The following is a 114412-nucleotide window of genomic DNA, read 5'->3' on the forward strand; positions in this document are numbered from 1 at the left end:
ATTCGAAGCCGCACAGTACGATATCGCCCTTGTTCAACGTACCTTCACGCACCAGCACGGTTGCTACCGGACCACGACCTTTGTCGAGGAACGATTCGATCACCACACCGCTCGCCATACCCTGACGAATCGCAGTCAGCTCCAGTACTTCCGCCTGCAGCAGAATCGCGTTCAGCAGGTCGTCGATGCCGGTACCGGCTTTCGCCGAGACGTTAACGAACATGTTCTCGCCGCCCCACTCTTCCGGAATGATACCGTACTGGGTCAGCTCGTTCTTCACGCGATCCGGATCGGCTTCTGGCTTGTCGATCTTGTTCACGGCCACGACCACCGGCACACCGGCCGCTTTCGCGTGCTGGATAGCTTCGACGGTTTGTGGCATCACGCCATCGTCCGCCGCCACCACCAGGATAACGATATCCGTGGCCTGCGCACCACGTGCACGCATTGCGGTAAACGCGGCGTGGCCCGGGGTGTCGAGGAAGGTGATCATGCCGTTATCGGTTTCAACGTGATACGCACCGATGTGCTGGGTAATCCCGCCCGCTTCGCCGGAGGCGACTTTGGTGGAGCGGATGTAGTCCAGCAGCGAGGTTTTACCGTGGTCAACGTGACCCATGATGGTCACGACCGGCGCACGGCTTTCCTGCGCAGCATCGGTATCACGATCGTCCATTACCGCTTCTTCCAGCTCGTTCTCGCGGCGCAGGATCACTTTGTGACCCATCTCTTCGGCCACCAGCTGGGCGGTTTCCTGGTCGATAACCTGGTTGATGGTCGCCATGGCACCCATCTTCATCATCGCTTTAATAACCAGCGAGCCTTTCACCGCCATTTTGTTGGCCAGTTCGGCAACGGTGATGGTTTCGCCAATGATGACGTCACGGTTCACCGCCTGAGCAGGTTTGTTGAAGCCCTGCTGCAGCGTGCTTGGTTTACGATGTTTGCCACCTTTACCGCCGCGTACCTGAGCACGCGCTTCTTCACGGTCAGTTTTGGCTTCAGAGTGCTTGTTGCCTTTTTTGGCCGGACGCGCTGCCTTGGTGGTGCGGGTGCGACCACGACCGCCTTCGACTTCGCGATCGTTTTCGTCTTCTGCCTGACGGGCATGAGTTGAAGTGGTGACGTGATAGTCGCCCTTATCTTCTTCCTCTGGTTTTTCCCATTCAGCGGCTTTCTCTTCGGCCAGACGACGGGCTTCTTCCGCCGCGCGGCGCGCATTCTCTTCCAGCTTACGGCGCGCTTCTTCTTCCGCTTTACGCTTCAGTTCGGCGGCTTCAGCTTCACGACGGGCTTTGTCAGATTGCGCAGCCTTGGTCATTTCGTCGGTAGGTTGATTAGTCACTTTCTCATTTTCCGCTGCTTCACGCTTAGCCTTGTCAGCGGCTTCGCGCTTGGCTTTCTCTTCGGCTTCACGTTGCGCTTTTTGTTCAGCTTCGCGACGGGCTTGTTCTTCAGCCTCGCGACGCGCCTGCTCTTCCGCTTCACGCTGCGCCTCGGCTTCTGCTTCCGCCTGAGCTTGCTCAGCGTCGGCATCACCTTTCACGTATGTGCGCTTTTTGCGGACTTCGATTTGCACCGACTTACTTTTACCCCCGGTGCCTGGAATATTCAAGGTGCTGCGCGTTTTGCGCTGCAACGTCAGTTTGCCTGAACCGGTCTGACCGTGCTCACGATTCAGGTGGGACAGTAAGGTCTCTTTCTCTTGCTGGGATACGGCGTCGTTTTCAGACTTACGGATCCCTGCATCAGCAAATTGCTGTACCAGGCGATCGACCGGAGTCTGAATTTCGGCGGCCAGCGATTTTACGGTTACATCTGTCATGCTGTTCCTTCCTGTTATTACGCGTCATCGCCGAACCAGCAGATATTACGTGCAGCCATAATCAGCGCACCGGCTTTCTCATCATCCAGCCCTTCAATATCTGTCAGATCGTCAACACCTTGCTCAGCGAGATCTTCCAGCGTGCAAACGCCTTTTGACGCCAGGCGATACGCCAGCGCACGATCCAGGCCTTCAAGATTCAGCAGGTCCTCAGCAGGTTCCTGATTACCAAGGCTCTCTTCTTTCGCTAATGCCAGGGTGGTTAACGCATTTTTTGCTCGTTCACGCAGGGCTTCAATGGTCTCTTCGTCGAGGCCGTCGATTTCCAGCAGCTCGTTGATTGGCACGTAAGCCAATTCTTCCAGCGAAGAGAAGCCCTCTTCCACCAGAACGGTGGCGAACTCTTCGTCGATGTCGAGATATTTAGTGAACATATCGATCGCTGCATGGGCTTCGGCCTGATGCTTCGCCTGCAGATCATCGACGGTCATCACGTTCAGCTCCCAGCCGCTCAGCTGGGATGCCAGACGCACGTTTTGGCCATTACGGCCAATCGCCTGAGCCAGATTGCCGGCTTCAACAGCGATATCCATGGTGTGATTGTCTTCATCCACCACAATTGACGCCACATCGGCAGGTGCCATGGCGTTAATCACGAACTGTGCCGGGTTGTCGTCCCACAGCACGATATCAATACGCTCGCCGCCCAGCTCGCTGGACACCGCCTGCACGCGCGCACCGCGCATACCGACGCAGGCACCGACCGGATCGATACGTTTGTCGTTAGTTTTTACCGCAATTTTGGCGCGTGAACCCGGATCGCGCGCTGCCGCTTTGATCTCGATAACTTCTTCGCCAATCTCCGGCACTTCAATGCGGAACAGTTCGATCAGCATCTCTGGTTTGGAGCGGGTAACGAACAGTTGCGCACCACGCGCTTCCGGACGCACGGCATACAGCACGCCGCGAATACGGTCACCCGGGCGGAAGTTTTCACGCGGCAGCATGTCTTCACGCACAATCACCGCTTCGGCGTTGTTGCCGAGATCCAGTGAAATGTTGTCGCGATTCACTTTCTTCACCACGCCGGTGATGATTTCGCCTTCCTGCTCGCGGAACTGATCGACCACCATCGCGCGCTCGGCTTCACGCACTTTCTGGACGATAACCTGTTTCGCGGTCTGCGTGGTGATACGGTCGAAGGTGACAGATTCGATCTGATCTTCAACATAATCGCCCAGATTGAAGGCTTCATCTTCAAAGCGTGCTGCTTCCAGCGTGATCTCGCGCGTTGGCTGCGTGACTTCTTCTACAACCACCCAGCGACGGAAGGTGTCGAAATCGCCACTGCGACGGTCAATGCTGACGCGCACGTCGATTTCCTGCTCATACTTCTTCTTGGTCGCAGTGGCCAAAGCGCTCTCCAGCGCTTCGAAGATTTTCTCACGCGGCAGGGCTTTTTCGTTAGAAACGGCTTCTACTACAGCTAAGATCTCTTTGTTCATCCTGGTTAGCCTCAATCCGGACTTTTAAAAGTGGGGGACCAGGTTCGCTTTCTGAATGTTGCTCAGCGCGAACACTTCATCGTTACCCTCAACGGTTACCGTGATCATCTCGCCTTCGACAGACTTGATGATGCCCTGCCATTTACGGCGGTTCTGCACGGCCATACGCAGTACCAGGCTCACCTCTTCGCCAGCGAAACGCGCATAGTGCTCCGCGGTGAACAGAGGGCGATCGAGACCCGGTGAGGAAACTTCAAGGTTGTAAGCCACCGTAATAGGATCTTCCACATCCATTACAGCGCTGACCTGGTGGCTAACATCGGCGCAATCATCAACATTGATACCCTCTTCACTATCAATATAGATGCGCAAGGTTGATGTGCGACCACGAATGAACTCGATACCGACCAATTCGTAGCCAAGCGCTTCTACCGGAGCAGAGATCAACTCTGTCAACTTTTGCTCTAATGTGGACAAGCCCACCCCCAAGACATAAAAAAAGGGCCTAAAGCCCAGTGTTACGATTTCCTGATAACAAAAAACCCCGAAAATTCGGGGCTTTTTGTGACTGGACCCTGTATGCCGCGATGCGGCTTCGGCACACCATCCAGCAGAATTTTTTTCAAAACTGACTGCGGATGCGTCCGTCGATGCATACAGTATATTTGAAAAAGAACTCTAAGGGAAAGTGGTTGCGGGGGCCGGATTTGAACCGACGACCTTCGGGTTATGAGCCCGACGAGCTACCAGGCTGCTCCACCCCGCGTCCGAAAACGTGGCGAATATTACGCCGATCTTGCGAAAAATGCAAGTTATACTGAGATTTGGTACCGAGGACGGGACTTGAACCCGTAAGCCCAATCGGGCACTACCACCTCAAGGTAGCGTGTCTACCAATTCCACCACCTCGGCACTTCACTGACTGCGACGATACGATGTCGCTTTAGCGCTGACGATCTTACTGCGGGATATCATTGCCCGGCGTGGCCGGTTTAGCTGGCTGAGTCTGCTGTTGAGACTGAGCCGGCGCGCTGAGGTTTTCCCACTCGCTTCCTTTGGAAGTCTTGTTACTGTTCAGATTGCCCAGAATCAGACTGATAATGAAGAACAGCGTAGCCAGTACGGCGGTCATGCGAGTCATAAAGTTACCAGACCCGGTTGAACCGAACAGCGTACCAGAAGCGCCTGCACCGAATGAGGCTCCCATATCAGCGCCTTTGCCTTGCTGCAGCATGATCAGACCAACGAGGCCAATCGCTACAATAAGGAAAACAACCAACAGAGCTTCGTACATAATCAACCTGTTTCCTTGCGCGTTATCCGCACAGTTAAAGCTTCAACCAATATTGACGGGGAGTCTCGTCATCACCCATCAGAAGCGGGTGTGAATACTAACCAAAGGCGCATACCTCTGCAAGCGCAATTTACATGAAGTTTTGCGATTGCGGAAAAAAGCGCCATCCCGGTGATTTTACAGGCGGAAAGCAGCAAACTGACCGCCCGTAACGCGGTTAAACCGCTTTTACCGCATCGGCAATTTTGTGCGCCAGCTCGGTCACCTGCGCCTCATCCTCGCCTTCCACCATCACGCGAATCAGCGGCTCGGTGCCGGATTTACGCAACAGCACGCGCCCGCGCCCGGCCAGCGTTTTTTCCACCTCTGCGGCAGCCGCTTTGACGCTGTCGCTCTCCAGCGGATCGTGGCTGCCGCTGAAACGCACATTCACCAGCACTTGTGGCAGCATCTTCATGCCGCTGCACAGATCGTGCAGACTCATGTGGTTACGCACAATCGCAGTAAGTACTTGCAAACTTGCTACGATGCCGTCACCGGTGCTGATTTTATCCAGCAGGATCACGTGGCCGGAGTTCTCCGCGCCCATGCGCCAGCCCTTCTCCTGCATTTTTTCCAGCACATAACGGTCGCCCACTTTGGCGCGGGTAAACGGAATCCCCAGCTGTTTCAGCGCCAGCTCCAGTCCCATGTTGCTCATCAGCGTGCCGACCACGCCGCCACGCAGCTGGCCCTGACGCAGCGCTTCACGCGCAATGATGTAGAGAATCTGGTCGCCATCCACCTTCTGTCCAAGGTGATCCACCATCATGATGCGGTCGCCGTCGCCGTCATAGGCCAGGCCGAGATCGGCTTTTTCATCCAGCACGCGCTGCTGCAGCTGACGCAAATCGGTAGCGCCGCACTCTTTGTTGATGTTCATGCCGTCCGGCTGCACGCCAATCGCAATCACCTTCGCACCCAGTTCACGCAGCACATTCGGCGCGATGTGATAGGTCGCGCCGTTGGCACAGTCCACCACGATCTTCAGCCCGTTCAGGCTCAGCTCGCTGGGAAAAGTGCCTTTGCAGAACTCAATGTAACGCCCGGCGGCATCGACGATACGGCTGGCGCGGCCCAGCTCAGCGGACTCGACGCAGGTCAGCGGCTTCTCCAGCTCCAGCTCAATGGCGGCTTCGACGTCGTCCGGCAGTTTGGTGCCTTCGGCAGAGAAGAATTTGATGCCGTTGTCGTCAAACGGGTTGTGCGACGCGGAGATCACGATGCCCGCCTCGGCGCGGAAAGTGCGCGTCAGGTAGGCAATGGCCGGCGTGGGCATCGGGCCGGTGAACGCGGCAGACAGCCCGGCAGCCGCCAGACCGGCTTCCAGCGCCGATTCCAGCATGTAGCCGGAAATCCGTGTATCTTTACCAATCAATACTTTGCGCGAGCCGGAACGGGCCAGCACTTTGCCGGCAGCAAAACCCAGCTTCAACACAAAGTCCGGGGTAATGGGCGCTTCACCCACTTTGCCGCGAATCCCATCCGTACCGAAATATTTACGATCGCTCATGCCTTTATCCTTTTGCTCTCCGTGTCGCCTCGACGATGCGCATCGCTTCGACAGTTTCTTTAACGTCATGCACGCGAATAATCTGCGCGCCCTGCATGGCGGCGATCACCGCGCAGCTCAGGCTGCCGGTCAGGCGCTGTGCCGGGCCGACGTTTAACAGCTGGCCAATCATCGACTTACGCGACATGCCCACCAGCAGCGGCAGACCGTGATGGTGAAAATCACTGAGATGCGCCAGCAGCTCATAATTGTGGCTGAGATTCTTACCGAAACCGAAGCCCGGGTCGAGCAGCAGACGCTCTTTTTTAATGCCGGCCGCTTCACAGCGGGCGATCTGCGCGGCGAAGTAAGCGTCCACTTCGCTTACGATGTGCTGGTATTCCGGTGCCTGCTGCATGGTGCGCGGTTCGCCCTGCATGTGCATCAGGCATACCGGCAGACCGGTCTCTGCGGCGGCCTGTAACGCACCGGGCTCGGACAGCGAGCGGATATCGTTAATGATGTGAGCGCCCACTCGCGCGGCTTCGCGGATCACTTCTGCTTTTGAGGTATCAACTGAAATCCACACTTCAAAGCGCTGCGCAATGGCTTCCACCACCGGGATCACCCGCGCCAGTTCCTCTTCCACCGAGACCTCATCAGCACCGGGACGGGTTGATTCGCCGCCCACATCGATAATCGTGGCACCGGCATTCACCATCTCGTTGGTGTGCGTGAGCGCGTCGACCAGCGTGTTGTGCGTTCCGCCATCAGAAAAGGAGTCCGGCGTGACATTTAAAATTCCCATCACATGGGGAAACGACAGATCGAGATGGGTATCACGGGCGTACAACTTCATGGCGAAAATCTCCCTGAGGAATCACTGGATTGTGGAATGTAAAAAACCCCGGACCAGCCGGGGTTTTTGCTTAGGAACAGGCCTGTTACTTGTCGAACTGTTCTGACATGGTGTTGCCTGGGTTTGGCGTACGCGGTTCATCAACCGGACGTGGCGCCTTTGGCGTACCGTTGCTGTCAGAGTTGTTGCTGCCTGGATCTTCCCAGCCTGCTGGCGGACGCACTTCGCGGCGCGCCATCAGGTCGTCGATCTGCGGTGCGTCGATGGTTTCATACTTCATCAGCGCGTCTTTCATCGCGTGAAGGATGTCCATGTTCTCACCCAGAATACGGCGTGCACGCTGGTAGTTGCTGTCGATCAGGTGTTTAACTTCCTGGTCGATGATGCGTGCCGTTTCGTCCGACATGTGTTTGGCTTTCGCCACTGAACGACCGAGGAACACTTCACCGTCCTCTTCCGCATACAGCAGCGGACCGAGTTTTTCCGAGAAGCCCCACTGCGTCACCATGTTGCGCGCCAGGTTGGTCGCCACTTTGATGTCGTTTGAAGCACCGGTTGAAACGTGTTCCGCCCCGTAGATGATCTCTTCTGCCAGACGGCCGCCGTACAGCGTTGAAATCTGGCTCTCCAGCTTCTGACGGCTGGCGCTGATCGCGTCGCCTTCAGGCAGGAAGAAGGTCACACCCAGCGCACGGCCGCGCGGGATAATCGTCACTTTATGCACCGGATCGTGTTCCGGCACCAGGCGACCAATAATCGCATGGCCCGCTTCGTGATACGCGGTGGATTCTTTCTGCGCTTCCGTCATCACCATGGAGCGACGTTCCGCACCCATCATGATTTTGTCCTTCGCTTTCTCGAACTCGACCATCGACACCACGCGCTTGTTGCCACGCGCAGCGAACAGCGCCGCTTCGTTGACCAGGTTCGCCAGGTCCGCACCGGAGAAGCCCGGCGTACCACGTGCGATAATCGCAGCATCAATGTCGGTTGCCAGCGGCACGCGACGCATATGCACTTTCAGAATCTGTTCACGGCCGCGCACGTCTGGCAGACCTACCACCACCTGGCGGTCAAAACGGCCTGGACGCAGCAGCGCCGGGTCCAGTACGTCCGGACGGTTAGTCGCGGCGATAACGATGATGCCTTCATTGCCTTCGAAGCCATCCATCTCAACCAGCATCTGGTTCAGCGTCTGCTCACGTTCGTCGTGACCACCGCCTAAACCGGCACCACGCTGACGACCCACCGCATCGATCTCATCAATAAAGATGATGCACGGTGCCGCTTTCTTCGCCTGCTCGAACATGTCGCGCACACGTGATGCACCGACACCGACGAACATTTCTACGAAGTCAGAACCGGAAATCGTGAAGAACGGTACTTTCGCTTCGCCAGCAATCGCTTTCGCCAGCAGCGTTTTACCGGTACCCGGAGGGCCCACCATCAGCACGCCTTTCGGGATTTTACCGCCCAGCTTCTGGAAGCGGCTCGGCTCACGCAGGTATTCCACCAGCTCACCCACCTCTTCTTTTGCTTCGTCGCAACCCGCAACGTCAGCAAAGGTGGTTTTAATCTGGTCTTCGGTCAGCATACGGGCTTTGCTCTTGCCGAAGGACATCGCGCCCTTGCCGCCGCCGCCCTGCATCTGCCGCATAAAGAAGATCCACACGCCAATCAGTAGCAGCATCGGGAACCAGGAGATGAAGATAGAAGCCAGCAGGCTCGGCTCTTCCGGTGGTTCACCCACAACTTTGACGTTTTTGGTCAACAGGTTATCGAGTAACTTGGGATCGTTGACAGGAATGTAGGTCGTGTATTTATTACTGTCTTTTTTGGTTACGTTGATCTCACGCCCGTTAATACGTGCCTCGCGGACCTGATCCTGGTTCACTTCCGACAGGAAGGTTGAATAATCAACCCTACGGCCATTCGACTCGCTGGGCCCAAAGCTCTGGAATACTGACATCAGCACGACCGCGATGACTAACCAGAGAATCAGGTTTTTCGCCATGTCACTCAAGGGATTAACCTCATATTACAACGGTGTTAACAGACAGCGTAGGGTACTATATATCCTTCATACCTGGAATCGCGGCGCTGATGATTTTGCCTGTTTAGCCTGAAACTCAGAATTACGCATCAGAATAAACGCCGTTTCGCCTTGCTTTGATTCCGGTATGGAGGGCTACAGTTTGCGCCCTGTCGCCACAATGTACACTTCGCGCGAACGTGATCGCGAAGCGTCCGGCTTACGAATTTTCACTTTCGTAAACAGGGAGCGAATTTCCCGCAGGTATTCATCGAAGCCATCTCCCTGAAACACTTTCACTACAAAACTGCCGCCAGGTGCCAGTACATCCCGACACATTTCTAACGCCAGTTCAACTAAATACATGGAACGCGGGATATCGACCGCAGGCGTACCGCTCATGTTCGGCGCCATGTCCGACATCACCACCTGCACTTTCTGGTCGCCCACGCGCTCCAGTAACGCTTTCAACACCGCTTCGTCGCGAAAATCGCCCTGCAGGAAGTCAACGCCGACGATGGGATCCATCGGCAGCAGATCGCAGGCAATAATACGGCCACCCGAACCAATCTGTTGTACCACATATTGCGACCAGCCGCCGGGCGCAGCGCCCAGGTCAACCACGGTCATACCGGGTTTGAACAGCTTGTCACCCTGCTGAATTTCATCCAGTTTAAACCAGGCGCGCGAGCGCAACCCTTTTTTCTGTGCCTGTTGCACATATTTATCGCTAAAGTGTTCCTGAAGCCAGCGACTGGAACTGGCTGAACGCTTTTTACCCGTCATAATATTTCCAGTTAAATCGTCATCGTAGCGATAAATCAGCACGCAATGGGTCGCGTTGATTTGGCGATATACCCGAGATGGCGGTAGAATGAACCGTTTTCAATCCCTGAGTAAGCAAAAAATACGATGAATCTGAGTACCAAACAAAAACAGCACCTGAAAGGCCTTGCCCATCCACTGAAGCCAGTGGTCATGCTGGGCGGCAATGGCCTGACTGAAGGCGTGCTCGCCGAGATCGAACAGGCGCTCGAACATCACGAATTGATCAAGGTAAAAATTGCCTCGGAAGATCGTGAAACCAAGCAGCTGATCGTGGACGCTATCGTGCGTGAAACTAAGGCAAACAACGTTCAGGTCATCGGCAACGTGCTGGTGCTGTATCGCCCTGCCAAAGAGCGCAAAATTACTCTGCCACGTTAAGCGTACCGTTACGGCTCGTCCGACGGGCAGAGAAAGTGCCATGCTCCTGCATGGGATAAAAGGCCGCAGCGCGGCCTTTTTCCTTTCTTTACAATATGCAGCTGCGCATTTCAAAGCGTAGCAATATCTTAAATGTATTCCACTTTCAGCACTTCATATTCCACATCGCCGCCTGGGGTTTTGACAATAGCCACGTCATCGGCCTCTTTGCCCACCAGACCGCGCGCCATCGGCGAATTCACGGAAATCAGGTTCTGTTTAAAATCCGCTTCGTCGTCACCGACAATCCGGTAAGTAAACTCTTCATCGGTATCGACATTCAGCACGGTGACGGTGGCGCCAAAAATCACGCGGCCGGTTTTCGGCATGGCGGTCACGTCAATCACCTGTGCATTGGAGAGCTTGGCTTCGATCTCCTGAATACGCCCTTCGCAGAACCCCTGTTCTTCGCGCGCAGCGTGGTATTCGGCATTCTCTTTCAGATCGCCGTGCTCACGGGCTTCGGCGATAGAGGCGATGATGCGCGGACGCTTAACGGTTTTCAGTTCGTTCAGCTCTTCACGCAGCTTCTCAGCGCCTTTCAACGTCATCGGAATCTGATTCATTTTGGCTCCTCGTCATCTATCCTGGTTAACGGCGTCATCCTGACCGGTGACAGCAGAAGATCGGCTTCTGCGGCGCGTAACCTCTTTTCACAAGCAAAAGAATCCTGACCCGGAAAGCTTTCCGGGTCAGGTATCGGTTTTGCATTTTGATACGTATTTTACCCCAGAGTTCCCTGTGGGTCATTGTTTACTTTGCACCGTCCGGGGACATAGTATTGACGCCTTCACCCGTCAGTTACCGCGAGATTATGCGATTTTCACGACTTGTTACCGGATTAACCTGTGCGTTTATGCTGCAGGCACAAGCAGCACCCGTTGAAGAATACATGCAGTATTTGCCAGACGGCGCAAACCTGGCGCTGATGGTACAAAAAGTGGGCGCATCCACCCCGATAATCGACTATCACGGCAAACAGATGGCGTTGCCGGCCAGTACCATGAAAGTGATCACCGCGCTGGCGGCACTGCTGGAACTGGGCCCGGACTTCCGTTTTCAGACCACGCTGGAGACCAAAGGCGCGGTCAGCGATGGCACCTTAAATGGCGACCTTGTGGCGCGTTTTGCCGGCGATCCGACGCTTAGCCGCCAGGATCTGCGCAATATGGTGGCGGCGCTGAAAAAGCAGGGCATCAACCATATCAAGGGCAATCTGGTGATCGACACCTCGGTGTTCGCCAGTCACGATATGGCGCCAGGCTGGCCGTGGAACGATCTGACACAGTGCTTCAGCGCCCCGCCAGGTGCGGCGATTGTTGATAAAAACTGCTTCTCGGTTTCGCTCTACAGTGCCAATACGCCCGGCGAAAACGCCTTTGTGCGCATCGCCTCTTACTATCCGGCGCACATGTTCAGCCAGGTGCGCACGATCGGACGCAACAGCGGTGACGGGCAGTATTGCGAACTGGACGTGGTGCCCGGCGAGCTCAATCGCTACACGCTGACCGGCTGTATGCGCCAGCGTGCGGAACCGCTGCCCCTGGCGTTTGCCGTGCAGGATGGCGCCGCGTGGGCCGGCGAGATCCTTAAAGCGCAGCTGCGCGACGCCGATATTGATTACAGCGGCCATTTAGTGCGCCAGACGCAGGTGACGTCACCGGGTACGGTGCTGGCCTCGACGCAGTCCGCACCGCTGCACAACCTGCTGCACACCATGCTGAAAAAGTCAGACAACATGATCGCTGATACCGTGTTCCGCACCATCGGCCATCACTACTTTAACGTGCCGGGTACTTTCCGCGCCGGTTCGGATGCGGTCAGGCGTGTGCTGCGCGAAAAAGCCGGCGTCGACCTCGGCAACAGTATTCAGGTGGATGGCTCCGGCCTGTCGCGTCACGACCTGATCGCGCCGGATACCATGATGCAGGTGCTGCAGTTCATCGCCAAAAATGACGCCACGCTGAATTATATTTCGATGCTGCCGCTGGCGGGTTATGACGGCACGCTGCAGTATCGCGGCGGTCTGCACGAAGCGGGGCTGGATGGCAAAGTGTCGGCAAAAACCGGTTCGCTGCAGGGCGTCTATAATCTGGCTGGGTTCATCACCACGTCGAGCGGTGCGCGCGTGGCCTTTGTCCAGTTCCTCTCTGGCTATGCGGTACCGCCGGAAGACCAGAAAACGCGGCGGATTCCGCTGGTGCGCTTTGAGAGCCGGCTCTATACCGACATTAACAAGAACAACTAATGAAACTGTTGATCGTTGAAGATGATGCGTTGTTACAATCGGGCCTGGCGCAGGCGCTGAGCAGCGAGGGCTACGCCGTGGATTGCGCTGGCAGCGCGGCGGAAAGCAACGCCCTGCTGCGCAGTAGCCAGTACAGCCTGATCGTGCTGGATCTCGGTCTGCCGGATCGCGATGGCGCCACGCTGCTGCGCCAGTGGCGGCGAGACGGCATCGCGGTGCCGGTGCTGATCCTGACCGCGCGCGATGCGCTGGAGGATCGCGTCGACGGGCTGGACGCCGGTGCCGATGATTACCTGGTCAAGCCGTTTGCGCTGGCAGAACTGCAGGCGCGGGTGCGCGCGCTGATCCGCCGCTATCAGGGGCACAGCGACAACCTGCTGCAGCAGGGCGATCTGACGCTCAATCTCAGCTCGCAGCAGGTGCTGCTGGAGAATCTGCCGCTGGAGATCACCCCCAAAGAGTTCGCCCTGCTCACTCGCCTGCTGATGCGCGTGGGGCAAAATGTGCATCGCGAAACGCTGCAGCAGGATCTCTACAGCTGGAACGACGATCCCGGCTCCAACACTTTAGAAGTCCACATTCATAATCTGCGCCGCAAGCTGGGGAAAGATCGCATCAAAACCGTGCGCGGCGTTGGCTACCGGCTGGAACTGCGCGAATGAACAGCATGCGTCAGCGGTTACTGATCATGCTGGCGCTGATTCTCCTCACCTGCCAGGTGATGAGCGCCATCTGGCTGTGGCATGAAAGCCGCGAACAGATCAGTTTCCTCGTCAATGAAACCCTGTCGGCCCAGGCGCGTAACGATCGCGTGGAGAATGAGATCCGTGAGGCCATCGCTTCGCTGTTGCTGCCTTCGCTGGTGATGGTAAGCCTGACACTGCTGCTGTCGTTCTGGGCCATCAACTGGATTATCCGTCCGCTCAAATCACTACAGGACAGCCTTGCCCACCGCTCTGCCGACAACCTGACGCCGCTGCCGATTTACTCCGAGATGGATGAGATCGTTGCGGTCACCTCCTCCATCAACCAGCTGTTTTCCCGTCTCGACCACACGCTGCAGCAGGAGCGATTATTCACCGCCGACGCCGCGCACGAGCTGCGTACGCCGCTGGCCGGGCTGCGCCTGCATCTTGAGCTTCTGCATCAGCAGCAGGTGCCGCAAAGCGCCATGCTGATTGAGCGTATCGACCAGCTGATGCACACCGTCGAACAGCTGCTGATGCTGTCGCGCGCCGGTCAGGCGCTGGCGGGCGGCCACTATCAGCAGCTGCAGTGGCAGCGTGACATCATGCAGCCGCTGATGCCGGAGATGGCTGAACTGTATGCCCAGCGTCAGCAGACGCTGCACTGGCCAGACGGCGACGATGTGCCGCAGCAGGGTGAAGCGGTGCTGCTGCGCCTGATGCTGCGCAATTTGCTGGAGAACGCGTCGCGCTACAGTCCGGAAGGCAGCAGCGTGCAGGTGAAGCTGCGTCAGGTGCAACAGCAGGTCTGGGTTGAAGTGTGGGATCAGGGGCCGGGTATTGATGCCGATGCGGCAGAAGAGCTGACGCAGGCGTTCCGGCGGCGCGATCAACGCTATGGCGGCAGCGGCCTGGGCCTGAACATTGTGCTGCGTATTGTGCAGATGCATCGCGGCAGGCTGGAACTGGTGAACCGCGAAGACAGCAGCGGACTGGTCGCCCGCTGCTGTTTGCCAACGCAACTGATTGGCTGAACGCCATCAGAAGTGGGTGTTGAGGCTCATATAGTAAGTACGGCCTGATTCGTTATAGGTATTGGCACCGGCACCGTAGAGATAAGCGCCGGTGGTGGCGTTACCGGTGGTTTGCGCATTGCCCTCACGGAAGTGGCGCTTATCGAACAGGTTATCGATGCCCAGCGTCACGCTGGCGTACTTATTAATATCGTAAGTACCGCTCAGGCCGACAATCGAGTACGGGCTCACTTTGTCGGTGGCGCTGCCGGTCACCGGCTGTCCTTTGTAGTCGTACTTCTTCGGCGTCTGGGTGCCGTACCACGTCAGGGTGGTTTGCAGCGACAGATCCTGCGTTGCCTGCCAGCTCAGCGTCGAGTTCAGCGTATACTCCGGAATGATCGACAGACGATCGCCGGTCTCCTTGTTCTTGCTCTGCAGCATGTAGGTGAAGTTGTTATTCCACATCACGCTGTCAGAGAAAGGAACATTGACCGTACCTTCCAGCCCTTCCACCACCGCTTTCGGCACGTTCTCCCAGCGATAGATATCCGTGGTGCCGTTAGAGGCTTTACCTGAAGGCGCATAGCCGGCTTCAATCTTGTTACGGTAATCGTTACGGAACCAGGTCAGACCGGCCTGATAACCTTCATGCTTCCACTCCAGCCCAACTTCTTTATTGATGCTGTTTTCCGCTTTCAGATTCGGATTACCCTGCAAATAGCAGGCGCCGGTGCTGGCGGCGCAGCCCTGGCCGTTGCTGTACAGCAGGTAGTTCGGGTTCGTCTGGTACAGACTCGGCGCTTTGTAGGCTCGGCCAATCCCCATCTTCAGCGTGAAGTCATCACCCAGCCCCTGTGACAGGTTAAGCGACGGGCTCCAGTTGTTGCCAACGATGGAGTGATGATCGAAGCGCAGCGCCGGCGTCAGCATGGTGCTGTCGGTCAGCTCCATGTTGTCTTCGGCAAACAGGGAGAAAATCTCCGCCTGGGCATAAGGACTGCGGCCGGTGCTGGCGATGCCTGGCACAGCGCCGTTGCTGGCGGCCTGGGTGGTCGACGAAGGATCTTTCATGCGCTGCTGGTTCCACTCGGTGCCCAGCGTCGCGGTCTGATTGACGCCCAGCTCAAACGGCAGGCTGATTTCACTGTGCAGCAGCACGTCGTCCAGCTGAATGGTATTGAACCCGCTGTTGGAGAAGATCCCTTCCGTGCCGCCCGCCAGACCTTCATTGATGCGCGTATTGCGGGTTTTTTCGTAGCGCGCCCAGCTGCTGGTGCTGATGCCGTTATCCCACGCGCCGGTCCATTTCAGTGAAATATTCTGGCGATACAGACGGTTGGTTTCATCGCCGTACAGGCTTTTCACCAGCGCGTTAGTGTTGGTGTTCTGCGTATCGCCCGCGTACAGGTTGCCCTGACGACTGTAACCGGCCTGCAGCTCCAGCGTCTGCATAGGGGCAAACGCCCAGCTCAGCAACGCATTGATATCTTTGTTAACCGAGCCTTCGCGGCCTGCCGGGTAGCTGCCAGCATAGCTGCCGGTGCGCGCTGCCGCATGCCCTTCATTGATGTCGTACGCGTCGGCCTGGGTTTTGGCTAAGCCGCCATACAGCCGGAAGTTGAAGTCGTCGCCCAGCGGCCCTTCAAGGCTGAAGTTGGTGCGTTTGGTCGCCCCTTCCGATTTGTGTTCCGGCGCGTTGAAGTAGGTATTCCACGAACCGTGCCACTGCTGATCGCTGTACTTTTTGGTGATGATGTTCACCACACCGCCCGCCGCGCCGTTACCGTAGCGCACCGCGGCCGGCCCGCGAATCACGTCGATGTGATCAATCATCTCCGGCGGCACCCAGTTGGTATCGCCGCGCGTATCACGCTCACCGCGCCAGCCGAGACGCACTGAGTTACGGCTGGTGATCGGCATGCCGTCCACCATGATCAGTGTATTTTCCGGTCCCATGCCGCGAATATCGATCTGACGGTTGTTGCCGCGCTGGCCGCTGGTCGAGTTACCGGTCAGGTTAACCCCCGGCATGGTACGGATAATTTCTGAGACATCGCGCGCCGGCGGATGCTTTTTGATCTCATCGGCGGTGATGGTGGAAACCCCCGGTGCCTGCAGCGTCTGCTGCTGGGCCGTCACCATTAAGGTGCCACCGTCCATCGCGCTGGCGTCGGGAGAAGAGGCGTTGCTGGAAGTCGTCTTGCTGGAAGTCTCTGCTGCCCAGGCGCTGCCGGAGAGCAGTGAGGCGCTGAGCCCCAGTTCGATCAAAATAGCGAAGGTTAACCGCGAGTAATGCTTCATTTTTTTTCATTCCTGGAAGGCCAGTTCTGCGCCACAGCGGAGTGACTGGCGAGCCGGTGAGAAGATCCCTGTCTTTATCGCGCAGCCGTTCACACCTGGCAGGGCCATCCTTTGCTGAATCCCATGACTTACCGGGTGCCAGACGGAACGTGCGTGCTCATTTTGAGCGCAGTCACCCTATTGCAAATGCAAATAATTATCAATATTATTATTTATCAATCCTATGTAAACCTCCCCGTACAGACGGCGACTGGCAGCCCCTATGACCTGGCGAAATGATGGAATTGGTAGCGAAGCCTGGTGGCAGGAGCAACAGACTCAGGGCATTCCGCGCATTGAGCCGCAGCAGGATGGCACCTGTCTGGTGACCTTCTTCTGGCGCGATCCGCAAGGCAGTGAAACCACCTCCCACACCCAGCGCGTGTGGATCAACATCACCGGCGTGACCGATCACCACCAGCGGCGCCCGCCGCAATCGCTGATGCGCGTCGCCAGTAGCGATGTCTGGTACTGGCAAACCGTGCTGCCGTCACACTGGCGCGGCAGCTACTGCCTGATGCCGGATCGGCAGGCCAGCGATTTCAGCGGCGAGCCTGACATGCATGCGCTGCGCCACTGGTGGCGCGAAAAATTCCCTGCCGCGCAGGCCGATGCGCTCAATCCGCTGCGCAGCTGGTCCGGCGGACGCGGCATGGGCGTGTCACCGCTGCACCTGCCTGACGCGCCCGACCAGCAGGTGTGGCGTGCGGTGGATGAGGGCCGCGCCCCGACGCTGACGCTGCAGGAGCAGCAGTGGAACAGCGCGCTGCTCGGCAATCGTCGCCGGGTGTGGCTATACGCCACAGGCGAGGCGCAGCACGGCCCGCGTCCGCTGGCGATACTGCTCGATGGTCAGTTCTGGGCGCAGCAGATGCCGATCGCCGGCCCACTGCAGCAGCTGACCGCCGCGGGCAAGCTGCCGCCGGCGGTCTACCTGTTTATCGACATCATCGATCGCGAACACCGCAGCCGCGAGCTGCCATGCAATCCGCAATTCTGGCAGGCGGTGCAGCAGGAGCTGTTGCCGCAGGTGGCACGCTGGATGCCGTACGATGCGCAGCCGGCGCGCACGCTGGTTGCCGGGCAAAGCTTCGGCGGTCTGGCCGCGGTGTTTGCCGCGCTGCACTTTCCCCACACCTTTGGTAACGCGCTCAGCCTGTCCGGCTCCTTCTGGTGGCCGGAGCGCGGTAACCCGCATGGCTGGCTGTTGCAGGCGCTGGACCATGGCCTGGCACCTCGCCAGCCGCTGCGTTTCTGGCTGGAGGCAGGCCAGCGTGAAGGCCTGATTCTGCAAGCCAATCAACAATTACAACAACAACTTACCGCTGCCGGCTATCAGGTGCATTACCAGCCGGTAGAGGGCGGCCATGACGCGCTGTGCTGGCGCGGTGGCCTGCTCGACGGTCTGCAAGCTTTGTGGCGCAATCCAAATTCATTCATCACGCCAGACGTGAACCGGAGCGACAGTAAATTCTCTGATGAACGACACTATGATTGACCAACAAACTCTGCCGCTGGTGGCGGCGCAGCCTGGCATCTGGATCGCCGACCAGCTCAGCCGCCATCACAACGCTTACGCGGTCGCGCACTTTGTCGAACTGCGCGGCGACATCAACAGCGCGCTGCTGGCGCAGGCCATCGTCGACGGGATGCAGGAAGCCGATACCCTGAATATGGCGTTCGGCGAAATCGACGGCGAGCCGCTGCAGTGGCCGCAGCCGCAGACTTTCAGCCTGCCAGACATCGTTGATCTGCGCAGCGAAGCGGATGCCGCTGCCGCCGCGCGCGCCCTGATGCGTGCCGATATGCAGGGCGACCTGCGTGTGCTGAGTGGCGCACCGCTGTGGCACCATCGTCTGTTCCGCCTCGGCGAACAGCACTGGTTCTGGTATCAGCGCTATCACCATCTGGTGGTGGATGGCTTCAGCTTTACCGCGCTGACGCGCCGCATCGCCAATCTGTACAGCGCCGCCGTACAGCACCAGCCGCCTGAGCCGACACCGTTTATTCCGTTCAGCGCCGTGGTTGACGAGTATCAGCGCTATCAGCAATCGGCGTCTTACACCCGTGACGGCGAATTCTGGCGCGAAAAAGGCCGCGCCCTGCCCGCGCCCGCCTCGCTGTCGCCGCTGCCGCTGGCCGGTCAGAGCGCCAGCACCGATCTGCTGCGTCACAGCGTTACGCTGGATCGTCACCGCTTCCAGACGCTGACCAGCCAGCATCCACAGCACAGCGCCGCCGATCTGGCCTTTGCGCTGGTAGCGCTGTGGCTGGCTCGCCTCAGCGGACAAAATGATTTTGCTGCCGGCTTCATCTTCATGCGCCGCATCGGCTCAGCCGCGCTGTGCGCCACCGGTCCGGTGATTAACGTGCTGCCGATGGCGGTGCATTACCAGCCGGGACAAACGCTCGGCGATCTCGCCGCTCAGCTGGCCGCGGAAGTGAAAAAAATGCGCCGTCATCAGCGCTACGATGCTGAACAGGTGCAGCGCGATCTCGGCCGCCCCGGCGATAGCGATCCGCTGTATGGCCCGGTGATCAACCTGAAGATGTTTGACTACCAGCTCGATTTCGCCGGCATTGAAGGCATCACGCATCAGCTGGCCTCCGGCCCGGTGCGCGATCTGGAAATCGCAATTTACCTCAGCGAGCACGGCGATCTGACGCTGGAGCTGCTGGCGAACGCGCAGCGCTATGCTGCCGAGACGCTGCAGCGCCATGCCAGCCGCTTTGCCCTGCTGCTCAGCCAGCTGGCCGCGCAGCCGCAGCGCGCGCTGGGCGAGCTCGATCTGCTGACGCCAGCGGAGCAGCAGCAGATTGCGGCCATCAATCAGACCGCCCATCCGCTGCCAGCGGAAACCCTGGCGTCGCTGCTGGCGCAGCAGGCGCAGCGCACCCCGGACGCACCGGCGCTGGCCGATGCGCAGCACCAGCTGAACTATCGCCAGATGCAGCAGCAGGTATTCGCGCTGGCGGCCGATCTCAGTGCGGCCGGCGTGCAGCGAGGTGATATCGTCGCCGTGGCGCTGCCGCGTTCGGTGCAGCTGTCGCTGGCACTGCAGGCGATTGTGACGCTCGGGGCCGCTTATCTGCCGCTGGATACCGGCTATCCGGACGAGCGGCTCCAGCTGATGCTGGAAGACGCCGCGCCCAAAACGCTGATTACCGCTGCCGCGCTCAGTGCCCGCTTCCGCGCCATCGCGCCGGTCAGTCAGCTGCACTTTGACACCCTGTATAATGCCGAATATGCACCGGCACCGGCCAGCGCGCCGACGCCGCAGGATGGCGCGTACATCATCTATACCTCCGGCTCTACCGGCCGGCCGAAAGGCGTGCTGGTCGGCCATCAGGCGATCGTTAATCGCCTGCTGTGGATGCAGGATCGTTATCCGCTGCAGGCGGATGACGTGGTGCTGCAGAAAACGCCGAGCAGCTTTGATGTCTCGGTGTGGGAGTTCTTCTGGCCGCTGCTGGTCGGCGCGCAGCTGGTGATGGCGCCGCCGGATGCACACCGCGATCCGGAAGCCTTACAGCAACTGTTTGCCCGCTACAAAGTCACCACCACGCATTTCGTACCCTCGATGCTGGCGGCCTTTGTCGCGGCGCTCGATCACCCGGCCGCGATAGCGTGCTGCGCCAGCCTGCGCAACGTGTTCTGCAGCGGTGAAGCATTGCCCACCGATCTGTCGCGCAGCTGGGAAACATTGACCCGCGTGCCGCTGCACAATCTGTATGGGCCGACCGAAGCGGCCGTTGATGTCAGCTGGTATCCGGCGTATGGCGCGGCGCTCGCCGCCGTCGATGGCCCGAGCGTACCGATCGGATTCCCGGTGTGGAACACCGGCCTGCGCATTCTTGATGCGCAAATGCAGCCGGTGCCGCCGGGCGTGGCCGGCGATCTCTATCTTACCGGCATTCAGCTGGCGCACGGCTATCTCAACCGGCCGGAGCTGACCGCCAGCCGCTTTATCGCCGACCCGTACGCCGCTGGCGAGCGCATGTACCTGACCGGCGACGTAGCGCGCTGGCTGGACAACGGTGCGGTGGAGTATCTCGGACGCAGCGATGACCAGCTGAAGATCCGCGGTCAGCGCATTGAGCTGAACGAAATCGATCATGCGCTGTGCGCCCAGCCCGGCATTGAGCAGGCGGTGACGCATGCGGTGGTGCTGGGCAGTGCGGCGGCACAGGGCGATGCGCGTCAGCTGGTGGGCTACGTGGTGGCGCCTCAGCCGGTGGATGGCGATGCGCTGCGTCAGGCGCTGGCACAGCAGCTACCGGCACACATGGTGCCGGTGGCCATCGTCCAGCTGGAGGCGCTGCCGCTCAGCAGCAACGGCAAACTGGATCGCAAAGCGCTGCCGCTGCCGCAGAGCACCACGCAGCGCCAGGGGCGCGCGCCACTGCCCGGTTTAGAGAGCACGCTGGCCGCAGCGTTCTGCCGCCTGCTGGCCTGCGACACGATCGGTGCGCATGATGATTTCTTTGCGCTCGGTGGCCATTCGCTGCTGGCGATGCGCCTTGCTGCGCAGCTGCGCCGCGAGCTCCAGCTGCCGGTCTCGGTCGGGCAGATCATGATCGCCCCGACGGTGGAAAAACTGGCGGCGCTGCTGAGCGATGGACAATCCCATCAGCAGGCGGGCTTTGAAGCGGTGCTGCCGCTGCGTAAAGGCAGCGGACCGACGCTGTTCTGCTTCCACCCGGCGTCCGGCTTCGCCTGGCAGTTCAGCGTGCTGCAGCGTTACCTTGACCCACGCTGGTCACTGGTCGGCATTCAGTCGCCAGACACGCAGGGACCACTGAACCAGAGCGCGCACCTCGATGAGGTCTGTGAAGCGCATTTGCATACGCTGCGAGAGGTACAACCGCACGGGCCCTACTATTTCCTCGGCTACTCGCTGGGCGGTACGCTGGCGCAGGGCATTGCTGCCCGGCTGGAAGCGGCGGGTGAAGAGGTCGCCTTCCTTGGCCTGCTCGACACCTGGCCGCCGGAAACGCAGAACTGGGATGAGAAGCGCGGCGAGAATGTGCTGGATCCGGCGGTGCTGGAGGAGGTGAATCGCGAGCGCGAACAGTTTATCGCCGCGCAGCGCCATCAGGCCGGTGAAGAGATGCAGGCCATGTTCGATACCATCGAAGCCAACTACGCCAGCTCGGTGCGTCTGCTGGCCACGGCGCGCAGCGCACGCTTCGGCGGCCGCGCTAAGCTGTTCCTCGCCGAACAGACGCAGCAGCCAGGCCAGGATGCGCGCCGCGCCTGGGCGCCCTATGTCGGTGAGCTGACGGTGTGGCCGATGGATTGCGCCCACGTCGAGATTATCTCGCCTCGCATGTTTGAGCAGATCGGGCCGCTGTTGCAGCAGTTGCTGGCGTAGCGGTTTTGTCCTCACCCTCTCCCGGCGGGAGAGGGAAACGTATGGCAGAAAACGTTTACATCACAGCCCCTTCTCCGCCTTAGCGCCCGCGCCCCAGCGGCACAATCATTGGCGTATGCGCCACCGGATCCTCAACAATCACACAGCGTAATCCGTACACCTGCTCAATCAGCGCCGGCGTCACAATCTCGCCAGGCTTGCCCTCGGCAATGATCCTCCCGTGACGCATGGCGATCAGATGGGTGGCGTAGCGGCAGGCGTGATTAAGGTCGTGCAGCACCACCACCAGCGTGCGGCCATGCTGCTGATTGAGCTTCTGCATCAGCTCAAGCAGCTCAATCTGGTGGGTTATATCCAGCCAGGTGGTGGGCTCATCCAGCAGCAGCAGCGGCGTCTGCTGCGCCAGTACCATGGCGATCCACACGCGCTGACGCTGCCCGCCGGACAGGGTATCGACCGCCTGTTGCGCCAGGTCCGCCACGCCGGTGGCCAACATCGCCTGCTGCACCGCCGCTTCATCCTCCGCGCGCCAGCGGCCAAACAGTGACTGATGCGGATAACGTCCGCGCGCCACCAGCTCGCTCACGCTGATGCCCGCCGGTGCGTTTGAACTCTGCGGCAGCAGGCCAAGGCGGCGCGCCACCTCTTTGGTGGGATAACGTGCAATTGCCTCGCCGTCCAGCAGCACGTCGCCTTTCAGCGGTGCCTGCAGGCGGCTGAGAGTACGCAGCAGGGTGGATTTACCGCAGGCGTTAGGGCCGATAATCACGGTCAGCTCCCCTTGCGGAATCGCCACCGACAGATTTTCCGCCACCACTTTTTTGTCATAACCCAGCGTCAGGCCTTCGCCATACAGCCGTGAAGGAATATCGATCATTGGCGTCGCGCCTCCCGCACCAGTAACGCAATCAGATAGAGTCCGCCCAGGCTGACGGTGATCACGCCAACCGGCAGTTGATAAGGCAGGAACAGATGCTGCGCGGCATAATCGGCGGCGCACAACAGCAGCGCGCCGCACAGCGCCGCCAGCCATAATGCGCCTTTTTCCCCGCCGCTCAGCCGGCGCGCAATCTGCGGTGCCAGCAGCGCCACGAACGAGATCGGCCCCGCCAGCGCGGTGGACGCCGCGGTCAGCAGCACGCCCAGCAGCATCAGCCACAGGCGGCTGCGCTCCACCGGCACGCCGAGCGCGCAGGCGGTGTCATCGCCCATCTCCAGCAGACGCATGCGGCGCGTTAACAGCGCCACCAGCAGCAGCGACAGCAGCAGCATCGTCACCACCGGCGGCGTTTTCGCCCAGGTGATGCCGTTGAGCGAGCCGGCGCTCCACAGCCCGGCGCTGAGCGCCGACTCCAGCGAAGCGCTGATAATCAGCCAGGCATTGAGCGCCATCAGCAGCGCGCGCACGCTGATGCCCACGATGATTAACCGAAACGTTTCCACCCCGTTGCGCCAGGCAAACAGATACACCAGCGCAGCCGTCGCGATACCGCCGATCAGCGCGGCCCCGGTCATCGCGGTAATACTTTGATTGAACAGCACCAGCGCCACCAGCACACCGCTGTAAGCACCGGTATTGAAGCCGAGAATATCCGGGCTGCCGAGCGGGTTACGCAGCAGCGACTGAAAAATTGCCCCGCTGACACCCAGCGCCGCACCGATCAGCAGCGCCATCAGCACGCGCGGCAGCCGCCACTCCACCACAATCAGCTGCACGTTGGCCGCTCCCTGCCCGCGCAGCGCCTGCCACACCTGCTCCGCCGTAATCGGCAGCGCACCGCGCGTCAGCGCCAGCCACGTCAGCAGCGCACACGCTAATAGCAGCCAGCCGCCATGCAACCCGGCACGCCGCGTCATAATCCACCTCGCCCGCGCTGGCGCCGTACCAGCAAAATCAGCATCGGCGCGCCAAGGATGGCGGTCACAATTGAGACACGCAGTTCGCCTGCCACCATCATCCGCCCCAGAATATCCGCCGCCAGCAGCAGCGCCGGGGTGATCAGCGCCGTCGCCGGCAGCAGCCAGCGGTGATCGTTGCCCACCAGCCAGCGGGCAAAATGCGGCGTCATCAGGCCGATAAAAGCGATCGGTCCGACGGCGGCGGTCGCCGCGCCGCTCAGTAAGGCAATCGCCAGCAGGCCCAGCAGTTGAGTGCGCAACACGCGCGTGCCCAGCGCCGCCGCCATATCGCCGCCCATGCTCAGGCTGTTCAGCGACTGCGCCAGCCCCAGCGCCAGCGCCGCACCGGCCAGCACCGCCGGGCTCAGGGTGCGCAACACGCTGAAATCGCGGATATCCAGCGAGCCGCTTTGCCAGAAGCGCAGGTGATCGTAAATGTCCGGATTGAGCAGCGACAGGCCGGAGGTTAAACCCTCCAGTACCGCTGCCAGCGCCACGCCTGCCAGCGTCAGACGCACCGGATTGACGCGCCCGCCGCCCATCGCGCCAATCACCGTCATCAGCAGCGCCGCCAGCAGCGCGCCGCTGAAGGCCAGCGTCAGCCACTGCAGCGGGGAGTCCGCTCCCAGCAGCGCGATGCCGAGCACGATGGCAAAACCGGCACCGGCGTTCACGCCCAGAATGCCCGGCTCGGCCAACGGGTTACGCGTCAGACTCTGCATCAGCGCGCCCGCCAGCCCCAGCGCCACGCCCGCCAGCAGACCGGCCAGCGTGCGCGGCAGGCGCGCATCGCGCACGATGATGCACTCCGCGCTGGAGCAGGAGGCGGTGAGAGCGTGATACACATCGGAAAGCGGTATTGATTTGGCACCCAGCATCAGACTGAGCGCCATGAGGAGCAAAAGCAGAATCCCTGAGCCTGCTAATGCACGGATCTGGCGCATAGCGTTCTAAACCTTCACTGTTCGACGTCGTTGCAGTGCAACGTAATGTGATAATGATATTTGTTATCGTTATTACTCGCGTTTGCCTATGTTACCATGAGTCGCCTCGCGGATGATGAGGAAAATTGGTGCAAAAAGGCGAAACAATGAACAAACCCTCTCACTTTATCGATCTCTCACTGCTGAAAACCCACGCGGCGTTTCGCGCGGTGTTTATTGCGCGTTTTATCTCGATTGTGGCGCTCGGCATGCTGGCCGTTGCCGTGCCGGTGCAGATTCAGCAGATGACCCATTCACCGCTGCTGGTGGGCCTCGCCGTCACGCTGTCCGCTGCCGGCATGTTTACTGGCCTGCTGACCGGCGGCGTGCTGGCCGATCGCTATGAGCGTAAGACGTTGATCCTGCTTGCCCGCACCACCTGCGGACTGGGCTTTGTCGCGCTGGCGATAAATGCCGCGCTGCCCGCGCCTTCGCTGCTGGCGGTCTATCTGCTGGGCTTGTGGGACGGCTTTTTTGGTGCGATTGGCGTCACGGCGCTGCTGGCCGCTACGCCAGCGCTGGTGGGACGCGAAAACATCATGCAGGCCGGTGCCATTACCATGCTGACGGTGCGCTTCGGCTCGATTTTATCGCCGGCAATTGCTGGTGTGGTGATCGCGCACGGCGGCGTGCTGTGGAATTATGGACTGACCGCCTTCGGCACGCTGCTGACGGTGCTAACGCTGCTGAAGCTGCCTGCGCTGCCACCGCCTCCGCAGCCGCGCGAGCATCCGCTGCGGGCGCTGGCAACCGGCGTGCAGTTCCTGTTTGCCAGCCCGCTGGTCGGCATGGTGGCGCTGACCGGTGCGCTGGTGACGCTGGCCAGCGCCATCCGCGTGCTGTACCCGGCGCTGGCACCGCACTGGTCAGTCAGCGCCGACCAGCTCGGTATGCTGTACGCTGCCGTGCCGCTCGGTGCCGCCGTGGGTGCATTTACCAGCGGCAGGCTGAAACAGGCAGCGCGCCCGGGCCGGCTGGTGCTGGGCAGCGCCGTGGCCGGTTTCGTCGCCCTGGGCCTGTTCAGCCTGATGCCGACGCTGTGGCTGGCGCTGCTGTGTCTGGCGGGCTTCGGCTATTTCAGCGCCATCAACAGCCTGGTGCAGTACGCGATGATTCAGCTGCTGACGCCGGATCATCTGCTGGGCCGCATCAACAGCCTGTGGACGGCGCAGAACGTGTGCGGCGATGCCCTCGGCGCCGCGCTGATTGGTGCCCTCGGTTCGTGGCTGCTGCCGGCGCAGGCTGCCGCGGCGTTTGGCTGTGCCGCGACACTGCTTGGCGTCATGATGTGGCTGATGATGAAAGGATTGCGGCGCTATCAGGCGCCCGCGCCGGTGCTGGCGCAGCAAACATCATGATTTGACGAACAGCTGATGCAGACGCGTCAGCAGATTGCTGGCGCTGTAGTAATCCAGGCGGAAGGTGTCGATACCCAGCGCATAGACCTGCTTATCGCGCACCGCCGCGTTTTGTGCCAGGAACGGGTTGCTCAGCACTGACTGCGCAGTTTTGTCATCGCCGGCAAACAGCAGGAAGCTGTGACCGGTCAGGCTGGCGGCGAGATTCTCGCCCGAGAGCTGAATAATGTCTTTGCGCTGGCCCATGCTGTGCCCCTGTTGCGTGCCGGCCGGCGGCTGCGCCAGGGTAAAACCGAGCTGCTGCAGCAGTTTGCCCTGCGCCGATGCGGCGGTCCATAGATTCACTGCCCGGCCATCACCGTTCCATACCATCGCGGAGACCGGCTGCGGCGGCAGCGTAATGGCCTGCTTCAGCGCCGCTTCGCGATCGTCGAACTCTTTTACGCGCTGCGCCGCCTGTGCTTCATGGCCGGTGGCCTGCCCCAGCAGCGTAACCACATCCTGCCAGCTCTTATCGTCGTAGTTGACCACCAGCGTGAGGGCAATGGCGGACAGCTGACTGACCAGCTTCAGGGCGGAGTCATTACCGGTGGCGCTGACGATGATCAGATCCGGGGCTTGCGCCGCAATCGCCTCGGCGCTCGGCTCACCAATGTACAGCCGCTTAACGTGGCGCTGTTTTGCCACCTCGCCCCACTGACGGAAGAAGCCCTGATCGTCGGCCAGGCGGCTTTTCGGTGCGGTCGCGCCTGAGGCGATGACCGGCGCGTCAATCGCCAGCAGCGAGCCGGTCAGCGTGACGCTGGTGGAGACAATACGCTGTGGTGCCTGGTGAAGCGTTACCGTTCCGGTCGCGCCCTGTACGCTGCGCGGCCAGCCCTGGTCGGCCCGCGCTGTCCCTGACAGCGACTGGAAAATGAACAACAGGACAGCCATGCCCCATAAACCGCATTTATTCATAAGTTTTGATCCACCTTTTAGCTTAATGCCTTGCCCGGCGTCAGCCGCCGCTTACGTCTGACAGCACGGTAAATCCCGCGAATGGATTGACTCTTTGCCCCTTTCGACGTAGGTTACAGAGCCATAATAAAAATGATAATCATTCTTAATAATCTTATCATTTATAGGTGAAAATTATGGTGGAAAGCTCCACGTTTGAAAATGCCTGGCTGAAGGATTTTTCCGCGCTGTGCCGCGGTTTCCTTTTCACCTCGCCATGGCGCAGCCTGGCCACCCAGGGCTGCTATACCACGATCAACACGCCGGTGGGCGATGCCGCGCTGCTGCAGGGCGACTTTCAACAGCAGCTGCGCCAGCACTTTGCCGCGGCGAAAAAGCAGGGGATCGCCAATCCGCTGCTGGTGGGCGCGATTCCGTTTGACGTCAGCCAGCCAGCGTCCCTGTTCATACCCGAATCCTGGCAGAGCTTTAATCGCGCCGACCTGCAACAGGCGTTACCGGCGCAGCAGAGCGATCTGCCGGCAGTGCGGCGGCGGACGGCAGTACCGGATCACGCGGTGTTTACCCGCATGGTGGCCGACGCCGTTGCCACCATCCAGCGCGGCGATCCGGACAAAGTGGTGCTGTCGCGCCTGATGGATATCGTCACCGAGCAGCCGGTCGATACCGCCGCGCTGATGCAGCGCGTGATCGCGCAAAATCCCAATAGCTACCATTTCCATCTGCCGCTGGCGGAAGGAGGCGCGCTGGTGGGCGCCAGCCCGGAACTGATGCTGCGCAAACAGGGGCGCGATTTCTCCTCCTGCCCGCTGGCCGGCTCGGCGCGCCGCCATCATGACGACGCCAGCGCCGATCGCGTGGCAGGTAACACCCTGATGGCGTCAGCCAAAGACCGCCACGAACATCAGCTGGTGACCGACGCGATGCGCAGCACGCTGCAGCCGCGTAGCCGACTACTGTCAGTGCCTACCGTGCCGTCGCTGATCACCACCGCCACGCTGTGGCATCTGGCGACGCAAATCGATGGCGAAGTGCAGGATGAGCGCGAAAACGCGCTGTCGCTGGCGGCGCTGCTGCACCCAACCCCGGCCCTGAGCGGCTTCCCGCACGCCCGCGCGCAGCAGCTGATTCAGCAGCTCGAACCCTTTGATCGCCAGCTGTTTGGCGGCATCGTCGGCTGGTGCGACAGCGAAGGCAACGGCGAATGGGTGGTGACCATTCGCTGCGGAACGGTAAACGGCACGCGCGTGCGGCTGTTTGCCGGCGCTGGCATCGTCGCCGACTCGCAACCGGAATCAGAATGGCGTGAAACGGGTGTGAAGCTGGACACCATGTTGCGCGCTTTTGGACTGCAATAAAGGAACAAGCATGAGCATTCCCTTCAGCCGCTGGCCGGCACATCTGGCCGCGCGCTATCGCGAGAAAGGCTACTGGATCGACGTGCCGCTGACCGACATCATCGACCGCCATCGCGAAAACGACGCTATCGCCGTGATCGACGGCCCTGTGCAGCTCAGCTACCGCCAGCTGGCGCAGCGCAGTGATAATCTGGCGGCGGCGCTGCAGCGGCGCGGTTTACAGCGCGGTGACACGGCGCTGGTGCAGCTCGGCAACGTGGCGGACTTTTACGTTACGCTGTTTGCGCTGTTTAAGCTGGGCGTGGTCCCGGTGTACGCACTGTTCAGCCATCAGCGCACTGAACTGCAGGCCTATGCGCAGCAGATTGCACCGAAACTGCTGATCGCCGATCGCCAGCACGCGCTGTTTGCCAGCGACGACTTCATCGCCACGCTGTGCGAGGCGCAACCCACGCTGCAGCAGGTGATCCTGCGTAACGACGCGCAGGCGGAAAATACGCTGGCGTCGCTGCAGGATGAAGCGGCTGGCGATTTTGTCGCGACACCGACGGCCGCCGATGAAGTGGCGTTTTTCCAGCTCTCCGGCGGCAGCACCGGGACGCCGAAGCTGATTCCGCGCACCCACAACGACTACTACTACAGCATCCGCGCCAGCGACGAGATTTGCCACATCAACGCCGACACGCGCTATCTGATCGCCCTGCCCGCGCCGCATAACTTTGCCATGAGTTCCCCCGGTTCGCTCGGGGTGTTCTATGCCGGTGGCCAGGTGATTCTCGCCGCGGATCCCAGCGCCACGCTCTGCTTCCCGCTGATTGAGCAGCACCAGGTGACCGATACCGGACTGGTGCCGCCGGCGGTCAGCCTGTGGTTGCAGGCAATTCAGGAGTGGGGCAGCAATTCAGCGCTGGCCTCGCTGCAGCGCATTCAGGTGGGCGGAGCCAAACTGGGCGAAACGCTGGCCGCACGCATTCAGCGTGAAATCGGCTGCCAGCTGCAGCAGGTGTTTGGCATGGCGGAAGGGCTGGTTAACTACACGCGCTTCGGCGATGACGAGCAAACCATTCTGACTACCCAGGGGCGTCCGATTTCGGAAGATGACGAAGTGTGGGTGGCCGACGAGAACGGCAATCCGCTACCGCCAGGCCAGGTGGGTCGCCTGATGACGCGCGGCCCTTACACCTTCCGGGGCTACTACAACAGCCCGGAGCACAATGCCGCCAGCTTCGACGCCAACGGTTTTTACTGCTCAGGCGATCTGATTGAGATCAACGCTCAGGGTTACATCACCGTACAGGGACGCGAAAAGGATCAGATCAACCGCGGTGGCGAGAAGATCGCCGCAGAAGAGATCGAAAACCTGCTGCTGCGCCATCCGGATGTGATCCACGCCGCGCTGGTGTCCATGCACGACGAGCTGATGGGTGAAAAGAGCTGTGCCTTCATTGTGGCGCGCCAGCCGGTGAAACCGGTCGCGCTGCGCCGCCATCTGCGCGAGCTGGGCATTGCCGAATTCAAACTTCCCGACCGCATTACCTGCGTCGACGCCCTGCCGCTTACCCCGGTGGGCAAAGTGGATAAAAAACGTTTACGCCAACAGCTTGCTGAGCAGACGCAAGCCTGATTTTTTCCGGAGATTGTAATGGCTATTCCAAAACTGACCTCTTATGCGCTGCCCGCCGCCACTGAGCTGCCGGCTAACAAAGTACAATGGGCGCTGGAGCCGCAGCGCGCGGCGCTGCTGATTCACGATATGCAGGCCTATTTCCTCAACTTCTGGGGCGAAGACAGCCCGCTGGTGAATCAGGTGGTGGAGAACATTGCCCGCCTGCGCGCTTACTGCAAAGCGCAGGGCATTCCGGTGTTCTATACCGCCCAGCCCAACCAGCAAAGCGATGAGGATCGCGCGCTGCTGAATGATATGTGGGGACCAGGGCTGAACAAACATCCGGATCAGCAGAAGATCGTCGACACGCTGGCGCCGGATCAGGACGATCAGGTGCTGACTAAATGGCGCTACAGCGCGTTCGTGCGCTCGCCGCTGGAGTCTATCCTGCAGGAGATGGGCCGCGATCAGCTGATCATTACTGGCGTGTATGCCCACATCGGCTGCCTGACCACCGCTACCGACGCCTTCATGCGTAACATCCAGCCGTTTATGGTGGCCGATGCGCTGGCCGACTTCTCGCGCGACGAGCATATGATGGCGCTGACCTACACCGCAGGTCGCAGTGGCAAAGTGGTGATGACCGCCGACCTGATGCCGCTGCCACAGAGCAAGGACGCACTCCGCGCACTGATTCTGCCGCTGCTGGAAGATGATGACGTGCCGGAAGATGATGAAAACCTGATCGATTATGGGCTGGATTCAGTGCGCGTGATGGCGCTGGCGGCGCGCTGGCGTCAGGTGCACAGCGATATCGACTTCATCAGCCTGGCGAAAAACCCCAGCATTGATGGCTGGTGGGCGCTGCTGTCACGGGTGCCAGCCCAATGAGCGCCTGTTTTGATTTCAGCGGAAAAATTGTCTGGGTGACCGGTGCCGGCAAAGGCATCGGCTATCACACCGCGCTGGCGTTCCATCAGGCCGGTGCGCAGGTGACCGGTTTTGATTTGCATTTTGGCCAGGATGACTATCCGTTTGCCACCTGCCAGCTGGACGTTGCCGACAGTGCTGCGGTGCGCGACTGCTGTCAGTCACTGCTGGCCAGCCAGCCGCGGCTGGATATCCTGGTGAACGGCGCGGGCATTCTGCGCATCGGCAGCACCGATGCGCTGTCGTTTGCTGACTGGCAGGCGTGCCTCGCCGTGAACGCCGGCGGCGCGTTTAACCTCTTCCAGCAGACGCTGCCGGTCTTCCGCCAGCAGCGCGCTGGCGCGATTGTCACCATCGCCTCTAACGCCGCGCACGCCCCGCGCCTCGGCATGTCAGCCTATGGCGCGTCCAAAGCAGCGCTGCGCAGCCTGTGTCAGACGGTTGGGCTTGAGATGGCACCGTATGGCGTGCGCTGCAACATTGTCTCACCGGGATCAACCGATACCGATATGCAGCGCAGCCTGTGGCATACGCCGGAAGCCGAGCAGGAGATGATCAACGGTTTCCCGGATCAGTACAAACTGGGGATCCCGCTGCGTAAGATCGCCCAGCCGCAGGAGATCGTGAACAACATCCTGTTCCTGGCCTCGGATCTTGCCAGCCACGTGGTGCTGCAGGATATTGTGGTGGACGGTGGCGCAACGCTGGGAGCCTGAGGCATGGCAATCTGGAAACGTACGGTGGATCTCGCCACGCTGAATCAGCTGGGCGATAACTCGCTGGTGGCGCATCTCGGCATCGTGTTTACCGCCATCGGTGACGATTATCTGGAGGCCACCATGCCGGTAGATAGCCGCACGCAGCAGCCGTTTGGTCTGCTGCACGGCGGCGCGTCGGTGGTGCTGGCGGAGTCGATGGGCTCCATTGCCGGTTACCTGAGCGTGGAAGAAGGTAAAAGCGTGGTGGGCATTGAGGTGAGCGCCAGCCATCATCGGGCGGTGAGCAGCGGCGAGGTGCGCGGTGTTTGTCGTCCGCTGCATCTGGGGGCGCGCAATCAGAGCTGGCAGATTGAGATACGTAATGGTCGCGATCAGCTGTGCTGCAGTTCGCGGCTGACGGTGGCGGTGCTGGGGTAGGTTTGGCTCCTCTGCAGCCTGATGCCCTCACCCTGCCCTCTCCCACGGGGAGAGGGAATGATTGTGCGGGCTGGTGCTCTGCGCTAAGCAGCAATAAAAAAAGCGGCCATCTGGCCGCTTTTTTTTGCTGACATCAACGCTGATAAATGATCTCGACGCCTTCGTCGTCGTCTTCATCCCAGTCGTCATCCCAGTCTTCGTCTTCTTCCACTTCCTGAGCATTTTCCAGCGCTTCACGGTGGTAATCATCCCACATGAAGGCCACTTTCTCTGGCTGCTTCGCTTCTTCTTCCGCTTCTTTTGGATTCGCAATGATAAAGCTCATCACATCCCAGCACAGCTCATTGACACCGTCACGGCTGGCGGCGGAGATCAGATAGTATTTCTCATCCCAGCCCAGCGCTTCGGCAATCGCTTTAGCGCGGCTTTCCGCCTCTTCACGGCTCAGCAGGTCAGTTTTATTGAACACCAGCCAGCGTGGCTTCTGGTACAGCTTGTCGCTGTATTTCTCCAGCTCGCCGAGAATGATGCGGGCGTTCTCTACCGGATCGGATTCGTCGATTGGCGCGATGTCGATGAGGTGCAGCAGCACACGGCAGCGCTCCAGATGCTTGAGGAAGCGAATTCCGAGGCCCGCGCCTTCCGCTGCGCCTTCAATCAGGCCGGGAATGTCGGCGACCACGAAGCTCTTTTCGCTGTCCATACGTACCACGCCGAGGCTTGGCACCAACGTGGTGAACGGATAATCCGCCACTTTTGGCTTCGCCGCCGATACCGCGCGGATAAAGGTCGATTTACCAGCGTTAGGCAGACCCAGCATCCCCACGTCTGCCAGCAGCATCAGTTCCAGCTGCAGGTCGCGCTTCTCGCCCGGCGTGCCCATGGTTTTCTGACGCGGCGTACGGTTCACGGACGATTTGAAGCGGGTGTTGCCCAGACCGTGCCAGCCGCCTTTCGCCACCATCAGCTTTTGCTCATGGCGCGTCATGTCGCCCAGCGTTTCGCCCGTGCCCTGATCGATCACGCGCGTACCCACCGGCACTTTAACAATGATGTCTTTACCGCGTTTACCGGTACAGTCACGGCTCTGGCCATTCTGGCCGCGTTCGGCGCGGAAAGATTTTTCGAAACGATAATCGATCAGGGTGTTGAGGTTTTCATCCGCCAGCAGGTAAACATCGCCGCCGTCACCGCCGTCACCGCCGTCCGGTCCCCCTTTGGGAATGTACTTCTCGCGGCGGAAGCTGACGCAACCGTTGCCACCATCACCCGCGACCACCAGGATCGTCGCTTCATCAACAAACTTCATTTTTTATCTCCGTCACACTGTCGTTTGCGCCACGCTGCGGGCGACAAACGGGTCCGCCAGGGTCTTCTGCGCTGACCGGCGGCGGATAATACAGGATTGGCAAAGCCATGTGTACATAAAGTGTACAGCAAACTGAGGCGCAAGGTCAGCGTGATTGCCGTAACCTGCGGCAGAATGTAAAAAGCCCCGCAAAGCTGCGGGGCCTTCCATTCGTGTGTTCAGACGTTAATCGTCTGCGGCACAACAACCTTACTCAGCAACGATACTGATGTATTTACGGTTGTTAGGACCTTTAACTTCGAATTTAACTTTGCCGTCTGCGGTAGCAAACAGAGTGTGGTCACGACCACAACCTACGTTGTTACCGGCGTGGAATTTGGTACCACGCTGACGAACGATGATGCTACCTGCCAGAACAGATTCACCACCGAAACGCTTAACACCCAGACGTTTTGCATTGGAGTCGCGACCGTTACGAGTCGAGCCACCAGCCTTTTTATGTGCCATTTGTCAGATCTCCTCTTACGCGCTGATCACAGTGATTTTCACATCAGTGAACCACTGACGGTGACCAGCTTGCTTACGGTAGTGTTTACGACGACGAAACTTAACGATTTTAATTTTCTCGCCACGACCGTGAGCAACAACTTCTGCCTTGATCACACCGCCTGAAACCAGTGGCGCGCCGATTTTCACGTCTTCGCCATTTGCAATCATCAGAACCTGGTCGAACTCGATGGTTTCACCGGTTGCGATGTCCAGCTTTTCCAGGCGAACGGTCTGACCTTCGCTTACTCGGTGTTGTTTACCACCACTTTGGAAAACCGCGTACATATAAAACTCCGCTTCTGCGCATGCCTTTCTGTTCATCAGGCGGCGCGATAAATATTCACAATAGGGCGCGAATTCTACGCAAAACTCCAGCAGAAGACAAGTGCACTTTGCACTCTCTTGCAGAAAAAAAGCGCAGGACGAATGCAAACGTTTCTCAACCCGATTTTTCAAGTACAATCAGTAACAGATTACCTGAACTCACGCTGGGTAAAAGCGCTTACCATGCAGAAAACGAGTCAAAGCTGAACAGACGAATGAACTTAGAACAGATTAACGAATTAACCGCGCAGGACATGGCGGCCGTCAACCAGACCATCCTCGACCAGCTGAATTCAGATGTCTCACTGATTAACCAGTTGGGCTATTACATCATCAGCGGGGGAGGCAAACGCATCCGTCCGATGATCGCGGTGCTGTCAGCACGCGCGCTGAATTATCAGGGATCGCTGCATGTGACCAATGCGGCGCTGATCGAATTTATCCACACGGCGACGCTGCTGCACGATGATGTGGTGGATGAATCCGATATGCGCCGTGGCAAAGCCACCGCTAACGCCGCGTTCGGCAATGCGGCGAGCGTGCTGGTCGGGGATTTTATCTATACCCGCGCCTTCCAGATGATGACCAGCATGGGATCGCTGAAGATCCTTGCACTGATGTCCGAAGCGGTGAACGTGATCGCCGAAGGGGAAGTGCTGCAGCTGATGAACTGCAACGATCCGGATATCACCGAAGAGAGCTACATGCGGGTGATCTACAGCAAAACCGCCCGCCTGTTTGAAGCCGCTTCGCAGGCTTCGGCGATCCTCGCGGAGGCCACGCCAGCGCAGGAGAAAGCGCTGCAGGATTATGGCCGCTATCTCGGTACGGCGTTTCAGCTGATCGACGATCTGCTGGATTACAGCGCCGACGGCGAGACGCTGGGCAAAAATACCGGTGACGATCTGAGCGAAGGTAAGCCGACGCTGCCGCTACTGCACGCCATGCACAACGGCACGCCCGAGCAGGCGCAGATGATCCGCAAGGCCATCGAAGAAGGTAATGGCCGTCATCTGCTGGAGCCGGTGCTGGCGGCAATGCAACAAACCGGTTCGCTGGAATGGACGCGCAAACGCGCCGAAGAAGAGGCGGATAAAGCCATCGCGGCGCTACAGGCACTGCCAGAAACGCCGTGGCGCAGCGCACTGGAAGCACTGGCGCATATGTCGGTGCAGCGCGATTTCTGACCTGCTACGGGGCCGTCCGGCCCCGTTTTTATTTCTCCCCCTGCTCTGCCCGTCTGATTACATTCCCTTGCAGCATTTTTGCGAAAAACTGCGCAGTTTCGTGCACAGGCAAAACAATTACTGGAAACATATGGAAATTATTTGCTATAAAAATCCGGATTTTTCCAGTTATCTCTGCGCAGGAGAGCCACAGCGCTGCAGAGATGGAGCACTAACACGGACACGGAGAAGAGAGTTATGCATGCAAGGAGAGAAGACTGGCATCCGGCAGATATCATTGCGGCCCTGCGCAAGCGCGGTACGTCACTGGCCGCCCTGTCACGTCAATCTGGCCTCAGTTCATCGACGCTAGCCAACGCGCTGTCTCGCCCCTGGCCTAAAGGTGAATGGCTGATCGCCACGGCGCTGAAGGTCCATCCTTCCGAGATCTGGCCCAGCCGCTATTTTGATCCGGTCACACAGCGTCTGCTGGATCGTAAAAAACGCATTCGATCGCCCCAGGATCTGAAAAAGATCGTCTCACGCGGGTAAAGCAAAAAAAAACCAGCCACGCTGTCGTGACTGGTTTTCATGCCTGGCAATCAGGACAAAGGATTACTCGCCGCTGACGCGCTCGATGTTGGCGCCTAACGCTTTCAGCTTGTCTTCAATGTGCTCGTAGCCACGATCGATGTGGTAGATACGATCCACCAGCGTCGCACCTTCTGCAATGCAGCCTGCCAGTACCAGACTGGCTGACGCACGCAGATCGGTCGCCATCACCTGCGCGCCGGACAAGGTTTCAACACCGTGACAGATAGCGGTGTTGCTTTCGATTTCGGCGTGCGCACCCATACGAATCAGCTCCGGGATGTGCATGAAGCGGTTTTCGAAGATGGTCTCGGTAATGACGCCGGTGCCTTCAGCCACCAGGTTGAGCAGCGTAAACTGCGCCTGCATGTCGGTCGGGAAACCCGGGTGCGGTGCGGTACGGATGTTAACCGCTTTCGGACGCTTGCCGTGCATATCAAGGCTCACCCAGTCTTCACCGACTTCAATCTCCGCACCCGCATCACGCAGTTTCGCCAGCACGGCGTCCAGCGTGTCTGGCCGCGCATTGCGGCACACCACTTTGCCGCGCGAGATAGCGCCGGCCACGAGGAAGGTGCCGGTTTCGATACGGTCCGGCAGCACGCGATAGACGCCGCCGCCGAGGCGCTCAACGCCCTCGATGGTGATTTTGTCGGTGCCGGCGCCGCTGATTTTCGCGCCCAGCGTGTTAAGGAAGTTTGCCGTGTCGACAATCTCCGGTTCACGCGCCGCGTTTTCAATGATGGTGGTGCCCGTCGCCAGCGTTGCGGCACTCATGATGGTCACGGTCGCGCCCACGCTGACCTTATCCATCACAATGTGCGCGCCCTTCAGGCCGCCATCCACAGAGGCTTTAACATAGCCCTCTTCCAGTTTGATCTCGGCACCCAGCTGCTCCAGGCCGGTAATGTGCAGATCGACCGGACGCGCACCAATCGCACAGCCGCCTGGCAGAGAAACCTGGCCCTGGCCAAAACGCGCCACCAGCGGCCCCAGCGCCCAGATGGAGGCGCGCATAGTTTTCACCAGATCGTACGGCGCACTGAAGACATTAACTTCGCGCGCATCAACGTGGACCGAACCATTGCGTTCCACGCGCGCACCGAGCAGGCTCAGCAGCTTCATGGTGGTATCGATGTCACGCAGCTTCGGCACGTTCTGAATCTCTACCGGCTCTTCAGCCAGCAGCGCAGCAAACAGAATCGGCAGCGCAGCATTCTTCGCCCCGGAAATGGTCACTTCACCGCTTAAACGGGTGGGGCCTTGCACACGAAATTTGTCCATTAACACGGCTCTCAATTATCTATCAACAAAACAGCCAGAGTGGCGCTTAGAAACCGTTGAGTTTACGGTCGCGCGCCCACTCGGCTGGGGTATAAGTCTTGATGGACACCGCATGAATACGGTTATCCGCAATATATTCCATCAGCGGTGCGTACACAGCCTGCTGTTTCTTTACGCGGCTCAGCTCGCCAAACATTTCGCCCACGGCAATGACCTGGAAATGGCTGCCATCGTTGCTGAGAACATGTACTTCTTCTAACGGCAGCGCCTGCATTAGCACGGCCTGAACTTCACTATTTTCCATCGCTCATTGCTTCACTTGATAATAATAAGGCGGATATCTTAGAGGAAAGCGCCTGACTCTTAAATACGCAAAAGCCCCTGAAAAAATCAGGGGCTTTGTCAGCAGCGCCGTTAATCAGGCGATTTGTTCCGCAGAAACAATAATCTGCTGCAGGTTGTACAGCTTGATTAACGAGTCGAGCTTATCGGTGATACCACTGAAAAGCGGCGTCGTGCCCTGCGCCCGCGCGATTTCGCGCAGATGCACCAGCAGCGCCAGTCCGGCAGAATCAACCCGATCCAGCGCCGCCACGTCAATCGTGGTGATACCGGCCATGGCGCTGTCACGCGCCTGCCACAGCGCCAGCAGCGTATCGCGGTCCAGTTTGCCGCTCAGGGCCAGCGTGCTGGCAGTGCGCTGCCAGCGTAACGGTTCGCTCATTATTGCTGCTTGTCCAGGGTGATAGGCTGCGCGGCATAGGTTTTCAGCTGCGCAGTCAGGCCGTCGATGCCTTTGGTGCGCAGCAGATCGCTCCACTCATTCTGTTTGGTGGTGATCATGCTGATGCCTTCGGCAATCATGTCATAAGCCTGCCAGTTGCCGGTCTGGCTGTTCTTGCGCCACTGGAAATCAAGGCGCACCGGCGGACGGCCGTTGGGATCGATGATGGTGACGCGAATTGCCACGATATTGGCATCGCCAATCGGCTGCTCAGGCTGAATCTGGTAAGTCTGGCCGTGATATAACGCCAGCGCCTGACCATAAGCCTGCGCCAGATAATCCCCGAACGCGGCAAAGTAGGCGTCGCGCTGCGCCGGCGTGGCTTCGCGGTAGTAACGGCCCAGTACCAGCGCCCCCGCGTATTTAATCTGCACGTACGGCAGCAGCTCCTGGCGCACAATTTCGCGCAGGTAATTCGGATCCTGCTTAATCTTCGGCTGTTCGTTCTTCAGGCGGGTAAAGGTTTTCTCCGCCGCTTCGTTCATCATCTTGTACGGATTGCTCTGGTTGGCGTCCGCTGCGTTTGCCGCCAGCGGCGCGATGGCCAGCAGGGCCACCATCAGGAAACGTTTTAACATCGTGTTGTACCTCTCTGGGTTATTCCGTTGTAGCAGGTGCTGCCGGGGCGCTCGCGCTGGCGGCGCCCGACGATTTCTCATTGTCCTTGTTGTCGCCGCTCTTGTAGAGGAACTGGCCGATCAGGTCTTCCAGCACCAGCGCCGATTTGGTATCCCGCAGCGTGCCGCCATCTTTCAGCATCGCCGAGCCAAGCTCCGGATCGTCAAAACCTAAGTTGAGCGCGAGGAACTGCTCACCCAGCAGACCCTGGGTGCGAATCGCCAGCGAGCTGGTGTCAGGAATTTTATTGGCATACTGCTCGCTGATGTCCATGGTGACGCGCGGCGACAGCGTTTTGTCATCCAGTGAAATGTCGGTGACGCGGCCAATCACCACGCCGCCAATTTTCACCGGCGAGCTGACTTTCAGGCCGCCGATATTATCGAAGGTGGCGTACAGCTTCCACGTTGGCTCGGTACCCAGCGATTTAAGATCGGCGACGCGCAGGCTGAGGAACAGCAGCGCCAGCAGCGCAGCCAGCATAAACACGCCAACCCAGATTTCGTTTTTTTTGCTTTGCATTGCATTAATTCCCAAACATCAGTGCCGTCAGCACAAAATCCAGTCCAAGCACCGCCAGCGAAGCATGGACTACGGTACGCGTCGTCGCGCGACTGATCCCTTCCGAAGTCGGGATGGCGTCATACCCATTGAACAGCGCGATCCAGGTCACCGTGATGGCAAACACCGCGCTCTTGATCAGGCAGTTGATCACATCGGTACGAAAATCCACCGCGTTTTGCATCGCCGACCAGAAAAAGCCCGGGTCGATGCCTTTCCAGGCCACCCCGACCAGCGCGCCACCGGCAATGCCCACCGCGGTAAAGATCAGCGCCAGCAGCGGCATACTGATAAAGCCGGCCCAGAAGCGCGGCGACACCACGCGGCGCAGCGGATCGACCGCCATCATCTCCATGCTGGAGAGCTGCTCGGTGGCTTTCATCAGGCCGATTTCCGCAGTGAGCGCCGAACCGGCGCGCCCGGCAAACAGCAGCGCGGTGACCACCGGCCCCAGTTCGCGCAGCAGCGACAGTGCCACCAGCATGCCCAGGCTGGTTTCCGCACTGTACGTGGTGAGTACCAGATAGCCCTGCAGCCCCAGCACCATGCCAATGAACAGGCCGGAGACCACAATGATCAGCAATGACAGCACGCCCACGCTATACAGCTGCTTCACCAGCAGCGGCGCATGCTTACGAAACGCCGGTTTACCCACCAGCGCATGGAAGAGCATTAAGCCCGCCCGGCCAAAGGCCGCACAGGTGTTAATTCCCTGACGCCCAAATGACGCCAGTGCCTGTAACCACATCAGTTTAGCTTCTCCCTGTGCGGGTCAGATCGCTGAGGTAATCCCCGGCAGCGAAGCGGAACGGCACCGGACCATCCGCATGACCCTCAATAAACTGGCGCACGCGCGGATCGGGATTCTCCCTCAGCTGCGGCGCACTACCCTGAGCAATAATCTTTTGCCCGGCAACAATATAGGCATGGTCGGCAATGCTCAAGACCTCCGGCACATCGTGTGAAACCACTATGCAGGTGACGCCCAGCGAATGGTTGAGCTCATCAATCAGCTTGACCAGCACGCCCATGGTAATGGGATCCTGGCCGACAAAGGGTTCGTCGAACATGATCAGCTCCGGCTCCAGCGCAATTGCACGCGCCAGCGCCGCCCGGCGCGCCATGCCGCCGGAGAGTTCGGCCGGCATCAGCTGCGCTGCGCCGCGCAGTCCCACAGCTTCCAGCTTCATCATCACCGTACTGTGCAGCAATTCCGCTGGCAGCCGGGTGTGCTCGCGCAGCGGCCAGGCAACGTTTTCATAGACGTTAAGGTCGGTGAACAGCGCACCGGACTGGAACAGCATGCTCATTTTTTTACGCACGTCATACAGCTTACGGCGCGACAGCGTCGGAATGTTCTGGTCACGAAACCAGATCTCACCTTTGTCCGGCTGCAGCTGCCCGCCAATCAGGCGCAGCAGGGTGGTTTTACCGATGCCGGAAGGGCCCATAATCGCCGTGACTTTACCCGCCGGAACGGTCAGCGAAATGTCGTCGAAGATGGTGCGATTGCCGCGCGTAAAACTGACGCCACGAACCTCAACCAGATTCGTTTGCTGCTGGATCATCATTACCTCTTTAAACGGATCGGGCGTAATTAACGTGGTGGATGGTAGCCTGGTAAACCACAATGCACGATAGTTTTACAGAAACTTACCCGTCCGGTGTGGCGAAAACGGCCTTAAAATTTACTTTTGCCTCTCAGACAGTCAAAATCAGCGCCTGATTCCGCACGCGCACTGCTTTTACCTGTCGGACAAGGTTTGCCGGCACCGTTATCCATCAAGGATTTTTCATGTTCGTAGCCACTGCCCTGCTGTTTATCGGATTGATTTTACTGGCTTACGGAGCTGACCGCCTGGTGTTCAGCGCCGCGATCCTGTGTCGATCCCTTGGCATTCCCCCGTTGATCATTGGCATGACGGTGGTGAGCATTGGCACTTCACTGCCGGAACTGATCGTCTCGTTCTCTGCCGCGCAGCATGGTCAGATGGATTTAGCCGTGGGTACCGCGCTGGGCTCGAACATCACCAATATTCTGCTGATTCTGGGTGGCGCTGCGCTGCTGCACCCTTTAACCGTACACTCCAATCTGATTCGCCGCGAACTCCCTCTGCTGCTGCTGGTCTCACTGCTCAGCGGCATCATGCTGTTTGATAACCAGCTCAGCCGGCTGGATGGCGTGGCACTGCTGCTGCTGGCGCTGGGTTATCTGCTGGTGGCGATCCGCATCGCCCGGCGGGCCGAGCGCGATAATAATGACACCCTGACGCGTGAACAACTGGCGGAGCTGCCGCGTGACGAAAGCGGCAATACGGTGGCGTTTCTCTGGCTGGCGGTGGCGCTGATTATTCTGCCGATGTCGACACGCATGGTGATCGACAACGCCACGGTGTTTGCGGATTACTTCGGCATTAGCGAACTGGTGATGGGACTGACGCTGATTGCTGTCGGTACCAGTCTGCCGGAACTGGCCACGGTGCTGGCCGGCGCGCTGAAAGGCGAAGACGATATCGCCATCGGCAACCTGATTGGCGCCAATATCTTCAATCTGGCGATTGTGCTGGGCCTGCCGGCGCTGGTGCATCCCGGCGCGATCGATGCGCACGCCTTTGCGCGGGATTACTGGATTATGCTGGGCGTCAGCGTGCTGTTCGCCCTGCTGTGCCTGCTGCGCAAGCGCCGCATCGGCCGCATCGCGGGCACGCTGCTGTTAGGTGGATTTATCGTGTGGGTGCTGTGGCTGTGGCTCAGCCCCACGCTTATCGCAAGCTATTAAGGATGACTGACCATGTCACATCAGCAACCGGATTTCGACTTCCAGCAGGCAGGTAAAGCGGTACTGCGCATTGAACGCGAAGGGCTGGAACAGCTCGACCAGTATATTAACACCGACTTCAGCCGCGCCTGCGAAATGATCTTTGCCTGCCGTGGCAAAGTGGTGGTGATGGGCATGGGCAAATCCGGCCATATCGGCAAGAAGATGGCCGCCACTTTCGCCAGTACCGGCACGCCGGCGTTCTTCGTCCACCCGGGTGAAGCCAGCCACGGCGATCTCGGCATGGTCAGCACCAACGATGTGGTGATCGCCATCTCGAACAGCGGCGAGTCAGGCGAAATCCTCGCGCTGATCCCGGTGCTCAAACGGCAGAAAGTGCAGCTGATTTGCCTGACCAGCCGTCCGGAGAGCGCCATGGGCCGGGCTGCCGATGTGCATTTATGCGTGAAAGTGCCGCAGGAAGCCTGTCCGCTCGGGCTGGCACCGACCTCCAGCACCACCGCCACGCTGGTAATGGGCGATGCGCTTGCGGTGGCGCTGCTGGAAGCGCGCGGTTTCACGCAGGAAGATTTCGCGCTGTCGCACCCGGGCGGCGCGCTGGGGCGCAAACTGCTGCTGCACGTCAGCGACATTATGCACAGCGGCGATGAAATTCCCCACGTCACCCGTGACGCCTCGCTGCGCGACGCGCTGCTGGAGATCACGCGCAAAAACCTCGGCCTGACGGTGATTGTCGACGACCTGATGAAAATCGAAGGGATTTTCACGGACGGTGACCTGCGCCGCATCTTCGATATGGGCATCGATTTCCAGTCGGCCCGCATCCAGGATGTGATGACGCGCGGCGGGATTCGCGTGCGCCCTAACCTGCTGGCGGTGGACGCGCTTAATCTGATGCAAAACAAAAACATCACTGCGCTGCTGGTGGCCGATGACGATCGCCTGCTCGGTGTGGTACATATGCATGACATGCTGCGCGCTGGCGTGGTCTGAACGGGAAACAACAATGAGTGCTGAAACCACGATGGTCGACACCTGCTACGGCCCGGTGAGCGCCGACGTGATGGCGCGGGCGGCCAACATCCGCCTGCTGATTTGCGATGTCGACGGCGTGATGTCCGACGGCCTGATTTACATGGGCAACAGCGGTGAAGAGCTAAAGGCCTTTAACGTGCGCGACGGTTACGGCGTGCGCTGCCTGCTGACCTCGGACATCGAAGTGGCTATTATTACCGGCCGCCGCGCTAAACTGCTGGAAGATCGCTGTAAAACGCTCGGCATTACGCATCTTTACCAGGGACAGTCGGATAAGCTTTTGGCCTGGCGCGAACTCCTGGATAAACTGTCACTATCGGCAGACCAGGTCGCGTATATTGGTGACGACCTGATCGACTGGCCGGTAATGGCACAGGCGGGTCTGAGCGTGGCCGTCGCCGATGCGCATCCGGTGTTACTGCCGCGCGCGCATTACGTGACGCGCATTGCTGGCGGTCGCGGTGCGGTACGTGAGCTATGCGACCTGATTTTGCTGGCGCAGAACAAATTTGAGGATGCCAAAGGGCAATCAGTATGAGTAAAAGCAGGCGTTGGATAACGCTGATTCTGGCGCTGATCGCCCTGGTGCTGATCGGCTGGAATCTTACCAACCAGGACGACAGCGCCACGCCGGTGGCGACCAACGATCAGGCGCCGACCTACACCAGCGCCAACTCCAGCACCGTGGTGTATAACCCGACGGGTGCGCTGGCCTATAAGCTGGTCTCGGATAAAGTGACCTACTTTTCGGCCGAAGAAGTGAGCTGGTTCGATAATCCGGTGATGACCACTTACGACGAAAACAAAGTGCCCACGTGGTCGGTTCGTGCTGACAAGGCAAAGCTGACGAAAGATCGTATGCTGTATCTTTATGGCCACGTTGAAGTACACACATTGACGCAGGATTCCCAGCTTGAGCGCATCATCACGGATAATGCTCAGGTTAATCTGGTCAGCCAGGATGTGACGTCTGACGATCAGGTCACCCTATTTGGCCGCAGTTTTAACTCCACTGGCATGAAGATGCGCGGCAACCTACGGACAAAGAATGCCGAGCTGCTTGAAAAGGTCAAAACCTCCTATGAAATTCAAAATGAACAAAAATAGCCTTAAGTTGCTGCTGGTGAGTGCGCTGCTGGCAACCAGCCTGCCGGCGCTGGCGTTAACGGGCGATTCGGACAAGCCGGTTAACATCGACTCGGTGAACCAGGCGCTCGATTTGCAGGGTAACGTCGCCACCTTTACCGGCAACGTGATCGTGACCCAGGGCACCATCAAAATTACCGCCGATAAAGTGGTGGTAACGCGTCCCGGCGGCGACAGCAACAAAACCATCGTTGATGCCTACGGCAATCCAGCCACCTTTTATCAGATGCAGGACAACGGCAAACCGGTGCAGGGGCACGCCGCCAAACTGCACTATGAGCTGGCCAACGATTTCGTCGAGCTGACCGGCAACGCCTTTATTGAGCAGCAGGACAGCAACATCAAAGGCGATCGCATCACCTATCTGGTGAAAGAGCAGAAAATGCAGGCCTACAGTCAGGGCCAGAGCAAGCGTGTCACCACCGTGCTGGTGCCGTCGCAGCTGCAGGATAAAAACGGTTCGTCTGCGAGCCCCAAAAAGAGTAACTGATCGCTATGGCCACATTAGTCGCTGAAAACCTGGCGAAAGCCTACAAAGGCCGTCGCGTAGTAGAAGATGTCAGCCTGCAGGTGAAATCCGGCGAGATTGTCGGCCTGCTGGGTCCCAACGGGGCCGGTAAAACCACCACCTTCTACATGGTGGTAGGCATCGTGCCGCGCGATGCCGGCCGCATTATTATTGATGAAGAAGATATCAGTATTCTGCCGCTGCATGCGCGCGCGCGGCGCGGCATCGGTTATCTGCCGCAGGAAGCGTCGATCTTTCGCCGTCTGAGCGTCTACGACAACCTGATGGCAGTACTGCAGGTGCGTGACGACCTGACGGAAGAGCAGCGTCAGGATCGCGCCAATGAGCTGATGGACGAGTTCCACATCGGCCATCTGCGCGACAGCATGGGCCAGGCGCTGTCAGGCGGTGAACGTCGTCGCGTCGAGATTGCCCGTGCACTGGCCGCCAATCCAAAGTTTATCCTGCTGGATGAACCTTTTGCCGGCGTTGACCCCATCTCCGTTATCGATATCAAAAAGATCATCGAACACCTGCGTGACAGCGGCCTCGGCGTGCTGATCACCGACCACAACGTGCGTGAAACGCTCGCGGTGTGTGAGCGCGCATATATCGTCAGCCAGGGCCATCTGATTGCCCACGGCACGCCAGATGAAATTCTTGCAGATGAGCAGGTTAAGCGGGTTTATTTGGGCGAAGAGTTCAGACTCTGATAAGGTGTCGGCATACCCGACATTTGCTTAGGAAATTCTAGCCGGATTATGAAGCAAGGTTTGCAACTCAGGCTCAGCCAACAGCTGGCGATGACTCCCCAGTTGCAGCAGGCAATCCGCTTGCTGCAACTCTCTACGCTTGAACTCCAGCAGGAACTGCAACTGGCGCTGGAAAGCAATCCGCTGCTTGAACAAACCGATCTGCACGATGAAGTCGACGCCCGCGAATTTCAGGAGAACGAGGCGTTAGATACCCGTGAGGCACTCGAACAGAAAGAGATGCCGGAAGAGCTGCCGCTCGATGCCTCCTGGGACGAGATCTACACGGCCGGCACGCCCTCCGGCACCGGCACCGATTACCAGGACGACGAGCTGCCGGTGTATCAGGGTGAAACCACGCAGTCGCTGCAGGACTATCTGATGTGGCAGGTGGAACTGACGCCGTTCACCGACACCGACCGCGCCATCGCTACCTCCATCGTCGATGCCATTGACGATACCGGTTATCTCACCGTCAGCTTACAGGACATTTGTGAGAGTATTGGTGACGAAGAGCTGACGCTGGAAGAGGTGGAAGCGGTGCTGAAGCGCGTACAGCGTTTCGATCCGGTGGGCGTCGGCGCACGCGATCTGCGTGACTGCCTGCTGGTACAGCTGTCGCAGTATGCGGCCGATATGCCGATGCTGAACGAAGCACGGCTGATCGTCAGCGAGCACCTCGACCTGCTGGCTAACCACGATTTCCGCAGCCTGATGCGCGTGACGCGGCTGAAAGAAGAGGTGCTGAAGGAAGCGATGCTGCTGATTCAGTCGCTCGATCCGCGCCCCGGGCAGTCCATCAATACCAGCGAGCCCGAGTATGTGATTCCCGATGTGCTGGTGCGCAAGACTGGCACACGCTGGACGGTGGAGCTGAACGCTGACAGCCTGCCGCGCCTGAAGATTAATCAGCATTACGCCGCGATGGGCGGTTCTGCGCGTAATGACAGTGACAGTCAGTTTATTCGCAGCAACTTACAGGAAGCCCGCTGGCTGATTAAGAGCCTGGAGAGCCGCAACGACACGCTGCTGAAAGTGACGCGCTGTATTGTCGAACAGCAGCAGGCGTTTTTTGAACAGGGTGAAGAGTATATGCGTCCGATGGTACTGGCGGATATCGCCCAGGCCGTGGATATGCATGAATCCACCATTTCCCGCGTCACCACGCAAAAGTATTTGCACAGCCCGCGTGGCATTTTTGAACTGAAGTATTTTTTCTCCAGTCACGTCAGCACCGAAGGCGGTGGCGAAGCCTCGTCGACGGCGATCCGTGCACTGGTGAAAAAATTAATCTCCGCGGAAAATCCCGCAAAACCCTTGAGCGACAGCAAACTGACCTCCATGTTATCTGAACAGGGCATCATGGTGGCGCGACGTACGGTTGCTAAGTATCGCGAGTCTTTATCTATACCGCCATCAAACCAGCGCAAGCAGCTGGTTTGACCGAAACAAGAAGGAAGACCTATGCAGCTAAACCTTACCGGACTGAATGTTGAGATAACCGACCCACTGCGCGAATTTGTAAATAACAAATTTGCCAAACTGGAACACTATTTTGATCGTATCAATCAGGTTTATATTGTTCTGAAAGTGGAGAAGGTGACGCAGATTGCGGAAGCAACCCTGCACGTCAACGGCGGGGAGCTGCACGCCACATCGGAAGCGGAAGACATGTACGCGGCCATCGACGGGTTGATTGACAAGCTGGCCCGTCAGCTGACCAAACACAAAGACAAACTGAAAAAACACTAACCTTCACGCTTGCAGAGTGCTGACGGGTTCAGCACTCAGAGGAGAAATGGGGCGGGTCACCGCCCCGTTTTGTCATCTGCGCAAGCGCCTGCAGTCACCTGCCCTGCCCGTTCGCGGTGTCCCGGTACGTGCCTTACGGCTATGTGAACACGCAAGTGAAACGATGATGAACAACGATCTGACACTGGAATTGAGCGCGGTCCTTTCGCTGGACTGCACCCGCAGCGGCGTACACTGCCAGAGTAAAAAGCGCGCGCTGGAAATTATCAGCGAGCTGGCCGCTAAGCAGCTCAATCTGCCGCACCAGACGCTTTTTGAAGCCATCCTGACCCGTGAACGCATGGGCAGTACCGGCATTGGCAACGGCATCGCCATCCCGCACGGCAAGCTGGAGGAGGATACGCTGCGCGCCGTTGGCGTGTTTATCAGCCTCGACCAGCCTATCGCCTTTGACGCCGTCGACAACCAGCCGGTTGACCTGCTGTTTGCCCTGCTGGTGCCCGCAGACCAGTGCAAAACCCATCTGCACACCCTGTCGCTGGTGGCGAAACGCCTGGCGGATAAAACCGTCTGCCGCCGTTTGCGCGCGGCACAGAGCGATGAAGAGCTCTACGCCATCATTACAGAAGCTCAGGAAGATCACGCTTAAGCGACAGACACTTTTACCGGCCTGCGTGCCGGTTTAACACGGGAGAAATGTGATGGTGCTGATGATCGTTAGCGGTCGGTCAGGCTCAGGAAAATCAGTCGCGCTGCGCGCCCTTGAGGATATGGGCTTCTACTGTGTCGATAACCTGCCGGTGGTGCTGCTGCCGGAGCTGGCGAACACCTTAACCGAGCGCAATATCTCAGCGGCGGTTAGCATTGACGTGCGCAACATGCCGGAATCACCGGAGGTGTTTGAGCAGGCACTGAACAATCTGCCGGAAGCGTTCTCGCCACAGCTGCTGTTTCTGGACGCCGATCGCAATACGCTGATCCGCCGCTACAGCGACACGCGCCGCCTGCATCCGCTCTCCAGCAAAAATCTGTCGCTGGAAAGCGCCATTGATGAGGAAAACGATCTGCTGGAGCCGCTGCGCTCGCGTGCCGATCTGATCATCGATACCTCAGAGATGTCGGTGCATGAGCTGGCAGAAATGCTGCGCACGCGCCTGCTGGGCAAGCGTGAGCGCGAACTCACCATGGTGTTTGAATCCTTCGGCTTCAAGCACGGCATCCCGATCGACGCCGATTACGTGTTTGACGTGCGTTTCCTGCCTAACCCGCACTGGGATCCGAAGCTGCGTCCGATGACCGGGCTCGATCGTCCGGTGGCGGCCTTCCTTGATCGTCACACCGAAGTGCATAACTTTATCTACCAGACGCGCAGCTATCTCGAGCTGTGGCTGCCGATGCTGGAAACCAATAACCGCAGCTATCTGACTGTGGCGATTGGCTGTACCGGCGGTAAGCACCGTTCGGTCTACATTGCCGAACAGCTGGCAGACTATTTCCGTTCGCGCGGTAAAAATGTGCAGTCCCGTCATCGCACCCTGGAAAAACGCAAATCATGACCGTGAAGCAAACCGTTGAGATTCGAAATAAGCTGGGTATGCATGCGCGCCCGGCGATGAAGCTGTTTGAGCTGGTGCAGAGTTTTGATGCGGAAGTGCTGCTGCGTAACGAGGCCGGTACCGAAGCCGAAGCCAGCAGCGTGATTGCGCTACTGATGCTCGACTCCGCTAAAGGCGGTCATATCGAAATCGAGGCCAGCGGCCCGCAGGAAACCCAGGCGCTGGCCGCGGTCATTGAGCTGTTTGAAGCCGGTTTTGACGAAGACTAACCGCGTCAGTGCAGCTGGTAACGGTTGAGGAAGCCCTCGCCGCCCAGCTGGCGCATCTGGCGCATAATCCACTGCTGGCGCTGACGAATGTAGCCGGACGGTGCATCCGCGCGGAAGCGAATCGGATTCGGCAGCACCGCCGCCAGCAAAGCGGCTTCCGCCATGCTCAGGCGACTGGCAGGCTTGTGGAAATAGCGCTGCGATGCCTCTTCCACACCAAACACCCCGTTCCCGAATTCCGCAATATTCAGGTAGACTGTCAGAATGCGGCGTTTGGTCCAAACCGTTTCCAGCCCCACCGTCAGCCCGGCCTCCAGCCCTTTGCGCACCCAACTGCGGCCATCCCACAAGAACAGGTTCTTCGCCGTCTGCTGAGACAGCGTTGATGCGCCGCGCATCCGTTCGCTGCCGTCATTGTCCAGCACCTGCTGAATGGCATGCACGTCAAAGCCCCAGTGCTCAGGAAACTTCTGATCTTCCGAGGCGATCACCGCCAGCGCCATCCACGGTGAAATCTCATCCATTCCCACCCAGTCTGAATGAGCGACATAATCGAAGCGTCCGCTGAACCACGCGCCAAGCTGCCGCTCCACCATTACCGCCGAAAACGGCACCGGCAAAAATGCGAACAGCACGATGCCGGCCAGCCACAGACCCAGCCATGCCAGAAGCACCCTGCCAGCCAGCCGCTTCAGGCGCTGGACCATCTTCCCTTTACTCTTACTCATGCAATCGTCTCTTACCGGTTCCCTGGATTAATCAATTACTCAGGTCATGATTTCAAATAGCGGTGATGCAAGCCGGAATTTTATCTCTGCGGCATCGCGACCACCAGCCAAACTCATTGCGCGGGCAACCATCGTTCCTCTATTAGAGCCAGTCGCATCAAGCACTTCCGGCAAAAAGGAATCGGTTCCATGCAGAAAAATCGCGCAGCGCGCACAGGCATAAATACTTAACCGATTGTGATACCGCTCACGTCAAACCTTTCACGATGTTTAACTATCATCTTTAGTAGTCAGTGAAGATGTTCATTGACAACCGAGACCATTCTGAAAAACACGGCGCAAATAGCGACAATTACGCTTCAGGCCAGGGCGCAACATGTAAAACGTTTTATCGCCCATCCGGTTTACGCTAACCGTTCAATGCCCGAACTGGAACTTTCAGCCGGGGGTTTCCAAAACGTTTTGGATAACCGCCGCAAAATCTGGTTATTCATTATTAGAATCAATAACATGAGCATAAAAACGGCCGTTGCGCTGCGCTTTTTGCCGTTTCCCTTCGCCGCGCAGCGCTTTCCGGACCGCGACTGTGGGAAAACCAGGCAAAAAACCGAACATTTGCTCAAAAATAGTGCAATACGCCAAAGAAATTGATTCCTTGCTTGACTGTGTCAGCAAATTAATGTTTTCTGTATTTAAACGCTGCTCAACATCACACAATTTAATGAATCTTGTCACAAGCTGTGGCGAATTTGCTAAGGTGATTTTGAAGCGTTAACCAATACCACGCTGTTGCTTTTGTATTCGATTTCTAATAATAGCAGCAGCGCCCATTTCCCTGGTGTTGGCGCAGTATTCGCGCACCCCGGTTTCGACTGGGGTCATTTTTTTTCTGGCCCGCGCTATTTTTCACGCTCCGCAACCCAGTTCCGTAATACTTCAACGTCGTGCCGCCACTCGTGCTTCAGCTCGTCAACCCACTCCTGCACGTTATCCCACCAGGCCGGCAATTCCGGTGACTGAATCTGTTTCGCCAGTTTCTGCAGATGCAGCAGGCCGACCGAGCCCGCCGCGCCTTTGATCTTGTGCCCCTCTTCGGCGATGCCCTTCTGGTCACGCGCCATCATGTTGGAGTCCAGCACCTCAAGATAACCCGGCATCATCTGCTCGAACATCGTCAGGCTTTGGGTGATCAGCCCCGGACCAACCAGCTCGATATACTGCTCCAGCATGTCGACATCCAGCAGCGTGCGTGACTGTTCCGCGTCGGCGTCACTCACCACCGCTTCGGCTTCGGCCTGGTAATCCCAGAATTTCTTGATCATCGCGGTCAGCGCCGGCACCGCCAGCGGTTTGCTCAGCACATCGTCCATACCGGCATCGAGATACTCTTTTTTATCCTTCAGCACGTTGGCAGTCAGCGCCACCAGCGGCGGCAGCGTCACGCCGGCGTGCTGCTGATGAATGGCGCGCGACACATCGAGGCCGGTCATGTCCGGCAGCTGGATATCCAGCAGCACCAGGTCAAACTCCTGCGGATCGAACATCGCCAGCGCCTCACCGCCGGTCATCGCCACCTCCACGCTGCAACCCAGCTTCTCCAGTACCGAGCGCGCCACAATCACGTTGAGTTCGATATCTTCTACCAGCAGCACGTGCAGCGCCGGCAGCGGCATGCTGTCGTCCTGATCCTCATCTTGCACTTCATCCGCCACGCGCGGCGCGTGGATTTCCACGGTAAAGCACGAGCCCTGACCCGGTGCGCTGCTGACGGTGATATCGCCGCCCATCGCCTGCGCCAGCCGGCGTGACACCGCCAGGCCAATCCCGGTGCCGGTGGCCGGTTTACCGCCGTGCTGATCTTTTACCTGGTAATACATGGCGAAGATTTTGTCCTGCTCTTCCTGCGGAATGCCCATCCCGGAGTCCTGCACCTCAAAGTGCAGCGTTTCGTCCTGGCGATAGGCGACGCGCACCACGATTTCGCCCTGCCGGGTAAACTTCACGGCATTGCCGATCAGGTTCCACAGAATCTGGCGCAGGCGCGTGCCGTCGGCGGAAATCTTGTGCGGCAGCGGCAACTCCGGTGCCATGACGAACTTCAGCCCTTTCGGCTGCGCCAGCAGGCCGGAGAGGTTTTCCAGGTCGGCGAGGAAGCCGGTGAAATCCAGCGGCTGGTTATCCAGCTGCACTTTGCGCCGTTCAATCTTGTCGACTTCAATCACATCATTAAAGATGTTGCCGAGGGTGATGGCCGAGACGTGAATGGTTTTCAGGTACTTCAGCTGCTCCTGGTTGAGATCGGTATCCAGCAGGATACGGCTTAACCCGACGATGCCGTTAAGCGGCGTACGCAGCTCGTGGCTGATGGTGGAGATAAAGGTGGTCTTTTCACGGCTGGCGTTCTCCAGCGCGTCCTGATAGCGCTTACGCTCGGTAATATCGCGTCCGAAGCCCATCAGGCCGCTGCGCTTACCGACGCGGTCGTAATACGGCACTTTGCGGATTTCAAAGCAGGCTTTGCGCCCGTCCGGATACTGCAGCCACTGTTCATAGGTGAGCGACACATTGTGGCGAAACACCTTCTCATCGGTCTCCAGCACTTTGGTGGCGGCATCTTCGTCATAAATGTCGCGCGGCGTCAGACCAATCAGCTGCTTCTCGCTCAGGCCGGTGAGCAGTTCCATGGCACGGTTACAGCCGGAGAACTGTTTGTCGATGTTGCGATAGAACACCAGGTCGGGCGAGGCATCAAGGAACGAACGCAGGAAGGAAGATTGCTGCTCCAGTTCAATCTGCGCCTGTTCACGCCGCGTCATCTCTTCGCGCAGCTTATCCATCACTTGCTCGCGCGCCTGCTCTGCTTTAATACGGTCGCTGATTTCCTGGTTCAGCTGGCTGATGGTCTCTTTCATCTGCTGATTCAGTTCAAGGTCGCGCGTGCGCATCTCCTCCAGCTTGTCCACCAGCTTCGACAGCCGCTGGCGCGACTCCTCCAGCTGATCGACCACCACGGAGAGAAAGTAGACCGCCCACGGGGTAATCAGCAGGCCAAAAAACACCGAACGCACGACGTCGATACTTTCAACGTGGCCACGCAGCACCATGGTGACCGCCATCTGCACCACCATTGCCAGCACCACCAGCGCCGAAGCCAGCAGCAGCGAAAACCGCACCAGCCCGAGCTTGACCATTAAATCCACGTAGTACTGTGCTAAAAGACGAATCTGTTTCATTACGCGCTCCCTGAACGAATCTGGCTCATCATAGCGTAATTATCCGCGCGCTGCGCCGCCGCACGCGCCGTGCGGACTGACTTTACGCCCTGTTATGGTGCAGCAGCGCGGCGTTTCGCCGACGTTCGCGCCTTTATGCCTAAAGCGCTTGACTAATTCTGCCAACTGAATAATCTGGAGGGCCGCGCTTTTGCGGGTCCCGGTGCCGCGTGCCCGGCGCATCCGCTTTCTGCAGCCATCCCTCCTGATGGTTGCCTTCCGTTATTGCATATCCATTCAGCTTAAGTGCTGTTTTAATCACACCCTGGTTAATTAATTTTACTAATGGCAACCGTGTTTTGATTCAAATGTTCCGCCATAAGAAAAACAGATACATGCTGTGCACGAAACGGTCCAAACAGAATTTTGTGCTGGCATCCCCACATTCAACAGCATGGTCTGGAAATATGAGGCCGATCACACAGTGAGACGGCTCACACTTCATAAGGGAATCAGAAAGGTCAGATTGACATATATTTACGTAATAAAAACATAATAATCATACAGTTAAATCGCAAAAAGGCTGATTAACCGTAATAAAGCTGGCTATTTGACCTGAGTTCGCTTTCCCGATAAGTTGGAATTCCGCTGGATGCTTTCCAGTCGGGACTGTGTCTCGGCATATCTATGCAGCAAGAAGACTCCCTCTGGATGCAAGTTATCTCCCTTAGAGACCGGATTTTATGGACAGCCAATCAAGGACGTGAATCAGTGCCTTGATTGTCGTTGTCCGGTGTTGCGACGTCCGCGTAAAAGCGCGCGAAAACAAATTGATACAGCACGCAGCAGCGCTCTGTGCCTGAAATAATGCAGGTAATGTCTAAAGCAGTTTAAGGAGACCCTCAATGTCCACTCAACAACCTAACCCCTGGGGTTTGTATGATCCATCAGCAGGAAGCGACAGCTGTGGTGTAGGTTTTATTACCCGCAAGGACGGCGAGCAGACCCATGAAATCCTGCAGATGGCGCATAGCGCCCTGTGCACGGTACCGCACCGTGGCGGGATGTCTGCAGAGGGTGTGGGTGATGGCGCGGGCGTTAACGTTGACCTCTCCCTGAACTTCTTCCGTAAGCTGACCGGTCAGGCGCTGGAAGCGGGCCGCTTTGGCGTGGGCAACTTCTTTGTGCCAAAAGATGCGGCGCTGCGCGCGAACGCAGAGCGTCTGGTTGAAGAGACGCTGGCCGCTTACAACTTCCCGGTGCTGCTGAAGCGTGATATGCCGCTGGACAACAGCGTCACGCGCCCGGCCGCACAGCAGTTCCAGCTGCCGATCGTGCAGTGGGTGTTTGCCGCACCGCAGGACGTTACCGAGCAGAGCGACTTCGAGCGCCACATTTACCGTGCGCTGCTGGACATCGAAGCACGCGCCTTTACCGAAAGCGAATTCGGCGGCCTTTATCCGCTGTCGCTGTCGTCGCGCACTCAGGTGTTCAAAGCCCGCCTGAACTCCAATGAAGTGATTCCCTACTTCAAAGATCTGACCGATCCCGATCATCAGGTGCGCGGACTGTTTTTCCATACCCGCTTCTCCACCAATACCGATCCGCATACCACGATGGCGCAGCCGTTCCGCCTGATGGCGCACAACGGTGAGCTGAACACGGACCGGAAAAACCGCATCGCGGAAGCGGCACTGATGCTGGCGCGCGGCAAAAAGATCGTGCGGCCAAAAGGCCAGTCTGACAGTTCGCGTCTCGATCAGAGTATCCACAGCCGTCTGATGGAAGATAACCTCGATCTGATCAACGCCGTGGTTTCAATGATGCCGCCGGCGTGGGAAAACGACACCTCGCTGTCAGCTGAAGTGCGCGCCATGCTGGAATACTTCTCGCTGTATGAAGAGAAGAACGACGGCCCCGCCGCGCTGATCTTCGGTAACGGCGAAGTGATTGGCGCACGGCTGGACCGTCTTGGCCTGCGTCCGCTGCGCTCCGTCGAAACCGCTGAGTATATCGGTGCGATGTCAGAAGCCGGCCAGATCGCCTTCCCACCGGAGAGCGTGCTGCGCCGTGGCCGTATCGAAGCTGGCGGCATGCTCTATTACGATCACAAAGAGAAACGCTCTTACACCACCGTGCAGGCGCTGGAAAAGCTGGCGGCGGAAAAAGATTATCTCTCCCTGGTGCAGGCGGCACGCGTTGAACTGCAGCAGCTGCCGGAAGTGCCGGCAGAGAAACTCGGCTCACCGCTGCGCTATCGCGGCGACCTGAAAACCTATCAGCGCTTTGTGGCTTACTACTACAACCAGGAAAGCTTCAAATTCATGATGGACCCGATGCTGCAAACCGGCGCTGAGAAGATCTCCGCGATGGGTTACGGCAATGCCATCAATGGCCTGTCCGATCATGAAGGCGGCATGGCGCACTACTTCTCGCAGCGCTTTGCGCAGGTCACCAACCCGCCGCTCGACTCCATCCGTGAAGCGGACGGCATGACGCTGCGCGTGGCGCTCGGCGCTAAACCGCACCTCGGCCGCAGTAAAGGCCAGCAGATCATCGTACCAAGCCCGATCCTGACGCACCTGGACATGCTGCGTCTGCGCGAGCAGAAAGTGGCGCCGTATGCGCGCTTTGAGATGCTGTATGAGCCGGTCATCGGTAAAGACATCGTCAGCCGCGCCGCCAACGCCAAAGCGCTGGAAAACGCTATCGATAACCTGGCGCAGCAGGTGGTGGATTTTGCCCGTCAGCAGGGCGGCATCGCGGTGATCACCGATCGCCATATCTCTTCAACCCATGCTGCTATTCCGATGCTGCTGATGGTGTCGGCCATTAACCAGCGTCTGGTGCAGGAAGGCCTGCGTCTGGATGTGTCACTGGTGGTCGAGAGCGGCCAGAGCATCTCCTCGCACCATATCGCCGCCACGCTCGGCTTTGGCGCCTCTGCCGTGTATCCGCTGGGCGTACAGATGCGTGCAGAAGAGAAGTTTGGCGAAGGTGAAGAAGGCAACAAAGCGTTCAAACGCTATGCCAAAGCGGCAGAAAAAGCGCTGATGAAAACCATGGGCAAAGTGGGCCTGTGTACCGTTGAGAGCTACAGCTGCGGTGAGTTCTTCGAGCCAAACTTCCTCGATACCGAAGACCCGGTGCTGAAGAAATATTTCCCGAATATCAAAACTCCGGTGGGCGGCGCGGGCTTCCCGGCCATCGCGCAGATGGCGGTGGACTGGCACCAGAGCGCGCTGAAAATTCAGGGCGAAGCCGAAGTGCCGCTGCTGGGTCTGTTTAAAGAACGTGCCGAAGGCGCGGGCCACTCGTACGGCACCATCGCGGTGCGTACCTTTATTGATATGACAGAGCAGCCGATTCGCTTCGCTGACAAAGCGCGCGAAGAGGACAACTTTATCCGTCTGATGACGCTGGCCAGGCTGGACAACGCGTTCAGCATCAAAGCCGAGTCGTTTAAAGACAGCAGCTTCGAGCGCATCCCGAATGCGGTGATCGACAGCTTTGCTATCACGCCGGATTACCGTCAGTTCTCCAGCCTGATGCACGCTGAGCGTAAGCGTCGTCCGGCGGCGCTGCGCGACATCCTCGCGCTGCCGTGCGATCTGACCCACGTGGACAGCGAAGCCGAATTTGGCCGCAAGCTGGGCCGCTACTCGCTGGTCAACAACGGCTTCGCCATTCGCGGCCTGCGCTGCGAAGCGGTGAACGGTAGCCTCAACCAGTTTGAGCTGCGTCTGATTGATGCCATTGCCGGCCTGAAGCCGGAGAGCGAGCGTCTGGCCGCGCTGTCACGCGCGCTGAAAACCCGCTTTAACGATGAGATCGAAAGCAGCAGCATCACTGAAGGCGTGTTGCACATTACCGCTTACGGTCAGGCAGCAGACTATCTGGCAAAAATCTTTACCGCGCTGCCCTCGCTGCCGCTGGAAGAGGTCCAGCCGGCGCACGAAATCACCCGTACCTTCGCCTCAGGCGCCATGAGCCACGGCGCGCTGGTCGCCCCGGCGCACGAAGCGGTGGCGCACGGTACCAATATGGTGGGCGGAATGAGTAACTGTGGTGAAGGTGGCGAACACTATTCACGCCACGGCACCATTCGCGCATCGCGCATCAAACAGCTGGCGTCCGGTCGTTTCGGCGTGTGGGCGGCTTATCTGGCCGACCCGATGCTGGAAGAGCTGGAGATCAAAATTGGCCAGGGCGCTAAACCGGGCGAAGGCGGTCAGTTGCCTGCACCGAAAGTGACGGTGGAGATTGCGGCCGCGCGTGGCGGTACGCCGGGCGTTGAGCTGGTATCACCGCCGCCGCATCACGATACTTATTCTATCGAGGATTTGGCGCAGCTGATCCACGACTGTAAAGCGGCACGCGTGCGCGTTATCGTCAAACTGGTGTCGTCTGAAGGCATCGGCACTATCGCAGTCGGCGTGGCAAAAGCCGGCGCAGACGTCATCAACGTCGCCGGTAACACCGGCGGCACCGGCGCGGCGTCGGTCACCAGCCTGAAATACACCGGGCGCGTGGCGGAAATCGGTATCGCCGAAGTACACCAGGCGCTGTGCGCTAACGGGCTGCGTGACAAAGTGCAGCTGCGCTGTTCCGGCGCACAGCAGACCGGCAGCGATGTGATCAAATCGGCCCTGCTCGGCGGCGACAGCTTCGAGTTTGGCACCACCGCGCTGATGATGCTGAAATGCGTGATGGCGAAAAACTGCAACGTCAAATGCCCGGCTGGCCTCACCACTAACGCTGAAGCCTTCGATGGCGATCCGCGTCAGCTGGCGCAGTATTTTATCAACGTGGCGCAGGAAGTGCGTGAGTTCCTCGCACGCCTCGGTCTGCGTTCGCTGCGTGAAGCGCGCGGCCGCTCTGACCTGCTGCATCTGATGGATCATCCGCTGGAAGTGGGCAAACTCGATCTGCGCGCCATGCTGACCGTGGTGCCGGAGCAGAAGATCGCTCAGCCAGTGTATCTGGAAAAAGATTTCGAGCTGGACGATGGCTGGGTAGAAGAGCTGAAAGCGCAGCTGGTTGATGCCGCCCGCCGCGAGATTACGCTGGGTAACGGCGTGACGCTGAACAACCGTAACAAGAGCGTTGGCGGTCAGCTGGCGATCGATATTGAGCGCATGCTGAACCACGAGCTGTCGGCGCAGCAGCTGACCGCGCTGCCAGCGGTACTGCAGGATGACCGTGGCCGGAAATATCTGGCACCGCGCACAGTGCAGATTGATACCCGCGGGTCAGCCGGTCAGTCATTTGGCGCGTTCTGCAACGACGGCATGCAGATGAAGCATTACGGCACCTGTAACGATGGCGTCGGTAAAGGTCAGTGTGGCGGCGAACTGGTGGTGATGTCACCGGGCGGCGGCGCACAGGACAGCGACGGCAACGTGCTGATCGGTAACTTTGCGCTGTTCGGCGCGACCGGCGGTCGTCTGTTTGTTCAGGGCCAGGCCGGTGACCGTTTCGCCGTGCGTAACTCGGGCGCCACCGCGGTGGTTGAAGGCGTCGGCGACTTCTGCTGTGAATACATGACTAACGGCGCGATTCTTAACCTCGGCACCTTTGGTAAAGGTTTCGGTAACGGCATGAGCGGCGGCTTCGCCTATCAGTACGATCCGTACCGTTCCCTGGCCGCGCACGCCGCCGGTGATTCGGTGCTGTTCGGCTCCATCGCTGACGAAGACGAAATGGCGCAGGTGCACAAGCAGGCAGTGCTGACCATGCTGCACTGGCACCTCGAAGCTACCCAGTCGCCGCGCGCGGCGTGGCTGCTGGAGAACTGGGAAACCGAGTGTCAGCACTTCGTTTATGTGATGCCGCGCTCGCTGCTGCTGTATCAGGATGGCGGCGAAATTCTGAAAGCGAAAACGCGTAAGGATCTACTGGAAGAGCTGTCCACGTCGCTGGCCGCGCATCAGGTTGCCAAGTTCAAATCAGCCTGGCGTGCGGGCAAAACCATCGCCGACGGTGCGGTACCGGCCTACGGCGCGACCGATACGCAGGAGATGTTTGTTCTGCTGAATAACTACACCGTTCTGAGCTTCGCGCAGCAGCTGGCGCTGGGCAAACTGCCGAAAGGCACAGCGGTGGAAGACGCGGCAGTCGAGAAAGCGGTTCGCAACCTGCTGATGACCGAAGATTTCGCGCTGGTCAGCAAGCTGCAGCGTCATGCCCGTGCGGCCATTGAGAACTACAGCGATGATGAGCTGGCAAGCCTGATCGCCGCCAAGCGTATGTCGGATTACAAAGCCGCGCTGACGCAGCGCAACATTCGCTCCATGGACAGCCTGGCAACCTATGGCTGGATCATTTATCAGGACGCCTGCAACCGTGAGGTGCTGGGCCATCTGCCTGATTTTGAAGAGCTGTTTGCACGCGCCGCACTGCCAGAGATTGCCGCCGCGGTCGGGAAACTCTCCTGATTGCGCTGCGAAAGAAGATTGATGACGATAAAACGGTTTGAGTACTGATATCCATGAAGATTCCTTACATTCCTGAAGACGCGCCGTTTAACGGCGAACAGAAATACTGGCTGGCGGGGTTTCTCGCCGGTCTCCACTCGCGCCTGCTGGTATTAGAAGACAAGCAGACCGCACCGGCAGCGGGCGCCAGCGCCACCACCCAGCTGCATATTCTGTTTGGTTCCCAGACCGGTAACGCCGAAGCGCTGGCGCAGACCGCAGCCAAGGCGGCGCGCGCTAAAGGCCTGGTGCCGGTAGTGCAGGCGCTGGGTGAAGTGGATCTGGATGTGTTCGCCACCATGCGTCATGTACTGATCGTCACCTCCACCTACGGCGAAGGCGAAATGCCAGACAACGCACAGCTGTTCTGGCAGGCCATCTCAGCCAGCACCGCGCCGCGTCTGGAGCAGATGCACTTTGCCGTGCTGGCAATCGGCGATACCGGCTACGACGGTTTCTGCCAGGCCGGTAAGTTCATTGATATGCGCCTGGAGCAGCTGGGGGCGAAACGCGTGGTGGATCGCATCGACTGCGACATCGATTACGAAGAGCCTTCCAGCGAGTGGATTGGCAGCGCCATGCCACAGTTTGCCGCCAGCGCGGGCAGCAGCGGCACGGTGCTGGAGAGCGCGCCGGAAGCGCCGGTGATCCCGGGCAGCAACAAGCAAAATCCTTACGCGGCGGCGCTGGTGACCAATAAGCGTCTGTCCGGCGAGCAGTCCGCCAAAGATATCCGTCACTTCGAATTTGACCTGAGCGACAGCGGCCTGAAATACGAAGCCGGTGATGCGCTGGGCGTGATCCCGGTGAACGATGCCGGTCTGGTGAGCCTGCTGCTGAGCGAGCTGAAAGCCGACTACGAAACCCCGGTGCCGGGCTTTGACCGTAACCTCGGCGATCTGCTGACCTATCAGTTCGAGATTTCTGAGCCGTCGCGCAAGCTGATTGAGTGGGTCGGACAGCACACCACCAACCAGGAGCTGCTGCACGTCCTGCAGCACGACGATAAAGACACGCTGGCTAACTGGCTGTGGGGCAAAGATACGCTGGATCTGCTGCAGCTCGAACTGAAGCGTAATCTGTCGGTGCCGGAGCTGGTGGCGATGCTGCGTCCGCTGCAGCACCGTGCTTACTCCATTTCGTCCAGCTCGAAGGCGCACCCTAACCAGGTGCATCTGACCATCGCTTCCGTGCGCTATCACAGCGGTGGCCGCGAGCGTAAAGGCGTGTGCTCCACCTATCTGGCTGAACGCGTGCGTCGCGGAGAGAAGCCGGCGATCTTTATTTCGCCGAACAAAGCGTTCCGCGTGCCGGCGAATAATAACGCCCCGCTGATCATGGTCGGTCCGGGTACCGGCATCGCGCCGTTCCGCGCCTTCCTGCAGGAGCGCCAGGCGACCGGTGCTGAAGGTAAAAACTGGCTGTTCTTCGGCGACCAGCATCAGGAACATGATTACATTTACGCGGATGAGCTGGCGGGCTGGCAGCAGAGCGGTCTGCTGACGCATCTCGACCTGGCCTTCTCCCGCGATCAGGAAGAGAAGATTTACGTGCAGAACCGCATGCTGGAGAAAGGCGCTGAGCTGTACGCCTGGCTGCAGGAAGGCGCCTACTTCTACGTCTGTGGCGATGCCTCACGCATGGCGAAAGATGTCGACGCCGCGCTGTATGAAGTGGTGCGTCAGTTCGGTGGTCTTTCCAGCGAGCGTGCCGCAGCCTATATCGATCAGCTGAAGAAAGATAAGCGTTATCTGCGCGACGTTTATTAAGATCGGTACAAACGGAGCGCTGCGCTCCCTTTGGTCTGCTGCGCACTAAGCCGCGCCGCGACACAGGCATAAAAAAACGGGCTAATCAGCCCGTTTTTTATTTTCCGCGATTTACTTCACTACGCGCAGTGAAGGACGTCCACCGCGCGGCGGCGGTTCGTCATCCGGTGAAGAGTCGTCATCCGTCGCATCGTCCGGACGGTCACCATCAATCACCGACATTAACGTCTCTTCCTGGCCGCCTTCCTGCTCGTCGCCGGACAGCTCATACGCGGGCTCCGGTTCGAACATGGTGCCGGCGCCGTTTTCGCGCGCGTAAATCGCCAGCACCGCAGCCATCGGCACAGATACCTGGCGCGGCACGCCGCCGAAACGCGCATTGAAGCGCACCTGATCGTTGGCAAGCTCAAGGTTGCCCACCGCGCGCGGCGCGATGTTCAGGACAATCTGTCCGTCACGAGCGTACTCCAGCGGCACCTGTACGCCAGGCAGATTGATATCCACCACCAGATGCGGCGTCAGCTGGTTGTCGAGCAGCCATTCATAAAAGGCCCGCAGCAGATAGGGACGGCGGGCAGTAAGTTGCGACATTTCCATAGATTAGCCCCGGGCTTGCAGGCGCATTTCACGTTCGGCTTCCGTCAAAGAAGCGAGGAAGGAGTCACGTTCAAATACGCGCGTCATGTAGCCTTTCAGCTCTTTCGAACCTGCGCCAGCCAGATCCACACCCAGCTGCGGCAGACGCCACAACAGCGGCGCCAGATAGCAGTCAACCAGGCTGAACTCTTCGCTCATAAAGAACGGCGTACGTGAGAACAGCGGCGCAATGGCCAGCAGCTCTTCGCGCAGTTGCTTGCGCGCGGCATCGGCTTCGGCACCGCTGCTGGTTTCAATGGTACGCATCAGGCTGTACCAGTCCTGCTCAATGCGGTGCATCATCAGACGGCTTTCACCGCGCGCGACCGGATAAACCGGCATCAGTGGCGGATGCGGGAAACGCTCATCGAGGTATTCCATGATGATGCGGGATTCATACAGCGTCAGTTCACGGTCGACCAGCGTTGGCACAGTGCGATACGGGTTGAGGTCAATCAGATCCTGCGGCAGATTATCCGTTTCAACCTGCTCGATCTCCACGCTGACGCCCTTCTCAGCCAGCACGATACGTACCTGATGGCTGAAAATGTCAGTCGGACCAGAAAACAGCGTCATTACCGAACGTTTGTTGGCAGCGACAGCCATGAAAACCTCCAAGTTTGTTCACAAAAAAATACTGCGAATAGCCAACCACGCGGCGACTCACCTGCTCATCAGATTCGCACACAGCCGGGCGTTACGGGCATTGTCCGGTCGTCCCGACAGGAGCAGTATGCACAACGCCGCGACTCGCGGGCGCAAAGTGTCAGTCAGTTTACCAGATTTTAAGCAGCTTGTGGGGCGGGGATAATCATTTGCGGGCAAAATGCGGGGAAAGCTCGCGTTTTTGCGCTGAAAAAGCCGCGATTCAGGCAATAAAAAACCCGCCGAAGCGGGTTTTTTGAGCCAATTGTAACTGCCGAAGCAGCCAGCAATTAACGCTTGGAGAACTGTGGACGACGGCGTGCTTTACGCAGACCGACTTTCTTACGTTCAACCTGACGCGCGTCACGGGTAACGAAGCCCGCTTTACGCAGTTCAGAACGCAGAGACTCGTCGTATTCCATCAGAGCGCGGGTGATACCGTGACGGATCGCACCAGCCTGACCAGAAATACCACCACCTTTAACGGTGATGTACAGGTCCAGTTTACCAACCATATCAACCAGCTCCAGCGGCTGACGCACGACCATGCGTGCAGTCTCACGACCGAAGTACTGCTCCAGAGAGCGCTGGTTAATTACGATGTTACCGCTACCCGGCTTGATAAAGACGCGAGCGGCAGAGCTTTTGCGGCGACCAGTGCCGTAGTTTTGAGTTTCAGCCATTGCCTATAATCCCGATTAAATGTCAAGAACTTGCGGTTGCTGCGCCGCGTGGTTGTGCTCGTTACCTGCGTAAACTTTCAGTTTACGGTACATAGCACGACCCAGTGGGCCTTTTGGCAGCATGCCTTTAACCGCGATTTCAATCACACGCTCAGGACGGCGTTCGATCATCTCTGCAAAGGTCGCTTGCTTGATACCACCGATGTGGCCAGTGTGGTGATAGTAAATCTTGTCGTTACGCTTGTTGCCGGTTACAGCAACTTTGTCAGCGTTCAGAACGATGATGTAATCACCGGTATCAACGTGCGGAGTGTATTCCGCTTTGTGCTTACCACGCAGACGGCGCGCCAGTTCAGTCGCCAGGCGACCCAGGGTTTTGCCAGTTGCGTCAACAACATACCAGTCACGCTGTACGGTTTCTGGTTTAGCTGTAAAAGTTTTCATTGAAAAGCTTACCCAAATAAAAGTTACACGTTGGTGAAATCCCAAACGCTAAGTTAACGATTGAGGCTCACACGACCAATTCGCCCAGCAAGCCCACCCCCTCAGGTAGAGTTACCGGATCACACAGTTTTCCGGGAAAAGAAAGCCTGTGCTGTAACGTGGGGTCGCAAGATTATAGAGAAGTCGAATCTAAAGATCGACTCTTTTTGCGCCCGAAGCGGTGATTTCTGTTTGCCCCTCAGGGCAGGTGCGGCAGGCGAAGATACTCCTCGCTCTGCATCTCCTGCAGGCGCGAGAGACAGCGCTGATATTCGAATTTCAGCCGCGTGCCCTGATAGATTTCAAACAGCGAGGTTTCTGCCGCCACCACCAGCTTGACGTGGCGCTCGTAGAACTCATCCACCAGCGCGAGGAACCGCCGCGCCTGGTCTTCCGTTTTGTAAATCATCACCGGCACATCGTACAGCAGCACGCTGTGGAAGCGGCGCGACAGCTCAATGTAATCGTGCTGGCTGCGCCCTTCACCGCACAGCGCGAGGAAGTTGATGGCCAGTACGCCTTCATGAACGCCAAGCGTCGGCAGCTGACGATGGTTAATCTCCAGCACCGGCGCGTCGCCGCGCGGTTTACCGGACAGCGCGCTGAACATGCGCTCCATCTCCGCGTGCGTTGTGTCGTTAAGCGGGAAATTCCACAGATGGGCCGATGTCAGGGTGCGCAGGCGATAATCAATGCCGGCATCGACATTCATCACATCGCAGTGGCGCTTAATCTGCTCGATAGCCGGCAGAAAACGCGCCCGCTGCAGGCCGTTGCGGTACAGCTCATCCGGCGGAATGTTGGAGGTCGCCACCAGCGTAATGCCGCGGGCAAACAGTGCTTCCATCAGGGTACCAAGCAGCATTGCGTCGGTAATGTCGGAGACAAAAAACTCGTCGAAACAGAGAATATCGGTTTCCGCTTTGAAACGGTCAGCGACTATCAGCAGCGGGTCGCTGTGGCCCTGCAGCTGCGTTAACTCTTCGTGCACGCGCAGCATGAAGCGATGGAAATGCAGACGCAGTTTGCGATCGCCAGGAATAGACTGAAAAAACAGATCCATTACCCAGGTTTTACCGCGTCCGACGCCGCCCCACATATACAGGCCACGCACCGGCGCTTCATGGCTCTCCGGCGCTTTATTCATCAGCTTTGATAAGCGGCCAAACAGCCCTTTAGCTGCCGGCTGCGGCTGCTGCTGGCGGGCAATCAGGCCTTGCTGAATGCGATCTAAACGGGTGATGGCGTCACGTTGTACATCGTCCGGACGAAACTCGCCCTGCGACAGCGCCTGCTCATAGCGCGCAAGCGGAGATGAGGTTTGCATGGTTCTCTCAGAATCCCTGAAAAAGTCCGATTCACGTGTCGGTTGTCGAAAATTAGGCCGCTCTACACTAAGCGATACAGCCCGAGGATTCCACTTCCGATGGATTAACGGGTATAGTGGCTACTATTGAAGTTGAAACAGAAGCAATGCCCTACGAAGCAACGGAAATTACACGGGAGTCATTATGACCTGGGAATACGGGCTGATTGGTTTAGTGATTGGCATTATTGTCGGCGCGGTAGCGATGCGTTTTGGCAACAAAAAGCTGCGTGAGCAGCGCAGCATGCAGTACGAACTGGAAAAATCCAAAGCGGAGCTGGCGGATTACCGCGAAGAGCTCACCAACCACTTTGCGCGCAGCGCAGAGTTGCTGGACAACATGGCGCGCGACTATCGCCAGCTGTATCAGCACATGGCGAAAGGGTCGAATGACCTGCTGCCAAATCTGCCGGGCGAGAAAAACCCGTTTGCTTACCAGCTGACGGAAGCCGAGGCCGATAACGACCAGGCGCCGGTGCAGATCCCGCGCGACTACTCTGAAGGCGCATCGGGCCTGCTGCGCAGCGGCGAACGCACCACCCGCAGTTAATCGTTTTGGGGCACAGCATGGCTGTGCCCTTTTTGTTTTCCGAACGCTTATTACCAATAACTGTCACACTTCTTTTATCCCCCTTTTCGCAGCGAGAGCGTCATAGCAATGAAAAAACAAGCACGACTGTTAAGCGCATTAGCCTTGAGCATTGGGATGAGTCTGGCGGCGACGCCGGGTGCCATGGCCACGTTGCCGGCACAGATTCAGGGACAAGCACTGCCAAGCCTGGCACCGATGCTGGAAAAAGTGCTGCCGGCGGTGGTCAGCGTGCATGTCGAGGGCACCGACAGCGGTCAGCAGGGCCAGGATATTCCCGAGCCGCTGAAGCGCTTCTTTGGCCAGGCGCCCGGCCAGTCTCAGCCACAGCCATTTGAAGGACTGGGTTCCGGCGTCATCATCGACGCGGCCAAAGGCTACATTCTGACCAACAATCACGTGGTAAACGGTGCGGATAAAATCAGCGTGCAGCTGAGCGATGGCAACGAATATGACGCAAAGCTGATTGGTCATGACGAGCAAACCGACATCGCGCTGATTCAGGTAGAAGGCGCAAAAAACCTCACGCAGGTGAAAATTGCTGATTCTGACGCGCTGAAAGTGGGTGACTTCGCCGTGGCGATCGGCAACCCGTTCGGCCTCGGCCAGACGGCGACGTCCGGCATTATTTCGGCGCTGGGCCGCAGCGGGCTGAATCTGGAAGGGCTGGAGAACTTTATTCAGACCGATGCCGCCATCAACCGTGGCAACTCCGGCGGCGCGCTGGTGAACCTCAACGGCGAGCTGATCGGCATTAACACCGCCATTCTGGCGTCGAGCGGCGGCAACATTGGTATTGGCTTTGCCATCCCCAGCAATATGGCGATGAATCTGGCGCAGCAGCTGATTCAGTTCGGCGAAGTGAAGCGCGGTCAGCTCGGGATCAAAGGGACAGAAATGACCGCCGATATCGCGAAAGCGTTTAACGTCGATGCGCAGCGCGGGGCATTTGTCTCTGAAGTGCTGCCGAAGTCGGCGGCGGAACAGGCGGGCATCAAAGCGGGCGACATCATTACCGCCATTAACGATAAGCCAATTACCAGCTTTGCCGAGCTGCGGGTGAAAGTCGGCACCACGCCGCCAGGCCAGCAGGTGAAAATCGGTCTGCTGCGCGATGGCAAACCGCTGACGGTGACCGTAACGCTGGAACAGAGCGCGCAGAGTACCGCCAGCGCCCAGCTGATGTCGCCAGCGCTGCAGGGCGCCACGCTCAGTGACGGCAATACCAAAGCCGGCGATAAAGGGGTCAAAGTCGATACCATCGAAAAAGGCACGCCGGCAGAACAGGTTGGCCTGCAGAAAGACGATGTGATTGTCGGCGTTAACCGTACGCGGGTGCAGAGCCTCGCCGAAATGCGCAAAGTGCTGGAGGGCAAACCGCCGGTACTGGCGCTGAACGTGGTGCGCGGCGACGAGAGTATTTACCTGCTTCTGCGATAATCCTCGCAACGGGCGGACAAGCAGGTGTTTGTCCGCCCTTCTCGTGCTATTCTGCCCTGCGATCAACTCTTGCCTGAAATAACACCATGTTTCTTAAACTTTTACGTTCTGTGGTGATGGGCCTGATCGTGGCAGGTTTACTGCTTGTCGCGATCCCGGCGCTGCGAATGGGCAGCAACGTCACCTTTGATCACGACAGCAGCGCCGATGAAGCGCCCTTCAGTTTCAATCAGGGCGTGCGCCGTGCTGTGCCGGCGGTGGTCAACGTCTATAACCGCAGCGCGCACGGTAACAATAATCGCGGCATTACCACGCTCGGTTCCGGCGTCATCATGAACGCGAAAGGCTACATCCTCACCAACAAACATGTCATCAATAACGCTGACCAGATTATCGTCGCGCTGCAGGACGGACGCTTTTTTGAAGCGACGCTGGTGGGCTCCGACGCCATGACCGATCTGGCGGTGTTAAAAATCAGCGCCTCTAATCTGCCGGTAATCCCGATTAACGCCAAACGTGTCGCGCATATTGGTGATGTGGTGATGGCGATTGGCAACCCGTACAACCTCGGCCAGACGGTCACCCAGGGCATCATCAGCGCCACCGGCCGCATCGGTCTGAGCTCCTCCGGTCGGCAGAACTTCCTGCAAACCGATGCCTCGATCAACCAGGGGAACTCCGGCGGCGCGCTGATTAACTCGCTGGGCGAGCTGATGGGCATCAACACGCTGACCTTCGACAAAAGCAACGACGGCGAAACTCCGGAAGGCATTGGTTTTGCCATTCCGACCGCGCTGGCGACCAAAATCATGGATAAGCTGATTCGCGATGGCCGGGTGATCCGCGGTTATATCGGCATTACCGGGCGCGAACTGCCGCCGCTGCACGGTCAGGGCAGCAACCTCGATCGGGTGCAGGGCATTATCGTCAGTGAAGTGACGCCGGGCGGTCCGGCGGATCGCGCCGGCATTCAGGCCAACGATGTCCTGCTGCAGGTGAACGGTAAGCCGGCGCTGTCCGCGCAGGAGACCATGGACCAGGTGGCGGAAATCCGCCCGGGATCGGTGATTGATGTGCAGGTGCTGCGCAATGAGCAGAAGATGACGCTGCCGGTTACCATCCAGGAGTTTCCGGAAGCGGCCAATAATACCTCGCCGTAAACGCATCCGGCCGCGGACAGCGCTGTCGCTGAGCCGCGGCCGGGTGTGCAGAAACGCGGCGTAACTAGCTGCGATCGACCGGGAAAGCGATCACCTCACTGAGCGCATCGGCCTTCAGCGCCAGCATAATCAGGCGATCGACGCCCAGCGCCACGCCGGAACAGGCCGGCATGCCGTGCGCCAGCGCATCCAGCAGGTAAGTATCAATCGGATGCTGTGGCAAACCGCGCGCAGCGCGACGACGATTATCCTGCTCAAAGCGCTGACGCTGTTCGCGGCTGTCGGTCAGTTCGCGGAAACCATTGGCCAGCTCCACGCCTTTGTAATAGACCTCAAAACGCTCTGCCACGCGGTGATCTTCGGTACTGATCTCCGCCAGCGCCGCCTGACTGGCCGGGAAGTGATAGACGAAGCACGGCTTATCGAGACCAATTTTCGGTTCCACGCCCAGCATAAACAGCAGCTGCAGCAGCGTGTCGCGATCGTCTTCGCGATTCGCCAGCTCGCCCTCACCCAGCTTTTCCGCCGCTTCGCGCAGCTGCGCCTTGTCCGCCGACAGCGGATCGATCTCCAGATGACGGATAAACGCCTGCTGATACGATAGCGATTCGGCGCTGTCGCACTCCAGCACCTGCTGCAGCAGGTCGTCGACTTCGTTCATCAGCCGATACATGTCGTAGTGCGGCCGATACCACTCCAGCATGGTGAATTCCGGATTATGGTGGCGCCCGGCCTCTTCATTACGGAAGCAGCGCCCCATCTGATAAATCGGGCCGCTGCCCGCCGCCAGCAGGCGCTTCATGTGATATTCCGGACTGGTCATCAGCCACAGATCGCGCCCGTCTGCCGCGCCAGGTCCGACAAAGCGCGTCTGGAATGGCACCAGGTGGATGTCGGTGATCGTCGCCTGGCTCATGGCAGGCGTATCCACTTCCAGTACGCCGCGATCGGCAAAGAAACGCCGGATTTCCGCCAGGATGGCGGCGCGTTTCAACAAATTGGCAATGGGTGCGCTCGGCTGCCAGCTTGCCGTTTCGCTCATGGTGATGACTCCTTATACAGACAAGGGGAGGAAGTCTACCCGTATTGCTGACGGCAAACAACGGCACCGCCGTCGCGGCAGGCAGTTTCAGAAATCACAGGTGCTGGCAGGACAACAGGAGGAAGAGAAAGCCGGTACGAAAGCAAGTTTCGCACCGGTTTTAGTTACTGCGCGCTGCGCTGAATTGCCTGACCGCCCGCTTCAACATCTTCGCCTACGCCACGCGTGGTGTTACAGGCAGAAAGCAGCGAGGAAAGCACCAGTACCGAGAAAATCGCGACAATACTTTTCTTTAACATAGCCATATCCTTGTTGGTTGCAGTAAAAGTACAGCTTTTAAAGCATAGACCGGATACGCCATGATGGCGGTTAAGCTGCTGAAAAAAGACGCGGACGCGGTGGGGGGAAGAGCGCGGAAATAAAAAAGGCGCATCGATGATGCGCCTGATTTGACGATTATTTTACGCGGGAAACGTATTCGCCAGAGCGGGTGTCCACTTTTACCACTTCGCCAATCTGTACGAACAGTGGCACTTTGATCACGGCGCCGGTAGACAGCGTCGCTGGCTTGCCGCCGGTACCGGCAGTATCACCTTTCAGACCTGGGTCAGTTTCGGTGATTTCAGCTTCGATGAAGTTCGGTGGCTGAACGGCGATCGGTTTATCGTTCCACAGGGTTACGATACACTCGGCGTTGTCCTGCAGCCATTTGGTCACGTCGTCCAGCACCTTGGCTTCAACCTGATACTGTTCGAAGGTTTCCGGGTGCATGAAGTAGAAGAAGTCACCGTCGTTGTAGGAGTACTGCAGCGTCATGTCACGCACGTCTGCGCCTTCGGCGGAGTCGGTAGACTTGAAGGTTTTCTCAACGCGTGAACCGGTCAGCAGACGACGCATTTTAACACGTGCAAACGCCTGGCCTTTACCCGGCTTAACGAATTCACTGGATTCGATGGCATAGGGTTCGCCTTCGAACATGATTTTAAGACCGGCACGAAAATCGTTGCTAAGATAAGTCGCCATAAAGGCCCTCTGTAGATATTAACTGGTAATAGCCAAAAAAATGGCACACATTGTAACCCTAAATCCCCCCGTCAGAGAAGATTGGTTGCAGCAACTTGCTGATGTTGTCACCGATCCTGCTGAATTACTGCAACTTTTAGCCCTCGAAAACCACGCGGATCTGGCAGCCGGGAGCGAGGCGCGCCGTCTGTTCGCCCTGCGCGTACCGCGCGCCTTTATTCAGCGCATGCAGCGCGGCAATGCGCAGGACCCGCTGCTGCTGCAGGTGCTGACCAGCCGTCAGGAGTTTACCGATGCGCCGGGCTACAGCACCGATCCGCTCGATGAGCAGAGCAGCGTGGTGCCGGGCTTACTGCATAAGTATAGAAACCGCGCGCTGCTGCTGGTCAAGGGCGGCTGCGCGGTGAACTGTCGCTACTGCTTCCGCCGGCATTTCCCCTATCAGGATAATCAGGGCAACAAGCGCAACTGGCAGGCGGCGATTGATTACATTGCCGCCCATCCCGAGCTCGACGAGATCATCTTCTCCGGCGGCGATCCGCTGATGGCGAAAGATCAGGAGCTGGCGTGGCTGATTGGCGCGCTGGAAAACATTCCGCACCTGAAACGCCTGCGCATTCACAGCCGGCTGCCGGTAGTGATCCCGGCGCGCATTACCGAAGGGCTATGCCAGCTGCTGGCGGATACGCGTCTGCAGGTGCTGCTGGTCAGCCACATCAACCACGCGCAGGAGATTGACGAGGCGCTGCGCGAACGCATGCAGAGGCTGAAGCGCGCCGGCGTCACCCTGCTGAACCAGAGCGTGCTGCTGCGCGGCGTTAATGACGATGCGCAGACTCTGGCACAGCTCAGCAATGCGCTGTTTGATGCCGGCATCCTGCCCTACTATTTACATGTGCTGGATAAGGTGCAGGGGGCGGCGCACTTCTTTGTGCCGGATGAGCAGGCGCGGGCGCTGGTGCGGCAGCTGCTGACCATGGTATCGGGCTATATGGTGCCGAAGCTGGCGCGGGAAATTGGTGGTGAGCCGAGCAAAACGCCGCTGGATCTGCAGCTGCGTCAGGAGTGACGTTCCCTGCCAGCTGCCCGGTGCGCATTCATGCGCACCGGGCAGCTGGCGCCATCACCGTAGTGTCGCCATTGATGGCGACCGCGCAGGGACTGAACTCAAAAACAAAAAAGCCGCTCTCGCGGCTTTTTTATTGCTGCTCTGCCATTACGGGCACTTATACACCTGACCCGACATTTTGCTGTCGAGCGGGGCAAAGGCAGACAGCAGGTTCTGCGTCGGGCTGGTGGCACCATAAATCACGTTGCCGCCCATCTCTGCTGCGCGGTTACGCAGGTCGTTGGCCGCGCCGCGCAGTGAACTGCCTTCACCGCCTGAGCCGGTCAGCCAGTTGCTCTGCGAGCCGGTAACATTGCCCAGCAGCTGACATTGGCTGCCTGGCTGTTGATCAACAAAGGTGACACGTTCGCCGGCGGCACTCAGTTGGTTGGAGGTGCTACAGCCCGCCAGCAGTAAGGTACCGACTGCCAGTCCGAGCGAGAGGTTAATCCGCATTATAATCCCCATTTATTATCATCAGTGTCGGGCGGCAGCGTAGCAGAAAAGCGCACATTTTTTCTGAACATTCATTGCCCTAAACCCGCAAAGCCGAAGTATTGCGCCCTTACTTATACCTTGTTCGCCGGCAAAAGAAAAACCCCCGACCGTTTCCGATCGGGGGTTTCTCAACAGCTCAGACGTTCAGGGCAATTACATCATGCCGCCCATACCGCCCATGCCACCCATGCCGCCAGCGCCAGCACCTAAGTCAGGTGCGTCGCTTTTCGGCAGGTCGGTGACCATCGCTTCGGTGGTGATCATCAGACCGGCCACAGAAGATGCGTACTGCAGCGCAGAACGGGTCACTTTGGTTGGATCCAGGATACCGAAGTCGATCATGTTGCCGTACTCTTCGGTCTGTGCGTTGTAACCGTAGTTACCGTCGCCCGCTTTCACGTTGTTAGCAACCACAGATGGCTCTTCACCGGCGTTAGAAACGATCTGACGCAGTGGCGCTTCCATCGCACGCAGAGCAACCTTGATACCGACGTTCTGGTCTTCGTTCTGACCTTTCAGGCCAGATGCTGCGATTTTCGCCGCAACACGCACCAGCGCGACACCACCACCGGCAACCACGCCTTCTTCAACCGCAGCACGGGTAGCGTGCAGGGCATCTTCAACGCGTGCTTTCTTCTCTTTCATCTCAACTTCAGTCGCTGCGCCTACTTTCAGTACGGCTACACCGCCTGCCAGTTTTGCAACGCGCTCCTGCAGTTTCTCTTTGTCGTAGTCAGACGTCGCTTCTTCGATCTGCTGACGGATCTGCGTCACGCGGCCAGAGATTGCGCCCTGATCGCCCACACCATCGATGATGGTGGTGGTGTCTTTGTTGATCACCACGCGTTTTGCCTGACCCAGGTCTTCCAGCGTCGCTTTTTCCAGCTCCATACCGATCTCTTCAGAGATCACGGTACCGCCGGTCAGGATAGCAATATCCTGCAGCATCGCTTTACGACGGTCGCCGAAGCCCGGTGCTTTCACCGCAGCCACTTTCACGATACCGCGCATGGTGTTGACCACCAGCGTAGCCAGCGCTTCGCCTTCCACGTCTTCTGCGATGATCAGCAGTGGTTTGCCGGCTTTCGCCACAGCTTCCAGCACTGGCAGCATTTCGCGGATGTTAGAGATTTTCTTGTCAGCCAGCAGGATGAATGGGCTTTCCAGCTCCACTGCACCGGTTTCTGGCTTGTTGATGAAGTACGGAGACAGGTAGCCACGGTCGAACTGCATACCTTCAACCACGTCCAGCTCGTCCTGCAGACCGGTGCCTTCTTCAACGGTGATCACGCCTTCTTTACCCACTTTGTCCATCGCCTGAGCGATCAGGGTACCGACGCTTTCATCGGAGTTGGCAGAAATGGTACCTACCTGCGCGATAGCGCGGGAATCCTGGCATGGTACAGACAGGGTTTTCAGCTCTTCAACGGCTGCTGCAACGGCTTTATCGATACCGCGCTTCAGATCCATTGGGTTCATGCCCGCCGCGACGGCTTTCAGGCCTTCGTTGACGATAGCCTGTGCCAGAACGGTAGCGGTGGTGGTGCCGTCGCCTGCTGCGTCGTTAGCTTTAGAAGCGACTTCTTTCACCATCTGCGCACCCATGTTCTCGAACTTGTCTTCCAGCTCGATTTCACGTGCCACAGAAACACCATCTTTAGTGATGGTCGGTGCACCAAAAGATTTATCCAGAACCACGTTACGGCCTTTCGGGCCCAGGGTAACTTTTACTGCATCTGCCAGTACGTTCACGCCACGCAGCATTTTTACGCGTGCGTCATTACCGAATTTTACGTCTTTAGCTGCCATTTCAAATATCCCTTAAATTCGTTTCGTTCAGTGAATTACGCGTAAATTACGCTTCAACAATCGCCAGAATGTCGCTTTCAGAGATGATCAGAACTTCTTCGTTGTCGATTTTCTCAGTCTTGGCACCGTAGCCTTCGCTGAAAATCACCAGATCACCCACTTTCACGTCCAGCGGCTTCACGTCGCCGTTTTCCAGGATGCGGCCATTGCCAACAGCCAGTACTTCACCGCGGGTTGATTTGCCTGCTGCTGAGCCGGTCAGAACGATACCGCCAGCAGATTTGGCTTCAACTTCTTTACGCTTGACGATAACGCGATCGTGCAACGGACGAATTTTCATTTGATAGCTCTCCTTTGAGAAGTCCAATCATTCATTTTTGGGTTGAACGCCGGGCTTGAGGGTTCCGGCCTCGTGGAGAGAGAGATAGGGGCAGAAAAGGGGCTTTCAAGGGCAAAAAAATAAAAAATTTTCGTTTGCGTAACAGATGACGAAAAAGACAGCAAAAAGGGCGGCTTACGCCGCCCCGCTTACATTCAGCGATCTTTATCGTGACCGATACGATCCTGATCTTTGCGCTCAAACTCGCCGTCCATGGTGACGCCGCTATCCGGGCCCTGCCCCGGGCCGCGCCATACGCGCAGGTGCGGCATCAGTTTTAGCGTCAGGTGCTTCTGCACCGGCGGCAGCAACAGCAGCAGGCCGAGGAAATCGGTAAAGAAGCCCGGCAGCAGCAGCAGAAAACCAGCGATGATCAGCGACACGCTTTTGATCATCTCCGCCGCCGGGCTCTCGTTACGCGCTAGCTTCTCCTGCATCAGCATAAAGTTCTTCATGCCCTGATTTTTCACCAGCGACACACCAATGCACGAGGTAAAAATCACCAGCAGCATGGTCAGCAGCACGCCGAGCGCGTGCGCCACCTGGATGAAAATTGAGATCTCAATCCAGGCCAGAACAAAAAAAATCACTAACGGTAACCAGCGCACCGATATCTCCTGTGAGTCGCGCCGCCACGCAGCGTGCGGGGCAGCAAAATTGAAGGGTCAGCATGACCATAACGTATGAGATGGGCACGCGGCCGGGGAAATTCAACCGCCGCTGTTAAATTTATGCCACTGACTTAAAATTGCGAAGTACATCACATATCGTTATTACCGCTGGGCCAGCAAATGTCCGTAAAGTGATCTGTGCACAAGCATTTCTGCAGTGACAGAATATGATCGTGCTCGCCAGCCCGAAGATGGATAAAATGTCGGCACTGGTATTCCACGACAATATAATTGCTTCACCTGCACGTTATTCGCCGCCCATCCATTCCGGATGCCCGGCAGTAACACAGCAGCAATAATAAGAAGGTAATCATGGCGAACAACATTCGTATCGAAGAAGACCTGTTAGGCATGCGTGAAGTTCCGGCAGATGCCTATTACGGTGTTCATACTCTGCGTGCGATTGAGAACTTCTATATCAGTAACAGTAAAATCAGTGACATCCCTGAGTTTGTTCGCGGCATGGTGATGGTGAAAAAAGCCGCCGCGCTCGCCAACAAAGAGCTGCAAACCATCCCCCGCCACATCGCCAACACCATCATTCAGGCTTGTGATGAAGTGCTGAACAACGGTAAGTGCATGGACCAGTTCCCGGTTGATGTCTATCAGGGCGGCGCGGGCACCTCAGTCAACATGAACACCAACGAAGTGCTGGCTAACATCGGTCTGGAACTGATGGGTCACCAGAAAGGTGAATATCAGTACCTCAACCCGAACGATCACGTGAATAAGTGTCAGTCCACTAACGACGCTTATCCTACCGGTTTCCGCATTGCGGTTTACGCCTCGATCCTCAAACTGCTCGACGCGATTGGCCAGCTGAGCGAAGGTTTTCAGCGCAAAGCGGTGGAGTTTGAAAACATCCTGAAAATGGGCCGCACCCAGCTGCAGGACGCGGTGCCGATGTCGCTCGGTCAGGAGTTCCACGCGTTTAACGTGCTGCTGAACGAAGAGACGCGCAGCATTCTGCGCACCGCCGAACTGCTGCTGGAGGTTAACCTCGGCGCCACGGCGATCGGCACACGCCTCAACACGCCGGACGGCTACCAGCAGTTGGCGGTACAGCGCCTGGCGGAAGTCAGCAACCTGCCGGTGGTGCCTGCCGAAGATCTGATTGAAGCCACCTCAGACTGCGGCGCTTACGTCATGGTGCACTCAGCGCTGAAGCGCCTGGCCGTGAAACTGTCGAAAATCTGTAACGACCTGCGCCTGCTGTCATCCGGTCCGCGCGCCGGCCTGAACGAAATCAACCTGCCGGAACTGCAGGCCGGTTCTTCGATCATGCCAGCGAAAGTTAACCCGGTGGTACCGGAAGTGGTCAATCAGGTGTGCTTTAAAGTGATTGGCAACGACACCACGGTGACCATGGCTTCCGAAGCCGGTCAGCTGCAGCTCAACGTGATGGAGCCGGTGATTGGCCAGGCGCTGTTTGAGTCGATCAGCATCCTGACCAACGCCTGCTACAACCTGCTGGAAAAATGCGTGAACGGCATCACCGCCAACAAAGCGGTCTGTGAAGCCTACGTGTTCAACTCCATTGGTATCGTCACTTACCTCAACCCGTACATCGGCCATCACAACGGCGATATCGTCGGGAAAATTTGTGCTGAAACCGGTAAGAGCGTACGCGAAGTGGTGCTGGAACGCGGTCTGCTGACCGAAGCCGAGCTGGACGATATTTTCTCCATCCAGAACCTGATGCACCCGGAATACAAAGCCAAACGCTACACCGACGAAAACGAACAGTAATCCGTTCCGGATCAAGTCGTCTGAAGCACGCCTGTATACAATACGGCGTGCTTTTTTATTTTGACGTCTATAACTAAAGTGGCTGCGTGTGGCGGCACTTCAGGGAGTGAAACTATGGTAGTGGTGGAATTGCTCATTGTCCTGCTGGCGATCTGGCTGGGTGCGCGCCTCGGCGGCATCGGCATTGGCTTTGCCGGCGGTTTAGGCGTGCTGGTGCTGACGCTGGTTTGCGGCATGAAACCCGGCGCGATCCCGTTCGATGTCATCGAGATCATTATGGCGGTGATTGCGGCCATCGCCGCGATGCAGGTGGCTGGCGGCATGGATTATCTGGTCGGGCTGGCGGAACGCCTGCTGCGCCGCCATCCGCGCTATGTCACTTTCCTTGCGCCGCTGGTGACCTATGCGATGACGCTGCTGGCGGGTACCGGGCACACTGCTTTTTCAACTCTGCCGGTGATTGCGGAAGTGGCCAAAGAGCAAGGCGTACGCCCTTCGCGCCCGCTGTCGATAGCCGTAGTGGCGTCGCAAATCGCCATCACCGCCTCGCCGCTTTCAGCCGCAGTGGTATTTTTTGCCTCGATTCTTGAACCGCGCGGCGTCAGTTATCTGGCGCTGCTCGGTGTCGCGCTGCCTGCCACCATGCTGGCCATTTTCTGTGCCGCCGTGATCACCAACTTCCTCGGCAAAGAGCTCAAAGAAGATGACGTCTATCAGGCACGCCTGGCGAAAGGTGAAGTGACACTGCGCGGTGAGCAGGTTTATCACATCAAGCCGGGTGCCAGACGCGCGGTGCTGCTGTTCCTGATCGGTATTGCGGCGGTGGTGCTGTACGCGACGGCGATCAGCGACAGCGTGGGCCTGATCAGCAATCCGGTGCTGCCGCGTAACGAAGCCATTGTGGTGTTTATGCTGACGGTTGCTACGCTGATTTGCCTGACCTGCAAAGTGGAAACCGGTGAAATCCTCAGTGCCAGCACGTTTAAATCCGGCATGAGCGCCTGTATCTGCGTGATGGGCGTCGCCTGGCTGGGCGATACCTTTGTCAAGGCGCACCTGAGCGACATCCAGACGCTGGCCGGCGACATGCTGCAGAGCTATCCGTGGATGCTGGCGCTGGTGCTGTTCTTTGCTGCCACGCTGCTCTACTCGCAGGCGGCCACCACCAAAGCGCTGATGCCAGCGGCACTGATGCTCGGCGTATCGCCGCTGGCGGCGGTCGCCTCCTTCGCCGCGGTGTCCGCGCTGTTCGTGCTGCCCACCTACCCGACGCTGCTGGCCGCGGTGGAGATGGATGACACCGGCTCGACCCGCATTGGGAAGTACGTGTTCAACCACTCGTTTATCATTCCCGGCGTGCTGGCGATTACCTTCTCGGTGGCGTTTGGCTTCCTGTTCGGCAGCCTGATTCTGTAGCGTCGTGGTTACATCCTGAAAACCTCGTGGCGAATGAGCCGTGTTATTATCGCGGCTCATTCGCCACCGGAGCTGATTAATTCGTCATGGCTGCTCGATTTTCCCGCCTGTTAAGCCTGTGCCTGGCACTGCTGTTTTGCCTGTCGGCGCAGGCCAGCCTGTTCTCGCCCACCACCAACAACCGCTTTGTGCCGGTCGATCAGGCCTTTGGCTTTGATTTCAGCCAGCAGGGTCATCAGCTGACGCTGAGCTGGAAAGTGAAGGACGGCTATTACCTCTATCGCCAGCAATTCCACATCAGCGCGCAACATGCGCAGCTGGCACCGGTCACGCTGCCGCCGGGCCAGCCACACGAAGATGAGTTTTACGGCAAGAGCGAAATCTATCCGCAGGACGTAAAGCTGCCGATCACCCTGCGCCAGGCCGATGCCGGTGCAACGCTCAGCGTGACCTATCAGGGCTGCGCCGCAGCCGGTTTCTGCTATCCGCCGGAGACCCGCTCAGTGCCGCTGACGGCGATTGCTGCCGATAGCGCCCCGCCGGCAATGGCGGCATCACCGGCCGCTCACCGCACGCCGCTGCCGTTTTCGCCGCTGTGGGCGCTGCTGATTGGCATCGGCGTGGCCTTTACGCCGTGCGTGCTGCCGATGTATCCGCTGATCTCCGGCATCATTCTTGGTGGTCAGCGCCGCTACTCGCTGGGCCGGCTGTTCGCCCTCGCACTGGTCTACGTGCAGGGTATGGCGCTGACTTACACCCTGCTCGGTATGGTGGTGGCTGCGGCGGGCCTGCGTTTCCAGGCTGCGCTGCAGCATCCTTACGTGTTGATCGGCCTCTCCGTGCTGTTTGTGCTGCTGGCGCTGTCGATGTTTGGCCTGTTCACGCTGCAGCTGCCTGCCAGCCTCCAGACGCGTCTGACGCTGTGGAGCAACCGTCAGCAAGGCGGCTCGCTGGCGGGCGTGTTTATGATGGGCGCACTGGCTGGGCTAATCTGCTCACCCTGCACCACCGCGCCGCTCAGCGCCATCCTGCTGTATATCGCGCAGAGCGGTAATCTGTGGGCCGGTGCCGGCACGCTGTGGCTGTACGCCTTCGGCATGGGACTGCCGCTGATTGCTGTAACGATGTTCGGCAACCGGCTGCTGCCGAAAAGCGGTCCGTGGATGCAGAGCGTGAAAGAGGGTTTTGGCTTTGTGATTCTGGCGCTGCCGGTGTTTCTGCTGGAGCGCGTGCTGGGCGATATCTGGGGACTGCGGCTGTGGAGTCTGCTCGGCGTGGCGTTTTTTGCCTGGGCATTCAGCCTGAGTCTCAGCGCGCGCGGCACAGCGCGTGTGCTGCCGATTCTGATGCTGGCGGCTGCGCTGGTGGTGGCGCGCCCGCTGCAGGACTGGGCATTTGGCAGCAGCAGTACGCAAAGCGTCGCACACCTGCCGTTTCAGCGCATCAGCAGCAGCCAGCAGCTGGACAGCGCATTACAGCAGGCGCAGGGCCGTATCACCATGGTCGATCTCTATGCCGACTGGTGCGTGGCCTGCAAAGAGTTTGAAAAATACACCTTAAGCGATGACGGCGTGCGCAGCGCCCTGAGCAACGTGCAGCTGCTGCAGGCTAATGTAACAGCCAATAACGCGCAGGATAACGCGCTGCTGCAGCATCTGCAGGTGCTTGGCCTGCCGACCATCCTGTTCTTTGATGCGCAGGGCAAAGAGATTGCCGATTCACGCGTCACCGGCTTCCTTAACGCCGCGGATTTCCGCGCCCATTTGCACAATCTGCCGCGTTAAACGAAACTGGTTGCACGACACTGCCCGGGCGTACGCGCCCGGGCCCGCATTCCGGAGGAGAGTCTTTTGCAACGCGAACAGATCCTTGAGCATGCGCTGAATGTGCTCGAACAGAGCGGCCTGGCCGCGACCACCTCGCTGCAGCAGCTGGCTGGCGAAAGCGGCCTCGCCAGCGATCAGCTGGAGCGCTACTGGCCCGATCGCGATGCCCTGCTGTATGACGCGCTGCGCTTTCACGGCCAGCAGATCGACAGCTGGCGCCGCCAGGTGCAGCTGGATGAGCGCCTCAGTGCGGCACAAAAGCTGCTGGCGCGTTACGACGTGCTGGCAGAGCACGTCAGTAAAGGCCGCTTTCCCGGCTGCCTGTTTATTGCCGCCTGCAGTTTCTATCCCCAGCCGGATCAGCCGGTGCATCAGCTCGCCGAACAGCAGAAGCGCAGTTCCTGGCAGTTCACCCATGAAATCCTCGTCGACCTGGCGCTGGACAACCCCAGCATGGTGGCCGATCAGATGGAGCTGATCCTCGAAGGTTGTCTGAGTAAGCTGCTGGTGAAGCGCAACGTGCAGGATGTCGCTACCGCACGGCGTCTGGCTGAAGATGTGCTGAGTATCGCACTGTGCCGGCAAAACGGCGCGCTGGCGTAGGCTTTTTGCCCACCCTGCCTGAAAAGCAGGCAATCAGTCACGATTGCTACGCTTTTTTTAAGAAACCCGTTGACGGCTGTGAGCCATTAGGGTTTAATGCGCCCCGTTGCCCGGATAGCTCAGTCGGTAGAGCAGGGGATTGAAAATCCCCGTGTCCGTGGTTCGATTCCGCGTCCGGGCACCACTATTCAGAAAACCCAGCCTTATGGCTGGGTTTTTGCTTTTCTGCGCCGGCAGAATCGCTCACCCTGCGGCCTGGCAGAAACCTTTAAAGCTGGAAAATCCGCCCGTCACCGGCTGGCAGTTCAACGGTTACGCTCAATTTTCCGCCTAACGCCTCAACGTACTTTTTCAGGCTGGAGAGTTTCAGTTCATCACCGCGCGCCTCGATGGCTGCAATAGCAGGTTGCGAAACCCCCATCTTTTCAGCCAGCTGTACCTGTGAAAGCGCCAGTTCTTCCCGCAGCTGGCGCAGGCGAATCTCGAGGATTTTTTCCGCCGCCTTATTTCTGATGCGCGCCTGTGATTCAGGCGAACGCTGAGCAATCAGGTCTTCAAGTTTTGGCATGATTCATCTCCTCCAGATGCTGTTGATACTCGCGGTCAGCCAGTTTAATCATCGCCTGATAAAAACGCCGCTGATGCGTTCCGGTTTTGTTTCCCGCGCAGAGCACAATGGCCCGTCTGACCGGATCGAAGGCAAAAAACGCACGAATCGCCCGGCCATTACTCTGAACACGGAGTTCTTTCATATTGGAAAAACGCGACCCGACGAGGGTATCAACATCAGGTCGCCCTAACGTGGGCCCGAACTCCCTGAGAACCGCCAGGCTGGCCAACACATCCTCAATCATCGCGTCATCCTGCGCCTGCAGCCATGTGGCAAAGCGCGTGGTGGTTTCTACCTTCCAGCTGTTCAAAATCACCTCATATAACCTGTAGTTTATAGCGCTCTGATATAAACCGGAAGTTATATTGAAAAGATGACCTGTATCATGCCGGATGCCAGCATCGCTGGAAACGTGTTCAGCTTGTGCGGAGTACCTGAAAAAACTGCAATCCCATGCAATATCGATTAGCTCCATTACGACCCTGACTGCTTCGGCCTCATTTGCGCGACGCGTCGCACACTTTTGCGATTGCGCCCAAACCTTTCCAGCGAATTGCGCCACCGGTCACGCCGCGTTGCGCGTGTCGATGTTAAAAAACTGTTAATCGTAGTGCCTGCCTGCCGTCTTGGCGTTTGTCCTGAACTCAGTGTCTGCTGCATCTCACCGTGCCGGACGCTTTTGATACACCGAATCTTGTCGCCAGAGGGAGTAATCGTGAACCTTCGTCGCCTTAAATATTTCATCAAAATCGTCGACGCGGGCAGCCTGACGCAGGCCGCTGAAAGTTTGCATATTGCGCAACCGGCGCTAAGCCAGCAGCTTGCCACGCTGGAAGGAGAAGTGAATCAGCAGTTACTGATCCGCACCAAACGCGGCGTAACGCCTACCGAAGCGGGGAAAATGCTTTACCATCATGCCTTCACTATTTTGCATCAGTGCGAACAGGCACAGCGCGCCATTGACCAGATCGCCGCAGCGACTGCAGAAGGCATGCGCAGCGGCTCCCAGTAAAGCACGGATGCCGCCTCGCTGCCTCTCACTCCGGTTAAATTTCGTCAGCTAATCAGCACTCAACCCACACCGCACCGGCATCCGCCGATTTGACACACTGTTCCACCCAGCGTACCCCCATCAGCCCGGCGTGTACGTCCGGATACCAGAAGTCCTGCAGGAAGGCGTGATCGCCGCGGTCGGTGGCGTCCATCGCCAGCGCAAAACGGCGATAGAGATTCGACCAGGCTTCAAATAATCCTTCGGGATGGCCGCCACCAATACGGTCATCGGCCAGCGCGCTGGCATGCAGATAGCCCATGCCGCGCTCAAGAATCTGCACCGGCTCGCCCTGCACTTCATAGCGCAGTTGGTTTGGCTGTTCGTCCCACCACTCCAGACTGGCTCGGGCCCCCACCACGCGAATTTTCTGGCCGTGCATCGATCCGCAGTTCACCGCTGACGCCCACAGCGTACCGACCGCGCCGTTGTCGTATTCCATCATCACAAAGGCGTTATCTTCCAGCGGCGCACGCGAGGCCACAAAGCTCTGGCGGCTGCACAGCAGGCGTTTTATTTGTAACTGCGGCAACAGGGTTTCAGCGATAAACAGCGGATGGGTGGCCAGATCGCCCAGCACATAGCTCGGTCCAACAAAACGCGGATCGACGCGCCATTTGGTGCTGGCATTCTGTAATTCGACCGCTTCGTGATGAAAGCCATGAGCAAACTGCATGTTCACAATGCGGATCTCACCCAGCAGCCCGTCAGCAATCATGGTGCGCGCCTGCTGAATCAGCTGATGGCCGGCATAACCGTAGGTCACGCCGATGATCTTCTGCTGCGCTTTACACAGTTGCTGCAGCTCCTCAGCTTCAGCGGAGGTGAAACACAGCGGTTTTTCACACACCACGTGCAGCCCGGCGCTGAGCGCAGCGCGGCAGATAGCAAAGTGCGTATTGTTCGGCGTGGCAATGGAGACGGCTTCAATGCCATCAGCGCGCGCGGCTTCGGCTTTAAACAGGGTTTCGTAATCGCCATAGCAGCGCTCCGCCGCCACGCCCAGCGCGCGACCAAACGCCCGCCCGCGCTCCGCATCAATATCAAACGCACCCGCCACTAAGGTGAAGTTGCCGTCGCGTAAGGCTGCGGAACGGTGGATGTAACCGATCTGGCTGGTGCCGCCGCCGCCCACCATGCCCCAGCGCAGCGCGCGATCCAGTACTTTGCTCCCGTTAATCATGCTGTTCTCCTCAGAATCCGATGGAATGCAGGTAGTGCAGGCTGGCCGTGACGTCCTGCAGACTGGTGGCGGCGTTGCGCGGATCGCGCTCCTGCTCAATGGTGATCCAGCCCTGGTAGTGACGTTCAGCGAGAAACGCCCGCAGCGCCGGGTAATCAATCGCGCCCTGGCCAAGCGGGCACATCACGCCCTCGGCACAGGCAGTGAAAAAGTCGACGCCGCGCGTAATCACATCGCGCCAGACGGCCGCATTGATGTCTTTGAAATGCAGATAGTCGATGCGCGACCAGTAGCGTTGCAGCCAGGTCTGCGGATCCATGCCGGAATAAAAAAGATGGCCGGTATCGAGACACAGTCCGGCGACCTCGTGCGGGATGTCCTGTACCAGCTGCTCCAGTTCATCAGCAAACTCAATGCAGCCACCGGCATGAGGGTGAATCACCGGTCGCACGCCGTAGTCATGCCAGGCGATGTGACTGAGCTGAGTGATGTGCTGCATCATGCGCTGCCAGTCCGCGGGTGCCAGGCGTGGCGCTTTCTCTGTCTGACCAGCAAATTGCGCCCGCTGCGGGTTGCCGAAATCGATAATCACCAGATAGGGCGCGGGTCGGTTATCACCGTGCGTGCGTGCCGCGCACGGCACCTGCGACAGGTTGCGGCAGATGTTGTGCGTCAGCTCAACCATCGCCGGGAAATTCGCCTCGCTGACCAAATCATCAAAAATGGTGCCGGCCACCAGCGACAGCTGATGCGCTTCCAGCTGCTGGCGCAGTTCGGCGGCATCGGTCGGCAAATAGCGCCACGGCCCGAGTTCAATGCTGCGGTAACCGGCCTGGGCCGCCTCGCGCAGCACCGTTTGCCATGGTGGCAGGAAAGGATTGTCAGGATCGTCTACGCCCCAGCTGCAGGGCGCATTGGCAATGTGTAGGGTCATGATGGTTCCTTATGATGAGGGCTGGCGTCAGTATCAAATAGATATTTCACCAACCTCAATCATGGAACTTTCATTCTTTGATAGCGATCATAAATTTAATTATCAAATTTTTGATAATTTTTTATCAAATGCTGTCGTCATGCGCGATGGCGCGGCTGTCGCCCGGTGAGCGATAACAAAGGGTGACGGCGCAACGCCTCAGACATTTTCCCGCATGACGATCTCAAACGGCAGGGTGACCTGAGAAAAATGGTCGCTGCGCTCAGCGTGACGTTGCAGTACGGTTTGTGCCAGCTGTCGTGCCATGTCAGCGATCTGATGGCGCAGCATCACCGTGATGGTGCCATCTATCAGCGCCAGGTCGCCGTCATTGACCGGGCCGTGACAAATCAGCGCCACCTTACGCTGCGGCTTCTCACGCAGCGCCTGAACGACCCCTTCTATACCGCCACACGGCGCGTAGATCAGCGCCAGATCGGCATGTTGCTCCAGCAGCTGGCGAGTCGCCTGATAACCCCCGGCAATCGATTCGTGGGTTTTGAGCGGTTCCAGCACGCGCCGCGCACTATCCTGCTCGCGCAGATACGAGCGAAAACCACTCTCGCAGTTCTCCTGACAGATAAAGCGGTGATCTCCCAGCAGCACGCCCGCCGGCCCCGGCTGATGCAGCAGATGGCTGGCGATCCAGCCAGCGCTGCGCCCGGCTTTCTGATTATCCAGGCCGAAATAGCCAGCATGCCCACAGGGCGAAAAGTCAGAAAACAGCGCGTAGACGCGCACGCCCTGACGCGAAACGTGCGCTATCGCGTGGCGGATCAGCGGATGATCCAGCGCCACCACGCCGATAGCCTCCACCTGCTCAGCCAGCCGGTAGAGCGAATCCACCACCGCTGCCACCTCATCAATCTCGTGCCAGACAAACAGCGGCTCGCTGCCGGCCGGATGAAATGGCTGCGTCTGCTGGCGCAGCGCATCGGTTAGCGTTTGATAAAAAGAGTACGAAGCCGACAGCAGGATAAACCCCATGCGCAGCGTCACGCCGTCGCTCTGCGCACTGAGCGGGGCGTGGCTACTGCGGTAACCCAGCCGATGCGCGGCTGCCAGTACTTTCTGTTCGGTTTGCGCCCGCACCGGCGCGCGGCGATTGAGCACCCGATCCACGGTGGCGATCCCCACCCCGGCAGCGGCGGCAATCGCGCTCATGGTAATTTTGCTCATCGTTAAGCCCCTAAATGATAATAAACTATCAAAAATAATGCCTGACGTTATGCTTTCACGCCATATAAGCCGGTCGTTATCTCTCAATTAATGAGTAAATCCTCTCATTCTTTTGATCGCTGTCGCACAAACACCATCATTCGTTTCATTTCTCACGCAAATAGAATAATTATTTGGCAAATATCGCCGCAGCGGGCCGCCGGCACTGATGGAAATGCATCAGCAAAGCATTAGAGCCGGTGCCGGGCTGTTTTTATAGTTGACGCGACACCAGCCGCCGATTGCGGAGGTGGGTAACGTAACGCGCAGGAGAACAACAATGAAAATCGCTTTTGATGTGGATGTTATCCGCGATCTCGGCATCACGCGTATGGTGCATCAGGTCGCGGAGTGGGGTTATAAATACATTGAACAGTCGCCGCATCCGCAAATCAATCCGTTCTATAAACACCCAAAAGCCAGCCGGGAGATCATGCGCGAGTACAAAAATGCGCTCAACGCTACCGGACTGGAAATCTCCTCGTTTATTACCGTCTATCGCTGGTCGGGACCGGATGAGCTGCGGCGCCAGGCGGCGGTGAAAAACTGGAAGCGAATGATTGAGATTGCCGTGGAGATGGGCGTGCAGGTGATCAATACCGAACTCTCCGGTAACCCGAACGAGCCCGAAATCTGCGAAGAGATGTTCTATCGCTCAATGGACGAGCTGCTGCCGATTTTCGAGCGAGAGGGGATTCGCGTGGAAATTCAGGCGCATCCGTGGGATTTCTGCGAAGAGAGCAATGAAACGGCCGATATCGTCAAGTCATTCCGCAGCGACAACGTCAAATACATCTACAGTGCACCGCATACGTTCTACTATGACAAGGGCAAAGGCGACGTGAAGAGTATGCTGCATTACGCTGGCGACGATCTGTCGCACATGCTGATTGCCGATACCATGAACCACACCAAACACTGTCGCTACATCGTTAACCCACCGGGCGTCGATGCCACCATCCACCAGCACGTGGCGGTTGGCGAAGGTGAGGTGAATTTCGACGCGCTGTTCGAAGCGCTGCGCGAGATGGATTTCGCTAACCGCCACTATAAAGTGGGCGGCGAGTCGATTATCTCCGCCGCGCTGTTTGGCTATCCGGAGAAGATGAAGTATCAGGCGGTGGAAACCCGCGAGCTGATTGAGCGCGAGCTGCTGAATTTGTAAGTTGCATGCACAATCAGCCCCCTCTCCCGCCTGCGGGAGAGGGTCGGGGTGAGGGTAAACGCCATCGCCCATTCCCCATCACACCGTCACCCACTCCACCTCAACAAACTCGCCGCGCGTCAGCGACAGCTGCGCCGCTTCCGCGATGGCCTGCGCGCGCAGCCCGTCAATCAGCCCCGGCAGACCAGCCACTTTCTCGCCGCCCAGATGGCGCACAAACGCATCGAGATGGCTGTAATAGGTCTCCTGTACCCGGCTGAACCAGTCCGCATACAGTCCCGGCTGGCGGATGTGCTGCCCCTGATAAAGGGTCGCACCGCGCACCGCCTGGCTTTCCGACGCCAGCATGCCCAGACTGCCCATCACGCTGATGCGCTCGTCATAACCGTAAGCGGTACGACGGGCATTATCGAGCTGCGCCAGCGCGCCCTGCTGCAGGCGCATAATCAGCACCGAGGTATCGACGTCAATGTCGCGGATCGCCGGCATCGCCAGCGCGGCACCGAGCGCGCCCACGGTGACCACTTCATCCTCAGTTAGCCAGCGCAGCAGATCGAAAAAGTGGATGGCCTGGTCGCGCATCTGTCCGCCGGACGCCTGCAGATAGCTCAGCGGCGGCAGTTCAGAGGCGCGGCACACCATCTGGATGAGCTCGCTGCGTCCAATCACGCCCTGCTGCAGCTGGGCTTTCAGTTGTGCATGGCTGCGATCAAAACGCCGATTAAACCCTACCGTCACCGGCACCTGCAGCGGGGAGATGCTGGCTACTACTTCCCGGGCGCGTGACAGCGACAAATCGATCGGTTTTTCACAGTACACCGCTTTGCCCGCCAGCACCGCCTGCTCCAGTAGCGGAGCATGAGTCGGCGTCGCACTGGCAATCAGCACCGCATCAATGGCCTTACTGCTCAGCGCCTGCGGCACGCTGGCGGCCCGCGCCCCAAACTGCTCTGCCAGCGCAGCGGCGCGCGCGGCGTCAATATCGCACACCAGCGCCAGCTCAACGCCGGGATGGCGCGCCAGGTTTGCGGCATGCACCTGGCCAATAAATCCACAGCCAATCAAGGCAAAACGTTGCGCACTGCGCATGATAACGCTCCTGTTGCTCACACTTCGGCATCGTCGGTCTTGTCAAAATATCGCTTTCTGGCAGGCTGTCTGAACGCGGTTTTTGATGGAATTCACTCAGATGAAAACAATGACGCTGGCCGAACTGGCTAAGCGGGTGGGTGTGGGCGTCGCCACGGTAGATCGGGTGCTGAACGACCGGGGCGGCGTGTCGCCCGCGATGACGAAAAAGATTTTACTGGCGGCGCGCGAAGCGGGTTTGAAACGCATCCTGCCGGAGGAACACCGCCACGCGTGGCAGATAGAAGTGCTGCTGAGCGGTAACGGTTCCTTCTTTTTTCAACAGCTGGCGCAGGATTTTGCCCGGCTGGCGGATGAGCTCGGCTATCGTCGCCTGCGGCTGCACCGCACGCTGATTCCGGAGCATGCGCCCGAAAAGCTGGCGGCGCATATCGAAGCCAGCAGCTCAAAGATGGACGGGCTGATTGTTTTCGCCCATGAAAATCCGCTGATTTACACGGCGCTTGAGGCCTGTAAAGCGCGTGGCGTACCGGTCATTACGCTGGTGGCCGATCTGCCTGATGCGCCGCGCCTGTGTCATGTCGGTGTTGATCAGCTGAAGGCGGGACGCACTGCCGCACTGATGCTCGGCAGCATGCTGCCCGTGGCGGGAGATGTGGTGCTGGTTAGCGGTCGCGCTGATTACGCCGCGCACCGTCTGCGCATCGAAGGATTTCAGGCGGTGCTGGCGGAGCGTTTCCCGCATCTGCGGCTGCGGGAGATCATCGCAGGCCAGGACGAGCGCGAGCGCATCAGCCGGCTGCTGGAGAAAACGCTGGCCGCATCGCAGCAGATTGTCGGCTTGTACAATACCGGCATGGGCAACACGCAGATTCACGAAGCGCTGGCGCGCCACCGGCTGTGCGGCAAGGTGGTGTATGTGACGCACGAACTTTACCAAACCACCCGTGAGCTGCTGGCCAAACGCGTGCTGACGCTGACGCTCGATCAAAACACCCTGCGTCACGCACAACTGGCGCTGACGCTGCTGCTGCGACATCTGGAAGAGGGTGAGCAACCAGAGACCTATCAGCCCGGCAAAGTCGACTTTATGCTGTTTACGCAAGAGAATTTTGCCTGATTCGACTTTGTCTTTTATCGCCAGCGCGGTTAAATCGGCGTGATAGCGTGCTGCTACACTCAGTAGCAGCAAAAATCTTCTCACAACAAGGCGAACGCATTATGTCGGAAAATCAGTATCAGCCCGCGAAAGTCTGGACCTGGGACCCGGAAGCCAAAGGTAACGGGGCGAAGACTAACCGTCCAACCGCCGGGCCGACGCATGAGCAAACGCTGCCGGTCGGTAAGCATCCGCTGCAGCTCTATTCGCTGGGGACGCCAAACGGCCAGAAAGTGACCATTCTGCTGGAAGAGCTGCTGGCGCTCGGCGTGCAGGAAGCGGAGTATGACGCCTGGCTGATCCGCATCGGCGACGGCGATCAGTTCTCCAGCGGCTTCGTTGAGGTTAACCCCAACTCAAAAATTCCGGCGCTGCGCGACCACTCAATCACGCCGCCACTGCGCGTGTTTGAATCCGGCAATATCCTGCTCTATCTGGCAGATAAATTCGGCCACTTTATTCCCTCCGACGTGGCGGGCCGCACGGAAACCCTGAACTGGCTGTTCTGGCTGCAGGGATCCGCGCCCTACCTTGGCGGCGGTTTCGGCCACTTCTATCACTACGCGCCAGAGAAAATCGAATACGCCATTAACCGCTTCACGCTGGAAGCCAAACGTCAGCTTGATGTGCTGGATCGCCAGCTGGCGGACCACCGTTTCCTCGCCGGCGACGAATATACCATTGCCGATATCGCAACCTGGCCGTGGTACGGCAATCTGGTGCTGAATAACCAGTACGGCGGCGGCGAATTCCTCGATGTGCAGTCGTACAAAAATGTGGTGCGCTGGGCAAAAGAGATTGCCGACCGTCCGGCGGTGATCCGCGGACGTAAAGTAAACCGGGCATTTGGCGCCGAGCCGCAGGATCAGCTGCTGGAACGGCACGATGCGAGCGATTTTGATACCAATACTGAAGACAAACGTCAGGCGCGAGGCGAACAATAATGGCCGCATATGTCGTTATGATTAAAGACGAAACGCTGGACAAAGACGAGCTGGCCACCTATTCGCAGAAAGCCGGCGCGGCGCGTGGCGATCACCACATCACGCCACTGGCGTTTTACGGCGATCTGGAGGTACTGGAAGGGCGCGATGCTGAAGGCGTGGTGGTGCTGCAGTTTGAAGATGCCGAGGCCGCCAAAGCCTGGTACTTCAGCCCGGCCTACCAGGAAGCCAAAGCGCATCGCCTGAAAGGCGCCAACTACCGCGTACTGCTGGTGAACGGCGTGGCGTAATGGATGACGTAACCCGTTGCTAAGCAAGGGTTATCCGCGGCGCGATCCCTCGCGCCGCGATTAAACCCAGCGCGGTTAATCCAGCTTAATCCGCACCACGCTATCCGGCCCTTGCGGCGAGCGATCTTTATTGAGCCCCTGCTTCACCGTCACATACAGCGTCTGACCATCTGGCGACACCAGCAGGCTGTTAGGGTGGGTCGGCAGCGTCCAGCTATTTTTCACTGCGTAAGTCGTCGCGTCCAGCTGCAGCACTTTGCCGCCGAGTCGCTGGCTGATGTAAATCTCGTTGCGCTTCGCATTGAATTTGATGCCAAGCGAATCGCCGACATCCAGGCGTTTGATCACCTTACCGCTGCGCTCATCGAACACCAGCGTGGTTTTGCCCTTAGAATTGTCAGTGACGTACAGGCGGCCATTGGCGGCATCTTCCGCCAGATTTAACAGCAGATACTCTTTGCCATCGCCTGGCGTCCAGCGCTGCTCAATTTTGTGACTGCGCGGATTGATCACCAGCACTTCGCCGCTGCCGTTCGCCGCGTAAATACGGTCGGTTGACGCAGAATAGAGCAACCCGGTCACCCACTTACCGGCGTTTTTGATGGTGGTTTTCAGCCGCAGCGTATTCGCATCGACCACCCAAATCATCGCCGGATTCTCAATCGCACCGATGTACAGCAGGCCGTCATGCAGCAGGATTTCACGCGCGCCAACCGGATTGCCTTTGTCGTTTTTCAGGCCAAACAGCAGACGCTGCAGCACTTTACCGCTTCTGGCGTCCACTTTTGTCACGCCACCGTCCAGCGTGTTGGTAATGTACAGCACGCTGCCGTCCGGTGAAGCCGTCATGCCAAAGTTTTTCAGATCGGTGTGGGTTTCGCCCAGCGTCGCCAGCGTGCGGGCATCCAGGCGATACAGCACGCCACCGTTGACGGTTTTAAACGCCTGCGCGCTGGCCACATACAGCGCAGCCGGATCGCCCGGCACATAGGCCATTTCATACAGGCCGTCGCCCAGTTCACGCTGCTGTACCTTCTCCGCTGCCGCTGGCTTAGCCGCGGCGGCAGGCGCTACTGATTTTTTAGCCGGCGCCTGACAGGCGCTCAGGCTCATGGCTGCCAGCAGCGCCAGAGCCAGCGCGGTGGCGCGCGGGCGTAATGATGAAGTCATTGCTGTCTCCGGTAAGGACCGATGGGTTACCTGCGCGAGCAGGAAGCATAAAAAGGAATGAGAATCATACGCATTATTGTATCAGTCGTAAATGTGCCTGATCGGCGGCAGGAGGCGCAGGGCTGCGCTGCGTCAATGCCCTCCCCTCAAATTGCCACTTGTAGTATGCTTGACGGCATTCCTGCCTCAGATGTTGACTTAAAAAATGATGGTTCCTGACTATTTAATCAGTGTGTTGCTAACGGCCCATAACAGTGAAAAATTTCTGCCTGACACGCTGGCGAGTTTAGAAAAGGCCTGTCATGGTGTTGAGCAGTATATTGAATTTATTCTTATCAATGACGCATCCGTCGACAACACAGCAGCGTTACTCGATAATTTTTCCCGGCGGCATCCGCAGGCAAAAGTATTTAATATTGATTACCGCAACATTGGCCGGGTGCGTAATTTTGGCGTTCAGCAGTGCAGCGGTGAATATATTACGATGCTGGATGGCGACGATCAGTTGCTGGCCGACGCCCTCGCCGATATTGTCCGCTACCTGAAAAGCCATCGTCCGGACGCACTGTTTACGGCGCTTAATGAGGTATATGAATCCCGGCCTCAGCACATCACGTGGCAGGGCCTGCAGGCGGAAACACTGTCACGGCATCAGGCCATTGAAAAATTCCTGATTCATCGCGATTTGCAGGCGCACTTTATCGGTCAGTTTATTAAGCGCACCATGCTGCTGGCACATCCCTTCCCGGATTATACCTGCTACGAGGACGCCTGGCTTTTCCCGGAAATCCTGGTCAGCAGTGATGCAATCGCTTATAGCCGCCAGAGCCCTTATCTCTATTTTAAACGCGGCAACAGCTTATCCAGCCAGCTGGATAAACACAAAATTTCACTCTTAGTGAGCGCAACGCAGCATATGGATGAGGTGTTGCAGGCGCGCTATCGCAATCTGCTATCCTGCCACTGGATTAATATTGCACATAAACATCGGCAAGCCCTGGATAATCCTGACGACAGAAAGCAGGTTATTGAGGCGATCACTAAAATCAGGCCGCTGTCTTTTCTTTTCGATAGTAAAATCAGAACCAGCTTTAAAAAGAAATATCTGGCTCTGAAGTTAAACAAACCGCTGTAACTACCGGGCGCTATGGCAGCGCCGGTTTATCAGGACGATGCTTTCTCAGGCGGATGAATCATGGCATAGCTGATGATAATCGCCATCACCAGGATTAGCACCGAACCACTCTGAATTAACACCGTGTCGGTCAGCCCAAAGATGATAATTGACAGCGGCAGCAGCGTTAATCCGGCGACGCCGCGGCGTGCGGCTACTATCAGTAGCACCAGGTAAAAAATCAGCAGGGAAAGTGCGCCAGCGATCCCCTGCAGCGAAAGCGTTTCAAGGAAATCATCGTGCAGGTGATACATGACGTTTTTATACGCTTCGGGATTGTGGCGCTCATGCTGCGTGATGTATTCCCGCGCTTTTGCCGTGCGCTGATCCGGACTTTGCCCCAGCAGCGACCACGAAACGCTGTGCCAGCCGCCTTTCCAGATAGAGAAACGGGCACCAATCGAGGTGTTGTTGTTGGTTTGATAAGTATCGACTTCATTGTGGATGCTGTCTAAGCGCTGCCAGACGCTGCCCGGCATAAATAAAGCGCCCACGATAATAAACAGCGCTAACACCACCAGCGAAATTTTACCCGCCCAGCGATGGGTAAAATAAAACCAGGCCAGATAAATCAGTGGCAGGGTTAATACGCCGGCGCGTGACTCGGTCAGAATCATCAGCATCATATTCACGACAAAAACCGCGCTGAATAAGACCATTTGTCCGCCGCGATGGGTGATTACCCGGTGGCCGGTGTACAAAGTACAGAGCGCCAGCGCGGTAATCAGATATGAGACGGTACCGGCGGAATCGGTCAGCAATCTGATGCGGGTCAGCGTTTTTGCGTGTTCACTGATAGCGAAACCTAACGTCACCAGCAGCCCGACAAACAAGATGGCGCTGCAGGTTATCAGGAGTGGACGGCTAAGATAGTGGCGCCAGGCGACGATAAAATAGCTGAGAAAAGCCGCGATAATAAACAGCTTACCGCCCTGGAAGTAGTTATTCACCACGTCACTGAATTCAGCGTGGGAAAACATCTTTGCCCAGATGAGCCTGACCAGCCCAATCAACAGCAGCGGAAGCGCTACCGTTATGGCCGTTTTATCTGTTAGCCACTGTTTTTTCACCGCCAGAAACAGTAAATAAAGAGCCACCAGATAACTGGAAAAATAGAATATTTTGCGCGGTAAGGCTTCAACCACCAGTGACGACGCCAGCGCGATACTCAGCAGCACAAAACAGAGCTGGTAAATATTTTTTCCCGTCATCAGCTGGCGAAAAGCGTGAGCTTGCACTTAACAATACCTCATCTTGATATGTTTCAGGCGCCACAGCATGGCCTGCCACCATCTTTTTTGACGAAAAAGCGACTTATACATTCTTTTTGCCTGCTGCGCATTGGCTGGCTGGTCAAACGCCATGGTGGACAGCGGTGAATCCTGATAAATATCGCGATAATGGTGAACCACAAACTGTTGATTCCATACCTGCCAGGGCTTATCCGCACCGGCATAATGAATCAGGCAGGTTTCCGCCGGCACGTCGAGCGTATAGCCACGATCGTCATGGGCCAGCATGGTCAGGGTATTGAAGCGAGGAGAAACAAAAGTCACTTTATCTTCCAGTAAAATATTCAACGCATCCTGGTCGAGATACTGGAAGTTTCGCCCGTGTTCGGACAGTAAAGTAAACGCGCGTTCGCTGATATTGCCAGCGCGCCATTGCGCTACATCAATCAGCATCATGCCGGCGTTAAAATAGCGCTCGCCGCGCAAGCCGGCATTCTTCGCCAGCACCGGCTGCAGCGAGGCAATTTCACCGACCACCAGCGCAACCGCCTCAGGGCCGGTCGGGATCTGCCACAGTTCATTGAGCGGATTAATGCACACCATATCGGCATCAAGATAAAGCAGTTTTTCCGCCTGCGGCAAAATCAGCGGTGCCAGAAAGCGATAGTAGGTCGCACGGGTAAAAAGTTCGGTGACCGGCAGCGTGGCAAACAGCTGGTCCGGCAGATGATGCAGCGTCACGCCGTGGCGCGATCCCTGAAACAGCCTGGCGAGCCGGGGGTTATCGGCCGGTGTCAGTTCTGAAGAGATCAGATGGAAATGATACACGCGGTCTCCGGCGTGTTTCATGATGGACAGAATCGTGATTAGCGCATGCGCTTTAAACTTTCCGTCAACGCCAAAAACAATATGTTGATCGCTCTGTACCGGAAAAAGTGGTTCGGCGTTTATTTCCTGAAGAACATCATGATTCATTGCGCGCTTCTCTGCTGCGGAGCGCTACACTCCGTAACCACTTAATATGTAGACAATAAAATTGGGTTTACCAAAACGGTGAAAAGATTACCATTTTGGTAAACCCAAAGAAAGCGTAGCACGATAAGCCAGGAGTTTTCGCAGACGAGACATAATCAGCCTCTTCCATCCTGTTTTTTACGATGGGAGAGGCACGCTGGAGAATAAAGCTACAGCGACGCGCCGCCGCAAATTACCAGCTCCTGTCCGGTAATGGCAGCCGCAGCCGGCGACAGCACAAAACCAGCCAGCGCGGCCACCTCTTCGGGATGGATATAGCGTCCGATAGGCGGCAGTTTCGGCGGCGAGCTGGCGCGGTCCGGCTGCAGCAGCATCGGCGTGGCGGTGGCACCGGGAGCGATCACATTGACCGTAATGCCCTGCGGAGCCAGTTCGGCGGCCCAGCTGCGCGCCATGCCAACCATCGCCGCCTTGGTGCTGACATACTGGCTGCGATTCGCCGCGCCGCGTGATGTACGGCTGCCGAGCAGCAGAATACGATCGCCGTGGCCCATCTGCGGCAGCAAGGTATTGGCCATGATTTGCGCCACCTGCACGTGCAGATACCACAGCCGCGCCCCCTGCTCTTCCTCCAGCTCACCCAGCGGCGCGGCCAGCATCATGCCTGCCGCGTGCACCAGTGCATCCACTTTCGCCAGCCCGGCCAAAGCCCGTTTCAGCTGACCGGCGTCAAACAGGTCGACGCTGACGGAGGTAAACGCCGAATGATCTTTCTCCACCGGCGTACGGCTAAAACCGGTGACCTGCCAGCCCTGCGTCAGCAGCTCATCGGCAATGGCCGCACCAATGCCGGAACTGACACCGGTCACCAGCGCATGGCGGCTCATGCTTTTTCCCTCACCCAGCTCTCCTCCACGCGCACGTATTTGATGGCCTGGCGAAAATAGGTGTAGGCAATGTGCAGTGCACCGTCCGCGCTCTGCTTAATGCTGGGATAGGAGAACTCACGGTTCAGTTTCTGCTGTGAATTGTTGGTCATGCAGTAGCCATCCCCCTCATCCAGATTACGCTGCCACGGCCAGCTCACCCCGCCATCGGCAGAAATAGCCAGCGTCATCGGTGCGCGCGGAGCCCCCCAGAAGGCGGTGCGTGCGCCCTGAACCACCGGCTGCGCCGCCACGTCCACCGCAGCGTCATCTTCGTCTTCGATTTCGTCGTACAGTGACAGGCGACGCTCGCTGGCATCACGTGCGCTCATGGCATTAAACACCAGCGCCAGATGGCCGTTGTGCAGCGTAGTCACCTGAATCGATGAGTTATTATTTGGCAGATCGGTTGCCTGCGGCGTGCTCCAGCTTTCACCGCCGTCGTCCGAACGGCTCTGGTAGATATAATCAGCCCAGCGGCTGCGATACAGCGCCAGCAGGCTGCCATCCTGCAGCAGCGTAATGTTCATGTGCACGCAGCCGAGGCTGTCCGGCACCGCCACATCGCGCCAGCTCTGGCCTTTGTCACTGGAGATTTTTACCGCACTGATGTCATCGTTGCCCACCCATTTCACTCCCGGCTGGGTGCGACAATAGAACACCGGCAGCAGCCAGTTACCGTTCGGCAGCACCACCAGCGGCTGGCGGATAAACGTGCCCGGCTGATCGAGCAGCGTATCGATGGCACTCCAGCTGTGACCCAAATCGTGTGACTGGCGATAGCGCACAATCGCCGTGTCCTGATTACCGGACTTCTGCGCGGTCCACAGCAGCCACAGCACGCCCTCGGGATCGATGAACAGTACCGGATTCTGTTCCGATCGCGCCGGATCGTCGGATAACTGCAAGGGATCGCTCCACTGTGCGCTGCCCTGCGCCAGCCGCGAGCACCACACCGAAATATCCGCGATGCCTTCCTGCGTGCCGCCAAACCACACGCACAGCAGGTCGCCGTTCGGTAACGGCAGCAGATTAGCGGCGTGGTTCTGCGGACAGACCGAAGGCAGCATCGCCGTGAGCTGCTGCGCGTCCTGCGCGTGCGGATGAAGCTTACCGTTGCGTTCGACGGTAATGGTTGAGTCGGTCATGTCAGGCTCCACTGTTTTGCATTGATGAATCAGGTGCATTTTTGCGCTGCGGCTGGCGTGACGGGATCAGGCGGTCAATCAGCATGATCACCGCCGGTGTGACCAGCGCGACGTACATATTGTTGATGCCGAACGGATCGCCCAGCAGATACCACAGCGAGGTCATGACGCAGGCACCAATCAGGCCGGCGTTCGCGCCGCGCGTACTTTTATAAAACGGCAGGTAGAAAGCGATGATCGCCACCACCGAAATTGACAGACGGATGGCGCGGGTAAAGAACGACAGCTTCAGCACTTCCGGTACAAACAGCACGAAGATCAGCGGCAGGAAACCGATCAGCAGTGACAGCCAGCGCGTCATGCGAAATTCGCGTTCCGGCGTCGGATTACGGTACGGCACATAAAAGTCCTTTACCACCAGCGAAGCGATGGCCAGCGCCACGGTGCTGACGCTGACAAAAATCGATGCCACCAGCGAGGTGGTGACAATCCCTGCCAGCCACGGGCTCATGTCCTGCAGGAACACCGGCAGCGCGTACAGGCTGTTAATCTCCGGATGCAGATACTTTGCCGCCACGCCAATCAGCGCAATGGCGATGGCAATCGGCATACAGAAGAAGAAGGCGACCCAGGTGGCGCGCTTCGCAGACGCCGCACTTTTGGTCGAGGCAATGGCCTGAATCACAAACTGGGTGCAGAAGATCGACCCGATGGTGCCAATCATCCAGGCAAAAATGGTGCTGGCGCCCACGTTACCGTCCCAGGTCCAGTAAAAGTGCGGCATCTCTTTGATCATCGGGCTGACGCCGCCGGTCATGTGCAGCGCCACGCCGAGAATGACCAGAATACCGATATATTTCAGGCCGCTGTGCAGCAGCGTCACCCAGGCGATGCCTTTCATGCCGCCGAACATAAAATAGAAGGTGCTGACCAGCGCGGTGATCACCGCCGCCGTGGTGAGATCAAGGTTCAGTACCGTAGAGATCGCCGCCGCACCGCTGACATAGTTACCGACGTTCACCAGCAGCAGCGCGTAGATCATGATGATGGAAATAATATTTTTGGTGGAGTTGCCATAGCGCTCGGCAATCGCGCCGGAAATGGTAATTTTGCCGGTGTTGTAGATGCGTTTGACCAGCAGAATACCAAACAGCGGAAAGCCGATGGCGGCACCGATCACCGACCAGGACGCGGCAAAGCCATCCTCAAAAGCCGCCTGCGCCGTACCGATGGTTGACTTGGCGCCAATGTATTCAGACATCAGCATTACGCCGACCACAAACGCTGGCATCACGTTTGAACCCGCCATAAAGTCGCCGCTGTTTTTACTGCGCAACCGCCAGGTCAGCCAGGTAGTGAACAGGATGTAGGCAATGACAATCCCGACAATAATCACCATCCCTTCTGCAGAGAACTGTTTCATGTTCGCCTCATTGATAACGTAGGGTCGTGGTGCGTGCCGGGCTTCACACGCACCGTTAATGAGGCGGCCATGATTATTGTTGTTGCGTCGCTGCGCTGGCTACCCCGCACCGTGCAAAATGATTTACTTCACTCAAAAATGAATAAATTTACGCACAGGCAGGGCAATTTATAGATTAACTGGCGCTTAATTAGTTTGATCATGCTCACAAACAGTCAAATGTGATTAATAATAATCAATTTTGACGGTGTGAGATAGCGAGGCAGACTGCGTGCCCGGCCACGGCCACCGTGCCAGGCAGCCGCGAACGTCAGGCGAGACTGTCGTTTTCCAGTTTCTGCCGTTTGCGCAGATGAGGGAACAGCGCCATCCACAGCGCCACGACCACCAGAGTGCCGACACCGCCAATCGCCGCTGCGGGCACCGCACCGAACCATGCGGCCAACAGGCCGGATTCGAACTCCCCCAGTTGGTTAGAGGTATTAATGAAGATGGCGTTGACCGCATTGACGCGCCCGCGCATCTCATCCGGCGTGTCCAGCTGCACCAGCGCGCCGCGAATCACCATGCTCACCATATCGAAGCCGCCGAGTCCCGCCAGCGCCAGCAGCGAGAGCCACAGCTGCGTCGATAGCGCAAATACCAGCGTAGCCAGGCCAAAACCGGCTACCGAGCCAAACATGATCATGCCCACGTGCTTTTCCAGCTTGTGACGGCTGAGCCACACCCCAACCAGCAGCGCCCCGACCGACGGGGCACCGCGCAGCATGCCCAGCCCCCACGGACCGGTATGCAGAATATCCTGGGCGAAGATCGGCAGCAGCGCCGTGGCGCCGCCCAGCAGCACGGCAAACAGATCGAGCGAGATCACCCCAAGCACATCTTTGCGCTCGCGGATGAAGCGGACACCGGCAAACATGGTGCTGAGGCTGGCCGGAATACGTGCCTGCGGCGGTCGTTCGTAGCGCAATCGGCTGACCAGCACAATCGACAACAGATAGAACAGCGCCGAAACACCGTACACCACCTCCGGCCCGGCCACATACAGTAAGCCGCCCAGCGTCGGACCGACAATCACCGCCGCCTGACCGCCCACCGAGCTGGCCGCCATGGCGCGCGCGAGAATGGGCGGCGGTACCAACGCTGGCAGCATTGAGGTGATTGCCGGCCACTCCAGCGCTTTGGCCAGCGAAATCAGGAATACCAGTCCCCAGATTTCAATCCGGCCCGCCCAGTGCAGCAGCGTCAGCGCCACCAGCCCGAGCAGCGCCAGCCACTCAATCAGCTGCCCCAGCAGCACGATGCGGCGACGGTCATACTGATCCGCAAGGTGACCCGCCGGCAGCGCCAGCAATACCGAAGGTAAAAATTGCATCAGACCGATCATGCCCAGCGCCATAGCACTGTGGGTAAGCGCATAGATTTGCCAGCTGACGGCCACGGAGAACATCTGAAAACCAAACGATGAACAGGTACGCGCCAGCCAGAAGGCGACGAACGACCTGTGTCGCAGCAGCGAATCTTCCGCTGCGGTGACCGGTGAACCCATAGTTTTATCCCATCCTGAAGCAGAACCGGCCGGCGTCATGGCACTGGCCTGGTGAAAAGCCACCATCGGCTTTCCTTATGTTTTTCACGCCATAGAGTGCGATAACTGACCGGGGCAGGCAATGGCTGGATGTGCGCTGTAAAAACAGGTGTTTATCCGGATTGACAGTTAAACATGGCGTTCTGAATATTAGCAGACTGATTGTTTTACTTTGAAAATAGCCGAATCATTCCAGATAATTCAGTAAAGCGTTAATTAATGCCTGGCCAATCCTTTTTATCTCTTTATCAGAAACAGCTAAAAAAGGTGATCTTTGCCGGCGAATCGATCTATATTGCCCCCTGTGATAATCACAGCAGTCTTCCCGTCCTTATAATAATTAAGACGCTATCGTTCATTAATTTATTCATAGAGATAAATGGAAAACAATTCATACCATCCTTATGTCACTGAGCGTGTCTGTCGCTTCGACGGCACACCTATCGGCGCGTGTTATTCAGCGTCCTTAATGCATTGCGTGCCGGAACGTGATGCATTACTTCATGAAGGTGAGATAATTACTCAACATTATCAGTCAGCGGATGCTGCGGGATTAATAATTATTCCACTGGCGGGAAATAGTGTAATGTCCTTTTTGCATGACGCGGATAATTATTCCAGCCTGCAACATGAGAATGTAAGACTGGCGATCAACTATGCCACTTTATGTCAGGCAGGATCCGCCTTACGCGCTGTGGCGTCTCGTTTTTCCTTCTGGCTTTACGATCTCGCGCCGCCGGGAACCGAGTGGAAAAATATCACCGATTTTCCCTTCAGCGGTATTGTTCTGAGCGATGACTTCTTCCGCGAAAATTATCTCAAGTTCAGCTTTCCTTTTCTGCTCGCTTCGCTGCGGGAAACACAAGCAGAGGTAATATTACGTACGCCTCAGCTTCAATTACCGGCCGAAGATTACCTGCATTTACAGCTAAGCGGCTGGCAAACGCAGCGGAGCTGTCATCCGATCTTCCCGGGGTAAACGTTTACACAAAATTCTGCGCGTCGGCGTTATCACCCGATTACGCCGGACAGGATGGTGCAATATCCTCATAAAATGTCGTGTCACTGCCTGATAAAAAGAGCAAAGCGCTAAAAAAATCAAACCTGTTAACGTTTTTAAGATAAAATTTAACGCAAAGGGATCATCCTGCTTAACGGAAAAGCACTGACAGAACACCTTAAGTCACTTCGTACTCTATGTCGGGATACAGCCTAATCGGTTGTTTCCTTTGATTTTATGGCAAAGAAAGAGGTCAATATTATGGGGAAAGCTTCCTCATCTTTTGGCGTAATTCGCTTCCTGACGGTGCTGTTTGCACTGCTGACGGGCGCATTTATGCTGATTGGCGGCGTTTGGTTAGCCGCCATTGGAGGTTCCTGGTACTACGTTATTGGCGGTGTGATTATGCTGATCACCGCTGTCCTGCTGTGGCGCCGTAGCGGTTCCGCACTGCTGCTGTATGCCCTGTTGCTGCTGGCAACGCTGGTATGGGGCGTATGGGAAGTCGGCTTCGACTTCTGGGCGCTGGCCCCACGTACCGACGTGCTGGTGATCTTCGGTATCTGGCTGATTCTGCCGTTTGTTTATCGCGGCCTGAATCATGCGGGTAAAGGTGCGCTGGGTGCGATGGCCGTTGCGCTGGTGGCCAGCGTACTGGTGCTGGCGTGGGCAGTATTCCACGATCCGCAGGAGCTGAATGGCAATCTGCCGGAAGCCGCTAACGTTCCGCAGGCCCAGCCGCTGAGTAACATCAACGATGCTGACTGGCCAGCCTATGCGCGTGACCAGCAGGGCACTCGCTTCTCGCCGCTGAAGCAGATCAACACCAGCAACGTGAAAGAGTTGCAGGTTGCCTGGCAGTTCCAGACCGGCGATCTCAAAACCGCCAACGATCCGGGTGAAATCACTGACGAAGTGACGCCGATTAAAATCCGCGACACGCTGTACCTTTGCTCGCCACACCAGATTCTGTTTGCGCTGGATGCGACGACCGGTAAGCAGAAGTGGAAATTCGATCCGGGCCTGAAGCCGAATCCTACCTTCCAGCACGTGACCTGCCGCGGTGTTTCATACCATGAAGTGCCTGCCGCTGCCGATGCCGCCAACAGCCAGCCTGCGCTGTGCTCACGCCGCATCTACCTGCCAGTGAACGACGGTCGTCTGTTCGCGCTGGATGCCGATACCGGTGCCCGTTGCCCATCCTTTGGTAACAACGGTGAGCTGGATCTGCAGCACAAGCAGCCGGTACAGACGCCAGGCCAGTATGAGCCTACGTCACCGCCGGTCATCACTGACACCACCATCGTCATTGCTGGTGCGGTCACCGATAACTACTCTACCCGTGAGCCGTCTGGTGCCATCCGTGGCTTCGACGTCAACACCGGTAAACTGCTGTGGGTGTTCGACCCGGGCGCGAAAGATCCTAACGCGATTCCGGCTGATGAACACACCTTCACCATGAACTCGCCGAACTCGTGGGCGCCGGCGGTATACGATCCAAAACTGGATACCGTTTACCTGCCAATGGGCGTTTCCACCCCGGATATTTGGGGCGGTAACCGCACACCAGAGCAGGAGCGCTACGCGAGCAGCGTTCTGGCGCTGAACGCCACCACCGGTAAGCTGGTGTGGTCGTATCAGACCGTGCACCACGATCTGTGGGATATGGACCTACCGTCACAGCCGACGCTGGCCGATATTACGGACAAAGATGGCAACACCGTACCGGTGATTTATGCCCCGGCGAAAACCGGTAACATCTTTGTGCTGGATCGTCGTACCGGTAAGCCGGTCGTGCCTGCACCGGAGACGCCGGTACCGCAGGGCGCGGCGAAAGGTGACCACGTGGCACCGACCCAGCCGTACTCCGAACTGACCTTCCGTCCGAAGCAGAACCTGACGGACAAGGACATGTGGGGCGCGACGATGTATGACCAGCTGGTGTGCCGCGTGATCTTCAAGCGTCTGCGCTACGAAGGTCCGTTCACGCCGCCGTCTGAGCAGGGTACGCTGGTGTTCCCGGGCAACCTCGGTATGTTCGAGTGGGGCGGCATCGCGGTTGATCCGCATCGTCAGATCGCCATCGCTAACCCAATGGCGCTGCCGTTTGTGTCTAAGCTGATTCCGCGCGGTCCGGGCAACCCGATTGAACCACCGCAGGGCGCAGAAGGCGGTTCCGGTACCGAAACCGGCATTCAGCCGCAGTACGGTGTGCCGTTTGGCGTCGAGCTGAACCCGTTCCTGTCGCCGTTTGGTCTGCCGTGTAAACAGCCGGCCTGGGGTTACGTTTCAGCGATCGACCTGAAGACCAACGAAACCGTGTGGAAGAAACGTATCGGTACCGTTCGCGATAGCGCACCGGTTCCGCTGCCGTTCAAAATGGGTATGCCAATGCTGGGTGGCCCAATCACCACCGCCGGTAACGTGTTCTTCATCGGCGCGACCGCAGATAACTACCTGCGTGCGTTCGATACCAACACCGGTGAGATGCTGTGGCAGGCGCGTCTGCCAGCGGGTGGCCAGGCTACGCCGATGACCTATGAAGTGAATGGCAAGCAGTACGTTGTCATCGCGGCCGGTGGTCACGGTTCGTTTGGTACCAAGCTGGGCGATTACGTGATTGCCTATGCGCTGCCAGATGCGAAGTAATTTTTCGCACTGAAGTAAAAAAGCGGGCAATGCCCGCTTTTTTTTCACGCCGGTCGGCATTACGGTCGATCTGGCGATCAGGGTTTACGCAGCACCCGCGCATTCAATAGCGCGCACAGCGCCATAATCACGCAGGTGGCGAGAAACACCGGGCGCATACCAAACGCGCCGCCGATAAAGCCACCGAACAGCGGGCCGCTCACCTGGCCGACATACTGGGCTGAGGTCGCATAGCCCAGCATTTTCCCGACCTGCCGCTGCGGCACATTATGACGAATCAACGCCGTTACGCAGGGCATCAGGCCGCCCAGCGCCATCCCCATCAGGAAACGCAGCACCACCAGCTGCCACGCCGCGCTAATAAATGCCTGCGGAATCAGCAGCAGCGCGCAGACCAGCAGGCCATAAATCAGCACGCGCGCATGTCCGATGCGATCGGCCAGCCGGCCAAGGCGCGGCGCGGAGAGAATGCTGCCCAGCGCGGCGGCCGCCATCACCAGCCCGGCCATTACCGTCACCGCGTGATCGCCGTGAACAAACTGCGCGATATATAGCGTGATAATCGGCTCAATCGACATATTGGCAAAAATCAGCAGCATGCCCGACAGCCACATCAGCCGCACCACTGGCCGGTTGATCGACGCCTCCGGCTCATCACCCTCCCCGGCTGCGGCTTTCTTCGCCGCACGTGGCGCTTCTTTCAGCAGAAAAGTGGTGGCGAGAAACGCGAGAAAAATCACCGCACCGGTGAGCCAGAAAGTGTGGCGGATACCGATCAGCGGCGGCAGCACGCCGCCCAGCAGCGGGCCGACCACGTTACCGGCCATGATGACGGAGGACAGCACGCCCAGCGCCCAGCCGGTCTGCGCTTTCGGCGTTTGCGCCGCCACCAGAATGGTGGAACCCGACGCATAGCCGCCGAGCAGGCCGGCCAGCAGGCGCAGCGCCACCAGTTGCCACGGCGCGGTGGCCATACCAATCAGCGACATGGCGACGGCCATTCCGAGGCTGGCGCGGATCAGCATCAGCTTGCGGCCATAGCGATCCGCCAGTTTGCCCCACAGCGGTGCCGTCAGCGCCGCGCTAAGAAAGGTGGCACCGTAGGCGGCGCCTGACCAGCGCGCAATCGCTGCCGGTTCCTGCACGCCCAGCTGCTGCACGTAGAGGGGCAGAAAGGGCAGCAGCAGGGTCATGGCGACGATAGTACTGAACGAGCCCAGCACGCAAACCCACAAATTGCGCCGCCAGTGTTGCTGCTCAGGCGCTAACGCGATAGAAGAATGCGACATAGTGATATCCCTGTTTTTGGCTTTTTTAGCAGGCTATCAGCGGTAGCACACAGAAAACAGGGAGAAGCGGATATTTGCCAGCCAGCGCGCTATTGTTGTCAGAAAACAACAATCACGGCGCACCCAGCGCAGTGATCAGCGCGTCGCAGAGCAAGGTGATCGGTGACGAGGGCTGCGGCTGCTCTTTCAGCAGCAGGTAACTGTGCAGGCGATCCATCTGCCATTCCGGCAGCACCTGCTGAATCTCGCCGCGCGCCAGCGCCTCCTGCGTCATATAGGCCGGCAGATACGCCACGCCGGTTCCGGCCAGGGCCGCATTGAGCAGCGCCATGCTGTTATTCGCGCGAAAGCGGCTGTGCACATCCAGCGCCAGGCGCTGCTTATCACGGCGAAACGGCAACGCCGCCGTGTGTGCCGGGCCGTGAAACAGCAGCAGATCGTGGCGCATCAGACGTTCAGGATGATCGATGGCCGGATGCGCGGCCAGATACGCTGGCGACGCATACAGTCCCCAGTCAATGCTGCTCAGCTCGCGGTAGTTCGCCACCTCCGGCGCACGTGCGCGGATCACAATCGCCACGTCCGCACTGGGCTGCGGATCGTCGCTGGTGGTCAGTTCGAGATCGACGTTGATGTGAATATGACGGCGGATAAAGGTGTTCAGCGTCGGCACCACGCACTGACAGCCGAAGGTGATCGGCGCCTGCAGCCGCACGTTGCCGGCAGGCTGCTGATGCACCTGCTGCACAAACGCGTCGGCGCGATGCATCTCTTCCAGCATGCGGGTGCAGAACGGATAGTAAGCCTGGCCCAGCTCGGTCAGCGCCACTTTGCGCGTGGTGCGCTGCAGCAGTTTGATACCCAGCCGCACCTCCAGCCGGGCGATTTCGCGGCTGACGTGCGATTTTGATACCCCCAGCGTACGGGCCGCTTCGCTGAAGCTTTGCCGCTCAACGACGCGTGCAAACAGCATCATGGCGGTGAGATTATCGCTGTTGTCCATGTTCTCTGGCTGATTCGAAAGAGTGAGAACCGCAGCTTAAAAGTAAACACGCGAATGCGCACCCGATTTCCCGTTACGCAGCGGCCACGGGAAATCGGGCGAGGGATGTCACACCGCCACCGCTAGCGGAAACAGCAGGCGGTCCGGCTCGACGCGACGCTGACGCCGCAACTGGCCTGGCGTGACGCGAAAATAATTTTTAAAGGTGCGGGTGTAAGCCTGCTGGGTATCAAAGCCGTAGCTCATCGCTACCTGCAGAATCGCCTCATCACTGTTGATCAGCGTGAGCGCTGACTCAGTCAGCCGGCGCTGGCGAATGTATTCTGCCAGTGAAAAACCGGTGTGCTGACGGAACAGACGTTGCAGATGCCAGCGGGAATATCCCGAGCGGCGTGCTACTTCATCCAGATGCAGATCGTGCCCTAAATTTTTTTCAATCCACTCCAGCAAACTACGGATAAATTCGCGCTGATTCATGACTTCCTCCGGCGTCGGTAAAATGTCCAGTGACGTCACTGTAGCGCGTTAAATTTATCCCTTAATTAGCAGAAAATTAGCGCAGAATTAGCAAGCAAAAAACGGCTTTCCCGACGAAACAGCGCGCCAGGTTAATTCTGCGCTAATTATCGGGCGCTACACTGCGACAAGTTATTCAGGAGGGCATCATGCGTGTGCTGCTGGTAGAAGATGATGAAATGATCGGCGCCAACCTGCAGCAGGCGCTGGAGGCCGCCGGCTGGTCGGTGGACTGGGTGCGTGACGGCGTATTTGCCAGCAACGCCTGGCAGGAAGGCGGTTACACCTGCGTCCTGCTCGATCTCGGTTTACCGCGTGAAGATGGCATCAATGTGCTGCGCCGTGCGCGCACGCGCGGTGACATGACGCCGGTGCTGGTGCTGACCGCGCGTGATACCGTGCAGCAGCGCATCCAGGGCCTGGACAGTGGCGCCGATGACTACTTACTCAAACCCTTTGATCTGCAAGAGGTTCTGGCGCGTATGCGAGCCATCACCCGACGCCGCCACGGTGCGGCGGACTCCCTGCTGGGCAACGGCGACGTGCAGCTCGATATGATGACGCGTGAAGTGCTGTACAAAGGCCAGCGCGAGCAGCTAACCGCACGTGAATACGCCCTGCTCTATGCGCTGCTGGAACGCCCGGGGGCGATCCTGTCGCGTGAGCAGTTAGAAAACCGCATCTACGGCTGGGGCGAAGAGGTCACCAGCAACGCCGTGGACGTGCTGATTCACGGCATGCGGCGCAAACTCGATAACGAAGTGATTCGCAACGTACGCGGTCTGGGCTGGCGGGTGCCGGCAATATGAGATCCTTTACGTTTATGCGGTCGCTGCGCAACAAACTGCTGGCCACGCTGGTGCTGCTGCATCTGGCGATGATCGGCGGTGTCACCTGGTATTTCTACCACTGCTATGGCGACATGATGGGCACCATGAAGGACGACCAGCTCGCCAAAATTGCCGATGCCTGGTCAAGCAGCCAGCGCATGCCGGCACTGATGCCAATGGTGATGCAGCAGGAGAAACTGAAAAGTACCTATATCGTTCAGCTCTGGGACACCAATAATCACCTGCGCGCCAGTTCCTGGCCGGCGCTGCATGCGCCCCTGCAGAGCAAAAAAGGCTGGTCAGATTTAAAAGTTGGCGACTGCGGCGATGACTGCCAGTGGCGCGTTTACACCCGTCCCGGCGAGCTGGGCAGCGAGATCGGCAATATTCAGGTGCTGCACAACGTCGGCTACATGAAGAGCCTGATGGTGAAACGCGTACTTTCCGCCATCATTCCGCTCATCCTGATGATGCCGCTGTCGCTGCTGGTGATCTGGCTGGTGGTACGGGCCATTACGCGCGATCTGCGCGTAGCGTCGCGCCAGATTGCGGCGCAGGAAACCCTGCATCCGCACAGCGTGTCGCCGGACGGTCTGCCGGACGAAGTGCTGCCGCTGGTCGATGCCTATAACTCGCTACTGGATAAACTACGCGCGGCCTGGTCGTCACAGCGCCAGTTCCTTGAGGATGCCGCGCATGAACTGCGCACGCCGGTCACCGCCGTCACGTTACAGCTGGAGAACCTGCGTCAGCACATCCTGCCGGGCGAAGCCAGCCGCCAGTTTGATCAGCTGGAAGCGGGCGTCACGCGCACGCGCCATCTGGTGACGCAGTTGCTGAATATCTCACGCCAGGAGGATCAGTCCGTGGTCGCCAGCGTCGAGACCATTGAGCTTGATGACCTGCTGAAGGAGAGCATTGAGCAACTGATGGTGGTGGCGGACAAGCGCGGCATTGATATCGGCTTCAACGGCACCGCGCACTATCGTCTGCACGCCAGCCGCTCCGATCTGCGCAGCCTGTTCGATAACCTGATCGGCAACGCCATGCTGCACACGCCGGAAGGCAGCCTGGTGGATGTGCTGCTGCATCGCGTCGGTCATCATACGGTAGTGGATATTGTCGACAACGGCCCCGGCATGCCGGAGTCGTTTATCGAGCGCGCCTTTGATCGCTTTACCCGCTCGCCGGATGTCCAGGCGCAGGGCAGCGGCTTAGGATTATCGATCGTGCGCAGCGTGGCGCAGAAGCATCAGATGCAGGTGGCGCTGTCGAATTGCCTTAACCCGCAGGGTGAAGTGTGTGGCCTGCAGGTGCGCGTTACCCTTCCCTGACGTCTTTCCTCCTCCGGCGCGTTAATCCGCGCCGGCTATTTTCTTCTCCTGCCAGTTCTCTGCGTATCCCGACAACGTAAACGGTTGCGGGGTTCCGTTCGTTACACGACCTTTATGTGATCAAGTTCACATATTTACTGAATCGAAATGCAACACTTTTTGACAAACGTGATCAAAATCTATTTTCTATCGCTCTGTTACAGGCACATTACGCGGGCCTGAAAATCCGGCGCGTCAGACCGGCGACAACAGCACACTGCCCATCCCCTGGGATCGATTTCACCCGATCGCAGCATTTGCGCGGCGATCACGAGCAAGTGGTTAAAAAATAATGAAATTTAAAACGTTGATAGCAGGGGCCTTACTGGCCAGTAGCTGGACCGGCGCCGCACAGGCGGCGGAAAGCGATCCGCAGTACCTTTCTGACTGGTGGCATCAGAGCGTGAACGTGGTAGGCAGTTATCACACCCGCTTCGGACCTCAGTTCAACAATGATGTGTATCTCGAATACGAAGCCTTTACTAAAAAGGACTGGTTTGATTTCTACGGCTACCTTGACCTGACCAACTTCTTTGGCGTGGGTAATAGCAATGCCAACGGTATTTTTGACCACGGTTCGCCGATGTTCATGGAAATTGAGCCACGCTTCTCCATTGATAAGCTGACCGGCACCAGCCTGGCGTTCGGACCGTTCAAAGAGTGGTACTTCGCTAACAACTACATCTACGACATGGGTCGCAACAGCGACAGCCGTCAGAACACCTGGTATATGGGTCTGGGTACTGACATTGATACCCATAGCGATATCGGCCTGTCACTGAACGTGTACGCGAAATATCAGTGGGAAAACTACGGCGCGGCGAACGAAAACAGCTGGGATGGTTATCGCTTCAAGGTGAAATACTTTGTGCCGATCACTGACCTGTGGGGCGGCAAGCTGAGCTATATCGGCTTCACCAACTTTGACTGGGGCTCCGATCTGCGTGACAAGTCTGACCGCTCGCGCACCAGCAACTCAATTGCCTCCAGCCACATTCTGTCGCTGAACTACGATCACTGGCATGTCTCTACCGTGGCGCGTTACTTCCACAACGGCGGCCAGTGGGCTGATGGCCAGGAGCTGAACTTCGGCAACGGTCCGTTTGAAGTGAAATCAACCGGCTGGGGTTACTACCTGGTGGTGGGTTACAACTTCTAAACCGCTTCCGGCGTGGCCGCTCACCATCGCGGCCACGCCAGTCTGTTACGCCTGTGGCTTCACCACGTTGATGCGCCATGGGATGCCAAACTTATCGATAAACATCCCGAAGCCGTTCGACCAGAAGGTTTTCTGCCATTCAGTGGTCACTTTGCCGCCCGCAGAGAGCTTATCAAACCAGGCTTTACCCTCCGCTTCATCTGGCGTGGCCAGGCTCACCGCATAACCGGCATGTTCGGACGCCGGTGGCTGGGCGGTATTGCCATCACTCAGCATCAGCTCGCCCTGACCAATGCGCAGATGCGCATGCATAATCTTTTCCGGCGGCAGCGGCGGCGCCGACTGATCGCCCACCTGCTCGCCCTGCTCCGGCATATCGCCAAACGTCATTTTTTGCAGAATTTCGCCGCCGGTGGCCTCCAGATAGAAGGCAATGGCTTCTTCACAGCGGCCGTAGAGAAATAAATAAGGACTCACCTGCATCGTAACCTCCGTTGAGAGTGCGTTAACGCGTGTCGTACACCTAAAGTGTAGACGATGCAGTTTTTCACCCGTCACGGCTGGCAGTAGCGGCGGAACAGCTGCGCCATGTAAGCGCTCATCGGCGTCAGCGCAGTGTCTTTACGCTGAATCAGATAGAAGGTGGCTTTCGGCAGCGGATCGTCGAGATCCAGCGCGATCAGCTGCCCGCCGTGCGTAGGGTCTTCAATCACGTCGCGCGCAATGATGCTGACAAAATCACTCTTTGCCACCAGGCTGGTGCAGGCCATAAAGGTCTCGCAGGTCACCGCGATTTTGGGTGCCATGCCGCGCTCACCGAACAGGTCATGCAGCAGTCGGTAATAACTGCCCTGCGGCGTCGGCATGGTCCAGTCGCAGTGTTGCAACTCGGCCAGCGAGCGCGCATGCGCCATCGGATGCCCTTTACGCATCACCACCTGATACTCGCGCTGCATCAGACGCTCGAAAATCAGCTCCTGATCGAAGTGATGCCGGTCGTAGGTATTGATGGTGAAATCCAGCGCGCCCTGACGCAGTTCATGCACCATCGACACCAGCTGACCCTCAACGATACGCACTTTCACCAGTGGATACTCACGATGAAACTGGGTTATCACCTGCGGCATCACGGTACGCGCAATGCTGCCGCCCACTCCAATATTCACTTTGCCACCGGCCAGACCGAGCCGCTGCTGGATATCCTCCTGCGCCACGCGCAGTTCCTCCAGCACCAGACAGGCATGACGAAAAAAGGTTTCACCGACATCGGTCAGCATCACGCCCTGCTGACGACGCTCGAACAGGCGCGCGCCCAGCGCCAGCTCCAGTTCCTGAATCGCTTTGGTTAATGCCGGCTGTGACAGGCCCGACAGCCGGCTGGCGGCGCGAATACTGCCCTGGCGCGCCACGTCAACAAAGGCGCGCAGCTGATGAAGTTTGAGATTGGCCGCCATGATCAGGTGATAACCATTGTCTATCGGTCACAAGATATTCGCATCTTATGCACCCTAATACCATTGTGTAGATTCGGTTGAATGCATAAAAAACCAACACTAAGGAACAGCCGATGAACACCCTTTCCGACCTCGTCAACGCGCGGATACCGCAGATGCAGACATGGCGCCGCGACCTGCACCAGTATGCTGAATCCGGCTGGCTGGAGTTCCGCACCGCCACGCTGGTGGCGGAAGAGCTGCATCGTCTTGGTTATCAGCTGCAGCTGGGCCGTGAGGTGATTGATGCCGATGCGCGCATGGGTCTGCCGTCTGCTGAAGTGCTGGCGCAGCAGGAAGCGCGGGCGCTGCGGCAGGGCGCGCTGCCACAGTGGCTGCCCCACTTCTCCGGCGGTTTCTGCGGCGTGGTGGCAACGCTGGACACCGGACGTCCCGGTCCGGTGATGGGCTTTCGTGTTGATATGGACGCGCTCGACCAGACGGAAAGCGCCGCCGCCGATCACCTGCCGACGCGCGAAGGCTTCGCCTCGTGCAATCCCGGCATGATGCACGCCTGCGGCCACGATGGTCACACCACCATAGGTCTGGCGCTGGCGGGCGTGCTGATGGCGATGAAGCACCAGCTTAGCGGTCGCATAAAACTCATTTTTCAGCCGGCGGAAGAAGGCGTACGCGGTGCCAAAGCCATGGTGGCCGCGGGCGTGCTTGATGATGTCGATCTGTTCACCGCCATTCACCTTGGCACCGGCGTGCCGCCCGGCGAGATCGTCTGCGGCAGCGACAGCTTTCTCGCCACGACCAAACTGGACGTGCGTTTTACCGGGGTCGGCGCGCATGCCGGTGGCAAACCGGAAGAGGGACGCAACGCGTTGCTGGCGGCGGCGCAGGCCACGCTGGCGCTGCACACTCTGCCGCAGCACAGCGGCGGCGTGGCGCGCGTTAACGTTGGTGTCTTACAGGCCGGCAGCGGACGCAACGTAGTGCCGGATGTTGCGCTGATGAAGGTGGAAACGCGCGGCGCGAGTAATCAGGTCAACGACGATATCTATCAGCAGGCGCTGCGCGTGATTGACGGTGCCGCGGCGATGTACGGCGTTGAGCACGAGGTCACGCTGATGGGCGGTGCACGCAGCTGCACGCCGAGCCCGGCGTGGGTCAGTTTTATCCATCAGCAGGCCGAGGCGACTGGCCTGTTCAGTTCGGTGATAGACAGCAAACAGCAGGCGGCCGGTTCCGAAGATGCCACCTATATGATGGAGCGCGTGCAGCAGCGCGGCGGCCAGGCGTCTTACGTCATCTTCGGCTGCGAGCTGGCGGCGGGCCATCACAATGCGCGGTTCGACTTTGATGAAGCGGTGATGGCTACTGCCGTGCAGATGCTGGCTACGCTGGCGCTTAATCAGACGCAGTTCGGCGGTGCCCGATGAGCGCACACGACTTCATCGATCGCTACATCGACCAGCATCAGGCGCGTTTCAGTGCCCTCAGCGATGCGATCTGGGACGTACCGGAAACCCGTTTCGAAGAGACGCAATCGTCTGCGCTGCTGGCCGATGCGCTGGCGCAGGAGGGGTTTGAGGTCGAGCGCGGCGTTGGCGGTCTCGACACCGCGTTTATCGCCTCAATCGGCCACGGCCAGCCGGTGATCGCCATCCTCGGCGAGTTTGATGCGTTGGCCGGTCTGAGCCAGCAGGCGGGCTGCGCCACGCCTGAGCCGCTGGTGGAAAACGGCAACGGTCACGGCTGCGGCCACAACCTGCTCGGTACCGCCGGCCTGGCCGCCGCTTTCGCCATCAAAGCCTGGTGGGCAGAACAGGGCGGACGCGGCACGCTGCGCTTTTACGGCTGCCCTGGCGAGGAGGGCGGCTCGGGTAAAACCTTTATGGTGCGCGAGGGGCTGTTTGATGATGTCGATGCTGCCGTGACCTGGCACCCGGAAGGCTTCAGCGGCATGTTCAACCTCAGCACCCTCGCCAATATTCAGGCGGCGTTTCACTTCAAAGGCGTGGCAGCGCATGCCGCTAACTCGCCGCATCTCGGGCGCAGCGCGCTGGACGCGGTGACGCTGATGAATACCGGCGCAAATTTCCTGCGCGAGCACATCGTGCAGGAGGCGCGCCTGCACTATGCGGTCACCCAAACCGGCGGCGTATCGCCCAACGTGGTGCAGGCCGATGCCGAAGTGCTGTACCTGATTCGCGCGCCGCAGCTTGACCAGGCCCAGGATATCTACCAGCGCGTGATCAACATCGCCAAAGGCGCGGCGCTGATGACCGATACGCAGATGACGGTACGTTTTGATAAAGCCTGCTCCAACTATGTGCCCAACCGCGCGCTGGAAGCGGTGATGGAACGTAATTTGCACCATTTCGGTCTGCCGCACTACAGCGCGCAGGAACAGGCGTTTGCGGCAGCGATCCGCGCCACGCTGAGCAAAGACGATCTGCGTAACGCGCGACTGAATGCGGCGCGCACCGGCGGCGAAGCGGGCATCGCCTGGGCTGAGGCGCTGGGGGATAAAGTACTGATGGATGAGGTAGCGCCGTATGCGGTCACGCGCGAGCTGCTGTACGGCTCAACCGACGTTGGGGATGTGAGCTGGGTAACGCCGACGGCGCAGTGTTTTGCCCCCTGCTTTGCCTTCGGCACGCCGCTGCACACCTGGCAACTGGTGGCGCAGGGCCGCACGCCGATTGCCCACAAAGGGATGTGCCTTGCCGCCAAAGTGCTGGCCGCTACCGCGCTGACGCTGTTGCACGATGATGCCTCGCTGGCGCGTTGTCGTGAAGAGTTTGACCGCGTGCGCCGCGAACAGCCGTACGTGTGCCCGATTCCGGCCGGCGTGCAGCCATCGACCTTATAAAGCGAAGCGCACTGGCCCGTAGCGGCGCGATTAATCGCGCGGGTTTAACAAGACGCGCAATAAATTGCGCCGCTACAGGCTGGTGTGAAAGGTCACTCCGCAACACATGCGGAAGCAGTAAATAAAAAAATAAAAAATAACAGCCCCTCCGGGCATGCAAATACAACATGACGAGGATCTACCGATGGAAGTGATGACCGAAAATCGCAGCCCCGGCAAGCTGTTCAGCTGGATTGAGCGGGTCGGCAACAAAGTGCCCAACCCGTTCTTACTGTTTGTCTACCTGATCGTGGTGCTGATGATCGCCACCGCGCTTCTCAGCAGCCTCGATGTGGCCGTTAAAAATCCGGCCAATGGCGAACTGGTGCGGGTCAATAACCTGCTCAGCGTGGCGGGCATTCAGTGGATCCTGCCCAACATCATCAAAAACTTCAGCGGTTTCACCCCACTGGGCTCCATTCTGGCGCTGGTGATCGGG

General features: G+C 58.3%; 105 protein-coding genes, 3 tRNA genes and 2 pseudogenes (2 of these 110 cut by a window edge). 52 read left to right on the plus strand and 58 right to left on the minus strand.

Annotated elements, in window-relative coordinates; all coding sequences use genetic code 11:
- The 10 genes from infB to rlmE all read right to left on the minus strand — a co-directional run.
- On the minus strand, positions 1–1825 hold the 5' portion of the coding sequence (gene infB, locus K7H94_RS16055) for a translation initiation factor IF-2 (RefSeq protein ID WP_021507702.1). 866 nt of this gene lie to the left of the window's left edge; only the first 1825 of its 2691 coding nucleotides appear in the window; the start codon lies at positions 1823–1825; its stop codon lies beyond the left edge, outside the window.
- A 17-nt stretch (positions 1826–1842) separates the two neighbouring features.
- Complete coding sequence (gene nusA / locus K7H94_RS16060; protein ID WP_222951336.1) at positions 1843–3330, minus strand: transcription termination factor NusA; 1488 nt, start codon at positions 3328–3330, stop codon at positions 1843–1845.
- A gap of 24 nt (positions 3331–3354) precedes the next feature.
- Positions 3355–3807 carry a ribosome maturation factor RimP gene (gene rimP, locus K7H94_RS16065; RefSeq protein ID WP_031279732.1) on the minus strand — a complete coding sequence of 151 codons (453 nt, stop codon included), beginning with the start codon at positions 3805–3807 and terminating at the stop codon, positions 3355–3357.
- A gap of 212 nt (positions 3808–4019) precedes the next feature.
- Positions 4020–4096, minus strand: a tRNA-Met gene (locus tag K7H94_RS16070).
- A gap of 59 nt (positions 4097–4155) precedes the next feature.
- Positions 4156–4242: transfer RNA gene (locus tag K7H94_RS16075), tRNA-Leu, on the minus strand.
- A gap of 46 nt (positions 4243–4288) precedes the next feature.
- Positions 4289–4624 carry a preprotein translocase subunit SecG gene (gene secG, locus K7H94_RS16080; protein ID WP_010617340.1) on the minus strand — a complete coding sequence of 112 codons (336 nt, stop codon included), beginning with the start codon at positions 4622–4624 and terminating at the stop codon, positions 4289–4291.
- 217 nt (positions 4625–4841) lie between these two features.
- Entirely contained in the window at positions 4842–6176 is a 1335-nt protein-coding gene (gene glmM, locus K7H94_RS16085) for a phosphoglucosamine mutase (RefSeq protein ID WP_021507705.1), read from the minus strand.
- A gap of 4 nt (positions 6177–6180) precedes the next feature.
- Complete coding sequence (gene folP / locus K7H94_RS16090) at positions 6181–7014, minus strand: dihydropteroate synthase (protein WP_058780381.1); 834 nt, start codon at positions 7012–7014, stop codon at positions 6181–6183.
- Positions 7015–7099: 85 nt separating this feature from the next.
- A complete protein-coding gene (ftsH, locus tag K7H94_RS16095; RefSeq protein WP_021507707.1) occupies positions 7100–9028 on the minus strand; it encodes an ATP-dependent zinc metalloprotease FtsH in 1929 nt (642 codons plus the stop codon).
- Between the two features lie 174 nt (positions 9029–9202).
- Positions 9203–9832, minus strand: coding sequence for a 23S rRNA (uridine(2552)-2'-O)-methyltransferase RlmE (gene rlmE, locus K7H94_RS16100; protein WP_021507708.1), 630 nt, complete (start codon positions 9830–9832; stop codon positions 9203–9205).
- A gap of 126 nt (positions 9833–9958) precedes the next feature.
- Here rlmE and yhbY point away from each other — a divergent pair, with 126 nt between their 5' ends.
- Positions 9959–10252 (plus strand): ribosome assembly RNA-binding protein YhbY, encoded by a 294-nt coding sequence (yhbY, locus tag K7H94_RS16105; protein WP_010617345.1) that lies wholly within the window; start codon positions 9959–9961, stop codon positions 10250–10252.
- A gap of 128 nt (positions 10253–10380) precedes the next feature.
- Here yhbY and greA read toward each other — a convergent pair whose 3' ends face one another.
- Positions 10381–10857, minus strand: coding sequence for a transcription elongation factor GreA (gene greA, locus K7H94_RS16110; protein ID WP_021507709.1), 477 nt, complete (start codon positions 10855–10857; stop codon positions 10381–10383).
- Between the two features lie 248 nt (positions 10858–11105).
- On the opposite strand from greA, the gene dacB reads away from it, so the two are divergent.
- Genes dacB through pmrB form a run of 3 tightly spaced genes read left to right on the plus strand, consistent with a single transcriptional unit; the run spans position 11106 to position 14259 of the window.
- Positions 11106–12539 carry a serine-type D-Ala-D-Ala carboxypeptidase gene (dacB, locus tag K7H94_RS16115; protein WP_031279733.1) on the plus strand — a complete coding sequence of 478 codons (1434 nt, stop codon included), beginning with the start codon at positions 11106–11108 and terminating at the stop codon, positions 12537–12539.
- Positions 12539–13201: a two-component system response regulator PmrA gene (gene pmrA / locus K7H94_RS16120; protein ID WP_021507711.1), complete on the plus strand. Its 663-nt coding sequence runs from the start codon at positions 12539–12541 to the stop codon at positions 13199–13201. The genes dacB and pmrA overlap by 1 nt, the downstream gene beginning before the upstream one ends.
- Positions 13198–14259: a two-component system sensor histidine kinase PmrB gene (pmrB, locus tag K7H94_RS16125; protein ID WP_021507712.1), complete on the plus strand. Its 1062-nt coding sequence runs from the start codon at positions 13198–13200 to the stop codon at positions 14257–14259. The genes pmrA and pmrB overlap by 4 nt, the downstream gene beginning before the upstream one ends.
- A gap of 6 nt (positions 14260–14265) precedes the next feature.
- On the opposite strand, the gene K7H94_RS16130 is transcribed toward pmrB, so the two are convergent.
- Entirely contained in the window at positions 14266–16542 is a 2277-nt protein-coding gene (locus tag K7H94_RS16130) for a TonB-dependent siderophore receptor (protein WP_058770686.1), read from the minus strand.
- 262 nt (positions 16543–16804) lie between these two features.
- On the opposite strand from K7H94_RS16130, the gene fes reads away from it, so the two are divergent.
- Together fes and K7H94_RS16140 are read left to right on the plus strand one after the other, a co-directional pair.
- Positions 16805–18079, plus strand: coding sequence for an enterochelin esterase (gene fes, locus K7H94_RS16135; protein ID WP_150059184.1), 1275 nt, complete (start codon positions 16805–16807; stop codon positions 18077–18079).
- The gene (locus K7H94_RS16140) at positions 18072–21956 is read left to right on the plus strand and encodes an enterobactin synthase subunit F (RefSeq protein ID WP_245001381.1); all 3885 of its coding nucleotides are present in this window, start codon (positions 18072–18074) and stop codon (positions 21954–21956) included. Before fes ends, K7H94_RS16140 begins: the two co-directional genes overlap by 8 nt.
- Before the next feature lie 79 nt (positions 21957–22035).
- Here K7H94_RS16140 and K7H94_RS16145 read toward each other — a convergent pair whose 3' ends face one another.
- From K7H94_RS16145 to fepD, 3 genes are read right to left on the minus strand one after another with little or no spacing between them, the layout of a single operon-like run.
- On the minus strand, positions 22036–22833 hold the full coding sequence (locus K7H94_RS16145; protein ID WP_222951338.1) for an ATP-binding cassette domain-containing protein: 798 nt from the start codon (positions 22831–22833) through the stop codon (positions 22036–22038).
- Entirely contained in the window at positions 22830–23813 is a 984-nt protein-coding gene (gene fepG / locus K7H94_RS16150; protein WP_222951339.1) for an iron-enterobactin ABC transporter permease, read from the minus strand. The genes K7H94_RS16145 and fepG overlap by 4 nt, the downstream gene beginning before the upstream one ends.
- On the minus strand, positions 23810–24799 hold the full coding sequence (gene fepD, locus K7H94_RS16155; protein WP_127833606.1) for a Fe(3+)-siderophore ABC transporter permease: 990 nt from the start codon (positions 24797–24799) through the stop codon (positions 23810–23812). Before fepD ends, fepG begins: the two co-directional genes overlap by 4 nt.
- A 146-nt stretch (positions 24800–24945) precedes the next feature.
- Here fepD and entS point away from each other — a divergent pair, with 146 nt between their 5' ends.
- Positions 24946–26196, plus strand: a complete 1251-nt coding sequence (gene entS / locus K7H94_RS16160) for an enterobactin transporter EntS (protein ID WP_211725230.1) — start codon at positions 24946–24948, stop codon at positions 26194–26196.
- Here the strand turns inward: entS and fepB are convergent.
- Positions 26191–27156, minus strand: a complete 966-nt coding sequence (gene fepB / locus K7H94_RS16165; protein WP_222951340.1) for a Fe2+-enterobactin ABC transporter substrate-binding protein — start codon at positions 27154–27156, stop codon at positions 26191–26193. The two genes, entS and fepB, sit on opposite strands and share 6 nt — an antisense overlap.
- Before the next feature lie 176 nt (positions 27157–27332).
- On the opposite strand from fepB, the gene K7H94_RS16170 reads away from it, so the two are divergent.
- Genes K7H94_RS16170 through K7H94_RS16190 form a run of 5 tightly spaced genes read left to right on the plus strand, consistent with a single transcriptional unit; the run spans position 27333 to position 32186 of the window.
- Positions 27333–28514: an isochorismate synthase gene (locus K7H94_RS16170; protein WP_222951341.1), complete on the plus strand. Its 1182-nt coding sequence runs from the start codon at positions 27333–27335 to the stop codon at positions 28512–28514.
- 10 nt (positions 28515–28524) lie between these two features.
- A complete protein-coding gene (locus tag K7H94_RS16175; protein ID WP_222951342.1) occupies positions 28525–30138 on the plus strand; it encodes a (2,3-dihydroxybenzoyl)adenylate synthase in 1614 nt (537 codons plus the stop codon).
- Between the two features lie 18 nt (positions 30139–30156).
- Positions 30157–31011: an isochorismatase family protein gene (locus tag K7H94_RS16180; protein WP_222951343.1), complete on the plus strand. Its 855-nt coding sequence runs from the start codon at positions 30157–30159 to the stop codon at positions 31009–31011.
- A complete protein-coding gene (dhbA, locus tag K7H94_RS16185) occupies positions 31008–31766 on the plus strand; it encodes a 2,3-dihydro-2,3-dihydroxybenzoate dehydrogenase (RefSeq protein WP_058759589.1) in 759 nt (252 codons plus the stop codon). The genes K7H94_RS16180 and dhbA overlap by 4 nt, the downstream gene beginning before the upstream one ends.
- Before the next feature lie 3 nt (positions 31767–31769).
- A complete protein-coding gene (locus tag K7H94_RS16190; RefSeq protein WP_021507726.1) occupies positions 31770–32186 on the plus strand; it encodes a hotdog fold thioesterase in 417 nt (138 codons plus the stop codon).
- A 133-nt stretch (positions 32187–32319) separates the two neighbouring features.
- Here the strand turns inward: K7H94_RS16190 and cgtA are convergent, their stop codons facing one another.
- The 3 genes from cgtA to rplU all read right to left on the minus strand — a co-directional run bounded on the left by cgtA (position 32320) and on the right by rplU (position 34329).
- Positions 32320–33495: an Obg family GTPase CgtA gene (gene cgtA / locus K7H94_RS16195; protein WP_058759590.1), complete on the minus strand. Its 1176-nt coding sequence runs from the start codon at positions 33493–33495 to the stop codon at positions 32320–32322.
- A gap of 249 nt (positions 33496–33744) precedes the next feature.
- Positions 33745–34002 carry a 50S ribosomal protein L27 gene (gene rpmA / locus K7H94_RS16200; RefSeq protein WP_006121751.1) on the minus strand — a complete coding sequence of 86 codons (258 nt, stop codon included), beginning with the start codon at positions 34000–34002 and terminating at the stop codon, positions 33745–33747.
- Between the two features lie 15 nt (positions 34003–34017).
- Positions 34018–34329 carry a 50S ribosomal protein L21 gene (gene rplU / locus K7H94_RS16205; RefSeq protein ID WP_021507728.1) on the minus strand — a complete coding sequence of 104 codons (312 nt, stop codon included), beginning with the start codon at positions 34327–34329 and terminating at the stop codon, positions 34018–34020.
- 254 nt (positions 34330–34583) lie between these two features.
- On the opposite strand from rplU, the gene ispB reads away from it, so the two are divergent.
- Both ispB and K7H94_RS16215 read left to right on the plus strand, forming a co-directional pair.
- Positions 34584–35555: an octaprenyl diphosphate synthase gene (ispB, locus tag K7H94_RS16210; protein WP_021507729.1), complete on the plus strand. Its 972-nt coding sequence runs from the start codon at positions 34584–34586 to the stop codon at positions 35553–35555.
- Between the two features lie 237 nt (positions 35556–35792).
- Complete coding sequence (locus K7H94_RS16215; protein ID WP_021507730.1) at positions 35793–36086, plus strand: helix-turn-helix domain-containing protein; 294 nt, start codon at positions 35793–35795, stop codon at positions 36084–36086.
- A 63-nt stretch (positions 36087–36149) separates the two neighbouring features.
- Here the strand turns inward: K7H94_RS16215 and murA are convergent, their stop codons facing one another.
- From murA to mlaF, 7 genes are all read right to left on the minus strand, one after another.
- Positions 36150–37409 (minus strand): UDP-N-acetylglucosamine 1-carboxyvinyltransferase, encoded by a 1260-nt coding sequence (gene murA / locus K7H94_RS16220; protein WP_222951344.1) that lies wholly within the window; start codon positions 37407–37409, stop codon positions 36150–36152.
- A 46-nt stretch (positions 37410–37455) separates the two neighbouring features.
- Entirely contained in the window at positions 37456–37713 is a 258-nt protein-coding gene (ibaG, locus tag K7H94_RS16225) for a BolA family iron metabolism protein IbaG (protein ID WP_007886637.1), read from the minus strand.
- 114 nt (positions 37714–37827) lie between these two features.
- A complete protein-coding gene (gene mlaB / locus K7H94_RS16230; RefSeq protein ID WP_021507732.1) occupies positions 37828–38133 on the minus strand; it encodes a lipid asymmetry maintenance protein MlaB in 306 nt (101 codons plus the stop codon).
- On the minus strand, positions 38133–38771 hold the full coding sequence (gene mlaC / locus K7H94_RS16235; RefSeq protein WP_021507733.1) for a phospholipid-binding protein MlaC: 639 nt from the start codon (positions 38769–38771) through the stop codon (positions 38133–38135). Before mlaC ends, mlaB begins: the two co-directional genes overlap by 1 nt.
- Before the next feature lie 19 nt (positions 38772–38790).
- On the minus strand, positions 38791–39333 hold the full coding sequence (gene mlaD, locus K7H94_RS16240; RefSeq protein ID WP_021507734.1) for an outer membrane lipid asymmetry maintenance protein MlaD: 543 nt from the start codon (positions 39331–39333) through the stop codon (positions 38791–38793).
- A gap of 4 nt (positions 39334–39337) precedes the next feature.
- Positions 39338–40120 carry a lipid asymmetry maintenance ABC transporter permease subunit MlaE gene (gene mlaE / locus K7H94_RS16245; RefSeq protein ID WP_021507735.1) on the minus strand — a complete coding sequence of 261 codons (783 nt, stop codon included), beginning with the start codon at positions 40118–40120 and terminating at the stop codon, positions 39338–39340.
- A 4-nt stretch (positions 40121–40124) separates the two neighbouring features.
- Positions 40125–40940: a phospholipid ABC transporter ATP-binding protein MlaF gene (gene mlaF / locus K7H94_RS16250; protein WP_021507736.1), complete on the minus strand. Its 816-nt coding sequence runs from the start codon at positions 40938–40940 to the stop codon at positions 40125–40127.
- Between the two features lie 227 nt (positions 40941–41167).
- On the opposite strand from mlaF, the gene K7H94_RS16255 reads away from it, so the two are divergent.
- The 11 genes from K7H94_RS16255 to npr all read left to right on the plus strand — a co-directional run bounded on the left by K7H94_RS16255 (position 41168) and on the right by npr (position 49169).
- Positions 41168–42151 carry a calcium/sodium antiporter gene (locus tag K7H94_RS16255; protein ID WP_222951345.1) on the plus strand — a complete coding sequence of 328 codons (984 nt, stop codon included), beginning with the start codon at positions 41168–41170 and terminating at the stop codon, positions 42149–42151.
- A 12-nt stretch (positions 42152–42163) separates the two neighbouring features.
- The gene (gene kdsD / locus K7H94_RS16260) at positions 42164–43144 is read left to right on the plus strand and encodes an arabinose-5-phosphate isomerase KdsD (RefSeq protein WP_222951346.1); all 981 of its coding nucleotides are present in this window, start codon (positions 42164–42166) and stop codon (positions 43142–43144) included.
- Positions 43145–43157: 13 nt separating this feature from the next.
- Entirely contained in the window at positions 43158–43724 is a 567-nt protein-coding gene (gene kdsC, locus K7H94_RS16265) for a 3-deoxy-manno-octulosonate-8-phosphatase KdsC (protein WP_021507739.1), read from the plus strand.
- On the plus strand, positions 43721–44293 hold the full coding sequence (lptC, locus tag K7H94_RS16270; RefSeq protein WP_021507740.1) for an LPS export ABC transporter periplasmic protein LptC: 573 nt from the start codon (positions 43721–43723) through the stop codon (positions 44291–44293). The genes kdsC and lptC overlap by 4 nt, the downstream gene beginning before the upstream one ends.
- Positions 44268–44822, plus strand: a complete 555-nt coding sequence (lptA, locus tag K7H94_RS16275; protein WP_031279739.1) for a lipopolysaccharide ABC transporter substrate-binding protein LptA — start codon at positions 44268–44270, stop codon at positions 44820–44822. Before lptC ends, lptA begins: the two co-directional genes overlap by 26 nt.
- Positions 44823–44827: 5 nt before the next feature.
- Positions 44828–45553 carry an LPS export ABC transporter ATP-binding protein gene (gene lptB / locus K7H94_RS16280; protein ID WP_010618248.1) on the plus strand — a complete coding sequence of 242 codons (726 nt, stop codon included), beginning with the start codon at positions 44828–44830 and terminating at the stop codon, positions 45551–45553.
- A gap of 48 nt (positions 45554–45601) precedes the next feature.
- On the plus strand, positions 45602–47035 hold the full coding sequence (rpoN, locus tag K7H94_RS16285) for an RNA polymerase factor sigma-54 (RefSeq protein ID WP_222951347.1): 1434 nt from the start codon (positions 45602–45604) through the stop codon (positions 47033–47035).
- 21 nt (positions 47036–47056) lie between these two features.
- Positions 47057–47344, plus strand: coding sequence for a ribosome hibernation promoting factor (gene hpf, locus K7H94_RS16290; protein WP_010618250.1), 288 nt, complete (start codon positions 47057–47059; stop codon positions 47342–47344).
- Positions 47345–47510: 166 nt separating this feature from the next.
- Positions 47511–47993 (plus strand): PTS IIA-like nitrogen regulatory protein PtsN, encoded by a 483-nt coding sequence (gene ptsN / locus K7H94_RS16295; RefSeq protein ID WP_031279741.1) that lies wholly within the window; start codon positions 47511–47513, stop codon positions 47991–47993.
- A 52-nt stretch (positions 47994–48045) separates the two neighbouring features.
- A complete protein-coding gene (gene rapZ, locus K7H94_RS16300) occupies positions 48046–48900 on the plus strand; it encodes an RNase adapter RapZ (protein ID WP_021507744.1) in 855 nt (284 codons plus the stop codon).
- Positions 48897–49169, plus strand: coding sequence for a PTS phosphocarrier protein NPr (gene npr, locus K7H94_RS16305; RefSeq protein WP_058759594.1), 273 nt, complete (start codon positions 48897–48899; stop codon positions 49167–49169). The genes rapZ and npr overlap by 4 nt, the downstream gene beginning before the upstream one ends.
- Positions 49170–49174: 5 nt before the next feature.
- Here npr and mtgA read toward each other — a convergent pair whose 3' ends face one another.
- On the minus strand, positions 49175–49897 hold the full coding sequence (gene mtgA / locus K7H94_RS16310) for a monofunctional biosynthetic peptidoglycan transglycosylase (RefSeq protein ID WP_031279742.1): 723 nt from the start codon (positions 49895–49897) through the stop codon (positions 49175–49177).
- Between the two features lie 306 nt (positions 49898–50203).
- Between mtgA and K7H94_RS16315 the strand changes: the two genes are divergently transcribed.
- The gene (locus K7H94_RS16315) at positions 50204–50548 is read left to right on the plus strand and encodes a hypothetical protein (RefSeq protein WP_222951348.1); all 345 of its coding nucleotides are present in this window, start codon (positions 50204–50206) and stop codon (positions 50546–50548) included.
- Between the two features lie 157 nt (positions 50549–50705).
- Here K7H94_RS16315 and arcB read toward each other — a convergent pair.
- Positions 50706–53130 (minus strand): annotated as a pseudogene (gene arcB / locus K7H94_RS16320) (aerobic respiration two-component sensor histidine kinase ArcB).
- Positions 53131–54014: 884 nt separating this feature from the next.
- Here arcB and K7H94_RS16325 point away from each other — a divergent pair.
- Positions 54015–59546 (plus strand): glutamate synthase-related protein, encoded by a 5532-nt coding sequence (locus K7H94_RS16325; protein WP_141496188.1) that lies wholly within the window; start codon positions 54015–54017, stop codon positions 59544–59546.
- Between the two features lie 53 nt (positions 59547–59599).
- Positions 59600–61354 (plus strand): sulfite reductase subunit alpha, encoded by a 1755-nt coding sequence (locus K7H94_RS16330; protein WP_058770697.1) that lies wholly within the window; start codon positions 59600–59602, stop codon positions 61352–61354.
- A 111-nt stretch (positions 61355–61465) separates the two neighbouring features.
- On the opposite strand, the gene sspB is transcribed toward K7H94_RS16330, so the two are convergent.
- The 5 genes from sspB to zapE form a co-directional block, all read right to left on the minus strand.
- Positions 61466–61951: a ClpXP protease specificity-enhancing factor gene (sspB, locus tag K7H94_RS16335; protein WP_021507752.1), complete on the minus strand. Its 486-nt coding sequence runs from the start codon at positions 61949–61951 to the stop codon at positions 61466–61468.
- A gap of 3 nt (positions 61952–61954) precedes the next feature.
- Entirely contained in the window at positions 61955–62596 is a 642-nt protein-coding gene (gene sspA, locus K7H94_RS16340; RefSeq protein WP_021507753.1) for a stringent starvation protein SspA, read from the minus strand.
- A gap of 329 nt (positions 62597–62925) precedes the next feature.
- Positions 62926–63318, minus strand: a complete 393-nt coding sequence (gene rpsI / locus K7H94_RS16345; protein ID WP_021507754.1) for a 30S ribosomal protein S9 — start codon at positions 63316–63318, stop codon at positions 62926–62928.
- Between the two features lie 15 nt (positions 63319–63333).
- Positions 63334–63762, minus strand: coding sequence for a 50S ribosomal protein L13 (gene rplM, locus K7H94_RS16350; RefSeq protein ID WP_021507755.1), 429 nt, complete (start codon positions 63760–63762; stop codon positions 63334–63336).
- 238 nt (positions 63763–64000) lie between these two features.
- A complete protein-coding gene (zapE, locus tag K7H94_RS16355; protein ID WP_150059176.1) occupies positions 64001–65128 on the minus strand; it encodes a cell division protein ZapE in 1128 nt (375 codons plus the stop codon).
- A 184-nt stretch (positions 65129–65312) separates the two neighbouring features.
- Between zapE and zapG the strand changes: the two genes are divergently transcribed.
- The 3 genes from zapG to degS all read left to right on the plus strand — a co-directional run bounded on the left by zapG (position 65313) and on the right by degS (position 68356).
- Complete coding sequence (gene zapG, locus K7H94_RS16360; RefSeq protein WP_021507757.1) at positions 65313–65717, plus strand: Z-ring associated protein ZapG; 405 nt, start codon at positions 65313–65315, stop codon at positions 65715–65717.
- Positions 65718–65825: 108 nt separating this feature from the next.
- Positions 65826–67196, plus strand: a complete 1371-nt coding sequence (degQ, locus tag K7H94_RS16365; protein ID WP_222951350.1) for a serine endoprotease DegQ — start codon at positions 65826–65828, stop codon at positions 67194–67196.
- Positions 67197–67282: 86 nt separating this feature from the next.
- The gene (gene degS, locus K7H94_RS16370; RefSeq protein ID WP_021507759.1) at positions 67283–68356 is read left to right on the plus strand and encodes an outer membrane-stress sensor serine endopeptidase DegS; all 1074 of its coding nucleotides are present in this window, start codon (positions 67283–67285) and stop codon (positions 68354–68356) included.
- A gap of 64 nt (positions 68357–68420) precedes the next feature.
- Here the strand turns inward: degS and epmA are convergent, their stop codons facing one another.
- The 3 genes from epmA to efp all read right to left on the minus strand — a co-directional run bounded on the left by epmA (position 68421) and on the right by efp (position 70421).
- Positions 68421–69398 (minus strand): elongation factor P--(R)-beta-lysine ligase, encoded by a 978-nt coding sequence (gene epmA / locus K7H94_RS16375; protein ID WP_021507760.1) that lies wholly within the window; start codon positions 69396–69398, stop codon positions 68421–68423.
- A gap of 164 nt (positions 69399–69562) precedes the next feature.
- Complete coding sequence (locus K7H94_RS16380; protein WP_031279745.1) at positions 69563–69697, minus strand: entericidin A/B family lipoprotein; 135 nt, start codon at positions 69695–69697, stop codon at positions 69563–69565.
- A 157-nt stretch (positions 69698–69854) separates the two neighbouring features.
- Positions 69855–70421: an elongation factor P gene (efp, locus tag K7H94_RS16385; protein WP_021507762.1), complete on the minus strand. Its 567-nt coding sequence runs from the start codon at positions 70419–70421 to the stop codon at positions 69855–69857.
- A 40-nt stretch (positions 70422–70461) separates the two neighbouring features.
- Between efp and epmB the strand changes: the two genes are divergently transcribed.
- Positions 70462–71490, plus strand: coding sequence for an EF-P beta-lysylation protein EpmB (gene epmB, locus K7H94_RS16390; RefSeq protein WP_058759602.1), 1029 nt, complete (start codon positions 70462–70464; stop codon positions 71488–71490).
- Positions 71491–71637: 147 nt separating this feature from the next.
- On the opposite strand, the gene K7H94_RS16395 is transcribed toward epmB, so the two are convergent.
- The 4 genes from K7H94_RS16395 to K7H94_RS16410 all read right to left on the minus strand — a co-directional run bounded on the left by K7H94_RS16395 (position 71638) and on the right by K7H94_RS16410 (position 74823).
- Positions 71638–71985 carry a DUF4156 domain-containing protein gene (locus tag K7H94_RS16395; RefSeq protein WP_021507764.1) on the minus strand — a complete coding sequence of 116 codons (348 nt, stop codon included), beginning with the start codon at positions 71983–71985 and terminating at the stop codon, positions 71638–71640.
- A 195-nt stretch (positions 71986–72180) separates the two neighbouring features.
- Complete coding sequence (gene groL / locus K7H94_RS16400; RefSeq protein ID WP_058759603.1) at positions 72181–73836, minus strand: chaperonin GroEL; 1656 nt, start codon at positions 73834–73836, stop codon at positions 72181–72183.
- A gap of 46 nt (positions 73837–73882) precedes the next feature.
- On the minus strand, positions 73883–74176 hold the full coding sequence (locus K7H94_RS16405) for a co-chaperone GroES (protein ID WP_021507766.1): 294 nt from the start codon (positions 74174–74176) through the stop codon (positions 73883–73885).
- A 194-nt stretch (positions 74177–74370) separates the two neighbouring features.
- Positions 74371–74823 carry an FxsA family protein gene (locus K7H94_RS16410; RefSeq protein ID WP_021507767.1) on the minus strand — a complete coding sequence of 151 codons (453 nt, stop codon included), beginning with the start codon at positions 74821–74823 and terminating at the stop codon, positions 74371–74373.
- Positions 74824–75198: 375 nt separating this feature from the next.
- On the opposite strand from K7H94_RS16410, the gene aspA reads away from it, so the two are divergent.
- The 5 genes from aspA to K7H94_RS16435 all read left to right on the plus strand — a co-directional run bounded on the left by aspA (position 75199) and on the right by K7H94_RS16435 (position 80664).
- Positions 75199–76635 carry an aspartate ammonia-lyase gene (gene aspA, locus K7H94_RS16415; RefSeq protein WP_021507768.1) on the plus strand — a complete coding sequence of 479 codons (1437 nt, stop codon included), beginning with the start codon at positions 75199–75201 and terminating at the stop codon, positions 76633–76635.
- A 114-nt stretch (positions 76636–76749) separates the two neighbouring features.
- Complete coding sequence (locus K7H94_RS16420; protein WP_058759604.1) at positions 76750–78051, plus strand: anaerobic C4-dicarboxylate transporter; 1302 nt, start codon at positions 76750–76752, stop codon at positions 78049–78051.
- Positions 78052–78137: 86 nt separating this feature from the next.
- A complete protein-coding gene (locus tag K7H94_RS16425) occupies positions 78138–79835 on the plus strand; it encodes a protein-disulfide reductase DsbD (RefSeq protein WP_222951351.1) in 1698 nt (565 codons plus the stop codon).
- A 66-nt stretch (positions 79836–79901) separates the two neighbouring features.
- Positions 79902–80480, plus strand: a complete 579-nt coding sequence (dicD, locus tag K7H94_RS16430; protein ID WP_021507771.1) for a division control transcriptional repressor DicD — start codon at positions 79902–79904, stop codon at positions 80478–80480.
- Between the two features lie 108 nt (positions 80481–80588).
- A tRNA-Phe gene (locus K7H94_RS16435) sits at positions 80589–80664 on the plus strand.
- Positions 80665–80748: 84 nt separating this feature from the next.
- On the opposite strand, the gene K7H94_RS16440 is transcribed toward K7H94_RS16435, so the two are convergent.
- Both K7H94_RS16440 and K7H94_RS23035 read right to left on the minus strand, forming a co-directional pair.
- The gene (locus tag K7H94_RS16440) at positions 80749–81048 is read right to left on the minus strand and encodes a helix-turn-helix domain-containing protein (protein ID WP_010615565.1); all 300 of its coding nucleotides are present in this window, start codon (positions 81046–81048) and stop codon (positions 80749–80751) included.
- Complete coding sequence (locus K7H94_RS23035; RefSeq protein ID WP_010615566.1) at positions 81035–81334, minus strand: type II toxin-antitoxin system RelE/ParE family toxin; 300 nt, start codon at positions 81332–81334, stop codon at positions 81035–81037. Before K7H94_RS23035 ends, K7H94_RS16440 begins: the two co-directional genes overlap by 14 nt.
- Before the next feature lie 471 nt (positions 81335–81805).
- Here K7H94_RS23035 and K7H94_RS16450 point away from each other — a divergent pair.
- A pseudogene (locus K7H94_RS16450) lies at positions 81806–82060 on the plus strand (LysR family transcriptional regulator); the annotation flags it as partial.
- Positions 82061–82154: 94 nt separating this feature from the next.
- On the opposite strand, the gene K7H94_RS16455 reads toward K7H94_RS16450, so the two are convergent.
- Together K7H94_RS16455 and K7H94_RS16460 are read right to left on the minus strand one after the other, a co-directional pair.
- Positions 82155–83324 carry a Gfo/Idh/MocA family protein gene (locus tag K7H94_RS16455; protein WP_222951352.1) on the minus strand — a complete coding sequence of 390 codons (1170 nt, stop codon included), beginning with the start codon at positions 83322–83324 and terminating at the stop codon, positions 82155–82157.
- A 10-nt stretch (positions 83325–83334) separates the two neighbouring features.
- A complete protein-coding gene (locus K7H94_RS16460) occupies positions 83335–84258 on the minus strand; it encodes a TIM barrel protein (protein WP_058759607.1) in 924 nt (307 codons plus the stop codon).
- Between K7H94_RS16460 and K7H94_RS16465 the strand changes: the two genes are divergently transcribed.
- Positions 84257–84427: a hypothetical protein gene (locus tag K7H94_RS16465; protein ID WP_222951353.1), complete on the plus strand. Its 171-nt coding sequence runs from the start codon at positions 84257–84259 to the stop codon at positions 84425–84427. The two genes, K7H94_RS16460 and K7H94_RS16465, sit on opposite strands and share 2 nt — an antisense overlap.
- Positions 84428–84456: 29 nt before the next feature.
- Here K7H94_RS16465 and K7H94_RS16470 read toward each other — a convergent pair whose 3' ends face one another.
- Positions 84457–85476: a LacI family DNA-binding transcriptional regulator gene (locus K7H94_RS16470; RefSeq protein WP_222951354.1), complete on the minus strand. Its 1020-nt coding sequence runs from the start codon at positions 85474–85476 to the stop codon at positions 84457–84459.
- Positions 85477–85795: 319 nt separating this feature from the next.
- Here K7H94_RS16470 and K7H94_RS16475 point away from each other — a divergent pair, with 319 nt between their 5' ends.
- Complete coding sequence (locus K7H94_RS16475; protein ID WP_021507777.1) at positions 85796–86680, plus strand: sugar phosphate isomerase/epimerase family protein; 885 nt, start codon at positions 85796–85798, stop codon at positions 86678–86680.
- 78 nt (positions 86681–86758) lie between these two features.
- Here K7H94_RS16475 and K7H94_RS16480 read toward each other — a convergent pair whose 3' ends face one another.
- Positions 86759–87769: a Gfo/Idh/MocA family oxidoreductase gene (locus K7H94_RS16480; protein WP_141496182.1), complete on the minus strand. Its 1011-nt coding sequence runs from the start codon at positions 87767–87769 to the stop codon at positions 86759–86761.
- 100 nt (positions 87770–87869) lie between these two features.
- Here K7H94_RS16480 and K7H94_RS16485 point away from each other — a divergent pair, with 100 nt between their 5' ends.
- From K7H94_RS16485 to K7H94_RS16495, 3 genes are all read left to right on the plus strand, one after another.
- Complete coding sequence (locus K7H94_RS16485; RefSeq protein WP_222951355.1) at positions 87870–88889, plus strand: LacI family DNA-binding transcriptional regulator; 1020 nt, start codon at positions 87870–87872, stop codon at positions 88887–88889.
- A 101-nt stretch (positions 88890–88990) separates the two neighbouring features.
- Positions 88991–89872 carry a glutathione-dependent disulfide-bond oxidoreductase gene (yghU, locus tag K7H94_RS16490; RefSeq protein ID WP_021507780.1) on the plus strand — a complete coding sequence of 294 codons (882 nt, stop codon included), beginning with the start codon at positions 88991–88993 and terminating at the stop codon, positions 89870–89872.
- Complete coding sequence (locus K7H94_RS16495) at positions 89872–90162, plus strand: DUF1330 domain-containing protein (protein ID WP_021507781.1); 291 nt, start codon at positions 89872–89874, stop codon at positions 90160–90162. Before yghU ends, K7H94_RS16495 begins: the two co-directional genes overlap by 1 nt.
- Positions 90163–90237: 75 nt before the next feature.
- On the opposite strand, the gene K7H94_RS16500 is transcribed toward K7H94_RS16495, so the two are convergent.
- Positions 90238–91332, minus strand: coding sequence for a YncE family protein (locus tag K7H94_RS16500; protein WP_222951356.1), 1095 nt, complete (start codon positions 91330–91332; stop codon positions 90238–90240).
- Between the two features lie 205 nt (positions 91333–91537).
- Here K7H94_RS16500 and K7H94_RS16505 point away from each other — a divergent pair, with 205 nt between their 5' ends.
- Entirely contained in the window at positions 91538–92467 is a 930-nt protein-coding gene (locus K7H94_RS16505) for a glycosyltransferase family 2 protein (RefSeq protein ID WP_222951357.1), read from the plus strand.
- Positions 92468–92496: 29 nt separating this feature from the next.
- On the opposite strand, the gene K7H94_RS16510 is transcribed toward K7H94_RS16505, so the two are convergent.
- The 6 genes from K7H94_RS16510 to K7H94_RS16535 form a co-directional block, all read right to left on the minus strand.
- Positions 92497–93744 carry an O-antigen ligase family protein gene (locus tag K7H94_RS16510; RefSeq protein ID WP_245001382.1) on the minus strand — a complete coding sequence of 416 codons (1248 nt, stop codon included), beginning with the start codon at positions 93742–93744 and terminating at the stop codon, positions 92497–92499.
- A complete protein-coding gene (locus K7H94_RS16515) occupies positions 93745–94713 on the minus strand; it encodes a glycosyltransferase family 8 protein (protein ID WP_058780864.1) in 969 nt (322 codons plus the stop codon). It lies immediately after the preceding gene.
- Between the two features lie 209 nt (positions 94714–94922).
- Complete coding sequence (locus tag K7H94_RS16520; RefSeq protein ID WP_150059168.1) at positions 94923–95600, minus strand: SDR family NAD(P)-dependent oxidoreductase; 678 nt, start codon at positions 95598–95600, stop codon at positions 94923–94925.
- Positions 95597–96787, minus strand: a complete 1191-nt coding sequence (locus tag K7H94_RS16525; protein ID WP_222951358.1) for a sialidase family protein — start codon at positions 96785–96787, stop codon at positions 95597–95599. Before K7H94_RS16525 ends, K7H94_RS16520 begins: the two co-directional genes overlap by 4 nt.
- 1 nt (position 96788) lies before the next feature.
- Positions 96789–98210 carry a sodium:solute symporter family protein gene (locus tag K7H94_RS16530; RefSeq protein WP_058759283.1) on the minus strand — a complete coding sequence of 474 codons (1422 nt, stop codon included), beginning with the start codon at positions 98208–98210 and terminating at the stop codon, positions 96789–96791.
- Positions 98211–98520: 310 nt separating this feature from the next.
- A complete protein-coding gene (locus K7H94_RS16535) occupies positions 98521–99759 on the minus strand; it encodes an MFS transporter (protein WP_222952062.1) in 1239 nt (412 codons plus the stop codon).
- A gap of 418 nt (positions 99760–100177) precedes the next feature.
- Between K7H94_RS16535 and K7H94_RS16540 the strand changes: the two genes are divergently transcribed.
- Together K7H94_RS16540 and K7H94_RS16545 are read left to right on the plus strand one after the other, a co-directional pair.
- Positions 100178–100777 carry a hypothetical protein gene (locus K7H94_RS16540; RefSeq protein ID WP_222951359.1) on the plus strand — a complete coding sequence of 200 codons (600 nt, stop codon included), beginning with the start codon at positions 100178–100180 and terminating at the stop codon, positions 100775–100777.
- A gap of 282 nt (positions 100778–101059) precedes the next feature.
- Positions 101060–103447: a glucose/quinate/shikimate family membrane-bound PQQ-dependent dehydrogenase gene (locus tag K7H94_RS16545; RefSeq protein WP_058770114.1), complete on the plus strand. Its 2388-nt coding sequence runs from the start codon at positions 101060–101062 to the stop codon at positions 103445–103447.
- A 77-nt stretch (positions 103448–103524) separates the two neighbouring features.
- Here K7H94_RS16545 and K7H94_RS16550 read toward each other — a convergent pair whose 3' ends face one another.
- From K7H94_RS16550 to K7H94_RS16560, 3 genes are all read right to left on the minus strand, one after another.
- Positions 103525–104736: an MFS transporter gene (locus K7H94_RS16550; RefSeq protein WP_222951360.1), complete on the minus strand. Its 1212-nt coding sequence runs from the start codon at positions 104734–104736 to the stop codon at positions 103525–103527.
- A gap of 112 nt (positions 104737–104848) precedes the next feature.
- Complete coding sequence (locus tag K7H94_RS16555) at positions 104849–105739, minus strand: LysR family transcriptional regulator (protein ID WP_058759280.1); 891 nt, start codon at positions 105737–105739, stop codon at positions 104849–104851.
- Positions 105740–105847: 108 nt separating this feature from the next.
- Positions 105848–106216, minus strand: coding sequence for a helix-turn-helix domain-containing protein (locus tag K7H94_RS16560; protein ID WP_021507794.1), 369 nt, complete (start codon positions 106214–106216; stop codon positions 105848–105850).
- A gap of 188 nt (positions 106217–106404) precedes the next feature.
- On the opposite strand from K7H94_RS16560, the gene K7H94_RS16565 reads away from it, so the two are divergent.
- The 3 genes from K7H94_RS16565 to K7H94_RS16575 all read left to right on the plus strand — a co-directional run bounded on the left by K7H94_RS16565 (position 106405) and on the right by K7H94_RS16575 (position 109617).
- On the plus strand, positions 106405–107064 hold the full coding sequence (locus K7H94_RS16565; RefSeq protein WP_021507795.1) for a response regulator: 660 nt from the start codon (positions 106405–106407) through the stop codon (positions 107062–107064).
- Positions 107061–108419 (plus strand): sensor histidine kinase, encoded by a 1359-nt coding sequence (locus tag K7H94_RS16570; RefSeq protein WP_058759279.1) that lies wholly within the window; start codon positions 107061–107063, stop codon positions 108417–108419. Before K7H94_RS16565 ends, K7H94_RS16570 begins: the two co-directional genes overlap by 4 nt.
- A 331-nt stretch (positions 108420–108750) precedes the next feature.
- Positions 108751–109617: a nucleoside-specific channel-forming protein Tsx gene (locus K7H94_RS16575; protein ID WP_021507798.1), complete on the plus strand. Its 867-nt coding sequence runs from the start codon at positions 108751–108753 to the stop codon at positions 109615–109617.
- A 45-nt stretch (positions 109618–109662) separates the two neighbouring features.
- Here K7H94_RS16575 and yjdN read toward each other — a convergent pair whose 3' ends face one another.
- Positions 109663–110100: a VOC family metalloprotein YjdN gene (yjdN, locus tag K7H94_RS16580; RefSeq protein ID WP_058770044.1), complete on the minus strand. Its 438-nt coding sequence runs from the start codon at positions 110098–110100 to the stop codon at positions 109663–109665.
- Between the two features lie 71 nt (positions 110101–110171).
- Positions 110172–111071, minus strand: coding sequence for a LysR family transcriptional regulator (locus tag K7H94_RS16585; protein WP_021507800.1), 900 nt, complete (start codon positions 111069–111071; stop codon positions 110172–110174).
- A gap of 113 nt (positions 111072–111184) precedes the next feature.
- On the opposite strand from K7H94_RS16585, the gene K7H94_RS16590 reads away from it, so the two are divergent.
- The 3 genes from K7H94_RS16590 to abgT all read left to right on the plus strand — a co-directional run.
- On the plus strand, positions 111185–112498 hold the full coding sequence (locus K7H94_RS16590) for an amidohydrolase (RefSeq protein ID WP_222951361.1): 1314 nt from the start codon (positions 111185–111187) through the stop codon (positions 112496–112498).
- Positions 112495–113934 carry a M20 family metallopeptidase gene (locus tag K7H94_RS16595; protein WP_222951362.1) on the plus strand — a complete coding sequence of 480 codons (1440 nt, stop codon included), beginning with the start codon at positions 112495–112497 and terminating at the stop codon, positions 113932–113934. The genes K7H94_RS16590 and K7H94_RS16595 overlap by 4 nt, the downstream gene beginning before the upstream one ends.
- A gap of 184 nt (positions 113935–114118) precedes the next feature.
- Positions 114119–114412, plus strand: the 5' end (the start) of a protein-coding gene (gene abgT, locus K7H94_RS16600; protein WP_058759275.1) for a p-aminobenzoyl-glutamate transporter. 1227 nt of this gene lie beyond the right edge of the window; 294 of the gene's 1521 nt are visible here — the first part of the coding sequence; the start codon lies at positions 114119–114121; the stop codon falls past the right edge of the window.

Origin of the sequence: Pantoea dispersa (assembly GCF_019890955.1) — a bacterium.
In the GTDB taxonomy this organism is placed as follows: Bacteria; Pseudomonadota; Gammaproteobacteria; order Enterobacterales; family Enterobacteriaceae; genus Pantoea; species Pantoea dispersa.

Excerpts from the sequence above, each read along its gene's own strand:
- nusA (WP_222951336.1), bottom strand. The coding sequence starts at position 3,330 with ATGAACAAAGAGATCTTAGCTGTAGTAGAAGCCGTTTCTAACGAAAAA.
- secG (WP_010617340.1), bottom strand. The coding sequence starts at position 4,624 with ATGTACGAAGCTCTGTTGGTTGTTTTCCTTATTGTAGCGATTGGCCTC.
- glmM (WP_021507705.1), bottom strand. The coding sequence starts at position 6,176 with ATGAGCGATCGTAAATATTTCGGTACGGATGGGATTCGCGGCAAAGTG.
- folP (WP_058780381.1), bottom strand. The coding sequence starts at position 7,014 with ATGAAGTTGTACGCCCGTGATACCCATCTCGATCTGTCGTTTCCCCAT.
- ftsH (WP_021507707.1), bottom strand. The coding sequence starts at position 9,028 with ATGGCGAAAAACCTGATTCTCTGGTTAGTCATCGCGGTCGTGCTGATG.
- rlmE (WP_021507708.1), bottom strand. The coding sequence starts at position 9,832 with ATGACGGGTAAAAAGCGTTCAGCCAGTTCCAGTCGCTGGCTTCAGGAA.
- yhbY (WP_010617345.1), top strand. The coding sequence starts at position 9,959 with ATGAATCTGAGTACCAAACAAAAACAGCACCTGAAAGGCCTTGCCCAT.
- greA (WP_021507709.1), bottom strand. The coding sequence starts at position 10,857 with ATGAATCAGATTCCGATGACGTTGAAAGGCGCTGAGAAGCTGCGTGAA.
- dacB (WP_031279733.1), top strand. The coding sequence starts at position 11,106 with ATGCGATTTTCACGACTTGTTACCGGATTAACCTGTGCGTTTATGCTG.
- pmrA (WP_021507711.1), top strand. The coding sequence starts at position 12,539 with ATGAAACTGTTGATCGTTGAAGATGATGCGTTGTTACAATCGGGCCTG.
- pmrB (WP_021507712.1), top strand. The coding sequence starts at position 13,198 with ATGAACAGCATGCGTCAGCGGTTACTGATCATGCTGGCGCTGATTCTC.
- K7H94_RS16130 (WP_058770686.1), bottom strand. The coding sequence starts at position 16,542 with ATGAAGCATTACTCGCGGTTAACCTTCGCTATTTTGATCGAACTGGGG.
- fes (WP_150059184.1), top strand. The coding sequence starts at position 16,805 with ATGACCTGGCGAAATGATGGAATTGGTAGCGAAGCCTGGTGGCAGGAG.
- K7H94_RS16140 (WP_245001381.1), top strand. The coding sequence starts at position 18,072 with ATGATTGACCAACAAACTCTGCCGCTGGTGGCGGCGCAGCCTGGCATC.
- K7H94_RS16145 (WP_222951338.1), bottom strand. The coding sequence starts at position 22,833 with ATGATCGATATTCCTTCACGGCTGTATGGCGAAGGCCTGACGCTGGGT.
- fepG (WP_222951339.1), bottom strand. The coding sequence starts at position 23,813 with ATGACGCGGCGTGCCGGGTTGCATGGCGGCTGGCTGCTATTAGCGTGT.
- fepD (WP_127833606.1), bottom strand. The coding sequence starts at position 24,799 with ATGCGCCAGATCCGTGCATTAGCAGGCTCAGGGATTCTGCTTTTGCTC.
- entS (WP_211725230.1), top strand. The coding sequence starts at position 24,946 with ATGAACAAACCCTCTCACTTTATCGATCTCTCACTGCTGAAAACCCAC.
- fepB (WP_222951340.1), bottom strand. The coding sequence starts at position 27,156 with ATGAATAAATGCGGTTTATGGGGCATGGCTGTCCTGTTGTTCATTTTC.
- K7H94_RS16170 (WP_222951341.1), top strand. The coding sequence starts at position 27,333 with ATGGTGGAAAGCTCCACGTTTGAAAATGCCTGGCTGAAGGATTTTTCC.
- K7H94_RS16175 (WP_222951342.1), top strand. The coding sequence starts at position 28,525 with ATGAGCATTCCCTTCAGCCGCTGGCCGGCACATCTGGCCGCGCGCTAT.
- K7H94_RS16180 (WP_222951343.1), top strand. The coding sequence starts at position 30,157 with ATGGCTATTCCAAAACTGACCTCTTATGCGCTGCCCGCCGCCACTGAG.
- dhbA (WP_058759589.1), top strand. The coding sequence starts at position 31,008 with ATGAGCGCCTGTTTTGATTTCAGCGGAAAAATTGTCTGGGTGACCGGT.
- K7H94_RS16190 (WP_021507726.1), top strand. The coding sequence starts at position 31,770 with ATGGCAATCTGGAAACGTACGGTGGATCTCGCCACGCTGAATCAGCTG.
- cgtA (WP_058759590.1), bottom strand. The coding sequence starts at position 33,495 with ATGAAGTTTGTTGATGAAGCGACGATCCTGGTGGTCGCGGGTGATGGT.
- rpmA (WP_006121751.1), bottom strand. The coding sequence starts at position 34,002 with ATGGCACATAAAAAGGCTGGTGGCTCGACTCGTAACGGTCGCGACTCC.
- rplU (WP_021507728.1), bottom strand. The coding sequence starts at position 34,329 with ATGTACGCGGTTTTCCAAAGTGGTGGTAAACAACACCGAGTAAGCGAA.
- ispB (WP_021507729.1), top strand. The coding sequence starts at position 34,584 with ATGAACTTAGAACAGATTAACGAATTAACCGCGCAGGACATGGCGGCC.
- K7H94_RS16215 (WP_021507730.1), top strand. The coding sequence starts at position 35,793 with ATGCATGCAAGGAGAGAAGACTGGCATCCGGCAGATATCATTGCGGCC.
- murA (WP_222951344.1), bottom strand. The coding sequence starts at position 37,409 with ATGGACAAATTTCGTGTGCAAGGCCCCACCCGTTTAAGCGGTGAAGTG.
- ibaG (WP_007886637.1), bottom strand. The coding sequence starts at position 37,713 with ATGGAAAATAGTGAAGTTCAGGCCGTGCTAATGCAGGCGCTGCCGTTA.
- mlaB (WP_021507732.1), bottom strand. The coding sequence starts at position 38,133 with ATGAGCGAACCGTTACGCTGGCAGCGCACTGCCAGCACGCTGGCCCTG.
- mlaC (WP_021507733.1), bottom strand. The coding sequence starts at position 38,771 with ATGTTAAAACGTTTCCTGATGGTGGCCCTGCTGGCCATCGCGCCGCTG.
- mlaD (WP_021507734.1), bottom strand. The coding sequence starts at position 39,333 with ATGCAAAGCAAAAAAAACGAAATCTGGGTTGGCGTGTTTATGCTGGCT.
- mlaE (WP_021507735.1), bottom strand. The coding sequence starts at position 40,120 with ATGTGGTTACAGGCACTGGCGTCATTTGGGCGTCAGGGAATTAACACC.
- mlaF (WP_021507736.1), bottom strand. The coding sequence starts at position 40,940 with ATGATCCAGCAGCAAACGAATCTGGTTGAGGTTCGTGGCGTCAGTTTT.
- K7H94_RS16255 (WP_222951345.1), top strand. The coding sequence starts at position 41,168 with ATGTTCGTAGCCACTGCCCTGCTGTTTATCGGATTGATTTTACTGGCT.
- kdsD (WP_222951346.1), top strand. The coding sequence starts at position 42,164 with ATGTCACATCAGCAACCGGATTTCGACTTCCAGCAGGCAGGTAAAGCG.
- kdsC (WP_021507739.1), top strand. The coding sequence starts at position 43,158 with ATGAGTGCTGAAACCACGATGGTCGACACCTGCTACGGCCCGGTGAGC.
- lptC (WP_021507740.1), top strand. The coding sequence starts at position 43,721 with ATGAGTAAAAGCAGGCGTTGGATAACGCTGATTCTGGCGCTGATCGCC.
- lptA (WP_031279739.1), top strand. The coding sequence starts at position 44,268 with ATGAAATTCAAAATGAACAAAAATAGCCTTAAGTTGCTGCTGGTGAGT.
- lptB (WP_010618248.1), top strand. The coding sequence starts at position 44,828 with ATGGCCACATTAGTCGCTGAAAACCTGGCGAAAGCCTACAAAGGCCGT.
- rpoN (WP_222951347.1), top strand. The coding sequence starts at position 45,602 with ATGAAGCAAGGTTTGCAACTCAGGCTCAGCCAACAGCTGGCGATGACT.
- hpf (WP_010618250.1), top strand. The coding sequence starts at position 47,057 with ATGCAGCTAAACCTTACCGGACTGAATGTTGAGATAACCGACCCACTG.
- ptsN (WP_031279741.1), top strand. The coding sequence starts at position 47,511 with ATGAACAACGATCTGACACTGGAATTGAGCGCGGTCCTTTCGCTGGAC.
- rapZ (WP_021507744.1), top strand. The coding sequence starts at position 48,046 with ATGGTGCTGATGATCGTTAGCGGTCGGTCAGGCTCAGGAAAATCAGTC.
- npr (WP_058759594.1), top strand. The coding sequence starts at position 48,897 with ATGACCGTGAAGCAAACCGTTGAGATTCGAAATAAGCTGGGTATGCAT.
- mtgA (WP_031279742.1), bottom strand. The coding sequence starts at position 49,897 with ATGAGTAAGAGTAAAGGGAAGATGGTCCAGCGCCTGAAGCGGCTGGCT.
- K7H94_RS16325 (WP_141496188.1), top strand. The coding sequence starts at position 54,015 with ATGTCCACTCAACAACCTAACCCCTGGGGTTTGTATGATCCATCAGCA.
- K7H94_RS16330 (WP_058770697.1), top strand. The coding sequence starts at position 59,600 with ATGAAGATTCCTTACATTCCTGAAGACGCGCCGTTTAACGGCGAACAG.
- sspB (WP_021507752.1), bottom strand. The coding sequence starts at position 61,951 with ATGGAAATGTCGCAACTTACTGCCCGCCGTCCCTATCTGCTGCGGGCC.
- sspA (WP_021507753.1), bottom strand. The coding sequence starts at position 62,596 with ATGGCTGTCGCTGCCAACAAACGTTCGGTAATGACGCTGTTTTCTGGT.
- rpsI (WP_021507754.1), bottom strand. The coding sequence starts at position 63,318 with ATGGCTGAAACTCAAAACTACGGCACTGGTCGCCGCAAAAGCTCTGCC.
- rplM (WP_021507755.1), bottom strand. The coding sequence starts at position 63,762 with ATGAAAACTTTTACAGCTAAACCAGAAACCGTACAGCGTGACTGGTAT.
- zapE (WP_150059176.1), bottom strand. The coding sequence starts at position 65,128 with ATGCAAACCTCATCTCCGCTTGCGCGCTATGAGCAGGCGCTGTCGCAG.
- zapG (WP_021507757.1), top strand. The coding sequence starts at position 65,313 with ATGACCTGGGAATACGGGCTGATTGGTTTAGTGATTGGCATTATTGTC.
- degQ (WP_222951350.1), top strand. The coding sequence starts at position 65,826 with ATGAAAAAACAAGCACGACTGTTAAGCGCATTAGCCTTGAGCATTGGG.
- degS (WP_021507759.1), top strand. The coding sequence starts at position 67,283 with ATGTTTCTTAAACTTTTACGTTCTGTGGTGATGGGCCTGATCGTGGCA.
- epmA (WP_021507760.1), bottom strand. The coding sequence starts at position 69,398 with ATGAGCGAAACGGCAAGCTGGCAGCCGAGCGCACCCATTGCCAATTTG.
- K7H94_RS16380 (WP_031279745.1), bottom strand. The coding sequence starts at position 69,697 with ATGTTAAAGAAAAGTATTGTCGCGATTTTCTCGGTACTGGTGCTTTCC.
- efp (WP_021507762.1), bottom strand. The coding sequence starts at position 70,421 with ATGGCGACTTATCTTAGCAACGATTTTCGTGCCGGTCTTAAAATCATG.
- epmB (WP_058759602.1), top strand. The coding sequence starts at position 70,462 with ATGGCACACATTGTAACCCTAAATCCCCCCGTCAGAGAAGATTGGTTG.
- K7H94_RS16395 (WP_021507764.1), bottom strand. The coding sequence starts at position 71,985 with ATGCGGATTAACCTCTCGCTCGGACTGGCAGTCGGTACCTTACTGCTG.
- groL (WP_058759603.1), bottom strand. The coding sequence starts at position 73,836 with ATGGCAGCTAAAGACGTAAAATTCGGTAATGACGCACGCGTAAAAATG.
- K7H94_RS16405 (WP_021507766.1), bottom strand. The coding sequence starts at position 74,176 with ATGAAAATTCGTCCGTTGCACGATCGCGTTATCGTCAAGCGTAAAGAA.
- aspA (WP_021507768.1), top strand. The coding sequence starts at position 75,199 with ATGGCGAACAACATTCGTATCGAAGAAGACCTGTTAGGCATGCGTGAA.
- K7H94_RS16420 (WP_058759604.1), top strand. The coding sequence starts at position 76,750 with ATGGTAGTGGTGGAATTGCTCATTGTCCTGCTGGCGATCTGGCTGGGT.
- K7H94_RS16425 (WP_222951351.1), top strand. The coding sequence starts at position 78,138 with ATGGCTGCTCGATTTTCCCGCCTGTTAAGCCTGTGCCTGGCACTGCTG.
- K7H94_RS16440 (WP_010615565.1), bottom strand. The coding sequence starts at position 81,048 with ATGCCAAAACTTGAAGACCTGATTGCTCAGCGTTCGCCTGAATCACAG.
- K7H94_RS23035 (WP_010615566.1), bottom strand. The coding sequence starts at position 81,334 with ATGATTGAGGATGTGTTGGCCAGCCTGGCGGTTCTCAGGGAGTTCGGG.
- K7H94_RS16455 (WP_222951352.1), bottom strand. The coding sequence starts at position 83,324 with ATGATTAACGGGAGCAAAGTACTGGATCGCGCGCTGCGCTGGGGCATG.
- K7H94_RS16465 (WP_222951353.1), top strand. The coding sequence starts at position 84,257 with ATGATGGTTCCTTATGATGAGGGCTGGCGTCAGTATCAAATAGATATT.
- K7H94_RS16460 (WP_058759607.1), bottom strand. The coding sequence starts at position 84,258 with ATGACCCTACACATTGCCAATGCGCCCTGCAGCTGGGGCGTAGACGAT.
- K7H94_RS16470 (WP_222951354.1), bottom strand. The coding sequence starts at position 85,476 with ATGAGCAAAATTACCATGAGCGCGATTGCCGCCGCTGCCGGGGTGGGG.
- K7H94_RS16475 (WP_021507777.1), top strand. The coding sequence starts at position 85,796 with ATGAAAATCGCTTTTGATGTGGATGTTATCCGCGATCTCGGCATCACG.
- K7H94_RS16480 (WP_141496182.1), bottom strand. The coding sequence starts at position 87,769 with ATGCGCAGTGCGCAACGTTTTGCCTTGATTGGCTGTGGATTTATTGGC.
- K7H94_RS16485 (WP_222951355.1), top strand. The coding sequence starts at position 87,870 with ATGAAAACAATGACGCTGGCCGAACTGGCTAAGCGGGTGGGTGTGGGC.
- yghU (WP_021507780.1), top strand. The coding sequence starts at position 88,991 with ATGTCGGAAAATCAGTATCAGCCCGCGAAAGTCTGGACCTGGGACCCG.
- K7H94_RS16495 (WP_021507781.1), top strand. The coding sequence starts at position 89,872 with ATGGCCGCATATGTCGTTATGATTAAAGACGAAACGCTGGACAAAGAC.
- K7H94_RS16500 (WP_222951356.1), bottom strand. The coding sequence starts at position 91,332 with ATGACTTCATCATTACGCCCGCGCGCCACCGCGCTGGCTCTGGCGCTG.
- K7H94_RS16505 (WP_222951357.1), top strand. The coding sequence starts at position 91,538 with ATGATGGTTCCTGACTATTTAATCAGTGTGTTGCTAACGGCCCATAAC.
- K7H94_RS16515 (WP_058780864.1), bottom strand. The coding sequence starts at position 94,713 with ATGAATCATGATGTTCTTCAGGAAATAAACGCCGAACCACTTTTTCCG.
- K7H94_RS16520 (WP_150059168.1), bottom strand. The coding sequence starts at position 95,600 with ATGAGCCGCCATGCGCTGGTGACCGGTGTCAGTTCCGGCATTGGTGCG.
- K7H94_RS16525 (WP_222951358.1), bottom strand. The coding sequence starts at position 96,787 with ATGACCGACTCAACCATTACCGTCGAACGCAACGGTAAGCTTCATCCG.
- K7H94_RS16530 (WP_058759283.1), bottom strand. The coding sequence starts at position 98,210 with ATGAAACAGTTCTCTGCAGAAGGGATGGTGATTATTGTCGGGATTGTC.
- K7H94_RS16535 (WP_222952062.1), bottom strand. The coding sequence starts at position 99,759 with ATGGGTTCACCGGTCACCGCAGCGGAAGATTCGCTGCTGCGACACAGG.
- K7H94_RS16540 (WP_222951359.1), top strand. The coding sequence starts at position 100,178 with ATGGAAAACAATTCATACCATCCTTATGTCACTGAGCGTGTCTGTCGC.
- K7H94_RS16545 (WP_058770114.1), top strand. The coding sequence starts at position 101,060 with ATGGGGAAAGCTTCCTCATCTTTTGGCGTAATTCGCTTCCTGACGGTG.
- K7H94_RS16550 (WP_222951360.1), bottom strand. The coding sequence starts at position 104,736 with ATGTCGCATTCTTCTATCGCGTTAGCGCCTGAGCAGCAACACTGGCGG.
- K7H94_RS16555 (WP_058759280.1), bottom strand. The coding sequence starts at position 105,739 with ATGGACAACAGCGATAATCTCACCGCCATGATGCTGTTTGCACGCGTC.
- K7H94_RS16560 (WP_021507794.1), bottom strand. The coding sequence starts at position 106,216 with ATGAATCAGCGCGAATTTATCCGTAGTTTGCTGGAGTGGATTGAAAAA.
- K7H94_RS16565 (WP_021507795.1), top strand. The coding sequence starts at position 106,405 with ATGCGTGTGCTGCTGGTAGAAGATGATGAAATGATCGGCGCCAACCTG.
- K7H94_RS16570 (WP_058759279.1), top strand. The coding sequence starts at position 107,061 with ATGAGATCCTTTACGTTTATGCGGTCGCTGCGCAACAAACTGCTGGCC.
- K7H94_RS16575 (WP_021507798.1), top strand. The coding sequence starts at position 108,751 with ATGAAATTTAAAACGTTGATAGCAGGGGCCTTACTGGCCAGTAGCTGG.
- yjdN (WP_058770044.1), bottom strand. The coding sequence starts at position 110,100 with ATGCAGGTGAGTCCTTATTTATTTCTCTACGGCCGCTGTGAAGAAGCC.
- K7H94_RS16585 (WP_021507800.1), bottom strand. The coding sequence starts at position 111,071 with ATGGCGGCCAATCTCAAACTTCATCAGCTGCGCGCCTTTGTTGACGTG.
- K7H94_RS16590 (WP_222951361.1), top strand. The coding sequence starts at position 111,185 with ATGAACACCCTTTCCGACCTCGTCAACGCGCGGATACCGCAGATGCAG.
- K7H94_RS16595 (WP_222951362.1), top strand. The coding sequence starts at position 112,495 with ATGAGCGCACACGACTTCATCGATCGCTACATCGACCAGCATCAGGCG.